General features: G+C 42.2%; 100 protein-coding genes, 1 other RNA gene and 2 pseudogenes (2 of these 103 cut by a window edge). 52 read left to right on the top strand and 51 right to left on the bottom strand.

The annotated features are described in order from the left end of the window. The 3 genes from trxA to rbp all read right to left on the bottom strand — a co-directional run. Positions 1–134: the 5' portion of a thioredoxin gene (gene trxA / locus AC5JL8_RS08560; protein ID WP_495879348.1), read on the bottom strand. 199 nt of this gene lie to the left of the window's left edge; only the first 134 of its 333 coding nucleotides appear in the window; it begins with the start codon at positions 132–134; its stop codon lies off the left edge, out of view. 104 nt (positions 135–238) lie between these two features. Continuing rightward, positions 239–544, bottom strand: a complete 306-nt coding sequence (locus tag AC5JL8_RS08555; RefSeq protein WP_495879347.1) for a P-II family nitrogen regulator — start codon at positions 542–544, stop codon at positions 239–241. A 157-nt stretch (positions 545–701) separates the two neighbouring features. Next, the gene (rbp, locus tag AC5JL8_RS08550; RefSeq protein WP_495879346.1) at positions 702–1001 is read right to left on the bottom strand and encodes an RNA-binding regulator; all 300 of its coding nucleotides are present in this window, start codon (positions 999–1001) and stop codon (positions 702–704) included. Between the two features lie 496 nt (positions 1002–1497). On the opposite strand from rbp, the gene infC reads away from it, so the two are divergent. The 5 genes from infC to AC5JL8_RS08525 all read left to right on the top strand — a co-directional run bounded on the left by infC (position 1498) and on the right by AC5JL8_RS08525 (position 6338). Beyond that, a complete protein-coding gene (infC, locus tag AC5JL8_RS08545) occupies positions 1498–1992 on the top strand; it encodes a translation initiation factor IF-3 (RefSeq protein ID WP_495879564.1) in 495 nt (164 codons plus the stop codon). Positions 1993–2120: 128 nt separating this feature from the next. Further along, positions 2121–2294 (top strand): hypothetical protein, encoded by a 174-nt coding sequence (locus tag AC5JL8_RS08540; protein WP_495879345.1) that lies wholly within the window; start codon positions 2121–2123, stop codon positions 2292–2294. Positions 2295–2433: 139 nt separating this feature from the next. Further along, a complete protein-coding gene (gene gap, locus AC5JL8_RS08535) occupies positions 2434–3477 on the top strand; it encodes a type I glyceraldehyde-3-phosphate dehydrogenase (protein WP_495879344.1) in 1044 nt (347 codons plus the stop codon). A 271-nt stretch (positions 3478–3748) separates the two neighbouring features. Next, positions 3749–5179 (top strand): pyruvate kinase, encoded by a 1431-nt coding sequence (pyk, locus tag AC5JL8_RS08530; protein WP_495879343.1) that lies wholly within the window; start codon positions 3749–3751, stop codon positions 5177–5179. Between the two features lie 151 nt (positions 5180–5330). Further along, a complete protein-coding gene (locus AC5JL8_RS08525; RefSeq protein WP_495879342.1) occupies positions 5331–6338 on the top strand; it encodes a transaldolase in 1008 nt (335 codons plus the stop codon). A 128-nt stretch (positions 6339–6466) separates the two neighbouring features. Here the strand turns inward: AC5JL8_RS08525 and AC5JL8_RS08520 are convergent, their stop codons facing one another. After that, on the bottom strand, positions 6467–8131 hold the full coding sequence (locus tag AC5JL8_RS08520; protein WP_495879341.1) for an FAD-dependent oxidoreductase: 1665 nt from the start codon (positions 8129–8131) through the stop codon (positions 6467–6469). A gap of 151 nt (positions 8132–8282) precedes the next feature. Here AC5JL8_RS08520 and AC5JL8_RS08515 point away from each other — a divergent pair, with 151 nt between their 5' ends. From AC5JL8_RS08515 to AC5JL8_RS08505, 3 genes are all read left to right on the top strand, one after another. Then, a complete protein-coding gene (locus AC5JL8_RS08515) occupies positions 8283–9686 on the top strand; it encodes an ATP-binding protein (RefSeq protein WP_495879340.1) in 1404 nt (467 codons plus the stop codon). Between the two features lie 312 nt (positions 9687–9998). Then, positions 9999–10274 (top strand): UBP-type zinc finger domain-containing protein, encoded by a 276-nt coding sequence (locus tag AC5JL8_RS08510; protein WP_495879339.1) that lies wholly within the window; start codon positions 9999–10001, stop codon positions 10272–10274. Between the two features lie 274 nt (positions 10275–10548). Further along, positions 10549–11268 (top strand): class I SAM-dependent methyltransferase, encoded by a 720-nt coding sequence (locus tag AC5JL8_RS08505; protein WP_495879338.1) that lies wholly within the window; start codon positions 10549–10551, stop codon positions 11266–11268. A gap of 363 nt (positions 11269–11631) precedes the next feature. On the opposite strand, the gene AC5JL8_RS08500 is transcribed toward AC5JL8_RS08505, so the two are convergent. The 5 genes from AC5JL8_RS08500 to AC5JL8_RS08480 form a co-directional block, all read right to left on the bottom strand. Then, positions 11632–13560 (bottom strand): PAS domain-containing sensor histidine kinase, encoded by a 1929-nt coding sequence (locus AC5JL8_RS08500; protein ID WP_495879337.1) that lies wholly within the window; start codon positions 13558–13560, stop codon positions 11632–11634. Between the two features lie 51 nt (positions 13561–13611). Next, the gene (locus AC5JL8_RS08495; protein ID WP_495879336.1) at positions 13612–13779 is read right to left on the bottom strand and encodes a hypothetical protein; all 168 of its coding nucleotides are present in this window, start codon (positions 13777–13779) and stop codon (positions 13612–13614) included. A 250-nt stretch (positions 13780–14029) separates the two neighbouring features. Further along, positions 14030–14641, bottom strand: coding sequence for a LysE family translocator (locus tag AC5JL8_RS08490; protein ID WP_495879335.1), 612 nt, complete (start codon positions 14639–14641; stop codon positions 14030–14032). Positions 14642–14808: 167 nt separating this feature from the next. After that, positions 14809–15585, bottom strand: coding sequence for a superoxide dismutase (locus tag AC5JL8_RS08485; RefSeq protein ID WP_495879334.1), 777 nt, complete (start codon positions 15583–15585; stop codon positions 14809–14811). Between the two features lie 222 nt (positions 15586–15807). Next, positions 15808–17229 (bottom strand): NADP-dependent isocitrate dehydrogenase, encoded by a 1422-nt coding sequence (locus AC5JL8_RS08480; RefSeq protein WP_495879333.1) that lies wholly within the window; start codon positions 17227–17229, stop codon positions 15808–15810. A gap of 737 nt (positions 17230–17966) precedes the next feature. On the opposite strand from AC5JL8_RS08480, the gene AC5JL8_RS08475 reads away from it, so the two are divergent. From AC5JL8_RS08475 to AC5JL8_RS08465, 3 genes are read left to right on the top strand one after another with little or no spacing between them, the layout of a single operon-like run. After that, positions 17967–18695 carry a GUN4 N-terminal ARM-like repeat domain-containing protein gene (locus AC5JL8_RS08475; RefSeq protein WP_495879332.1) on the top strand — a complete coding sequence of 243 codons (729 nt, stop codon included), beginning with the start codon at positions 17967–17969 and terminating at the stop codon, positions 18693–18695. Between the two features lie 5 nt (positions 18696–18700). Further along, on the top strand, positions 18701–18919 hold the full coding sequence (locus AC5JL8_RS08470) for a type II toxin-antitoxin system HicB family antitoxin (protein ID WP_495879331.1): 219 nt from the start codon (positions 18701–18703) through the stop codon (positions 18917–18919). 50 nt (positions 18920–18969) lie between these two features. Next, on the top strand, positions 18970–20076 hold the full coding sequence (locus tag AC5JL8_RS08465) for an ABC transporter ATP-binding protein (protein WP_495879330.1): 1107 nt from the start codon (positions 18970–18972) through the stop codon (positions 20074–20076). A gap of 124 nt (positions 20077–20200) precedes the next feature. Here the strand turns inward: AC5JL8_RS08465 and AC5JL8_RS08460 are convergent, their stop codons facing one another. Together AC5JL8_RS08460 and mtnA are read right to left on the bottom strand one after the other, a co-directional pair. Beyond that, positions 20201–20668 carry a hypothetical protein gene (locus AC5JL8_RS08460; protein ID WP_495879329.1) on the bottom strand — a complete coding sequence of 156 codons (468 nt, stop codon included), beginning with the start codon at positions 20666–20668 and terminating at the stop codon, positions 20201–20203. Between the two features lie 102 nt (positions 20669–20770). Beyond that, positions 20771–21832: an S-methyl-5-thioribose-1-phosphate isomerase gene (mtnA, locus tag AC5JL8_RS08455; RefSeq protein WP_495879328.1), complete on the bottom strand. Its 1062-nt coding sequence runs from the start codon at positions 21830–21832 to the stop codon at positions 20771–20773. Between the two features lie 534 nt (positions 21833–22366). Between mtnA and AC5JL8_RS08450 the strand changes: the two genes are divergently transcribed. Both AC5JL8_RS08450 and AC5JL8_RS08445 read left to right on the top strand, forming a co-directional pair. Then, entirely contained in the window at positions 22367–23056 is a 690-nt protein-coding gene (locus AC5JL8_RS08450; RefSeq protein ID WP_495879327.1) for a hypothetical protein, read from the top strand. A 756-nt stretch (positions 23057–23812) separates the two neighbouring features. Then, positions 23813–25375: a hypothetical protein gene (locus AC5JL8_RS08445; RefSeq protein WP_495879326.1), complete on the top strand. Its 1563-nt coding sequence runs from the start codon at positions 23813–23815 to the stop codon at positions 25373–25375. An 18-nt stretch (positions 25376–25393) separates the two neighbouring features. On the opposite strand, the gene AC5JL8_RS08440 is transcribed toward AC5JL8_RS08445, so the two are convergent. The 4 genes from AC5JL8_RS08440 to AC5JL8_RS08425 form a co-directional block, all read right to left on the bottom strand. After that, positions 25394–27403 (bottom strand): cation:proton antiporter domain-containing protein, encoded by a 2010-nt coding sequence (locus AC5JL8_RS08440; RefSeq protein ID WP_495879563.1) that lies wholly within the window; start codon positions 27401–27403, stop codon positions 25394–25396. Positions 27404–27843: 440 nt separating this feature from the next. Beyond that, positions 27844–29133, bottom strand: a complete 1290-nt coding sequence (locus tag AC5JL8_RS08435; RefSeq protein WP_495879325.1) for a homoserine dehydrogenase — start codon at positions 29131–29133, stop codon at positions 27844–27846. 251 nt (positions 29134–29384) lie between these two features. Beyond that, on the bottom strand, positions 29385–30734 hold the full coding sequence (gene cpcD/petH, locus AC5JL8_RS08430) for a bifunctional rod-capping linker CpcD/ferredoxin--NADP reductase PetH (RefSeq protein WP_495879562.1): 1350 nt from the start codon (positions 30732–30734) through the stop codon (positions 29385–29387). Positions 30735–31024: 290 nt separating this feature from the next. Continuing rightward, complete coding sequence (locus tag AC5JL8_RS08425; protein ID WP_495879324.1) at positions 31025–31333, bottom strand: hypothetical protein; 309 nt, start codon at positions 31331–31333, stop codon at positions 31025–31027. 644 nt (positions 31334–31977) lie between these two features. Between AC5JL8_RS08425 and AC5JL8_RS08420 the strand changes: the two genes are divergently transcribed. From AC5JL8_RS08420 to pcrA, 5 genes and pseudogenes are all read left to right on the top strand, one after another. Continuing rightward, positions 31978–32982 carry a phosphoribulokinase gene (locus tag AC5JL8_RS08420; protein ID WP_495879323.1) on the top strand — a complete coding sequence of 335 codons (1005 nt, stop codon included), beginning with the start codon at positions 31978–31980 and terminating at the stop codon, positions 32980–32982. 305 nt (positions 32983–33287) lie between these two features. Continuing rightward, the gene (metK, locus tag AC5JL8_RS08415) at positions 33288–34577 is read left to right on the top strand and encodes a methionine adenosyltransferase (RefSeq protein WP_495879561.1); all 1290 of its coding nucleotides are present in this window, start codon (positions 33288–33290) and stop codon (positions 34575–34577) included. A 755-nt stretch (positions 34578–35332) separates the two neighbouring features. Next, complete coding sequence (locus AC5JL8_RS08410) at positions 35333–37057, top strand: sensor histidine kinase (protein ID WP_495879322.1); 1725 nt, start codon at positions 35333–35335, stop codon at positions 37055–37057. A gap of 14 nt (positions 37058–37071) precedes the next feature. Continuing rightward, positions 37072–37188, top strand: a pseudogene (locus tag AC5JL8_RS08405) (Uma2 family endonuclease); the annotation flags it as partial. A gap of 156 nt (positions 37189–37344) precedes the next feature. After that, positions 37345–39657: a DNA helicase PcrA gene (gene pcrA, locus AC5JL8_RS08400; RefSeq protein WP_495879321.1), complete on the top strand. Its 2313-nt coding sequence runs from the start codon at positions 37345–37347 to the stop codon at positions 39655–39657. Positions 39658–39686: 29 nt separating this feature from the next. Here pcrA and AC5JL8_RS08395 read toward each other — a convergent pair whose 3' ends face one another. The 3 genes from AC5JL8_RS08395 to AC5JL8_RS08385 form a co-directional block, all read right to left on the bottom strand. Beyond that, the gene (locus AC5JL8_RS08395; RefSeq protein WP_495879320.1) at positions 39687–39980 is read right to left on the bottom strand and encodes an antibiotic biosynthesis monooxygenase family protein; all 294 of its coding nucleotides are present in this window, start codon (positions 39978–39980) and stop codon (positions 39687–39689) included. A 33-nt stretch (positions 39981–40013) separates the two neighbouring features. Beyond that, positions 40014–40172 (bottom strand): AAA family ATPase, encoded by a 159-nt coding sequence (locus AC5JL8_RS08390; protein ID WP_495879319.1) that lies wholly within the window; start codon positions 40170–40172, stop codon positions 40014–40016. Positions 40173–40264: 92 nt separating this feature from the next. Then, on the bottom strand, positions 40265–41179 hold the full coding sequence (locus AC5JL8_RS08385; RefSeq protein WP_495879318.1) for a metallophosphoesterase family protein: 915 nt from the start codon (positions 41177–41179) through the stop codon (positions 40265–40267). 139 nt (positions 41180–41318) lie between these two features. Here AC5JL8_RS08385 and AC5JL8_RS08380 point away from each other — a divergent pair, with 139 nt between their 5' ends. Both AC5JL8_RS08380 and AC5JL8_RS08375 read left to right on the top strand, forming a co-directional pair. Beyond that, positions 41319–42185 carry a hypothetical protein gene (locus AC5JL8_RS08380; protein ID WP_495879317.1) on the top strand — a complete coding sequence of 289 codons (867 nt, stop codon included), beginning with the start codon at positions 41319–41321 and terminating at the stop codon, positions 42183–42185. Between the two features lie 7 nt (positions 42186–42192). Then, a pseudogene (locus AC5JL8_RS08375) lies at positions 42193–42276 on the top strand (hypothetical protein); the annotation flags it as partial. A 9-nt stretch (positions 42277–42285) separates the two neighbouring features. Here AC5JL8_RS08375 and AC5JL8_RS08370 read toward each other — a convergent pair. From AC5JL8_RS08370 to AC5JL8_RS08315, 12 genes are all read right to left on the bottom strand, one after another. Further along, entirely contained in the window at positions 42286–42456 is a 171-nt protein-coding gene (locus tag AC5JL8_RS08370) for a hypothetical protein (RefSeq protein WP_495879316.1), read from the bottom strand. 557 nt (positions 42457–43013) lie between these two features. After that, positions 43014–46022, bottom strand: a complete 3009-nt coding sequence (locus AC5JL8_RS08365; RefSeq protein WP_495879315.1) for a HEAT repeat domain-containing protein — start codon at positions 46020–46022, stop codon at positions 43014–43016. Positions 46023–46303: 281 nt separating this feature from the next. Next, positions 46304–46692: a transfer-messenger RNA gene (ssrA, locus tag AC5JL8_RS08360) on the bottom strand. A gap of 139 nt (positions 46693–46831) precedes the next feature. Further along, on the bottom strand, positions 46832–47779 hold the full coding sequence (locus AC5JL8_RS08355; RefSeq protein ID WP_495879314.1) for a F0F1 ATP synthase subunit gamma: 948 nt from the start codon (positions 47777–47779) through the stop codon (positions 46832–46834). 152 nt (positions 47780–47931) lie between these two features. Further along, positions 47932–49452, bottom strand: coding sequence for a F0F1 ATP synthase subunit alpha (gene atpA, locus AC5JL8_RS08350; protein ID WP_495879313.1), 1521 nt, complete (start codon positions 49450–49452; stop codon positions 47932–47934). A gap of 157 nt (positions 49453–49609) precedes the next feature. After that, a complete protein-coding gene (atpH, locus tag AC5JL8_RS08345) occupies positions 49610–50164 on the bottom strand; it encodes an ATP synthase F1 subunit delta (protein WP_495879312.1) in 555 nt (184 codons plus the stop codon). Further along, positions 50161–50724, bottom strand: a complete 564-nt coding sequence (locus tag AC5JL8_RS08340) for a F0F1 ATP synthase subunit B (protein WP_495879311.1) — start codon at positions 50722–50724, stop codon at positions 50161–50163. The genes atpH and AC5JL8_RS08340 overlap by 4 nt, the downstream gene beginning before the upstream one ends. Positions 50725–50840: 116 nt before the next feature. Further along, positions 50841–51332: a F0F1 ATP synthase subunit B' gene (locus AC5JL8_RS08335; protein WP_495879310.1), complete on the bottom strand. Its 492-nt coding sequence runs from the start codon at positions 51330–51332 to the stop codon at positions 50841–50843. A 132-nt stretch (positions 51333–51464) separates the two neighbouring features. Then, complete coding sequence (gene atpE / locus AC5JL8_RS08330; protein WP_006278178.1) at positions 51465–51710, bottom strand: ATP synthase F0 subunit C; 246 nt, start codon at positions 51708–51710, stop codon at positions 51465–51467. Positions 51711–51855: 145 nt separating this feature from the next. After that, entirely contained in the window at positions 51856–52611 is a 756-nt protein-coding gene (gene atpB / locus AC5JL8_RS08325) for a F0F1 ATP synthase subunit A (protein ID WP_495879309.1), read from the bottom strand. Between the two features lie 52 nt (positions 52612–52663). Next, positions 52664–53125 (bottom strand): ATP synthase subunit I, encoded by a 462-nt coding sequence (locus AC5JL8_RS08320; protein WP_495879308.1) that lies wholly within the window; start codon positions 53123–53125, stop codon positions 52664–52666. Between the two features lie 499 nt (positions 53126–53624). Further along, positions 53625–54806, bottom strand: coding sequence for a class I SAM-dependent methyltransferase (locus AC5JL8_RS08315; RefSeq protein WP_495879307.1), 1182 nt, complete (start codon positions 54804–54806; stop codon positions 53625–53627). Between the two features lie 278 nt (positions 54807–55084). Between AC5JL8_RS08315 and AC5JL8_RS08310 the strand changes: the two genes are divergently transcribed. Beyond that, positions 55085–55810: a 2-phosphosulfolactate phosphatase gene (locus tag AC5JL8_RS08310; RefSeq protein WP_495879306.1), complete on the top strand. Its 726-nt coding sequence runs from the start codon at positions 55085–55087 to the stop codon at positions 55808–55810. Positions 55811–55821: 11 nt separating this feature from the next. On the opposite strand, the gene AC5JL8_RS08305 is transcribed toward AC5JL8_RS08310, so the two are convergent. Beyond that, a complete protein-coding gene (locus AC5JL8_RS08305) occupies positions 55822–56352 on the bottom strand; it encodes a hypothetical protein (protein WP_495879305.1) in 531 nt (176 codons plus the stop codon). Positions 56353–57085: 733 nt separating this feature from the next. Between AC5JL8_RS08305 and AC5JL8_RS08300 the strand changes: the two genes are divergently transcribed. The 4 genes from AC5JL8_RS08300 to AC5JL8_RS08285 all read left to right on the top strand — a co-directional run bounded on the left by AC5JL8_RS08300 (position 57086) and on the right by AC5JL8_RS08285 (position 62345). Further along, a complete protein-coding gene (locus tag AC5JL8_RS08300; protein ID WP_495879304.1) occupies positions 57086–60481 on the top strand; it encodes a phycobilisome rod-core linker polypeptide in 3396 nt (1131 codons plus the stop codon). 395 nt (positions 60482–60876) lie between these two features. Next, positions 60877–61362, top strand: a complete 486-nt coding sequence (apcA, locus tag AC5JL8_RS08295; RefSeq protein WP_495879303.1) for an allophycocyanin subunit alpha — start codon at positions 60877–60879, stop codon at positions 61360–61362. Positions 61363–61427: 65 nt separating this feature from the next. Beyond that, complete coding sequence (gene apcB, locus AC5JL8_RS08290; protein ID WP_495879302.1) at positions 61428–61913, top strand: allophycocyanin subunit beta; 486 nt, start codon at positions 61428–61430, stop codon at positions 61911–61913. A 225-nt stretch (positions 61914–62138) separates the two neighbouring features. After that, positions 62139–62345, top strand: a complete 207-nt coding sequence (locus AC5JL8_RS08285) for a rod-capping linker protein CpcD domain-containing protein (RefSeq protein WP_495879301.1) — start codon at positions 62139–62141, stop codon at positions 62343–62345. 66 nt (positions 62346–62411) lie between these two features. On the opposite strand, the gene AC5JL8_RS08280 is transcribed toward AC5JL8_RS08285, so the two are convergent. Beyond that, positions 62412–62561: a hypothetical protein gene (locus AC5JL8_RS08280; protein WP_495879300.1), complete on the bottom strand. Its 150-nt coding sequence runs from the start codon at positions 62559–62561 to the stop codon at positions 62412–62414. Beyond that, positions 62562–62804 (bottom strand): hypothetical protein, encoded by a 243-nt coding sequence (locus AC5JL8_RS08275; RefSeq protein WP_495879299.1) that lies wholly within the window; start codon positions 62802–62804, stop codon positions 62562–62564. A 192-nt stretch (positions 62805–62996) separates the two neighbouring features. On the opposite strand from AC5JL8_RS08275, the gene AC5JL8_RS08270 reads away from it, so the two are divergent. From AC5JL8_RS08270 to AC5JL8_RS08260, 3 genes are all read left to right on the top strand, one after another. Beyond that, the gene (locus AC5JL8_RS08270; RefSeq protein WP_495879298.1) at positions 62997–63548 is read left to right on the top strand and encodes a heme NO-binding domain-containing protein; all 552 of its coding nucleotides are present in this window, start codon (positions 62997–62999) and stop codon (positions 63546–63548) included. Between the two features lie 7 nt (positions 63549–63555). After that, positions 63556–65007: a sensor histidine kinase gene (locus AC5JL8_RS08265; RefSeq protein ID WP_495879297.1), complete on the top strand. Its 1452-nt coding sequence runs from the start codon at positions 63556–63558 to the stop codon at positions 65005–65007. A 277-nt stretch (positions 65008–65284) separates the two neighbouring features. Then, a complete protein-coding gene (locus AC5JL8_RS08260; protein ID WP_495879296.1) occupies positions 65285–66475 on the top strand; it encodes a glycosyltransferase in 1191 nt (396 codons plus the stop codon). Here the strand turns inward: AC5JL8_RS08260 and AC5JL8_RS08255 are convergent. Next, positions 66436–67668 carry a glycosyltransferase family 4 protein gene (locus AC5JL8_RS08255; protein WP_495879295.1) on the bottom strand — a complete coding sequence of 411 codons (1233 nt, stop codon included), beginning with the start codon at positions 67666–67668 and terminating at the stop codon, positions 66436–66438. The genes AC5JL8_RS08260 and AC5JL8_RS08255 overlap by 40 nt on opposite strands. A gap of 196 nt (positions 67669–67864) precedes the next feature. Between AC5JL8_RS08255 and AC5JL8_RS08250 the strand changes: the two genes are divergently transcribed. The 6 genes from AC5JL8_RS08250 (at position 67865) to AC5JL8_RS08225 (ending at position 74866) form a co-directional block, all read left to right on the top strand. Continuing rightward, a complete protein-coding gene (locus AC5JL8_RS08250; protein WP_495879294.1) occupies positions 67865–68767 on the top strand; it encodes a hypothetical protein in 903 nt (300 codons plus the stop codon). Positions 68768–68775: 8 nt separating this feature from the next. Next, positions 68776–69447, top strand: a complete 672-nt coding sequence (locus AC5JL8_RS08245; RefSeq protein WP_495879293.1) for a hypothetical protein — start codon at positions 68776–68778, stop codon at positions 69445–69447. Between the two features lie 2 nt (positions 69448–69449). Then, a complete protein-coding gene (locus tag AC5JL8_RS08240; protein ID WP_495879292.1) occupies positions 69450–70064 on the top strand; it encodes an FHA domain-containing protein in 615 nt (204 codons plus the stop codon). A 63-nt stretch (positions 70065–70127) separates the two neighbouring features. Next, positions 70128–71147, top strand: a complete 1020-nt coding sequence (locus AC5JL8_RS08235; protein ID WP_495879291.1) for a glycosyltransferase — start codon at positions 70128–70130, stop codon at positions 71145–71147. A gap of 206 nt (positions 71148–71353) precedes the next feature. Further along, positions 71354–72556: an FtsW/RodA/SpoVE family cell cycle protein gene (locus AC5JL8_RS08230; RefSeq protein ID WP_495879290.1), complete on the top strand. Its 1203-nt coding sequence runs from the start codon at positions 71354–71356 to the stop codon at positions 72554–72556. Between the two features lie 102 nt (positions 72557–72658). Next, the gene (locus tag AC5JL8_RS08225) at positions 72659–74866 is read left to right on the top strand and encodes a GUN4 domain-containing protein (protein WP_495879289.1); all 2208 of its coding nucleotides are present in this window, start codon (positions 72659–72661) and stop codon (positions 74864–74866) included. An 18-nt stretch (positions 74867–74884) separates the two neighbouring features. Here AC5JL8_RS08225 and AC5JL8_RS08220 read toward each other — a convergent pair whose 3' ends face one another. From AC5JL8_RS08220 to AC5JL8_RS08200, 5 genes are all read right to left on the bottom strand, one after another. After that, positions 74885–75403, bottom strand: a complete 519-nt coding sequence (locus AC5JL8_RS08220; protein WP_495879288.1) for a molybdenum cofactor biosynthesis protein MoaE — start codon at positions 75401–75403, stop codon at positions 74885–74887. Positions 75404–75789: 386 nt separating this feature from the next. Continuing rightward, positions 75790–75939, bottom strand: coding sequence for a hypothetical protein (locus tag AC5JL8_RS08215; protein ID WP_495879287.1), 150 nt, complete (start codon positions 75937–75939; stop codon positions 75790–75792). A 40-nt stretch (positions 75940–75979) separates the two neighbouring features. Beyond that, on the bottom strand, positions 75980–76822 hold the full coding sequence (locus AC5JL8_RS08210) for a fasciclin domain-containing protein (RefSeq protein ID WP_495879286.1): 843 nt from the start codon (positions 76820–76822) through the stop codon (positions 75980–75982). 632 nt (positions 76823–77454) lie between these two features. Continuing rightward, complete coding sequence (locus tag AC5JL8_RS08205) at positions 77455–78447, bottom strand: sugar-binding transcriptional regulator (protein WP_495879285.1); 993 nt, start codon at positions 78445–78447, stop codon at positions 77455–77457. A 97-nt stretch (positions 78448–78544) separates the two neighbouring features. Then, positions 78545–79348 (bottom strand): SDR family NAD(P)-dependent oxidoreductase, encoded by an 804-nt coding sequence (locus AC5JL8_RS08200; RefSeq protein ID WP_495879284.1) that lies wholly within the window; start codon positions 79346–79348, stop codon positions 78545–78547. Between the two features lie 147 nt (positions 79349–79495). Here AC5JL8_RS08200 and AC5JL8_RS08195 point away from each other — a divergent pair, with 147 nt between their 5' ends. The 5 genes from AC5JL8_RS08195 (at position 79496) to AC5JL8_RS08175 (ending at position 85542) form a co-directional block, all read left to right on the top strand. Next, on the top strand, positions 79496–80842 hold the full coding sequence (locus tag AC5JL8_RS08195; protein ID WP_495879283.1) for an ABC transporter substrate-binding protein: 1347 nt from the start codon (positions 79496–79498) through the stop codon (positions 80840–80842). 174 nt (positions 80843–81016) lie between these two features. Then, positions 81017–81940, top strand: coding sequence for a carbohydrate ABC transporter permease (locus tag AC5JL8_RS08190; protein ID WP_495879282.1), 924 nt, complete (start codon positions 81017–81019; stop codon positions 81938–81940). Between the two features lie 59 nt (positions 81941–81999). Next, positions 82000–82821: a carbohydrate ABC transporter permease gene (locus AC5JL8_RS08185; protein WP_495879281.1), complete on the top strand. Its 822-nt coding sequence runs from the start codon at positions 82000–82002 to the stop codon at positions 82819–82821. 107 nt (positions 82822–82928) lie between these two features. Next, positions 82929–84086, top strand: a complete 1158-nt coding sequence (locus AC5JL8_RS08180) for an ABC transporter ATP-binding protein (RefSeq protein WP_495879280.1) — start codon at positions 82929–82931, stop codon at positions 84084–84086. Beyond that, positions 84043–85542 carry a mannitol dehydrogenase family protein gene (locus tag AC5JL8_RS08175; RefSeq protein WP_495879279.1) on the top strand — a complete coding sequence of 500 codons (1500 nt, stop codon included), beginning with the start codon at positions 84043–84045 and terminating at the stop codon, positions 85540–85542. Before AC5JL8_RS08180 ends, AC5JL8_RS08175 begins: the two co-directional genes overlap by 44 nt. 61 nt (positions 85543–85603) lie before the next feature. On the opposite strand, the gene AC5JL8_RS08170 is transcribed toward AC5JL8_RS08175, so the two are convergent. Beyond that, positions 85604–85768, bottom strand: coding sequence for a hypothetical protein (locus AC5JL8_RS08170; protein WP_495879278.1), 165 nt, complete (start codon positions 85766–85768; stop codon positions 85604–85606). Positions 85769–85916: 148 nt separating this feature from the next. Here AC5JL8_RS08170 and AC5JL8_RS08165 point away from each other — a divergent pair, with 148 nt between their 5' ends. Further along, positions 85917–86390 (top strand): hypothetical protein, encoded by a 474-nt coding sequence (locus AC5JL8_RS08165; RefSeq protein WP_495879277.1) that lies wholly within the window; start codon positions 85917–85919, stop codon positions 86388–86390. 218 nt (positions 86391–86608) lie between these two features. Here the strand turns inward: AC5JL8_RS08165 and AC5JL8_RS08160 are convergent, their stop codons facing one another. Continuing rightward, on the bottom strand, positions 86609–89905 hold the full coding sequence (locus tag AC5JL8_RS08160) for a CHAT domain-containing tetratricopeptide repeat protein (protein ID WP_495879276.1): 3297 nt from the start codon (positions 89903–89905) through the stop codon (positions 86609–86611). 282 nt (positions 89906–90187) lie between these two features. Here AC5JL8_RS08160 and AC5JL8_RS08155 point away from each other — a divergent pair, with 282 nt between their 5' ends. Next, a complete protein-coding gene (locus tag AC5JL8_RS08155) occupies positions 90188–90838 on the top strand; it encodes a Uma2 family endonuclease (protein ID WP_495879275.1) in 651 nt (216 codons plus the stop codon). Between the two features lie 14 nt (positions 90839–90852). Here AC5JL8_RS08155 and AC5JL8_RS08150 read toward each other — a convergent pair whose 3' ends face one another. The 5 genes from AC5JL8_RS08150 to AC5JL8_RS08130 form a co-directional block, all read right to left on the bottom strand. Beyond that, entirely contained in the window at positions 90853–92994 is a 2142-nt protein-coding gene (locus tag AC5JL8_RS08150; RefSeq protein WP_495879274.1) for a CHAT domain-containing protein, read from the bottom strand. Further along, on the bottom strand, positions 92991–93200 hold the full coding sequence (locus AC5JL8_RS08145) for a hypothetical protein (RefSeq protein ID WP_495879273.1): 210 nt from the start codon (positions 93198–93200) through the stop codon (positions 92991–92993). Before AC5JL8_RS08145 ends, AC5JL8_RS08150 begins: the two co-directional genes overlap by 4 nt. A 733-nt stretch (positions 93201–93933) precedes the next feature. After that, on the bottom strand, positions 93934–94827 hold the full coding sequence (gene nifH, locus AC5JL8_RS08140) for a nitrogenase iron protein (protein WP_495879272.1): 894 nt from the start codon (positions 94825–94827) through the stop codon (positions 93934–93936). Between the two features lie 1489 nt (positions 94828–96316). Continuing rightward, the gene (locus tag AC5JL8_RS08135) at positions 96317–97210 is read right to left on the bottom strand and encodes an NmrA family NAD(P)-binding protein (RefSeq protein ID WP_495879271.1); all 894 of its coding nucleotides are present in this window, start codon (positions 97208–97210) and stop codon (positions 96317–96319) included. A 48-nt stretch (positions 97211–97258) separates the two neighbouring features. Then, a complete protein-coding gene (locus AC5JL8_RS08130) occupies positions 97259–98452 on the bottom strand; it encodes an FAD-dependent monooxygenase (RefSeq protein ID WP_495879270.1) in 1194 nt (397 codons plus the stop codon). Positions 98453–98697: 245 nt separating this feature from the next. Between AC5JL8_RS08130 and AC5JL8_RS08125 the strand changes: the two genes are divergently transcribed. The 6 genes from AC5JL8_RS08125 to AC5JL8_RS08100 all read left to right on the top strand — a co-directional run bounded on the left by AC5JL8_RS08125 (position 98698) and on the right by AC5JL8_RS08100 (position 105087). Beyond that, positions 98698–99738: a nitrilase-related carbon-nitrogen hydrolase gene (locus AC5JL8_RS08125; RefSeq protein WP_495879269.1), complete on the top strand. Its 1041-nt coding sequence runs from the start codon at positions 98698–98700 to the stop codon at positions 99736–99738. Positions 99739–99891: 153 nt separating this feature from the next. Next, on the top strand, positions 99892–101310 hold the full coding sequence (locus tag AC5JL8_RS08120) for an aldehyde dehydrogenase family protein (RefSeq protein ID WP_495879268.1): 1419 nt from the start codon (positions 99892–99894) through the stop codon (positions 101308–101310). 40 nt (positions 101311–101350) lie between these two features. Then, entirely contained in the window at positions 101351–101797 is a 447-nt protein-coding gene (locus AC5JL8_RS08115) for a DUF3598 family protein (RefSeq protein ID WP_495879267.1), read from the top strand. A gap of 332 nt (positions 101798–102129) precedes the next feature. Beyond that, entirely contained in the window at positions 102130–103518 is a 1389-nt protein-coding gene (hisS, locus tag AC5JL8_RS08110; RefSeq protein WP_495879266.1) for a histidine--tRNA ligase, read from the top strand. A gap of 285 nt (positions 103519–103803) precedes the next feature. After that, complete coding sequence (locus tag AC5JL8_RS08105; RefSeq protein WP_495879265.1) at positions 103804–104598, top strand: HpcH/HpaI aldolase family protein; 795 nt, start codon at positions 103804–103806, stop codon at positions 104596–104598. 33 nt (positions 104599–104631) lie between these two features. Continuing rightward, a complete protein-coding gene (locus tag AC5JL8_RS08100) occupies positions 104632–105087 on the top strand; it encodes a RidA family protein (protein WP_495879264.1) in 456 nt (151 codons plus the stop codon). 8 nt (positions 105088–105095) lie between these two features. Here the strand turns inward: AC5JL8_RS08100 and AC5JL8_RS08095 are convergent, their stop codons facing one another. Beyond that, complete coding sequence (locus AC5JL8_RS08095) at positions 105096–105917, bottom strand: alpha/beta fold hydrolase (protein ID WP_495879263.1); 822 nt, start codon at positions 105915–105917, stop codon at positions 105096–105098. A 108-nt stretch (positions 105918–106025) separates the two neighbouring features. Next, complete coding sequence (locus AC5JL8_RS08090) at positions 106026–106949, bottom strand: beta-keto acid cleavage family enzyme (RefSeq protein WP_495879262.1); 924 nt, start codon at positions 106947–106949, stop codon at positions 106026–106028. Between the two features lie 557 nt (positions 106950–107506). Here AC5JL8_RS08090 and AC5JL8_RS08085 point away from each other — a divergent pair. After that, positions 107507–107968 (top strand): antibiotic biosynthesis monooxygenase family protein, encoded by a 462-nt coding sequence (locus AC5JL8_RS08085; RefSeq protein WP_495879261.1) that lies wholly within the window; start codon positions 107507–107509, stop codon positions 107966–107968. Positions 107969–108369: 401 nt separating this feature from the next. Here the strand turns inward: AC5JL8_RS08085 and AC5JL8_RS08080 are convergent, their stop codons facing one another. Then, the gene (locus AC5JL8_RS08080; RefSeq protein ID WP_495879260.1) at positions 108370–109848 is read right to left on the bottom strand and encodes an amidohydrolase family protein; all 1479 of its coding nucleotides are present in this window, start codon (positions 109846–109848) and stop codon (positions 108370–108372) included. Positions 109849–109985: 137 nt separating this feature from the next. Between AC5JL8_RS08080 and AC5JL8_RS08075 the strand changes: the two genes are divergently transcribed. The 3 genes from AC5JL8_RS08075 to AC5JL8_RS08065 all read left to right on the top strand — a co-directional run bounded on the left by AC5JL8_RS08075 (position 109986) and on the right by AC5JL8_RS08065 (position 112634). Then, positions 109986–110786, top strand: coding sequence for an aspartyl/asparaginyl beta-hydroxylase domain-containing protein (locus AC5JL8_RS08075; RefSeq protein WP_495879259.1), 801 nt, complete (start codon positions 109986–109988; stop codon positions 110784–110786). Between the two features lie 429 nt (positions 110787–111215). After that, positions 111216–112223, top strand: a complete 1008-nt coding sequence (locus tag AC5JL8_RS08070; RefSeq protein ID WP_495879258.1) for a zinc-binding dehydrogenase — start codon at positions 111216–111218, stop codon at positions 112221–112223. 12 nt (positions 112224–112235) lie between these two features. After that, entirely contained in the window at positions 112236–112634 is a 399-nt protein-coding gene (locus tag AC5JL8_RS08065; RefSeq protein WP_495879257.1) for a nuclear transport factor 2 family protein, read from the top strand. 30 nt (positions 112635–112664) lie between these two features. Here AC5JL8_RS08065 and AC5JL8_RS08060 read toward each other — a convergent pair whose 3' ends face one another. Further along, positions 112665–113129 carry a hypothetical protein gene (locus AC5JL8_RS08060; RefSeq protein WP_495879256.1) on the bottom strand — a complete coding sequence of 155 codons (465 nt, stop codon included), beginning with the start codon at positions 113127–113129 and terminating at the stop codon, positions 112665–112667. Positions 113130–113586: 457 nt separating this feature from the next. On the opposite strand from AC5JL8_RS08060, the gene AC5JL8_RS08055 reads away from it, so the two are divergent. Next, complete coding sequence (locus AC5JL8_RS08055) at positions 113587–114669, top strand: class I fructose-bisphosphate aldolase (protein WP_495879255.1); 1083 nt, start codon at positions 113587–113589, stop codon at positions 114667–114669. 417 nt (positions 114670–115086) lie between these two features. Here the strand turns inward: AC5JL8_RS08055 and AC5JL8_RS08050 are convergent, their stop codons facing one another. After that, positions 115087–115343, bottom strand: the final stretch of a protein-coding gene (locus AC5JL8_RS08050; RefSeq protein ID WP_495879254.1) for a hypothetical protein. 745 nt of this gene lie beyond the right edge of the window; 257 of the gene's 1002 nt are visible here — the last part of the coding sequence; the start codon falls outside the window, past its right edge — the gene reads right to left on this strand; it ends in the stop codon at positions 115087–115089.

Raw genomic sequence — 115343 nt, 5'->3', positions numbered from 1 at the left:
ATTAGCGGACTGACCAAGCGACAAGGGCCGCACCACGTAGCAGTAAAGTCAACAACAACAACTTTTTCTTCACTTAAAATAGTGTCAAATTCGCTTTCTTCAACATAAGCAACTAAGCCAGTGTTAGTAGACATTTTTATTTCCTGATGATTAAACTAAAACTACAATAGAACGAATTTTGGACAATATAACCAACCAAAATTCAGAATTTCGTTTTAAACTGATGAAAAAGGCTTAATTAATAAAAGGCTTCTACATTGTGTCGAAAGGCGATTAAAGCGTGCTTGCCCTGCTCCTCTTTCAGTGCCCAAAAGATAGAATCAGATACTTCTAGTGAAACAAGAGTCTTAATTTCAATGTTAGTGTTGTAGCCTGCTAAGTCTGACAAGCGTCTTCCATGTCCACCCTCACCTTGTACTTGACTAATGGTGTAACCGCTGACATCGTGGCTTTTTAGTAGCTTAACTATACGGTCTTTGAGTACTGTCTCACCAATGATAGTAATCAGAACGGCAGGTTGGGTAGGAAAAGCTAAGTTCGTCATAAAGAATTCCAGAGAATGGTTTTTGGTTTTGAAAGCTGAAGTTTTTATCCACAGCCCAAATGTTGTATCAAAAAGGCTCAAGCATTCTTGCCTGAGCCACTGCTAAATAAAATTAATTTGCTAGATTAATGGATTAAAAGAGCTAAATTTACCAAGCTTAATAGCGGTTGTTGAAGTTGTTATTTCCTCGATTACCACCAAAGGAACTTCTTTCTTCCCTGGGTTTAGCTTTATTCACTTTCAGGCCACGCCCCATCCACTCAGCACCATCAAGAGCTTCAATGGCTGCTGTTTCTTCAGCATCTGTACCCATTTCTACAAAACCAAAGCCGCGTACACGACCTGTTTCACGGTCAGTAGGTAGCTGAACCCGCTTGACAGAACCATATTCTGCAAACACAGCATTCAAGCTATCTTCTGTAACTTCGTAAGAAAGATTACCTACATAAACTGACATAGATTGTCTCCGAAATTGTAAATGTGCAGAGTTTTAGATTTCGGAGAAAACTTTGTAGATACCAAAAACAAAAAGTCTGTCAATACTAAAAACAAAACGTTGTTAACCGAATTTACTCTTACTTCTTATCGTAACATAGCAAACAACTTTTAGGGAAGAAATTAGAAAAGCGTTATATAAAGTCATGTAAGCAATTGATAGCTAAGCATGATAATGGCATAACTAGAGATGTACATACTAGACTAAACGAGCGTGCCATTTCATTTGAAAGGTTAGTGCTTAAAATTGTGAAAATCGCTATAACGCTTTGAGTTATTTAATTACTCTGTATCAAGGAATAGTTTTATATTAGCTGAAGAAAACTCTACACAATGATATAGAAGTTTACCTGCCTAACCAAGTATAAGAGTATTTTTTAGCACATCATAATTAATAATTGGTGTTGTGTTACATTAAAATTACTTGTACTTGCGAAGTATTGAACAATTGAGAGGAAATCATTATCGTAATCCAAAAGCAACAACTTAACTCACAAATCAAAGCACCTCAAGTCTTCTTGATTGACCATGAGAACAATAATCGTGGTCTGATAGACACACATGAGGCTCTACAGTTAGCACAGAGCGTAGAGCTTGACCTAGTTGTAGTCTCTGAAGGCAAAGATGCTCCAGTAGCCAAGATTGTCAACTATGGCAAGCTTCAGTATCAAAAGAAAAAGCGTCAGGGGCATAGCGCTAAACCTACGGTAAAGGAAGTTCGGCTGCGTCCGAACGTAGGTGTGGCTGATTACAACTTACGCATCGAGCAAGCTGTTGGGTGGTTAAGTAAAGGCGATTCAGTAAAGTTTGTTATTCGTTTACGAGGTCGAGAAAATCAATATCGAGAACAGGCTGGAGAACTGTTAGAGCGTATTGTAACTGCTCTAGGCGAAGTAGGTAAAGTCCAATCGCTGGATAAACGCTCACTAGTTGCTCAAGTTATTCCTGCCTAAATTAATTTTTTAAGAATATTTTAGTGAACTCAAGTAGCTAGAGGAACTGCCTGCATGATCTGGCTACTGCAATGCTACCGTGTGCGTGGGAGAAGCCATATCACACGGTTTTTTTATGCAGATAAGGGATGGGTTGTAGATACTTTGCGATGCGATCGCCCAAGGGACACTGGCAAAGCCAATCGCACAGCAGCTTGCAAGACATGGTTTTGCGTTTGTCGCACACTTGGATAACTTTGATGAGTTCACCTCAAATCGTCCGCCAATCCCTAATCACCTATCCCCTAGAACCAAAACCTTAAAAGATGCCAAGTAAATAGGCTTGAGGTGTCTGTTGACTGTCACGATCAGCTAAGTCAGACCAAAAATATCCTAGCTGAATGCAGCGTTGAAGTTAGGGTAATACCCCTGAGTTCAGGTCTAATAACAGGAGGTTTAATTTTGACGAAGTTGAAAGTTGGCATTAATGGATTTGGTCGTATTGGGCGGCTTGTGCTTCGCGCTGGCATTAATAACCCAAATGTCGAATTTGTGGGAATTAACGATTTAGTGCCACCAGATAACCTTGCGTATCTGTTTAAATACGACTCAACCCACGGTAAATTTAAAGGCAAGGTTGAAGCTAGGGAAGATGGCATTGTCATTGATGGGCATTTTATTCCTTGCGTATCAATTCGTAACCCAGCGGAGTTACCTTGGGGTAAATTAGGCGTAGATTATGTAGTGGAATCTACAGGACTATTCACTGGGCATGAAGGATCGACAAACCACCTCAAGGCAGGTGCAAAGCGAGTAGTAATTTCCGCTCCTACCAAAGATCCAGACTCGGTTCCTACCTTGCTCATGGGTGTCAATCATCACTTATTTGACCCCAGCAAGCACACTATTGTTTCTAATGCTAGCTGTACTACTAACTGTTTGGCTCCCATAGCAAAGGTGATCAACGATAATTTCGGCTTGACCGAAGGGTTGATGACCACAGTTCACGCCATGACTGCTACCCAACCAACAGTAGATGGCCCTAGCAAGAAAGACTGGCGAGGTGGTCGAGGTGCAGCCCAGAATATCATTCCTTCTTCCACTGGCGCAGCTAAAGCCGTAGCCTTGGTTTTACCAGAGTTAAAGGGCAAATTAACTGGCATGGCATTGAGAGTTCCGACTCCTGATGTTTCAGTGGTAGACTTAACCTTCAAGACAGCCAAAGCTACTAGTTACAAGGAAATCTGCGCTGCAATGAAGGCAGCGGCTGAAGGTGAATTAAAAGGTATATTAGGCTACTGTGACGAAGAAGTCGTTTCTACTGATTTTCAGGGTGATACACACTCCAGTATCTTCGACGCAGGTGCTGGTATCGAACTAAACTCTAACTTTTTTAAGGTGATTGCCTGGTACGACAACGAGTGGGGCTACTCGAATCGTGTAGTTGACCTGATGTTGTCAATGGCGCAGAAAGAACAACTCGCCCCGGCAGTTGCTTTTGCTTGATTAGAAATTGGGCATGGGGCATGGGGCATGGGGCATTGGGCATTGGGGATTAAGTAAATTGTCCAATCCCTAGTCCCCAGCCCCCAGTCCCCAGCCCCCAATCCCCAATCCTCAGCCGAACGGTGCATTCTCTGACAAAAAAACTAAATAATAAGTGGTTTCCTTGAGAAATGTGAATGATATGAAGCACTTGTGAGCTTGGGCGCGTTAGCTGTCCATGTCGCAGGTTATGGAGAAAACACCCCAAGCTATTCTTAAACCCTTAATCCCTATGCGTCGAACCAAAATTATTTGTACTGTTGGCCCTGCTACTTCTGCACCTGAGCGGCTACAAGAGTTGGTAGAAGCTGGGATGAATGTGGCAAGGCTAAACTTTTCTCATGGAGCCTATGAGTTCCACGCTCAAACAGCGCAGCATCTTAGGCAGATTAGCTCTAAACAACAAAAACCGATCGCTATTATGCAAGATCTGTGTGGCCCAAAGATTCGCTTGGGAACTTTACCACCAGAAGGGCTAATGGTTGAAGCTGGTAGCGAAGTCACTTTTGTTTTGCAAGATAAAGGTGAGAGTGTTGACGAACTACCTTTGCCTTTGCCGACTTTGTTTGCAATGGTGCGACCGGGTGAACCGATTTCAATTAATGATGGTCGTGTAAAGTTAGTTGTTACCAGCCGTGATGCCGATCGCATTCGGGCTTTAGTTAAAATTGGCGGGTTAATTTCCACCCACAAGGGAGTTAACCTGCCAGAAACTCGTTTACCTGTTAGTTCGATCACTGAAAAAGATTTGCTAGATTTGCGGTTTGGCATTCAGTTGGGTGTCGATTGGGTGGCAGTTTCCTTTGTGCAATCACCCCAAGACCTAGAACCCGCTCAACGGATGATTGAAGCTGCGGGTGCCAAAATTCGGGTAATCGCCAAAATCGAACGACCGGAGGCAATCAAGCAATTTGATAGCATCCTTGAGGCTGCCGATGCAATTATGATTGCCCGTGGCGATTTAGGGGTAGAAATGCCAATTCACGAAGTCCCTCTAATTCAAAAAGATATTATTCGCCGTTGCAATCGGGCAGGCAAACCGGTGATTACTGCCACTCAAATGCTTGAGTCAATGATTAGCGCCCCCGATCCCACCCGCGCCGAAGCAACAGATGTTGCTAACTCCATCTGGGATGGTACGGATGCTGTCATGCTTTCTGGAGAAACTGCTGTGGGACAATATCCCATTGCTGCCGTCCAGATCATGCACAACATCGCTGTGCGAACAGAACAGTCCTTGCAAGAAGGTAGCAGCCATTCTTGGTGTCATGAGGCTGGTAGTGTGAGTGTCACCGAATCTGTAGCTGAAGCAGTGTGTCGGATTGCCTATGAAACAGGCGCACGGGCAATTTTGTGTAATACTTCCTCTGGAAGTACGGCGCAACTAGTGTCTAAATACCGCCCATCGACACCGATTATTGCCCTGACTCCTGATGAAACCGCTTATCGCCAGCTAGCACTTTCTTGGGGTGTAGAACCTTTGCTCATTCCACCAGTACACAATGCAGAAGAGATGTTTGTGAATGTGGTGAACACAGTTGTAGACATGGGCCTAGTGAATAATGGCGATAAGGTGGTGATTACCTCTGGCGTTCCAATTGGTAAATCGGGAACAACTAGTTTAATTAAAGTGCATTCTATTGGACAGCCGATTTTGGCATAACCCCCCTAGAATAGGGCTGAGGCTCAAGACGGTAAGCATACCTTAGGCAAGAATTAAGAAAAGTTGCCAAAATCAGGATTGAAGGAGCAGGAGAGAGTGTATACAACAGGGGAATAAGTAAATCCTAAAAAAACAACCATTACGGAGTTTTATGCCTAAAAATTTACTAGAACAATTGAGAACAATGACGGTTGTGGTCGCGGATACTGGGGATATCCAAGCGATTGAAAAGTTCAAACCCCAAGACGCTACAACTAACCCCTCGTTGATTACTGCGGCAGCGCAGATGCCTGAATATCAGGAAATTGTTGATCAAACTTTACTCCAAGCTAAGAAAGATGCAGGAGCAGGCGCAAGCCAAGCACAGGTAGTTTCTCTTGCCTTTGACCGTCTGGCGGTAGCTTTTGGCTTGAAGATTTTACAAATCATCCCTGGTCGCGTGTCTACAGAAGTAGATGCACGTTTGTCCTACGATACCGATGCTACTGTTACTAAGGCTAGAGAATTAATTGCTCAATACAAAGCCGCTGGAATTTCCCGCGATCGCGTGCTAATTAAAATTGCCTCCACCTGGGAAGGTATTCGTGCTGCGGAAATTCTTGAGAAAGAAGGTATTCATTGCAACCTGACATTGTTATTTGGACTCCACCAAGCGATCGCTTGTGCAGAAGCTGGCATTACCCTAATTTCTCCCTTCGTCGGTCGAATTCTCGACTGGTACAAAAAAGAAACTGGACGCGATAGCTACCCGGCTGCGGAAGATCCAGGTGTAGTTTCTGTTACCACAATTTACAACTACTACAAAAAATTCGGCTACAAAACCGAAGTTATGGGAGCTAGCTTCCGAAACCTTGGCGAAATTACTGAATTGGCAGGTAGTGACTTGCTAACCATTTCTCCGTCGCTGCTGGCTGAATTGCAAGCAACTGTTGGCGAACTACCACGCAAACTCGACCCTTCTAAGGCAGCAAGCATGGAAATTGAAAAAATATCCATCGACAAAGCTACCTTTGACAAAATGCACACTGCTGATCGCATGGCATCTGACAAACTAGCAGAAGGTATTAAAGGTTTCACCAAAGCGTTGGAAGACCTAGAAAAACTGCTAGCAAACAGACTGGCTACCCTAGAAAGTAAAGCTGCAACTCCCGTAGCCTAGAGCTTTTCTCCATGTAGTTAGCACTTCAGTTTCAACATATTGTACTCAAAAACCCGATTTTTAAATAATCGGGTTTTTTATATCTTTTTTTAACGTGAGTCTCCAAGGAAGGCGCACCTGCGGGAAAGTCATACCTTACTCAGGTAGCGGTGTATAAACTGCACGCACACGCTGCCTTCTCCGACACCAGAAGCCACCCGCTTGACTGATGCATAGCGCACATCACCGGCTACAAAAATACCAGGTACGCTGGTTTCTAGTAGATGGGGGTCTCGCTCCAAAGTCCACCCTTTCGGACGGCGTTTGTCTAGCATTAAATCAGCACCCGCCAAAATAAAGCCGTTCTCATCGCGTTCGACAATTCCATCGAGCCAGTCAGTTTGGGGACGAGCACCAATGAAAATAAACAGTGACTTTGCAGGTACAGTTTCAATCGCCCCTGTCCGGTCATCCTTCAGTACGATCGCCTCTAAATTTTGCTCCCCCTTTACTTCCACAACTTTGGTTTGAGTGCGGACAGTAATGTTCTGTGTAGCTTCGATTTGGCCAATCAGGTATTGCGACATGCTCTTGGCAAGCGAATCAGCGCGTACTAGCATTGTCACCGAGCGGGCATACTTAGAAAAATGCATCGCAGCCTGTCCAGCAGAGTTCGCGCCGCCAATGACAAATACTTCTTCACCTTGACAGGCGATCGCTTCAGTCATTGCCGCACCGTAATACACACCCGCGCCACACAGCCGCTCCTCACCTGGAATATCGAGCTTGCGGTATGATACTCCCGTTGCAATCAACAGCGCGTGACAACTGATCTCGCTGCCATCTGCCAATGAAATCACCCGATAGGGGTCTTGAATCCGAACTCCTGTTACCGTTTGCGGCGTCAAAATCTCGACACCAAACCGTTTTGCCTGCGTCACTGCCCGACGCGCCAAATCTGCGCCACTTAACCCCACCGGAAAGCCCAAATAGTTTTCAATGCGAGAACTTGACCCTGCCTGTCCACCCGGTGCTTCTCGCTCAATCATCACGGTGCTGAGTCCTTCGGATGCCCCATAAACAGCAGCAGCCAGCCCAGCCGGGCCACCTCCTACAATCGCCAAATCATAAAATGGACGTTCTGCCTGAGTTCGCAATCCAATCTGTTCAGCAATTTGCAGATTCGTCGGTTGCACGAGCCGGGAACCGTCTGGGAACAGCACCAGGGGTAAGCGTTGCGCTCCATCGGGTTCGCTATAAGTCAGCAGTTGAGTTGCTTCTTTTTCTAATTCCACATCCATCCATTGATAGGGAATTTGATTGCGTGCCAGAAAATCTTTTACTTGGTGCGACTGCGGCGACCAGCGGTTTCCCACCACCCGAATGCCTTCAAACGGTGGACGATAATCTGCTAGCCAATCATCTATCAAATCATCCAGCACCGGATACAACCGTTCCTCTGGCGGGTCCCAGGGTTTTAGCAGGTAATAGTCGAGTTTAGCGTTATTAATGGCACGAATAGCAGCATCAGTATCTGCGTAAGCTGTGAGCAACACCCGTTTAGCGTCGGGAAACAGCGCGATCGCCTGCTCCAAAAATTCCACTCCGCTCATCTGCGGCATCCGTTGATCGACGAGAAATGTGGCAACGGTTTCATTGCGAATCTTCAGTTGGTTTAAAGCACCTAATGCAGTTGCTCCAGAGTCTGCCCGCATAATCCGAAAGCGATCGCCATATTCTTTTCGCAGGTCTCGCGCTACCGCTTGCAGCACATCGGGATCATCATCAACAGTGAGAATGACTGGTTTTGCCACGCGCCTGCTCTCCAATTTTACCAAGCTCCGCTCTCAGGCTAGAGCTAGATGGCAAAAAAGCGATTCTACCTAAAGAGTGAGTTTCAGATGTGAAGTAGTCGGCTTTGATAAGGAAAAGGGTTACTATGCTGTCTGAGCAGATGAGGAAATTATGCTTTGTCTTGAAGAACTGCTGACTTTGGAATTATTTCAAGCCTTGCCACGAAACCGCCTCGACTGGATCTGCGATCGCGCCCAAACGATTGACCTGAAAACTGATGAAGTACTGATACACGAGGGCGATCCGCCACGTGGCTTTTTCATTCTGTTGTGTGGTCGTATGGGATTAACCCGGCGCAGTGATGGACTGGAAATGCCGATTGGACAGCATGAAGCTCCTAGCTTTTTTGGTGAAATCCCAGTCTTGACTGGTGAAGCTGCCCCTGTGACTGCGCGGGCGATTACAGACTGTCATTTTTATGAGCTATCAAGTGAGGATTTCCTGACATTGCTGCATGAGTGCCGCACTTTTGAGCAGATGATTTTTCAAATTGTGGCAAAGCGATCGCGCGGGTTAGAGTCCTTTATCCGCAACCGGGAGAAAATGGCAGCCTTGGGCACCTTAGCAGCAGGATTGGCGCACGAATTAAATAATCCCGCAGCCGCTTTAGTTCGTGCCTTACGAGATGTCACCCCAGCATTACTGGAACTACAACGCATGAATTTGGTTGCTGGACGACACCAAATTGATGAAGTACACACCCAAGAATGGCTTAAAGCACGTGATGAGGGCTATGAAGCAATTCTCCACAAGCGAGTTGATCCGATGAGTTTGAGCGATCGCGAAGAGCAAATGCTCGATTGGTTGGAAGATTACGGCGTGGAGGATGCCTGGAAACTGGCTGAACCTTTAGCTGAAGGCGGCATCAAAATTGCAACCCTTGAAGAATTGACAACGCAATGGCGGGATGACTCAACAGAAATGCGCGACATGGGGCTACGTTGGTTGGCACTCTCGTTTGAAGTGATGTCGATGATTACCAGTGGCTTGCGCGGTGCAGAACGTATTGCTGAACTGGTGCAGTCGATGAAGTCTTATTCCCATTTAGATCAGGGTGCGCGACAAGTAGTTGATGTGCATGAAGGGCTGGAAGATACCCTGCGATTATTCTCATACAAACTGAAGCATGGCGTGGAAATTCGCAGATCATACGATCCAGCAATTCCCAAACTATGGGCGTATGGAAGTGAATTGAATCAAGTATGGACAAATTTGATTGATAACGCTATTGATGCAATGGAAGATAAAGGCGTGCTTGAAATTCTTACCATCTACCGTAGCGATCGCATTGAAGTGCAAATCATAGATTCGGGATCAGGTATTCCACCAGAAATCCAATCACGAATTTTTGAACCATTTTTTACAACAAAGCCCGTTGGCAAAGGGTCAGGCTTGGGCTTAGAAGTGGTGCGACGAATTGTCGAAATTCGCCATCAAGGAACGATAACGCTTGCATCCAAACCAGGAAAAACTCAGTTTACTGTTTGTTTACCGATCATTCAGCATGGGCTTTAGTCTACTACGAGCCTGCATTACTTTACATATTAAACTCAACAATGAAGTAAGAACAGATTGGGCGTAATTTGGGAAGTTGTCCAAATGTACGGAAACCAAATTTTTCGAGTTAAACCTCGTCCATGTTGAAACCTGGAGTTTTGAATTATTATGTTGTGTCATTGCGACGAAGGAAGCAATCGCAAAACTTTGGTAAAAAACTACAGTTCTCAAGTTAGACGAGGTTTAGACAACGGATGCGCTCAATCAATTACCCTAGAAATGGAAGTATTCAAGAAGCTCTTCTAACTTATCTACTCACAGCAAAATTCTATGCCGTGTCAACATCTCAATCAGCTGACTCTGGAAAACATGATTGCGAAAGCAAACTATCCCGTGTTTCGTTGTCAGGAGTGTATTCGGATTAATGAACGCTGGGTGCATCTGCGTATTTGCCAGACCTGCGGTCAGATGCTGTGCTGCGACTCTTCCAAAAATCAACATGCACGCCGTCATTATGAAGAGACTGGACATCCCGTAATTAGTTCAGCAGAATTAGGAGAAGAATGGCTGTGGTGTTTTGTGGATGAGCAACAGAAGAATTATTGATAAATGAATACCTTGAAAACATACAGCCAGTTGCTACCCTTGTCCTATGGGAGACGCTACGCGAACGGGAAGCCCTTTGGGTGACGCTCCTTCGTCGCTAACGCTGACGCTAACACCAACGCACTGGCTGTGAAATATCCATCGCAAAGTGGGGCGGTATGTCCGTTTGCCTAGTTGATGGCACTCAGTTACAAGAACGCTACATTGACTCCAGTTTCTGACATTTTGTCTACACTATAACTTGACTGAATTAATCAAGAGCAGTATAGACCTAATGTCTAAAAAGCCGTCCGAAACCCCTTATACAAGCCGTAACCATTACTCAGACAAATGGCAGGAGAGGGTAGCGCAAGTAGCATATCGGTTTAACCGAGAGTATCAAAATCAACCCTTTGATCTGCCAACAGAAGTGCAGGAAATGCCAATATTCCGGGAATGGATTACTGGCACATTGTCAGGGAGAATTGCTTCTCATTTCTGGGAAATTGCTCAACCGCAAAAGAATCAGCACTGTTTGGATATTGGCTGCGGTGTCAGCTTTTTGATTTATCCCTGGCGAGATTGGCAAGCATTTTTTTATGGACAAGAAGTCAGTAACATAGCACGTGATACTCTTAATGCCCGTGGTTCGCAGTTGAACTCAAAGCTGTTTAAAGGTGTAGAGTTGGGGCCGGCTGATCATTTAAATTATTCATCAGATCAGTTCGACTTGGCGATCGCTACAGGATTTAGCTACTATTTTCCGCTTGAATATTGGAATGCTGTGTTGCTAGAAGTGAAACGGGTGTTGAAACCAAGCGGACAGTTTGTATTTGATATCCTCAATCCTGAACAACCTTTAGCAGAAGATTGGGCAGTTCTAGAAACTTATTTGGGTGCTGAGGTGTTTTTAGAACCTGTGGCTGAGTGGGAAAAAATGCTCAAAGCTGCTGGTGCTAAAGTCGTTACACGCAAATCAGGAGAATTATTCGAGTTGTACAAAGTGCGATTTTGATATTGTGTCCACTTGAATACTTGTACTTAGAACTGACACGGCAAGACAACGCTGATTTACTCAGCACTCACCACTAATATCATGTCCGTTTAAATAACCGTCATTGTGACCGAAGGCAAGCAATCCCAAAAACTTTGCGATTGCGTCGTTTCACTTCGTTCCACTCGCAATGACATATTCAGGGTGATTTGCCGGACATCATATAAAAACTCGACGTTGCACAAACAAGCGATAAAATTAAGTATTGAGATTTAAAACTCCTCATACTCTCTGCGTCTTTGCGGCTCTGCGTGAGAAAAATCATCCCGCTTTCTCTGCAAAGCCAAAACTTAGCACTCACTACTCACATATTTGGTGCTTGGCTCAATTCCATGTAAAGCTAAAAATTGATCCAGCACCAACTTTGGACTCCAGTTTTACCACTCCACCGCGAGTTTCGACAATTTTTTTGACGACTGATAGCCCGATTCCCGTTCCCTCGATTTGATCTCTGGCCTCTAATCGCTGAAAGATACCCCAGATTTTGTGATGAAATTCAGGCGCAATCCCAGGGCCATTATCTGCAACGGAAAATTCAAAATATTTCCCGACTTGTTTTACTCCAACCACAACACGAACATCAGGTCTGAGTGCATATTTCAAGGCATTATGGATCAAATTCATAAAAACTTGCTGAAGTGGTACTCGCTCAGTTAACAATTTAGGCATCCCTGGCTCAATCATAATCACCGTTTCAGCAGGCGGTGCTATAAGTTCAATCACTTCAGCGAGTAAAGCAGCAACATCTACCATCTCAGATGTCTGCATTCGACCTGCGCGTGAGTACTGTAAAATCCCGTCTATCAAGTTTTCCATCCGTTGTATCCGCTTGTGTAACAGGTTCAGATGCTCGCGGGATTCTTCAGTCAATGTGTCTGCTAGGTCTTCTTCAAGCCAGCCTGATATGCTCGAAATGCCGCGCAGAGGTGCTTTTAAATCGTGGGAAGCAACGTAAGCAAACTGTTCGAGATCCTTGTTACTCCGCTCTAATGCTAAAGTTAGTTGAGACAGTTCTTCAGCCTTTTTCTCAATTTCTTTACGGGAAAGCACTTGCTCTGTCACTTCCACTGCATGGGTCATGATGCCATAAACCTGAGCGTTCGCATCGAGTAATGGTTGGTAAACAAAATTCCAAAAACTTTCTTCTAATATGCCATCGCCGTTTCGGTCAAATAATGCCCGCATTTCTTTACCGACAAAGGGTTGTCCAGTGGCATACACCTGATCGAGTAACTCAAAAAATCCTTGTCCTGCCAAATCTGGGAATGCTTCCCTAGCAGTCTTGCCAATCACCTCGCGGTTGCCAACAATCTGAAGATATATTGGATTCGCTACCTCGGTAATGTGGGTAGGGCCGCGGGAGATATGAATTGCGGCGGGTGCTTGCATAAATACGCGATGTAACTCAGCACGTGCTACCTGTGCTTCTGCTAAAGCGCGATCGCGTGCCTCTTTAGTTCGCTTACCATCAGTAATATCACGAGAGACACCGACAATTTGTACAACATTCCCCTCTGTATCAAAAATTGGCGATTTAATCGTGTGGAAGAACCGAATTTCGCCATCCGCTCTTCGATTAGGCTCCTCTAATACCTCTACTACCTCACCCGTAGCGAAAACTTTGAGGTCATCTTGTATGTATTGCTGGGTATAATCAATTTCGTTAAATGGAACGTCAGTGATACCGTGCAGTTCTTCAAGGGTCATGCCGTAGTAGCTACAAGCAGCTTTATTTGCATAGACAACCACTGAACCAGGAGCTTTACAAAAAATCATGTCTTGAACCGAATCGAGGATTTGGGTGTAGCGGTGTTCGGTTTCTTTAAGGGCTTCTTCGGCACGCTTCTTGTCGGTAATGTCGGTGTGAACGCCAATCCACTCACGAATGCTGCCATCAGGCTCAGACACTGGCACAGCTCGTACACTCATGTAGCGATACTCACCATCATAACGGTGCAAGCGATGCTCCACTTCGTACATGGTGCGGCTAGCAACAGCAGCAGACCACGCAGCGGCCGTGTGTGCTTGGTCATCAGGGTGAACAGCATTGAGCCATCCCCATCCTTTCAATTCGGCGGAACTTTGTCCAGTGAAGATACTCCAGTTAAGCTGTTCATCGGCAAATTCACCAAGAGCATTAGTATTCCAAACAATTTGAGAAGTCGCTTCCACGAGTGAGCGATAGCGTTCCTCACTTTTACGTAAAGCTTCCTGAACCATCTCGATATCTACTGATGCCCTTTCCTCAGACATTTACCCTATTTACTGCTCAATGTTGTTCAATTATTAGAGCATTTCTGTGTGTTATTTTAAACTTTGTTGCTTAATATCGTCGGTCAGCGGATCGAGTTGGGCGAGACAATCGCGACGCGATTGAGAGTTAAACCATCTTTCTAGCGATTCTTGATCGGCAAACCGAAACACATCGCGTCTGTTACCCAGATTATCAGGTTCAACCCTTGGTTGTTCCAAGATAGCCTCTAAAGGTTGCCGATCGCAGAATCAGTTCAGAAATACGCTGCTCTTTCTTGAGCTTCTTTCCTCGGTTTGGGGGGAGCGAGTATGAATGTAAGTTGCCGGGATAGACCGCGATTCTCGTGCCGAGAGGCTGCGCCAACGCTGAACCATAACGTTGAAGCCCTCTAAGATTACTGAGGCCCAAACAAATCGTTATTATGGTGCAGCGATTTGTTAGGTATGCTCAACGCGCAACATATAATAATTAAGTTTTTGTTACTAAAAATATTCCAACAGCAATCATTACACAGCCAGCAGCAATGTTTATTCCTTTTCTTGTTTTAGAACTAATAAGCAATCTAGCTCTGTACGCCATGAATGCATAACCAAGTTTTACACCGCCTACGGCCACAATAGTAATCGCTATAATTATGCTGGTGTCAAAATAAGATATTTTAGAAAGATCAAGAAAAGCTGGGAAAAAACCAAGATAAAATAAGGTTGCTTTTTGATCGCCCAATGTAATAAATAGTCCAGTCAGAAAACTAGACAGCAAAGAAGTTTCTATAATCTCTCCTGTCTCCATGTCCTGTGATTTTGACCTGCATAACCCTATCCCTAAAAAAACCAGATAAGCACCCCCAAGGTATTTTATTAGGACAAATAGGCTCCCCATCGTTTCAGCAAGAAGCGATAAACCCCAAATGGCTATTATTATGAAAATGATGTCACCAACCACTATCCCTATAGTTGTGAAAAGACCATGAATAAATCCAGATGTAGCTGATCTTGTGGAGACAGCTAATACACTAACGCTGGGAATAGAAGCCAGAACAACCATCGCACCGAATAATGCAACAATGGTGCTAAATGTCATACTGCTTTGCATAAGCATAACAATTAACAGAAATTTATAGAAACTTTAATATTTTCGGTAATAGTAATTGGAGATGGAGAAAAATCCAATAGTTGAAAGCTGACTATCAAGATTTTTGAGTAGGCGGGGAGAGATTCAGTAATTTTTTTCTCCCCCATTGCTTCTATCTAGGCAAATTTTCTTGCGTCTGCAAACCGCTTATTAATCGCATCCCAGTTAACCACATTCCACCAAGCTTCTAAATAATCAGCGCGGCGGTTTTGGTAGTTAAGATAATATGCGTGTTCCCATACATCATTGCCCAGGATGGGATATTTACCTTGACTTAGGGGATTATCTTGGTTGGCTGTAGTTGTTACTTCCAGCTTGCCACCTTTATTACGGACAAGCCAAACCCAACCACTACCAAATCGAGCAGCACCAGCTTCGTTAAACTGTTTTTTAAAGGCTGCAAAACTACCAAAATTTTGATTAATTGCTGATGCGATCGCTCCTGTTGGTTCTCCACCACCTTGGGGCTTCATAATATTCCAAAACATCGCGTGGTTTACATGACCACCGCCATTATTACGCACTGTTCTGCGAATATCTTCAGGTACTGTGTCAAGCCTACGTAACAGTTCTTCAACAGTTTTACTTTTGAGTGCTGGATGTTTCTCTAACGCTGCATTTAAGTTCTTCACATAAGTTGCATGATGCTTATCGTGATGAAACTGCATAGTTTTGGCATCGATGTGCGGTTCTAGCGCTTCATAAGCGTAGGGTAAAGGTGGTAATTGAATAGCCCCTTTGGTGGTATCTGGTGTTGTGCTTGTAGTTGTGCCTGTACTGGAATTTGTTTGGTTGTTGCTAGAAGATTTCTCTCCCACAGCGCAAGCATCTAATGCAACACCCCCCGTAGCTGCTGCGAGTAAAAACAAGAAATTGCGTCGATTAATATTCATAAAAGGGCAGCCAATCAATATGAATGTCTTGATAGCTTTTATTTTCTTAGATTTAGGCTGCAAAAAGTTGGGGATTGGATGAAGAGGATAAGGAGCATGGGGGATGGGGGGACAAGGAGCAAGAGTTAATCATGGTTCTTTCCCCTTGTCCCCGTGTCCCTTAGTCCCCGTGTCCCCTTGTCCCTTTGTCTCCCCTGCTTTTTCCTAGTCCCCAGTCCCTAATTAACCAAAATGTTGAACGATCGCCTCGGCAAATTCAGAACATTTTAAGGGTTCTACTGGTGGTTCTAGCAATCGTGCCAAGTCGTAGGTAACTTGACTATTGGCGATCGCATCCCCTAAGCCTTTCTTAACCAAGTCTGCGGCTTCTTGCCAGCCGAGATACTCTAGCATCATCACACCAGACAAAATCACCGAACCAGGATTAATCCGATCTAAGCCGGCGTGTTTAGGTGCAGTGCCGTGGGTAGCTTCAAATATGGCACAGGCATCGCCAATATTGGCCCCTGGCCCCATTCCCAATCCTCCGACAATGGCAGCAGCAGCATCAGACAAGTAATCACCATTCAAGTTCATCGTCGCCAGAATCGAATACTCATCGGGTCTGGTTTGGATTTGTTGAAAAATGCTATCAGCAATCCGGTCATTGACCATTACTTTATCTTTCCACTTGCCGTTACCGTGGGTATCCCAAATTGAGTTAAGAACGGTTTCGACTTCCTTGACAATTTGCGCTTTTTTCTCTGGAGTCAAAGCATCAAATCCAGGGTCAACCTGACGGGCGTTTTCTTCCAAGGAGATATCAGGATTTTTTTCCTTGTTACTCAAAATCCAAGATTCCCGTTCGGTGACTGTTTCTTGGCGAAATTCGCTAGTTGCTAGTTCGTAACCCCAATCGCGGAAAGCGCCTTCGGTGTACTTCATGATGTTGCCCTTATGCACCAAAGTCACTTGTTGCTTGTGTTTGGGCAATAACAGGGCGTGTTTGATAGCACGTCTTACTAAGCGCTGAGAACCATTTTTGCTGATGGGTTTGATGCCAATGCCAGAATCAAGAGGAATTTGCTTTTTACCATGTTCTGGAGTGGCGGGAATCAGTTCCTCGTTGAGGATTTTAATGAGGCGATCGCCAATTTCGCTTCCTTGCCGCCACTCAATACCCAAATAAATATCTTCCGTGTTTTCCCGATAGACAATTACATCTAACTTTTCAGGATTTTTGTGTGGTGAAGGTGTACCTGCATAGTATCGACAAGGACGCACGCAGGCATAAAGGTCAAAAATTTGTCGTAACGCCACATTCAAGGAACGAATACCGCCACCTACTGGGGTAGTTAATGGCCCTTTTATTGCCACACCATATTCTTGAATAGCCGTTAGCGTATCCTGGGGTAAATATTGGTATGTACCGTATAAATCACACGCTTCATCCCCAGCATAAACTTTAAACCAACTGATTTGGCGTTTACCGTTATATGCCTTTGCTACCGCAGCATCAAGTACTTTTTGAGCAGCAGGCCAAATATCTATACCTGTGCCGTCGCCCCGAATAAAAGGAATAATTGGATTGTCAGGCACAATCGGTTCACCATTTTTGAAAGTGATTTTTGCACCTGTTGTGGGGGGGGTAATCTTTTCATACATAAATCACACATTCCTGATCAATTGACCATTGACATTAGAAATTGGGCATTAGGGATTGAGCATTGGGTGAAGAGGACAAGGAGTATGGGGGATGGGGGGATTAGCAGAAGAGGCAAAGTTGGAAGGGGACACTTTAAGCTTAGATACTCGTTCTTCAAACTCAGAACACGACAATCCGAGGTTTTTACTCGACACTCTCTGTTCAGAAAACGACAATCCGGGCTTTTGACTCGACACTTCGAGTTCAGAACACGACAATCCGAGGTTTTTACTCGACACTTCGAGTTCAGAACACGACAATCCGAGATTTTTACTCGACACTTCGAGTTCAGAACACGACAATCCGAGATTTTTACTCGACACTTCGAGTTCAGAACACGACAATCCGAGGTTTTGACTCGACACTTCGAGTTCAGAACACGACAATTCGAGCTTTGAACCTTAAACTCTCCACTCCCCCCTCCCCGTGTCCCCGTGTCCCCTTGTCTTCCCCTCTCATTTTCCCCAGTTCCTTGTCCCCTTGTCCTTGTTGTCTTTTTCCCTTCCAGCCCTTTGAGGCGCAGATTTTCCCCTTATTCCCCTTGTATAGTATTTGGGGTTAAGGTAAGGGATTGAGCGAAATCACCGCTAATTTGTACGATCAAAAATAGTAAACTACTTTTCGCTATTAGTGTTTCACTTTGATAACACCCGATAGCTGATCGCTTTTTCACGCTCCCGTTAAAACGAGTAATGGCATGACAGACCCAATGATTGTATCAGGCCCTGCTAGTGACATCGACTCCCTCCGCCTCCAGTTAATCGCTGGGTCTCTTCAAGTCCAACAACAAATAATCTCACAGTTAGCTGACTTGGGTGATCCGGGATTGGATGTATTGATGGAATTTTTACTGAAACGTTGTGACACCCCAGTGACTTGGATTGATGGCAAAGCCTACCAAGTAATCTACAATTCTGATGCACCTAAAGCCAAAGAATTTCTGCAAACTAATTTTCCTGAAGGAATTGTACCTCTAAAATCAGAGTGCGAGATTAATTACAATCCTTTGCAACAGCTTCTTGCTGCCCAAGATTTTCAAGCAGCCGATCGCCTAACTATACAAAAAATGTGTGAAATAGCAGGGCCAACGGCAGTACAAAGAAAATGGTTGTATTTCACTGAAGTAGACAATTTCCCTGTTATTGACTTGCAAACCATTAATACTCTGTGGTTAGTACATTCTGAGGGTAAATTTGGCTTTTCGGTACAGCGAGAAATCTGGTTGGGTTTGGGAAAAAACTGGGATAATTTTTGGTCAAAAATTGGCTGGAAAAGTGGTAATAACTGGACGCGATATCCCCATGAGTTTATCTGGAATCTAAGCGCCCCTAGAGGTCATTTACCCCTTTCTAATCAACTGCGCGGAGTGCGAGTTATTGCTTCTTTATTTGCTCATCCTGCTTGGTTAACAAATTCAGAGCAATAAAAATTATGATGAATGCTTCTAAACGAGAATTCTACGTCATCATTGAACGGGATGAAGATGGCTACTATGTCGGAGAAGTTCCTCAATTAACAGCTTGTTACAGTCAGGGAGAAACAATAGATGAATTGATGACGAATATTAAAGAAGTCATTGAACTTTGTTTAGAAGCAGAAAGTGATGAACCAATACCAGAATTTGTTGGTATCCAAAAGGTAGTAATTTAAGGTTAAAACTACCAAGCTCAAATCTCAAATCTCATATCTCAACTCGGATAATGGCAAATGTTCGGCTAGAAGACATTAAGCGTAGATTCAACAACGTCACCGCTATTGAGGATATTTCTTTTGAAATTCCTGATGGTGAGTTTTGGGTTTTGGTAGGGCCGTCTGGTTGCGGTAAGTCTACGATTTTACGAACGATCGCCGGTTTAGAGACAGCCACTTCAGGTAAACTCTTTATTGGCGAGCGCTTGGTAAACAACATCCCAGCCAGACAACGGGATGTGGCGATGGTGTTCCAGAACTACGCACTGTATCCACACATGACAGTGGCGCAGAACATCGCTTTTGGGTTACAGATGCGAAAAGTTGACTCAAAAATTGTTCAAGAACGGGTGGTGAATGTAGCGCGATCGCTATCCTTGGATCATCTGCTGGATCGCAAACCCAAACAACTTTCTGGGGGACAGCAACAACGGGTAGCATTAGGAAGAGCGATCGCCCGTGAACCACAAGTTTTTTTACTTGACGAACCTTTATCTAATTTAGATGCTCAATTACGAGATGATACTAGGGCAGAGTTGAAACAGCTACATCAAAGTCTGGGGATTACAACTATTTACGTTACCCATGATCAAGTTGAAGCAATGACTTTGGCTGATAAAATTGTGGTGCTAAATCACGGACGAATTCAACAAATTGGCGATCCCCAAACTATTTATGCCTGTCCTGCTAACCAAATGGTAGCGACTTTTTTAGGCAGTCCTCCTATGAATATTCTGTCTGCCATTTATAAAAATAATGCTTTTGATGTTAGTGGGCAGTTATTAGAAATTCCTAGCAATCTCAGCGAGAGTTTACACTTGCATCAAGGACAAAATGTTGATTTAGGGATTCGTCCAGAGCATATACAAATAGATACTAACTCAGAACTTAGAACTCATAATACAGCACTATTATCAGTTGAAGTGAAAGTGCTAGAACCTTTAGGACGAGAAACTTTAATTCGTGCTAGTTTACTCGGTTCTAGTGGAGTTTTGAATATTCAGGTAGCTGGAAATGTGCGCCTACATCCAGGCGATCGCCTTTCTTTACAACTAGATTTGAGTCAGTTATTTTTGTTTGATCCTAATACTGGTGACAGAATCTGGCCTGAAAAGTGACGACCAGTTTCCTTCAATTCAAAAAAATTATTTATGCTAATTCACTAAGCGATCGCTATTTACGAAGGTCTAACAGACTTTTTTATCAACTTAAGTAAAATCTAAGAAATGCCAATGTTTGATATTAAAGTTTCATTTTTGTGATTAGAGATTCTTTTTTACTTTTACCGCAAGGTTCGGCACTTTCACAATCACTAACTGACATGATTTCATAAACTAAATTCACTTTTTTATTTAGGAAAGTTTTAGGGCTTTCGCAAATCTCAAAAGTTGCACCCAAATTATGTTTAGTTCCATTTTCATCAATTAGTGTTACATAGCACTTGAGGTCGCCGTTGACCATTTCTTTAACTGTGCCTCTTTGTGGATACTTAATAGAATTTTTCTTTGCTTCGTCAGTTTTAGCTTGTGTATTTATAGGAGTTTTTTGTGGAGATTCCACCTTCGTTGACGTTTTCTGTGTAGCCTTTATCTTAGCTTGTTCAACTGTATTTGCTTGAGTATCCTTTACAATATCAGTTTGTGAGCTACTACAACTCGTAATCCAAATAGAGCAAATAATTAATGCAATTTTTGGAACTAAATTTTTCATTATTATATTTATGAAATTCATAAGTGCCGCTAAATTTCACTTTTTTAGCAGCACTTTTGCACTAAGGCAGCTGTAGTACACAACATTTAATAAATCTGTAGTTTAAACTACTTGCTGTACTTGGGATTTTGCTAACTCACCAGGAGCAAATGCACCATTTTCGGTAATTATGGCTGTAATCAAATCTGCTGGCGTGACATCAAAAGCTGGATTGTAAAAATCTATGCCAGATGGGGTGAGAATAGTATCACCGACTTCGTATATTTCTGCGGGATTCCGTTCCTCAATGGGAATTTTACTACCATCAGATAATTCAAAATCAACTGTAGAAAGGGGAGCAGCAACGAAGAAAGGAATATTATGTGCTTTAGCTGCGATCGCTACACTATAAGTACCAATTTTGTTAGCGGTATCACCGTTAGCAGCGATTCTATCAGCACCGACAACAACAGCATTAATTAAACCTTGCTGCATACAGTGGGCTGCCATGTTATCAGTAATTACCGTAACTGGAATTTTTTCTTGGGCACATTCCCAAGCGGTAAGTTTTGCACCTTGCAAGCGAGGACGGGTTTCATCGGCAAACACACGCACTAATCGGCCTTCTCTCCAAGCGGAACGCACCACACCCAAGGCTGTACCATAACCAGCTGTTGCCAATGCGCCAGCGTTGCAGTGAGTGAGAATTGTTAGCTTTTCTGGGTTTTTGGGTAATACTACCAAGCCATGATCGCCGATCGCCTGACAAGTCTGCAAATCTTCAGCATTAATATTTTGGGCAGTTTGGAAGAGAGTTTGTTTGAGTTCTTCTACTGTTCCTAAAGTTTCGTAGGCAGTTTTCATCATGCGGCCAATTGCCCAAAATAAATTCACCGCCGTCGGACGAGTGGAACGCAGTAACTGAGCAACTTTTTCCAAGCGTTCTAAAAATTCGTGGCGATCGCTTGTCTCAATTTCCCTCGCTCCCAGATACATTCCATATGCCGCAGCTACACCAATTGCTGGCGCACCTCGCACAATCATGGTTTTAATTGCCCGTGCCATATCTTCACTGCGGTGAATTTCTACAAATGCGTACTCGTTAGGCAAACGGGTTTGATCAATGAGCGACACTGAATTGTTGTGCCAGATAACTGGATAAACCTGGTTTGTAGAAGGTGTCATAGAAAGAGGCAGTTAGTATATGAATATTAATTACATAATTGCTGCTTACTAGCAATTTTTTGTTTCTCTTTTGTTACGCAAGCAATGTCCTTGTCATTAAATCGAGATAATAGTTTGTCATTATGTACTTCTTTAGATATATGCTTATCATAATCAACCTTTCTAACACTAATTTTCGAGTTGAGATTTTGTAACCACTGTTTTGGTCTTCTATAGTTGTAGCGATTGACGTAAATTTACATTAAAAGTCATTACTAAAAGGCTATTTAAACAGCCAAAAATTATATCACTTATTTTCAGCCTTGTTTAATATTCTAGTATCATTTATTGAAGAAAATTCTTTGTGTTGATTAACGGAAAATATTTTTCTGTAAAATCACAAGAAATGTAGATTGATCAAAAATGAGAACAATGAACAGTAAAATTATGAAGCACAGGATAGTAATAATGTCATTACTGTCTATAACTACTTTGTTGACAACTAGAGTAGTGTATGCAGTACAGCCTTCCTCTGGGAATTATATGTATACCCAGATGAATCAGCTACCCATTGGTTGGGAACTTGGAAAAATCCTGCTTATAATTTTTATAGCAGGTGCTTTAGGTGGCTTTATTTCTTTCTTAATGAACTTCAAGGTAACAGAAGAAGAGATATCTAGACCTATTGAACAGAAATTAGTTCGACTTGAACAGCAACTAGCAAAACAGAACAAAAACTTAGATAAAGAGTATAGAGCAAGGTTAGATAAGCAAAAGCGGGCTGCTATTATTAGAACTTGCATATCACAGTCTCTAATTGGTGGAGCAGTATCACCACCTGTATTAATACTTCTCAAACCTGACAATGCTTTTACTCTAATTACAATGTCATTAGTTGTAGGCTATGCTGGCTCTGCCTTTTTTCGCGCTTTACAAGAGCGAATGTTCGAGTATGTCAGAAGAGAAGAGAGGCTTAAAGAGCAAGTGCAAATTCAACTTAAACAACAGTCAGATAAGATAGGACAGTTGATAGAAGCTCTATCAAAAGAGGATTTAAAAAAAGCAAAATCCCTCGCAGATGAACTTAACGGATTGTGTGCAGCAGGTTCAGCTGCATTTGGTAAACATTTTGATAGTACTTTTGTAAACTCAGAATTTTATGACAAAGTTAAATACAGAAATAATGGTTATGAAGTGCCTGAGGATAATGCCAATAAACATCCACTAGAGCCAGCCAAAAGATAAGCTCACCTTGTGCATGATGATTGTTGGCAAAGCTTGCTAATATTCTAATGAAAGTAATTCTCATTTCAGAGTGAATTTTCATCAGAATATTTTTTTATTTAAATTAATATTAAAAATTGTAGCTAACTAAATAATTACTAATTTGTAATTCTTGAGGCTGTCCGGTGAGTCCGAGCAAAAAGCCATAATTTATCCATATTTAAATAGTTAAATTTAGGTTATCCAGATTAAACCGAATTCGTTATAGCCAGGGATATGAAGAGTGTAGGTAATGGCAGCGATCGCTAACAAAATAGAGAGTAAACTCAGACAACTCTTAATCTGGAGTACAAAGAGTAATAAATAACATTACATAAGATTACAAATAACTAACTCATAGGATTCTGAGCAGTAATAAATAAAAATACTGAATATGATGATATATACTATAAACCTGTCATAGGCAATCTTTCAGTATTTATACTCCATAGCGTCAGTTATTTTCGTTTGGTGTAAGCTAATCGTCATTTAAATTGCACCATTTTCATGGTAATAAAAGCTGCAAACCCTCTCCCCTGCTCCCTGCCCCCTGCTCCCCTGCGGTCTCAATGTGCAAATTAAATGCTTAACAGCTTACCCACCAAACACAATTGATGCGCCCATCTGAATTAATAATAGTCGTACTATCTTATGCGTTTATTTAAAATATCCTGGAAACGAATCAGTAAGAGATATTATTACCCTTTGCTATCCCTTGGTCTAGCGTGCATTTTACTGTTGACTTCAGTAGGATTGGGTGAAGCACAGCAAAATAGTAGCACTATAGCGCCAACTAATACCAACTCTAATCAGACAGGCACTACAACTTCTATTCAGCAGACTAGTAATGAAACGCTGACTATACCTCGTGTTACTTCGATAAGGAGCATTAGTCCTAAGGAATTTTATATCAGTATTCCTCAGTCACTTCCATTTGTACAACAAGATATCAGACGCTACAAACAGGAAAAACTCAATTTAGTGGTGACAGGAGATAACTTTCCCAAGCCAGACAATTTACTTAGAAATAAAATTGAGGTAAAAATTGGCAATCCCCCAGATATTGCTACTACTACTAATGTCAAAGTCACAGAAGACAGAAGGGCGATTTTTGCCACCTTTAGTAGCGAGCAGCTAAAGAAATTAAGCCGGGGAACACACCCTGTAAGTGTGGAGGTGGGAGGAAATGCAACTAACATTGATCCCCAACTACCTGATGATCGACTTCAGGTAATGGTAATGCGTCCTGTAAGTGGGTTAACTACTTTTCTTATGTTTGCGATCGCAGCATTTATAACGCTCATACTTGTGGTGATCATCTATGCGCTGGCTACACAGTCAAAACAAGCACACTTGCCAAGCCTGCTCAAAGAAAGCAAGAGAAAAAACCTCAATTCATTAGAGTGGCTACTCCTAGATCGACAGACTAACACTTTTAGTCTGGCTCGTGCCCAATTTATATGGTGGCTCACTATCATAGTTTTTGGCTATTTATTTCTTTTCATCGGACGCGGATCAATCCAAGGCGTGTGGGAGTTCATACCGCTATCAGGATTCGGCTATACCTTTTTGATTAGTCTGGTAACACTGGTGACGGCCCAGGCAACCTCCACAATTCGAGGCAGTAAAGGATCTGGAGAAGTTAATCCTGCCTGGTCGGATCTGGTAGTGCATGGTGGCGTAGTAGCCTTAGAACGCGTACAGCAGGTAGTTTGGAACTTAATTATTGGCATTGCTTTTATCGTTATTCTTTTAGTCACCTATACAACTGCGTCTTCTTTACCAACCATCCCCTCGGAAATTTTGGTGCTGATGGGAATCAGTGCTGGTGGCTATATCGGTGGTAAAGCTGTCCGCAAACCAGGGCCAAACATTAGTCAAGTAGTATTGTGGGATAACCCTGAAGACTTAATTACAAATCCTGACCTGACTCCTCACCTTACCCTCGCTGGAGAGCATTTTTCCCAAGCAGGGGGCGTAATAGTTCAAATGGTGTACTTAGACGAATACAAGAATGAAAAACAGGAGACGCGCATAGAAATCAAACAAGACAACATCTGTACACTAGAGCCTGATCCTGAGCATCCTGGAGAGTTTTGCAGAAAACTACAAATTAATTTTAGTGGGCTTAACGCACTTCCAGAAGATGACTGGTTAGAATGGCTACAAGTTTTTTCCGAGAATTTCACAGCACAAAGGGTAAAAATCACTCTAATTAATGCTGATGGTCAACGGGCTGTTTGGGATGGTTCTAATCCCGTACCTGAAAGAAGAAAGGCTCCGTCACTACAGTCAACATAACAAGTAAAAGTTCTCCTTTTAGTGAGGAAAGTAGGCAACAATCATCGCCAATTTAGGGTGATTACGGGCGATCGCTTCTGGTACTTGCCCTAGCAGAGAAAATAGTTGGTGTTTATGCTCAACAGATCCATTCAAAAGTAATAAATCATCGGTTTTAAGTAACCGAGAAACTTGCCGCACAAAATTGCCCCGCACTCGTTGAATAGGTGTATCTTCTGGTAATCCAGTGTGAATCAACTCAATAGTTGCATCCCGTACCGATGTGACTTGTAACAGTTGTAGGGATGCTTTAAGTTCTGTTGCCAGACTTTTTGCTAATTCAATACTTTGCCCAAAAGAATCAGCATAAGCTTGTTGAGCGGTAAAAGCGAGAAAAACTCGTTTCGTATGTTCAATAGGTAAAGGAAATCGAGTTACCAATACAGGTACTGAAGTACGATGGACAATTTTGTCAATTACGCCGCCAAATAAATTTTCCTGATAACTGGAGTAACCTTTCCAACCACAGATAATCACACTGGCCTGTTTTTCTTCTGCAACTCGCGCGATACCCTTATCAATTGATTCGTCAATCCGCCCAATTGGAGTAACGTTAGCAACGGCAGCATGGGCAATCATTTCTGCGGTTGAGAGTAATTGACTTTGCCTAGCTTTAGCCTCTGGGGAAACAGGGGCACTCTGTTCTAATAAAATGTGTAGCGGTAACAGAGTTCCAGAAGCTGATTTTGCCAAAATGATTGCCATTTGCAACAGATTATCTTCAGTGCTGGGGTTGGCAATTGGTACTAAAACGCGATCGCCCAAGTTTACTGTCTGGCTACTTTGTGTACTGGTTTCTTCTGGTTTGAGATTTCGTCCCCATTTAGCCGTTACCCAAGGAGAAGCAATACAGGTAACTAAGATCATGGCGATCGTGCCATTTACGGTTAATTGATCGACTAACTCAATTTGGTAGGCAACAGTAATTGCCGCCAAAGTAGAGGCAGCTTGAGCCACCGATAGCCCAAACAAGACCATGATATTGTTCAAGTCAAATCCGAATATTTTGCCCACACCCCATGCAGGCAGGAACTTGGCAACAATAGCCACAACTACCATCACACCGGAGACTACTAGCGCTCGCGGTTCTTGAAATAAAATCCGGGCATTGACTAACATACCCACAGAAATCAGAAAAAATGGCACAAATAGTGTATTTCCAATGAATTGAATCCGATTCATTAGGGGACTATATTGTGGGATTAGCTGAGTAATGGCAACTCCAGCTAAAAAAGCACCAATAATCGGCTCAATACTGACTAATTCTGCTCCGTAAGAAACCACAAACAGGGTAGCCAGCACAAATGTAAACTCTGCGCCTTCGTCGTGTCCAAACCGCCGAAAAAACCAGCGGCCGATCCGAGGAACGCCCCAGAGTGTAAGAAAAGTATAGATAATGAGTGCTGGAATCAGAAATAGCCAAAAGCTGAGGGTTAAACTGCCTTGATGCGCTCTCACCACTACAGCTAACACTAACAGTGCCAAAATATTGGTAATTAGCGTACCGCCAAGAGTTGTAGTCAAAACCTGAGAACGCATGATTCCCAATTTGCTGGCTACAGGTAATGCTAATAAGGTATGGGAGGCGAAACAGGAAGCAACTAAAATGGCTGGTAAAAGACCGTAACCGATCGCCATCATCGCTCCAACACCCAATACCATTGGTACAGCAAAGGTAGCTAGCCCAAAAATCACCGCTTTATCTGCGTTATATTTCATGTCATCCAGGCTAGTTTCCAGTCCTGCCATAAACATGAGAAACAGCAAGCCAACTGTGCCCAAAAGTACAATTGTGCTATCTCTTGCCAGTAGTCCTAATCCATAGGGGCCTACTATAACTCCCGCCAAAATTAGCCCCACGATTCCAGGTAAACGGATTCTCTCAAATAATAGGGGTGCAATTAGCATAATCCCTAAAATCATCAAAAAAACCGGCACTGGCTCTTTTATAGGCGTAAATAAGACGGAAGAAATAAAAAACTCATTCATCCTCTGCGATAGAGTTGCGAGAATATCTAGTTTCATAGGTATTTGTGGCGAGCTATAGTTGCACTGGCACAAATCAAATATTATTACTTTCTCAAAATTTAAGTCGAATTTAGGGGCAGATTTTTTATATCTATTTCTTTAGATATATGCTTATTTAAAAAACCACATATCCTACTCTAAAACAATTTATCAGAAGCATGAAAAAATTAAATGACAGGTAAGATTCCTGTCATTTATCAGGAGGATAGATGTCTGCCCTCAATTGTGATTATTATCTAGAAAATAGAGTGAAAGCAGAAGGACAAGGGTTGAAGAGTTAGTTTTTTCTCTTCTGGGAATTTCCCACCAGTTTTGAGTTAAATTTCTGAAAACACAAGATGTGATTTATTGAGTAATTCTAACCAGATTGAACACTATTCGATAGCGGAATTTATTGCTTCTCATAGTACGCGCAATAAGCTAGGAATGCTGTCTATTGCCTCTAGGGTTTGAATTTCTGCTAAAGCTTGTCGAAAGTCGCCTTCCCTAACGTCGTGGGTGACAACAACAATCTCTGCTAGTTCTCCCTGAAAGCCAGTTTGGACAACTGACTCTAAGCTAACGTCGTAATTGCCAAAGCAAGTACCTAACTTGCCGATCACTCCGGGTTGGTCTCTAGTCAGGAAGCGCGTGTAAAATCGAGTTACAACTTCTGCTATGGGCGCTATTTGACAGTAATCTTGATGACTACAAGCTAATAGAGGATTTAGGTTAGCTGTACTCGTTTTCAGCGTCGCAACTAGATTTAAAATATCTGATGAGACAGCACTAGCAGTTGCACCTGCACCTGCACCAGGGCCAAAAAACATCACTTGCCCAATCGGTTCTCCTTCCACAAGAATGGCGTTATACACCCCGTTAATACTAGCTAGCGGGTGTGCTTTGGGCACTAAGGTGGGGTGAACTCTTACAGATAGCTTTGAGGTATCGCTGCTATGAAGTTTAGCGATCGCCAGCAATTTAATCACAAATCCTAATTTTTCAGCATAGGCAATATCTGTCTTGCTGACTTGGCGAATTCCTTCACAGTAAACATCTTGCAGATGAATACGTCCGCCAAAGGCTAATGATGCCAGAATGGAAATTTTATCTGCTGCGTCTAAGCCATCCACATCAGCAGTAGGATCGGCCTCAGCATAGCCCAATCGTTGGGCATCCACTAACACATCGTTAAAGTTGCTACCTTCTGTTTGCATCCGTGTAAGGATGTAGTTGGTAGTACCGTTAACAATACCCGTAACAGCGTGAATGCGGTTAACACTTAAAGACTGCTTTAGCGGTTGTATCACAGGGATACCACCGCCAACTGCTGCTTCTAGCAAGACATATACCCCAGCTTGATTGGCTGTTGTAAAAATTTCATCACCAAAGCGGGCGATCGCAGCTTTATTAGCAGTGACAACGTGTTTACCATTGCGTAGAGCTTTAAGAATCAGCGATCGCGCTGGTTCTAATCCACCCATCACTTCAACTACTATATCTACCGTCGGATCGTTGACAATCGCTTCTAAATCTGTAGTGATTACGTCCTTTGGCAATTCTACCGCACGGGATTTATCAAGCGATCGCACTCCCACTCGGTATATTTCTACTTCCTGCAATAACGGGTTACGCCCAGTCTGCTCTTGTAACAACTGTACAGTACCCGTCCCTACAGTTCCTAATCCCAGTATTCCTAGCTTCACTCCCACAAGCTTTGCACCAAATTAGTTCTGAGTTCTGAGTCATGAAGTACTGAGTAGTGATAGATACTTGTTTCTTTATCTACCAGAACCCTTTGCTTAACTATTCATCCAAAACAATTGTAAGATGGGCAGCGCCTACTCTACTAAATTCCTAACTAAAAACTCAGCACTTAACAAGTTTCTACTAATACAAAAAAATTGTAGGCTGGGCATTGCCCACCCTACACACTCAGAATTCAAAATTTATAACTTAGCACTTAGTAGGTTTCTACGTGCCAGCGACCAGCTTTCTTGATTTCCTTCTGATAATCACTCCAGGTTACTCCTTCCTTAGCAGCCGCAGCTGTTAGAGCAGCATCAATACCATCTTCCATACCGCGCAAACCGCAGATGTAGGTGTGGGTTTTTTCCTCTTTAATTAACTTCCACAGTTCATCTGCGTGTTCTGCAACACGGTCTTGGATGTACATTCTGCCACCTTGGGGATTCTTCTGCTCACGGCTGATGGCGTAGGTGAGGCGGAAGTTATCAGGATACTTCTGTTGCATTTCCTCCAGTTCTTCCTTATATAGGATGTTTGGAGTTGTTGGTACACCAAAGATTAACCAAGCAAAACCATTGAACTGGTAATCTGGGTTAGCTGCTCTTTCTGCATCCTTAAACATCCGCCACAAGTAAGCCCGCATTGGAGCAATACCTGTTCCGGTTGCCATCATGATCACTTTGGCATCGGGGTCGCTGGGTAATAACATTTCTTTACCCACAGGGCCAGTAATTTTTACTTCTGCCCCTGGTTCCAGGAAACATAAGTGAGTTGAGCAAACACCATAGACTGTTTCACCGGTTTCTGGGTGCTTATACTCCAACTGACGGACGCACAGTGATACTGTCTTGTCATCTACATCGTCGCCATGACGAGTTGAGGCGATCGAATACAGTCTGAGTTTTTCCGGCTTACCGTTCTTGTCTACTCCTGGTGGAATAATACCAATACTTTGACCTTCTATATATTTCAAATCCCCACCAGAAAGGTCAAACTTGATGTGTTGAACAATCCCAATACCGCCTTCTTTGACTAACGGTTCATTAGATATGCACTTACCAATAAATGGAGCGTTGGGACGGTATATGTTAACAGGAACATCAGCGTGGGCGTCTTTTTTGGCTTTCGCTTGAGTCATGGTGTTGCCTTTCTTATCCTTCTTCTTGAGCTGTTCTTCAGCTGATGATTTAGCGAAGCCTTTAACTTCACTTTTAGCGTTCACAGGTGTGGCTTGACCATTCCCCTCACTGTTAGCAGTCTCCCCAGATGTAGCTAACTCGTTTACATCACTATTAGCAATCCCAAATGCGGCTTTACCATTGACTTGTGCTAAAGCACTTATGGGTTGAATACTAACAATTTTGCCGCCTAGGCGAGTGATACGTCGCATTTCTTGGTTCATGCGGTTGTAAGGCACTCTGATGAATACACTGCCACTTTTACGAATTGGGTAGTTGGTTTGATCAGTTTCTTCGTTCTGACGCAGACCCACCACTTCGTAAACGAAGACGCGGCTACCTGATTCTGTGTTGGCAGCACCCTCAACAGCACCTTGATTGTACATTCGTTCTACCACTCCGATGTTTACTTAACCGTTTTTCAAAAAAAAACTCTTCCTATCACAAGCCAGCTTTAGTTTACCGGATTTTCGTTTCACAAAACTGGCGCTTTAGGAAAGCAGCATCATAAGCTAATGCTTTGCTAAGTACACTCACCAAAGACATGCAGGCAGCGCAAAAACACACCTGTTCACCTTCTAAGGTAGAGGATAAGTCTTTTGGAGAATGTTAATAATGAGTCAATTTAATCTTTTTTTCGTGAACTACCGCCGCCATTGGTGGAGATAGCAGGCAACTACCCAAGGGGCGCGTCGTCATGGCAGATTCGGTTATAAGGTAAAGACAGTTTTGATTGGTATAAGCTACCACCCATTTTGCCGCCAAAACCTGCCGCTACGCGTGCTTTCTTTGGGCGTATATATTTGATTTGGGGAATGCCAATCACGGAAAGTTTTCTTCCGATTGGTTTTATTTCCCTAACTGCACCCTTTCCTCCCATTCGACAGAAAACTTTTCTGCGATTTGCATCAAGAATGTTTCTAGTTGCATTTATCACATCGTGATGACTAATTCCACGACTAGGATAGGACAATCTATAAAACATAATGATACAGAGAGACATGATATAAGCAACTATAATAAGTTTTACTTGATGTGAAACATCTGTCAACCTCTAAAAGTAGACTTCTGGATACACTCAGTTGTATTTAAGCGAGTCTAAAAAAGTATGACCAATATTTTTTTGCCTATTAGTTGCTTACTCATTCATTAGATAGATATTGGCTATGAATGTTTGAAGTATTGCTATAAAACCAACTAAAATTCAAGAATGGCAAAAAATTTGCTGCTGAAGAAAATTATACTTTATACACGTGATTGAGAGAGCCATAAATAGCTAACAGTGTTTGCCAGACTGCTTTTGGGTGATCAGGAGATGTTTTTTAAAATCACTCACAAAATCATCAACATGATTGATGAACCACTAGATTCTTCCTGACAGCAAACCTTGTATAGAATAACCCCTTCTGTTAAAATCAAATATACCACTAGGATTAAATACTTACCAGCAACGAATTCAGGCTAGACAGACGGGTAACAACTATTACTTTGTTGTATGCGCGTCTGACTTCTTATGGCGCTGTGGGTAGCAAGAACGCCGGATAAAACCAATGGGGTAAACTCCTGGCTTCAGAATCTGCTGTGTGAAAAATTATTGATTGACACATCTTTAGTATTTAGAGGAGATTTATGACAATTAAGCCGGAACGCGTGGTACTAATTGGAGTAGCCGGAGACTCCGGGTGCGGTAAATCTACGTTTTTGCGTCGTTTAATAGATTTGTTTGGTGAAGATTTAATGACAGTTATCTGTTTGGATGACTATCATTCCCTAGATCGCAAACAGCGCAAAGAAACTGGGATAACGGCTCTTGACCCCAGGGCGAACAATTTTGACCTCATGTATGAGCAAATTAAAGCTCTCAAGAATGGTCAAGCGATTGATAAGCCGATTTACAACCACGAAACCGGCATGATCGACCCACCAGAGCGGATAGAGCCGAATCATATCATAGTGATTGAAGGGCTACATCCTTTATATGATGAGCGAGTGCGATCGCTGATTGACTTTAGTGTTTATTTTGACATCAGCGATGAAGTAAAAATTGCCTGGAAAATTCAGCGAGACATGGCTGAAAGAGGTCATCGCTACGAAGATGTTTTAGCTCAAATCAATTCTCGTAAACCTGATTTTGATAAGTTTATCGAGCCACAAAGAGAATTTGCTGATGTAGTTCTGCAAGTATTACCCACCAACTTAATTAAAAACGATACAGAGCGCAAAGTCCTGCGAGTACGGATGCTGCAACGAGAAGGTAAAGAAGGCTTTGAGCCAACCTACCTCTTCGATGAAGGTTCAACAATTAACTGGACTCCTTGCGGACGTAAACTAACCTGTTCATACCCTGGTATGCAAGTATACTACGGTTCAGATGTATACTATGGTCGCTATGTTTCAGTGTTAGAAGTTGATGGTCAATTTGACAACCTAGAAGAAGTAATTTACATCGAAACCCATCTCAGTAACACATCCACTAAATACCAAGGCGAGTTGACTCACTTGTTACTCCAGCATCGTGAGTACCCAGGTTCTAACAATGGAACTGGTTTGTTCCAAGTGCTGACAGGGCTGAAAATGCGTGACGCTTACGAGCGGTTAACAGCAAAGGAAGCCAAGTTAGCAGTTCAAGTTTAAAACAGCAGAGTTTGTGTCAAAGCTTTGGGGGATGCTGGCGGGTATCCCCCTTTTTTTTACAAAAAATTTTTAGCCAAAAGCAATTCTATTCTTTCTCTTATACCAATCCTCCCCTGTTCCTTATGTGTAAGCATATTAAAGGGAACAGTATTTAGAAATTTTCGATCCAAGTAGTAATTTTTTAGAAGATTAAGAAGACACTAACTACTCAATGTGTCAATATTGTTATGATTTCAGAAATTAGAGTAACTGTACTAAATAATCACATTTAGCCAGTGAAAACTCTCTTACAAGGAGGAATACCTTTGTCTCGTCGATATCTATTTACCTCCGAGTCAGTTACCGAAGGACATCCAGATAAAATTTGCGATCAGATTTCTGATACTATTCTTGATGCCTTACTGACCCAAGACCCCACTAGTCGTGTTGCGGCTGAAGTAGTGGTTAATACTGGCTTAGTGCTAATCACAGGTGAAATCACCACTAAAGCCAATGTCAATTATGTTAATCTTGCCCGCAAAAAAATTGCCGAAATTGGTTATACCAATGCTGATAACGGCTTTTCAGCAAATAGTACTAGTGTAATAGTAGCATTAGACGAACAGTCGCCTGATATTGCCCAAGGCGTTAACACCGCCCAAGAAACCCGTGAGCAAGATAGCGACGAACTGTTCGATACTATAGGCGCGGGTGACCAAGGGATAATGTTCGGTTTTGCTAGCAACGAAACCCCTGAACTTATACCTTTACCGATTTGTCTTGCCCACCGTATTGCCCGCCGACTAGCAGCAGTTCGCAAAACAGGCGATTTACCATACTTACGTCCAGATGGTAAAACTCAAGTCACTGTAGCCTACGAAGATGGATGTCCCGTAGGCATTGATACAATTTTGATTTCCACTCAACATACAGCTAGTATTGGGGAAATCACAGATGAAGCAGCAGTACAAGCCAAGATTAAGGAAGACCTCTGGACAGCAGTAGTTCAACCTGTTTTTGGAGACATTGACATTAAACCAGACGAGCAGACACGTTTTTTAGTCAACCCCACCGGGAAATTTGTTATTGGTGGCCCTCAGGGAGATTCTGGTCTAACAGGACGGAAAATCATTGTTGATACTTACGGTGGTTATTCACGACATGGCGGCGGTGCTTTTTCGGGCAAAGACCCCACTAAGGTAGACCGTTCTGCTGCTTATGCAGCTCGCTATGTGGCTAAAAATATTGTCGCCGCAGGGTTAGCAGAAAAATGTGAAGTCCAGTTAAGTTATGCCATTGGTGTCGCACGACCAGTGAGCATTTTTCTCGATACCTTTGGCACTGGCAAAGTCGATGATGACATTTTGTTGGAATTAGTCAAAAAGCACTTTGAACTAAGACCTGCGGGGATTATCCACACTTTCAATTTACGTAACTTGCCAAGTGGACGAGGCGGACGTTTTTATCAGGACGTCGCGGCTTACGGTCACTTTGGTCGGGCTGATTTAGATTTGCCTTGGGAGAATACCGATAAAGCCGACTTGTTGAAGCAAGCAGTAAACGAGTCTCTTCCGGCTGCGATCGCCCTTGGTGCTGCGCGGAGCGCAATCGCGTAGCGCGCCCAAGCATTGAAGTAAACTAGTGTCAACGTTCCAGAGCTTTACTAGATATGAAGGTATAAGTAACTATTGTGTAGTTAGCAATACCACATATTAAGTAATTTGAAAATGTCGAAAACCTAATTAGAAAACTCCTCTGCCTTCATGGTGGCAAAACTGCTACAAGACAGAGGATTTTTATTAGCTTATTTAAATGCAATGATTAGCACTTAAACTAGCCAATTTTCAAAAATTTAGTTTTGTCAACTACATTAATGTAGAAAAATATAATTATTGGAGAATCAAAGGAATTAGTGATAAAATCAGAAAACAATGAGCCTGTCTATAAAGAGCAGTAGTTTTAACACCCTTTGTCGTTAAAAACAGGTGTATACTGCTTTGTAAAACTTGAGAGTGGCTTTTAGAAGGCTAAAGTTCAAGTAAATTAGTAGTTTAACCAAAAGTTAGAATATTGCCACAATCAGTAGCAGATCGAAGAACGTGGTAAAAAAGATAACTTTATAGGAGTGCATTTGCTTGAAGGAGCCGCTTTTTACTGAAAAAAGCGATTTTTATTTACTGCTACTAAATTTTGATATTAATATTCATCTTAAAAAGACTCAAATATAATAAAAGTCATGCCGATTTTCTAGTGAGTACTAATTTGCTCTTGTTATAAAAGAAGATAATGCAGCTGTTAATCACTAACTGAAGTGATTGCAAAAGCAAGGCTGATATAGTGAATTTTACGGGAGGGTAAGGAGATTTGAGGGATGCAAACTCAAAAGCCAACCCCTGTTGAAAGCAGTTCAGAAAGCAAAACAGTGCCAGCAGAAGAGCCATCGACAGACGAACTCCCGACTATAGAATTTCCCTCACGAGGGAAACTCAAAGCAAGTTCCTGGCGCATACATCAAAAAATTGGCTACGGTTATTTTGTAGCAATTGGGATTGGCTTTTTTGGTTCACTCACTGGTTTAGTAATCGCAAACTACTATCGGGGGAGAGAAATCAGACAACTTAACCAAGCTTATGAGCAAAGACAATTACTAAATAATTATAAAGATGCAGTAGTAGGAGCGCAATTATACAGCGCCAATTTAGTTGCAGTATTGGAAGATTCACAAAAGTTGCAAACTAAAAATGCTGAATTTATCAGAAGTGTTGACAAAGCTAAAAGATTAGAGCAAGAAATTACTAATTTTATCAATAAAAAACCAAAAAGATTAGCAGCTACAAGTGCTACCTTAGATGCTTTATTGCAAGATTATGCGATTAATTTAAAATCTTATGTTGACCAAGTAGAGTTTGTATTACAAAAAATTAGCGCCCAGCAAGTGCAGGCGCAGGAAATTGCGTTAGTACGAGAGCAGTTGCTAAAAATTATGCGTGGTGAAACAGCCATGCGACTAGAGCAGCTGTCGCAAACCTTGTCTAACATCTTACAATATGCTGAATTTCAAGAGCAGGAGAGAACACGCTCTGTAGAGCAGGCAAAAGGTGTTGAGAGATTAATTGTGATTATGAGTATGCTGGTATCAGTGGCGATCGCAGCCATTGTAGCTTGGCGTACAAGTCGGGCGATCGCAGAGCCAGTAATTACTGTTACCCAAGTAGCTGAACAAGTAGCAAGAAAATCTAATTTCGATTTGCGAGCTCCTATCACGACAGAAGATGAAATAGGGTTATTAGCCAAATCTCTTAATCGTCTAATTGAGCGGGTATCTGAGCGTACTAAAGAATTACAACAAGCTAAAGAATTAGCTGAAGCTGCTAGCAAAGCAAAAAGCATATTTCTGGCAAATGTCAGCCACGAGTTACGCACTCCGTTAAATGCCGTAATTGGGTTGAGCCAACTTCTAGAAGATGATGCTACTGATTTAGGTTTATCGGAAGACTTTATTACTGATTTAGAAACCATCAACTCTGCGGGAAGACATTTACTGGAACTGATTAATGACATCCTCGACTTGTCAAAAATTGAAGCGGGGAAAATGAATCTTTACCCAGAAACATTTGAGATTGCAACGTTGATTAATAATATTGTTCTTACAGTTAAGCCAGCGATAGAAAAAAACGGCAATATCTTTGTAGTGGTCTTTGATGAACAACTGGGTACGATGTATGCCGATCAAACCAGAATGCGCCAGGTGTTATTAAACCTGCTGAGTAATGCTGCAAAATTTACTACAAATGGTAAGGTAACGTTAACAGTTAAAAGCGAAAAAGAAGACTTATTAGCAGAAGCTCCTTTTGGCATGATTACTTTAACTGTTAGCGACACAGGCATTGGTATGTCTCAGAATCAACAACAACAGTTATTTCAACCCTTTATGCAAGGGGATACATCAACTACGAAAAAATATGGTGGTACTGGATTAGGTTTAGCAATTAGTCGCCATTTTTGCCAAATGATGGGTGGTGAAATTATTGTCAAAAGCCAGCTTGGGGTTGGTTCTACTTTTACCGTTCGCTTGCCCTTGACTGTGCAAGAATAATTTCTTTGAAGATGCGATCGCCTAATGCTGCTTGGGTAAAGTTAGAGCGATTGAATGCACTGACTCCAGAGGAAAAAGCAGGCTTTGCTCCTATCTATCCAGATTTTGTCGTAGAGTTGCGTTATATGAGTTAGTCTCACCCAGAGGCGCACAGGCGCGGAGAGTTTGAGTTTTATACAGAAATTCGGCAAGGTCGAATTGAGATATTTTAATTAGCCTAGAATAATATGCGTTGATTGCGATACTCTCATAAGAAACGGTTCTTTGCCCAGTCGCCTTGGCTATCCATGACTACAACTATTGACTTTCTCAGCCATCTTAATCCCAGCCAACGTCAAGCCGTAGAACACTACTGCGGCCCACTGCTAGTTGTGGCTGGCGCAGGTTCCGGTAAAACACGAGCGCTGACTTATCGGATTGCTAACCTGATTCTTAAACACCGTGTACATCCCGAAAATATTTTGGCGGTGACTTTTACTAATAAAGCCGCACGGGAGATGAAAGAGCGGATTCAAAAGCTATTTGCCGAACAGTTGGCTATGAAAGAACATGGTCAGCGTTTTGATTTGTTGCCAGAATACGAACAAGTTAAACTGCGATCGCAAGTTTACCGCACTACCATTAAAGATTTATGGTGTGGTACTTTTCATAGTCTTTTTTCTCGCATCTTGCGCTTTGATATTGAGAAATACCAAGATGAAAAAGGCCGCCGTTGGAGTAAAAATTTCTCTATCTTTGACGAATCTGATGCTCAAAGCTTAGTTAAAGATATCGTTACCAAACAGCTAAATTTAGACGATAAGAAATTTGACCATCGTTCTGTGCGCTATGCAATCAGTAATGCTAAAAACCAAGGTTTCTCACCACAAGAATTTGAGCGTGAACAACCTAATTATCGCGGACGGGTAATTGCTCAAGTTTATAGCAGCTATCAAGATAGACTTGCAGAAAATAACGCGCTCGATTTTGATGATTTAATTCTCATTCCTACTAAACTATTTCAACAAAATGAACAAGTCTTAGGTTATTGGCATCGCAAATTCTGCCATATTCTTGTTGATGAATATCAGGATACTAACCGCACTCAGTACGACCTAATTCGCTTGTTGGTAACAAATGGCGAAGATAGAAAGAGTGAATGGGATTGGCAAAATCGCTCAGTGTTTGTTGTGGGTGATGCAGACCAATCAATTTATTCATTTAGAATGGCTGATTTTACCATCTTGCTAGAGTTTCAGAATGATTTTGGCGATGGTTTGCCGGATGAAGATACCCGAACAATGGTGAAGCTAGAAGAAAACTATCGCTCTTGTGAAAATATTTTGCAAGCAGCTAATGAACTGATTGAAAATAATACTCAACGAATTGATAAAATCCTCAAGCCAACGCGGGGAGCAGGTGAACAAATTTATTGCCACAAGGCAGATAATGAACTAGACGAAGCCGAGTTTATAATTCGCCAAATTCGCACTTTAGAACACCAAAATCCAGAGTTGAATTGGGGTAGCTTTGCCATACTTTATCGTACTAACGCTCAATCTCGTCCTTTTGAAGAATTGTTAGTAAAATATCAAATTCCTTACACAGTTGTAGGAGGAATGAGGTTTTACGATCGCAAAGAAATTAAAGATGTTATAGCTTATTTAAGAGCGATCGCTAACCCAGCAGATACTGTAAGTTTGTTACGAGTTATCAATACTCCCCGGCGTGGTATTGGCAAAACAACCATTGATGCTTTAGTTAACGCCTCCCAACAATTAGGGACAACTCTTTGGGAAATATTGTCAGACGAGACATCAGTTAATACCTTAGCTGGACGTGGCGCTAAATCGGTGAAAAGCTTTGCGGAAATGATTAGTCGTTGGCAAGCAGAAATCGGCACGCTTCCCGCTGCGGAAATTGTCCAAGGTATACTAGAAGACTCTGGTTATGTTCAAGACTTGCTAAATCAGGGTACGGATGAATCGCAAGACAGAATTCAAAACGTCCAAGAACTTTATAACGCTGTACTGCAATTCCAAGAAGAGAACGAAGATGCTACCTTGCAAGGGTTCTTACAAAGTACCGCCCTCAGTTCTGATTTAGATAATTTGAAAGAAGGACAAACAGCAGTTTCGCTGATGACTTTGCACGCTTCCAAAGGATTAGAATTTCCCGTAGTCTTTTTAGTGGGGTTAGAACAGGGACTGTTTCCTGGCTACCGTTCGCTGAGTGATCCTGCATCTTTAGAGGAAGAACGCCGCCTGTGTTATGTGGGAATTACTCGTGCCCAAGAACGGTTGTATTTATCACACGCCCGTGAACGCCGCCTTTATGGTTCTCGTGAACCCGCCATGCGATCGCAATTTCTGGATGAAGTACCAGAAGAATTATTAACTACTAGAAGTCAGATTCGCCAAACCTATACTAAAACTGCCGCCTCTAGCAATGGTAAGCAAAATTGGAAAGTAGGCGATCGCGTTTTACACAAAACTTTTGGTATTGGTGAAATCACTCATGTTTTTGGGGAAGGGAATAAGCTTTCTGTAGCAATTAAATTTGCCAATTTGGGACAAAAAATTATCGACCCCAGAGTAGCGCAATTACAAAAGGTAGATTAAAAATTCGTAATTCGTAATTTATATAAAAGCTAGATTTCAATCTCTTCAAAATGTTCAACAGTGGGAAAAGGCTCATAAAAATGATGTAGCAATTTTTTCCACTCTTGATACTCAGCAGAACCTCTAAATCCAACAGTATGTGATTCTAAAGTTTCCCATCTGACAAGTAATAGATATTTACCCTTGGCTTCTATGCAGCGATGGAGTTCATGGGATAAATATTCATTCATCGACGAAATAATCTTGGAAGCTTTTTTGAAAGAAGATTCAAAATCAGATTCCATCCCAGGTTTGACATGAAGCATAACTGCCTCAAGAATCATAAAATATTTCCTGAATACTGAATATGATGCCGTTTAGTATAGTGCGATCGCAGACGCCATAACAAATGTTCTTGTTAAAGCTGGAATAATTTCTCGTTGCAATTTTGGGTGTAGGTGCAGTTCAATTTCATCAATTAGAACAACACCGCTACCTTGAAGCGGTTCTGATAAACCTGGGTTAGATATTGCCACATTTTTAGACGCTTAACTTTCATAGTTTTAATAACGCTGAAGGTAATTTATTTGGTGGGCACTGCCCACCCTACATATAATTAGGCAGGTAATTAAGCTGATTTTAATTGAATAATACCCTGATCAAAGACACGGTTATTAATACCAATACCGCTCAATTCTATTCTATCTGCATACACTTCATAGGCAGCAAAACTTAAATTACTAGTAGAGTATTCTGTCCACTCATTTTTACCAACAGGACGATTACCAGCACCTGCTCCACAAGTTAAGTAAGTTGTACCGTTGATAGAACGGGTACGTTCATAATGGTGTTCATGTCCGTTAATATAAACTTGCACGCCGTATTTTTGAAATAAAGGAGTAAAAGTTTTAATAAACTCTAAATTACTACCATAAGCACCAGATGAATAAATCGGATGATGTCCAAATACTACTTTCCAAGGGGATTTGCTCAGGCTTAATTCTTTTTCTAACCACACTAATTGGTTTTTCCAATCGGCATTAGCGTTAGTATCTAAAGCGAAAAATTGCACATTTCCACGGCTAAATGTATAGTAGCGTCCCTTCATATTAAAGCCGGGATATTGAACTTGTGGTTCGCCGTTAGCAGTGCGAATATCGTGATTGCCTAAACAAGCTTGAAATTTCACACCTCGCTTGAGCAATAATCCATAAGGACGCTCAAAAACTTGAGCGATTTTTTCAATTTCACCGTTATTGTAAATGTTATCTCCTGCTAAAACCACTAGATTATAGGGATTTTGCTTGTGATAAAGATTCATCGCTCCAGCTACGGCATACTGTCCTTTAGCACCAGTGCCTGTATCTGCAACAGATACAAAACGTAGTAGCATTCCCTTTTTCGGTGGGTTGGCGGCGATCGCTGTGTCTGATTCAGCAAAATCAGCGCTTTGAATATTTTGCCGAGTTAACATCCAGCCTAATCCTGTGCTGATAGCACTAACGCTACTTAAAAATAAAAATTGGCGGCGTTTTAGATTCATAAATCATTAAATTCAACAATTAGTCAGTTTAGCCTAAGCAATGGGCAATGAAGTGATACATTAAGGCAAAAGAGGCTGCAACAGTAAGAATGTATCCAATTTGATTTATCTTTGATTCGTTGCTCTTGGTGAAAGTTCCATGTCGCAAGACAATCAGAATCCCCAACCTCCCCAAAAACCCTATCAGAGAAACCAGCCAATTTGGAAGTCTACTATTATCCAATTTCTAAGAGGGACAATTAGGGTTTTAGAGACAGCAGTGGTGAAACTGGAAACAGCACCTCCACCAGGAACTGAAGAAACTCCTGGTTTTTGGGGTGGGTTATTAGCTAAAATCCGCGCTTTGTTACCAGCCAATTTGTCAGCCAAGTTGTCAGATACAGCTTTGACTGGAATTATTGCTAGCATTGCCGTGATTGTAGTTTGGACAAGTACGAGCGTTTTCACGAATAAACCTGTTGAGGTAGCAACGGCTCCCCCGGTTGAGGAAGTTCCTGCGCCAACACCAACGCCAACAATAACTACTCCACCAGAGTCAGCAACGCCAGAACCTCAAACACCAGAAGAAATTACGCCATCGCCAGAAGCAGAAGTTCCGCCAGTGGAACCAGAAACGGAACCCGAACCACCACCAACGCCAGAACCGGAACCAGAACCAACGCCAACACCAACACCAACACCAACGCCAACCTTGCAATTGACACCAGAACAAATTTTGATTGCAGGAATCGAAAATCAAGTAGCGGAAATTAGCGATCGCTTTGCCTCTGGACTTATAAAATCGATTCAAGCTAACTTCCGTACTAGTAACTTGAGTGTCAAAATTAGTGACGAATGGTATTCTCTCCCAGAATCACAACAAAATAAACTTGCAGCCGATATCTTACAACGCTCTCAAGAACTGGATTTTAGTCATCTAGAAGTTGTTGATTCTCAAGATAGGCTGGTAGCGCGAAATCCGGTTGTTGGGACTGAAATGATTATTTTTCAAAGGCGGGTTAGTTAGAGAATGTCTGAAAACCCTGCAAGAACACACTGATGTTATCTGGAGTGTAACATTTAGTATAGATGGGAAAACACTAGTTAGCGGTAGTACTGACGGTGATCTATACCGTCAGCACTGCCAGAACCCGCGCCGACAGTTCGGTCGTGTCTGGCACTCTGTAGGGAATACCCGCATCACGGATCTTGCGCTTGGCACGCACAAGCCGTTGCGCCATTGTCGCCGTGGGCACAAGAAACGCCTGTGCGATCTCATCCGTCTCAAGTCCGCCCATAACACCGATTCATTAATAAAACACAGGACTGATAAACCCAAAACTTACGCACTCAGATCCCCCAACCCCCTTAAAAAGGGGCAGCCCTGCGCCCTTGCGGGTTCCCCGACTCCCTCAGTGGCGTGGCTTTAGACGTTCCCCCTTTTTTAAGGGGGGTTAGGGGGGATCAGGGTTTCAGACTTCAGTGCGTAAGTCCTAAAACCCTTTTTTAAGGTCTTTAACAACCAAACATTCCTTGTTGCAACGCAACAAAACCTGGTTTTTTCGTCATGATTCCGATTACTGATACCAAGTTGTTATCAAAGGTAGTATCTGTCATTGCGACCGGAACGCAGTGAAGGGAAGCAATCTCATGAATCCCAAGGTACTACAACAGACCGCAATTTAGTATGAATCGGTGTTCTAGAAGCCTGGGGCTATAAAAACAAAGTACACCTTCGTGGGCTTTATTCCTGTGGGCGCACCCCGTCAGGTGTCGGCGATAAAAGTGGGATGCTTCTGAAACTAAGTTTGTAGCGATCGCTTTCTCTAGCCCGTTTTTAATTACGAATTACGAACTACGAATTATGACGGTGCCAAACTTGATAAAACTTTAGATATTCTGTATTTTCCGCACAGTGCCAGATAATTTTATAACAATCGCGGCATCTTTCCCATTCATGTCCGCGGACTCCATCAGCACAGCAATTTTTTAACGATGCAATCACTTCTGGTAACTGTTGATTCAAGAGGATTTCTTTTAAGTTATCTGCCACACGTTTGCGTAGCGTTTCACTTTCAGTTGACTTCATCAGTTGTAATAAGGTGGTGAATGCCACTGTATTTCCTGGATCAAGCTGTGCCAATTTATAAGCCCTACGTCTTTGGGTGTCCTCATCATCTGATGAAGCAATACCTTGCAGTAATGCTGTAATTTTTGTAGTGTTGGAATAATGGGTTGATGAAGTGGGTTTTTTCCTACTATGGCTTTGCTCATTTGTTGGCAGTTCCGATGTCTGCGGTAACTTCTTTGGTGAAGACTCATCGCCTTGCAGCGTTTCTAGATTTTCTAATGCTTGTCGCCTTTGAGATACATCGGTTGCGAATTCGGCAATTTCCTTGAGTGCAAAGATGGCAATCACATTTCCCGAATCAATTTTTCCTAAACTATAAGCGGCTTTACGACGAGTTGATTCATTCTTGCTAGACTCGATAATTTCAACTAAAGCCTTAATTGCAATTTCGTTACCCCCATCAACTCTTCCTAGACTATATGCAGCCTGCCACCGAATTGATTCATAACGGACTGTTTTAACGAGTTGTGTTAATGCAGCGATCGCAATTTTGTTACCCGGATCAAAAACTTTTCCCAAGCTATAAGCCGCATTCCAAGTGTCAAATTCGTTCTGGCTGGAGGAGATAAACTGCTCTAAAGCAGCGATCGCTTTTGGGCGATCGGTCTTCAATAACGCCACCCGCGCACCCTCAACAATTGGCGGCGGATATCTCCACGACTTTTGATTTGGAAATTGGCAATCACCAAAACGCCACTCTACCAATTGCCGGACAATCTCATCAGCTTTTTGGCAATCTCCAAACTCAGCAATTCCTTGTGCGGCTACAAAATAAGCTTGATAGCCATAGTATCCGCCGCATCCATCAGTAAACTCGATTAATGCTTGGATAAATTCTTCCTTATGAATTTGCGGTATGTCATCTCTACCTAGCCAGAGCAAAATTACTTCTCGCCACTGTGGTTCAAATATGCGGTAACTGTGATTCTGTTCGCTACTTTCTAAATGTAATGTGTGATTTAAGAAAAAATGCCAATCGCTAACAGCTTGTGCCGCAAAGTATTCTTGAAACGTCGGATGGTAAAAAGCGTAAACCTTTTCTCCCTGAGTTTCCGAGATACCTACCTGATTGAGCCAACCTAACTGTAGTGCTAATTGAAACAAGCCATCATCAGGAGGGCCTAACACTTGACAGACAAAGCGGTGTCTTAGCCGGAACTTGGTTTTTTCTTGGGCTATAGCTAATAGTGCCAATTCTCCCAGCGCCCGATTTAACTGCTGTCGTTGGGCTGAAGTCGTAGGAAAGCGATCTTGTTTCCACTCGTAAATTGCCTCAACAAACTGCTCATACAGCATTGCTTTGGTAGTTGGTAATCTTCCCTGTGCCAATCCCCAGGTACGGCACAATAACGCCAACCTTAAGGGATTTTTCACCACATCTTTAAGCCGCCGCCGTTCCGGTTGATCTAACTCTGCCTGTAAACTCTCTCCACAAGCGGGATTATCCTGAAACCACCGTCGAATAAACTGCCCTACTTGGTTATACGAAGCTTTAGAACTAAAAGCAAATTTTTCACCATAGCTAAAATTCAAGTTGCGATAGGTGTTAAAAGATTGCAGCGCATTCTTGCCTCCATCCCAAACATTGAGCCGACAAGTTAGGACTACCCTCGCATCTGCCACCCAGCCTGTAAGGAAACTGGCTATTTTTGCTAAGGCGTTAGTCGATTCAATAGCCATTTCATCCACCGCATCTAAAAGCAACCAAACCCGCCCTTGGTTAAACTCTTCGCAGAAGGCTTCCTCGATTTCTTCAGGGACGCGTAACTTACGAATAGCTGAAGGTAGCCAATCTTGAATCAAGTATTGTTCTAACGTTTTGCCTTGTAAATCTGCTAAAGAAATCCAGATAGGCAAATCTTCCGTGTTATCCAAAACCCATGCAGCAATCTTTTGCAGCAAAGTAGTTTTTCCGGCTCCCGGTTCTCCCAAAATCGCAATCCGCTGGCTTTGCTTTTGCGCCAACAGTTGTTGAAGAAATTCCTCATGCTCAAAAGTTTGAATAATTTCCGCTTCTTCTGGTTCATATAACCGAGAACCTTCTTGAGGAGTCACATCACCACGGTAACGCAGACGTTGTTTGCGTTCCACCAACCCCAAAGGCACATAAACTTGATCCAATTCAAAGCTGACGCCATCAACACTGGTAAGGGGATTGGTAGTGAGTCGTCGGTGATTTTGTGTTTCTAAAGCAGTACGGCAAAGCTGCTGCCAGTCGGGGAGAGGGGCAGAGGAGCAGAGGGGCAGGGGGCAGGGTGCAGGGGAGAGTATTACTGAAAATTTCCCCGCGTCGTCCTTTCCCGCCACCTGTCTCGACTTTTCAGGACGACGATTTTCCCATTCAGCATCGAATTTTTGTAAATTGGCTTCTATGTCCTGGCGTTTATGCCATAGCTTGAGGGTAAAGTGCCAAGTTTCTGAACCGCCGCGAGATGGGCGATTATCTTCGAGAATTTCTAAGAAATCTGCAAACCGCTTGAATGCTTCTTTGATTTGCTCGGTGTTTAATTGACTTTCACCCGCTGCCAAACTGATCAATGCTTGCAAAAATCTTACTTTTGTCCTGACAACCAGCCGATTTTCCGACAGCCAGCGAGTTTGAATTTGGGGACGCAGGGCATCTAAAGCCGCTTCATCCTCACAGTCGATTGTGTCATTAGCATAAGCTAACAATACCGTTAACAAAAGCCGCGATCGCTTTTTCGTTTCTGGGCCATAACTCGGTCTTGCCATCGCTGTATTTCTAGGACTGGACAAAGTTTGGGGAATTATCCAAGTTTAGCAACTTCCCCTAGCTATCTCAGCGGAATGGGTGAAAAACCGGCTGAAGCACTCCCACCTTCAATCCAGCCCGTCGAACTCACGTTATATTATCAATTGAAGCTATCTATCATCTTTTCGTGCCCCTTTGCTTTGCTATTACCTATATGTAGCAACATTAAATTTATGACTCGCTCATACAAAACAAAATCCACCTAAACATCAAACTGCTAGGTGGACTTGTTAACTATTTTTAATGGATCCGAGCAGAGTCGAACTGCTGTCCAAATTGGGTATTGACCCCCCGCTCATTCACAGGTTTAGCCTTTCTGACCCTCAAGGCGGGAATCGTTCATTATCCCGAACGTAGGATGCTCTGATTTAATCTTAGCTAGCAAGCCAATCAGAGAACGCTTACTAGAGCATCCGTTGGGGTTTGTCCCTAGCCCTTAACGGAGTCGGACTAAAGACGCTCGAACCTATAAGAGGCGTTTAGGCAGCTACTAGAGCTTCCCGACGAGCAAATTTAACGATGTTATTCGCATTTACTTTTGTTTTGAGCCTTGGATTTCCGAGAGGAGACTCACTCTCGACCTGAATCACAGAGCAGCGTTCGCCAACCTGTCGAAACCGTGACGGACCCATGCGCTTCATATATATATTATAGTGTGCCGTGTTTGAAATGTGTTGTCAGACAAAGAGTAAATACTAAAAATAGCTAATTGCCAAGCTGAAAACTACTAGCAACTAGCTATTTATCAAAACTAACAATTAATAATTCCCTAAGTTAATGCTTCAGCACCACCAACAACCTCAAGGAGTTCTTGAGTAATTGCGGCTTGTCGGGCTTTGTTATAAGACAATGATAGGGTTTTAATCAATTCACCTGCGTTATCGCTGGCGTTGTTCATAGCTGTCATCCGTGCTGCTAGTTCACTAGCTGCTGATTCTTGCAGTGCCCGTAATAGCTGGTTACTCAGATACAAAGGCAGTAGAGAATCAAGAATCTGCACAGGATCTTGCTCAAAAATCATGTCGCGGGGCAAAGGACGGACTTGGCTAGTCAGTTTTTGCCGTTCAACTTCAAATTGACCACCACGGGTTGTGAGGCGGAAGATTTCGTCATCTGATGCCTCTAGTCCTTGAGGATCGAGGGGTAAGAGAGTTTGTACTACAGGGCGAGAACTAACCAAGGAAACGAATCTTGTGTAGATTAACTCAATGCGGTCTACACTTTCCGATAAGAACAAGGAAAGCAGTTCATCGGCAATTTGAGTAGCTTCTGCTGCTGTAGGAATTTGCTCTAAACCACTGTAAGTACCTTCAATAGGTTGATTGCGGCGTTGAAAATACTGAATGGCTTTGCGTCCCACCAGCACGAATTTATAATCTACACCTTCTGCTTGGAGTTCTTTGGCGCGATTTTCGGCACGACGGATAACGTTTGTGTTGTAGCCGCCACACAAACCGCGATCGCCTGTAATTACCAATAGCCCTACTGATCTAACTTCCCGTTTCTTCAGTAGTGGCAGATCTACATCTTCAAACCGCAGACGAGTTTGTAAGCCATACAGCACTTGTGCCAAGCGATCGGCAAAGGGACGAGTAGCAATAACTTGTTCTTGGGCACGACGTACCCTAGCCGCAGCCACCAGACGCATTGCTTCTGTAATTTTTTTGGTGTTTTTGACCGACTGAATGCGATCGCGTATTGCTTTGAGATTGGGCATATTCTTAAGTTCCGAGTCCTGAGTTCTGAGTCTTGAGTGTCAGCAAGTGCTGAATGCCAAGCTTTACAGGAATTAAAATTTGAGAATTCGCACGCAAGCATTGTGCTCATCTCTGTTCACTTTTAACTCAGCACTCAGCACTCAGCACTTGATTACACTGTTGCTTTGAAGTCCTTTTTGTATTCGCTCAATGCTTCCTTCAAAGCGGCTTCTTCTGCATCACCCAGTGCTTTTGAGGATTGAACTGCTTGAGCGTACTGAGTGTTACCGGTCTTTAAGAACTCCCGCAGACCTTTGGTAAAGGTGGTTACTTTCTCTACAGGAACATCATCTAGGTAACCATTAATACCAGCGTACAGAATGGCTACTTGCTCGTATACCGACAGTGGAGCATTTTGTGGCTGTTTGAGTAGTTCCCGTAACCGTTGACCTCGTGCCAACTGATCTTGAGTGGCTTTATCTAAGTCGGAAGCAAACTGCGCGAAAGCTTGCAGGTCGTCAAATTGTGCTAGTTCCAATTTAATCTTACCAGCAACTTTTTTCATTGCCTTGGTTTGAGCCGCAGAACCTACACGAGATACGGAAATACCAGGGTTCACAGCGGGACGAATACCAGCGTTAAATAAGTCAGAAGAGAGGAAGATCTGACCATCGGTAATCGAAATCACGTTGGTGGGAATGTATGCAGAAACGTCACCTGCTTGAGTTTCGATGATTGGTAGGGCAGTCATACTACCTTTACCCAATTCGTCACTTAGTTTAGCTGCCCGTTCCAACAAGCGAGAGTGAATGTAGAACACATCTCCAGGGTAAGCTTCCCGTCCGGGTGGGCGACGTAGCAACAGGGACATTTGGCGATAAGCTTGGGCTTGCTTGGAAAGGTCATCGTAAATTACCAAGGTAGCTTTGCCCTTGTACATGAAGTACTCAGCCATTGTTGCTCCGGTATAGGGAGCCAAGAATTGTAGCGTTGCTGGGTCACTGGCGTTAGCAGCTACAACGATGGTATAATCCATCGCACCTTTTTCCTGTAATGTCTGCACTACGTTAGCAACGGTAGAAGCTTTTTGACCGATAGCGACGTAGACACAGATTACATCTTCTTCTTTTTGGTTGATGATTGTGTCAATTGCGATCGCAGTTTTTCCAGTTTGACGGTCACCAATAATCAACTCCCGCTGACCACGACCGATAGGAATCATTGAGTCAATAGCAGTGATACCAGTTTGCATTGGTTCATGCACAGACCGACGAGCAATGATACCTGGTGCTGGAGACTCAATCAAACGGCTTTCTGTAGTCTTGATATCGCCTTTACCATCGATGGGACGACCCAAAGCATCCACAACTCTTCCGATTAAGGCTTCTCCTACACCTACCTGGGCAATCCTGCCAGTCGCAGTTACAGAGCTACCTTCTTGAATTTCCAAGCCTAGACCCATGAGTACTGCGCCCACGTTGTCTTCTTCCAAGTTCTGGGCGATGCCAATTGTGCCATCTTCAAATTCTAATAGCTCACCAGCCATCGCCTTTTCCAGACCATAGATCCGGGCAATACCGTCACCGACTTGCAGGACAGTACCGACGTTAGCTACTTTGACATCTTGGTCGTATTGCTCGATTTGTTGTTGGATAATGCTGCTGATTTCGTCAGGTCTAATTGAAATGCTCATTTGTGTATCTTATTTTGCTTGCGAGTTGTAAGAAGTTACATAATCAGGAGTTAAGTGTGAAGAGTTAAGAGATATGAGTTAAAAATACTAAAGTTAAAAGCTACAACAAATTACTTTTTACTTTTTACTTAACTCCTAACTCCTAACTCCTCACTTGCTAGCCACTAGTTAAGCGCAAGGATAAGCGACGCAGTTGACCTCGCAAACTGGCGTCAATTACCTGCGAGCCGACTTTAATTATCACACCACCAATTAATTCGCGGTCTACTTTGGTTTCCAATTCTACTTGGCGAGCTTTGGAGATGGCGAGTACCTTTTCTGTGACTAACTGCTGTTGAGCTTCTGTCAGGGGAACTGCTGAAGTGACTTCCGCTAATACGGTTTGATTCAACTGCCGCAACAGCGCCAAGTACTGCTGTAAAATCGATTCCAAGAATATAATGCGCCGTTTGTCTACTACCAGTAACAAAAAGTTGCGTAAGTAGGGACTAGCGCTTTCACCAAGTATTTGCCTGATGATAGACTTTTTGTCCTCAGACTGAATAAAAGGATTGGCGATAAAGTTCTGTAGCTGCTTGTTTTCTGAGAGCAAATTCAGCAAAGTACGCGCATCTTCGCCGAATTCTTCTGCCAGATTTTTCGATTGCGCGATCGACAACAATGCCTGTGCATAAGGCTGGGCTACTTCGGCTGTTGCTACCTTACTTGTCATACCTCGCCTCCCAGTTGTGCGATGCTGCGGTCAATGAAAATTTGTTGAGCATCATCGGCAATCCCACCTCTGAGTTCTGACTCGACTTTTTGCAATGCTTGAGCAACTACTCGTTGCCGCAGTTGGGCGATCGCTTTATCTAGGTCTGCACTCAAGTCGGCTGCCCCTGCTTCCTGCAAGCGTTCAATGTCTACAGCAGCTTGTGCCAGGATTGCTTCTCTTGCTGCTTGGGCGTTTTCTTCGGCCGACTTTTTAATTCTTTCGGCTTCTGCTTGAGCTTGTTCCAGCTTTTGCTGCGCCTCTTTCAGTTGCTTTTCAGCTTCCGAGGCTCGTTGCTCTGCATTCTTTATTGCTGTTTCAATATTTTCTCGGCGAGTTTTGAGCGTATTACCCAGAACTTTCCGCCCAAAGACAAACAGCACAGTAATAATAATGGCCAGGTTAATCAGGTTGGTCTCTAAGAGATTGGTATTTAAACCAAAACCACCATGTCCCGCGCCTTCTGCCAATTCACCTCCAACGGCGCTGGCTTCCGCCACCAACAGTAAAATAGTCCCCATGATTTTTCATCCACAACTGCGCTGCCAAAGCTTCACATTTTCGACGCTGCCAACTAATATATAGCGGAGGCGTCTTTAAAATGTCCCTTAACGATTTCGACCTAGATTTTTGTTAGTTAGCGCCGACTTACTAAATCTGCTCCTAAAAGCTTTTCTAGTATTTGGCGACTGAGGGCATCCACTTGTTGCTCTAAGGAGGCAAAAGCCTGTTGTTTTTGCTGCTCAATTTCACTAGCCGCTTGTTCTCTTTGAGCCTGGGCTTCTTGTTGCGCTGCTGCTATTTTTTGAGCAGCGATTTTTTGAGCTTCGGCTTGAGCTACAGCAATAATATTTTGTGCTTGCCGTCTAGCTCCTGCTAGATCTTGCTCGTATTGCTGCGCCAATTTTTCTGCTTTGCTCAAGCGTTCCTGGGCTTGTAATTGTTTGTTGCGGATTTCTTCATTCCGCCCATCAATGGCGTTACCCAGTGGTTTGTAAAGAGTCGCATTCAACACCAAGGCTAATACTAGAAACTGGATTGCCATTAAAGGCAGGGTAGCATCTAGATCAAATAGCCCCCCTTCTTTAGCAACCTCTTCTACAGCTAATAAAGTGATCCAATGTGTCATGGTTGCTTATTCCTATCTACTATATTAGTCCTGAGTCCTGAGTTATGAGTTATGAGTTATGAGCTAAACTCTTAACTCCTAACTCTTAACTTTGTTTTCACTCAGCACTCAGCACTCAGCACTCTGTACTGTTTATGCGAAGGGGTTAGCAAACAATAGCACTAGGGCAACTACTAGACCATAGATGGTTAGCGCTTCCATGAATGCCAAGCTTAACAGCAATGTACCGCGAATTTTGCCTTCTGCTTCTGGCTGACGTGCAATACCTTCTACAGCTTGTCCTGCTGCGTTTCCTTGACCAATGCCAGGGCCAATAGCAGCCAAACCCACAGCTAGAGCAGCAGCTAAAACGGAAGCAGCAGAAATCAATGGATCCATGATATTCTTTCCTTACTTTACTGAATCGAATGGGTCTTGAAGTTGTTGTCTGTCACTGGTTATTTGTCATTTGACTTTTGTCATTGTTTAGAAACTAATGACTAATGACTAATGACTCATGACTAATGACTATCATCTGAGGGTATTAATGTCCCTCATGCTCCTCGCCACCATGATGCTCTTCCATCGCTTCGCCGATGTAAGCAGCTGCTAAAGTGGCAAAAATTAGTGCCTGAATGGCGCTGGTAAATAGTCCCAGAGCCATTACCGGTAATGGTACAAACAAGGGCACCAAAAGTACCAGAACTCCCACGACTAGTTCATCAGCTAAAATGTTACCGAATAAACGGAAGCTCAAGGAAAGGGGTTTGGTGAAGTCTTCAATAATTTTGAAAGGCAACATGAACGACACTGGTTGGACGTAGTTGCCAAAATACCCTAAACCTTTTTTGCTGAACCCAGCGTAAAAATACGCTAATGATGTCAACAAAGCTAAAGCAACAGTTGTATTGATATCGCTTGTGGGAGCTGCTAGTTCGCCTTCTGGCAGATGAATCAGCTTGAAAGGAACAAGTGCCCCTGACCAATTTGACACAAAAATGAACAAAAACAAAGTGCCAACAAAAGGCACCCAAGGGCGATATTCTTTTTCGCCAATCTGGTTTTTAGCCAAATCCCGAATGAATTCCAAGGCGTACTCCAAAAGGTTCTGTAGCCCACTAGGAATTCGTTTAATGTTACTGCTTGCTGCCACGGAAGTCAGCACTAGCACACCAATAACAAACCATGAGGTGAGAAACACCTGGCCATGCAGCTTCAAGTTGCCTATTTGCCAGTACAGATGTTTTCCCACTTCCAATTCGGCAAGTGGAACAGAGAACAAGTTCAGAAAATTCAGCATTTTCTTTCCATATCAATCATTTCTCCAATATTAACTGGAGAAGAGGAGCCTTTTAAGGTTGCCGGAGCTTTGACGAGTCAGAGATAAACGCCACCCTAACTACGTAGATTATGAGCGTGGCTTTATAAGTGAGGAATCCCAAAAATATGGGCAGTATTTGCAGCTGATTCCACCGCGATGCTAGCAAAATCAAAATTATTAATAAAGCTAACCGAGTTTTACTCAGCTGTTGTTTTCCTCTACCTAAACGCTCAACATCTTTCGCCAACATCCTCAAGTAAAGCACACCTGTACACGCCCCTAATAGATAATTCAGAGCAATGTTTAAGGAATAAAAAATCCACACAGAGACAAAAATAATCCCTGTTAAGACAAGTGTGATTACTAACAACTCCTGGTAGAGTTGATAGAACTCCTGCATCGAAGAGTCTACTGGTTCTGTGTCCTCAAAACCAGATTGAGCATCTTGTCGTGTTGTTGGCGTGGGGTCGATCGGTTCTTCTGACAAGCTCACGGGACTTGAAACCAGTACAGCTAACTATGATGACTGCACATTCAGTCAGCTGAATCATATCACGATCCGGTAACAATACTTTAGAAAAAAACAATTAACTTCTTGTCGTTTAACAGCGACAAGCCTATAAGGAGCTATCAAGAGATAGATGGAGCTAGGAGGAGCAATAGCGAGTTGGAGAGATTCCCAAACAAATCTAGAATTACCCTCTATCTTGTTGTTATTTGCACCTTGTCAGTTTTGTTAAATTATGTCAAGCAAATAAGCTGCTGTATGTAAAATAATTGGTCTAGCAAGGAATCTAGCGATCGCAGCCTTGGCAAATTCCCAAAAATCCCTAATTTTTGGCTTTGTAGTGTCCAAATGTTACATTAGTTTGTTTGTGTTTACTTTAACTTAGATTTACTACAAAACGTTATGAGCGATCGCCCAGCACTACAAATAATTAGCGCTGAGTGGATAGAGTTATAAATCTTGCTGTTACCTCGCTTACTTGCTTCTAAGCAGGTGTTAACAGAATTAATTGTTGGTTGAGAAGATTTCTGACATTATCTACATTTAATTGCACATTTGTTAGAATTTCAGCCACTGTTGATTGACCATTACACTTTTGCAAAAAATCAAACTCTGGTAATGATAAATTCACCAGTTGATAATCGTAATTAAATACACATTGACTGGGAAATCCGTCAATACAAGGATTAAGTTCGGGAATAGCTGTTAATAAAATCTGATCATTTGACCAGTCAGCTTTGGCAAGAGGAGGACGACCGAGGAAAAACTCGTAATGGGTAACTTCTGGATCTAGTAATTCTATTAAACGGTAACGCTGGCGCTCGCTCAATCCATTTGCCCGTTCTATCAAATCTGGGGCTTTACCCAATAGTCTTTCTAACTGCCAAAAACTAGGATTTGAAAAGCCAATAAACTCCAAGCCAGAAGCATCAATTAATTCAAACAGAGTTTCAACGTTATAGTCAATTTCCTGGGGATGAACGTACATATCGGCAAAACATTCATCTTTCTGATTTTCCAATGACCAACGTTCTTTTTCCCGCTTGGCAAGACGATTATTTTCTGGCAAAGATGCGAATATCTGCCGCCCGACTTGGACACCATCACGGTAGTCGCCGCGTTTGTCACCTTGGAGGAGGGCGATCGCTTTTTGCATGAGTTGAATTTCCCAACGTCCCAACTCTCCATACACAAAAATGTGCATCAAGCCGCCTGGAGCTAACTTTTTCGCCAAAGCTTGAATACCCCGAATTGGGTCAGGAGTATGGTGCAAAACTCCCACACAGTTAATTAAATCAAACTCACCCGGTAACTGTTCGACATCGTACAAACTGAGGTGATGAAACTCAACACGGTTTGCCCCAGAACGTTTGCAGCGTTCCTTAGCAACTTCCAGAGTACCTGCACTCAAGTCAATTCCGACTACCTGCGCTTGTGGGTTGAGATGTACCAAATATTCAGTACCTACCCCAGAGCCACATCCTGCATCTAAAATCCGAATATTCTGCTTTTGTGGTTTCTGTCCGGTGCAAAAATTGTAAGCTGCTAGCCAATTCCAACGCCAATTGTATCCAGGCGGTGGTTCATCCAGCATAGGTTCTGGGGGAAATGGATAAGTATCGTAGAGTTTGGCAACAGCAGTGCTAACGGTTTGAGGATCTGACATTTCTGAAGCTACATTGCAGCAATTCTGAGTTTAGCGAATGCTGGGTACTTAAGGTAGACAGATAATTATGATCGGTATCAGCTCTATCTGAAAATGCGGCGTTGGATTATTGCGATTGAGGTGGGCGTGGGTAGCCTTTCAGTAAAAACGCTACTGTTTTATTTTTTTATATTTAGTATTGATAATTATAACTTTACATCAGAATGATTTCTAAATGCTGACCTACTTACTATCTAACCTTTCATATTTTTATAATATTATCTTTGGCGATCGCTCTCATGATTTACGACCAGTTAGAGTTTGACTTACGCTGTGAGTGGGGCGCACAAGGAGTTGCTCAACTTGCGCCTATTAGCGATGTCATTGTAATAGTTGATATTCTGTCTTTTTCAACTTGTGTAGAAATTGCCACAAACAATGGCGCAATAATTTTTCCCTACGCCAAAAGAGATGAATCAGTCATAAATTATGCCAAATCAGCGCAGGCAGAATTGGCAAGTCATAGACAAAGTTCTACAACAGAATATTCTCTTTCTCCAAAATCGCTTACTAAGATTCCTGCTGGAACTAAGCTAGTTTTACCCTCACCTAATGGTTCCTTCCTAACCTTACAGACTGGAACTACACCAACCTTGGCTGGCTGCTTGCGAAATTGTGAAGCTGTGGCAGGGTTTGCTCAAAAGTATGGCAATAAAATTGCAGTGATTCCGGCTGGGGAAAGGTGGAAAAACGATGGTGGCCTAAGACCTGCATTTGAAGACTTAGTTGGTGCTGGGGCAATTATTAGTTACTTGCATGGTAATCTATCACCAGAAGCAGCAATGGCTGTGGAAGCATTTCAGGCTTTCCGGCAGGATTTATTATCCTACTTGAAAAAGTGTAGTTCGGGCAAAGAGTTGGTTGCAGGTGGGTTTGAGCCAGATGTTGAACTCGCCGCCGCCTACAACATTAGTAATTGCGTACCTTTGTTCACTAATAATGCTTACGTTAAACAATCATCTTAGATTGATAACCTTCAAAGGTCGCATTGATTGGTTTGACAATATCTGGCATTATCTATTTCTCCTTGTAAACTACTTAAATTAATTATCTGAAATGCTGAACCACCTTGCACCTCAGCAGCGATATAGGCAAACTTATTACCTGCATAAAACTGATCTCGACCAACTTTTGTAATAGAGCGAGACTTGCTAAAGTCATTAGCAACGTTGGAATTATAAATATCTTGAATTAATTGCACTGTCCTGGCATTTTTCTTAGTAAATTTGACATTGGAATCACCACTAATAGTTATCCCTTCTTTAGTTACTGTCCCATTCTGAGAAGTTACATTAACATAAAAATATAATTTTCCTTTCCTGCCGTCATAACCATGCGCTTCGCTGTTATATTTCAAGGTTGGTAATTGGGCTTTGGCCTTTGTCCAATTTACGACGGTATTAATGTGTTGTCCTGGTAAGGCATTAGCTGGAGCTACTGTTAATACCAGAGCTAGACCAGACAAAGCAGCAGAAATTATAGAATAAAACCTGTGAATTTTGCTCATACTATTTCTTGGCTAGGTGAATGCTGACAGCCACAGCTTAACTCACCTTTATTTCTAAGTCACGTGAAGAAAGTTATACAGTAGAAGGGAGATGGCAGAGGGCAGAAGGCATAAATAAAATAGGCTTTATATCTGGCTTTGATATCTATATTTTGTACTTTGATGAGTTACAAACTGCTGTATTATTTAGGGATTTACTGAAGTGAGCGATAATAAGAAATAAAAGAAAAAAGCTACTATGGCTCACAACGGCTTGATTCAGTTTGAAAAAGTTCAATAAAATAATTATAAATAAATCTAAGTATATAATATTAGTCATAATCAAAAAATAGCTATAAATTTGTAACATCATCTCTTTTATAAATTCTCAATTTCTTAAAAAATTTTTTATCAATAGATTGTTGATTTGTCAAAAAAATCTGTATTGAATTTCAAACCAAATATAACCGTATGGGGTTTTGTAACTATACGATACAAAACTTAGTTGTCATCTCAGCTTCTTTGAGATATCGACTCTTTCAAACTGACGCACTAGGGCAACAGGATCTACATACTTCTTAATAAATCAACAGGGAAGCCGCAAAACGTTCTAATCTAAAAGCTGACTGGGTTAATTTACTGGCAGTTTTGAAGGCGGTACTCTTAAGGCATGACTACAACGACCGATGTGTCAAGCCTCAAAGCGACCCAGACTTAACACATAAATAATTATGATGGGAGTTTTACAAATCCGATGAGTGTTAAGGCAAGTGGTGGAAGCTCAGTTGCGCGTCCGCAACTATATCAAACCCTAGCAGTGGCGACAATTTCCCAAGCGGAGCAGCAAGACCGTTTCTTGGGAAGTGGTGAACTGAATGAACTGGCAAGCTATTTTGCATCTGGTGCAAAGCGTCTAGAAATTGCCCAGATGCTCACGGAAAATTCCGAGATTATTGTATCTCGGGCTGCCAACCGGATTTTTGTCGGCGGTTCGCCAATGGCTTTTTTAGAAAAGCCCAGAGAACCAGAATTGGCAATGGCCAGTGCTGGTGGAGATGTTAGAGAAGCGATGAAGCTGGGAACTGTAACCTACGTTGAAAGTCGAGGTGGGTTCTTAGAAAATTTGCGCTCAATCTTTAACAGCTCACCCAGTGGCCCGACTCCTCCAGGCTTTAGACCAATCAATATTGCCCGTTATGGTCCTAGCAATATGGCTAAGAGCTTGCGGGACTTATCTTGGTTTTTACGCTATGCGACTTATGCGATCGTCGCTGGTGACCCCAATATCATCGCTGTGAATACACGTGGTTTGCGGGAAATTATTGAAAATGCCTGCTCTGGTGAAGCTACGCTTGTAGCTTTACAGGAAATCAAAGCAGCGTCACTTTCTTATTTTCGCCAGGATACTGAGGCTACAGATATTGTGTCTCAGTATATGGATGTGTTGTTGACAGAATTCCAAGCACCAACACCTTCAAGCAAACTACGCCAACGTCCTTCTGGTGACCAGCAAGGGTTGCAACTGCCCCAAATTTACTTTGTTTCGGCAGAACGGCGTCCCAAGTATGTGATGAAGCCTGGATTATCATCCAGTGAAAAAAATGAAGTAATTAAAGCCGCATATCGGCAAATCTTTGAGCGCGACATTACCCGTGCTTACAGCTTGTCGATATCTGACCTCGAATCCAAGGTGAAAAACGGCGACATCTCAGTTAAAGAGTTTGTTCGTCGTCTAGCCAAATCTCCCCTATACCAAAAACAGTTTTACCAGCCTTTTATTAACAGCCGAGTGATTGAACTGGCTTTCCGTCACATTTTGGGACGGGGGCCAAGTAGCCGCGAAGAAGTACAAAAGTACTTTGCAATTGTTTCTAATGGTGGTCTGCCAGCTTTAGTTGATGCCTTAGTAGATTCTGAAGAATACAGTGACTACTTTGGTGAAGAAACAGTACCCTACCTTCGGGGGCTGGGTCAAGAAGCACAAGAATGCCGTAACTGGGGGCCACAACAAGACCTACTGAATTACAGTGCGCCTTTCCGCAAAGTACCTCAGTTTATTACCACATTCGCTGCTTATGATCGCCCACTACCAGATCAGCATCCCTACGGTTCTGGTAACGATCCGTTGGAAATTCAATTTGGGGCGATTTTCCCGAAAGAAACCCGCAACCCCAGCAGCAGTCCGGCTCCTTTTGGTAAAGATACTAAGCGCATCCTGATTCACCAAGGGCCTGGTATTAATAACCAAAATAGCAATCCCCAAGCAAGGGGCGAGTTTCCTGGTAGCCTTGGGCCCAAGGTGTTCCGGTTGGATCAACTTCCCGGCACTATTGGCAAAAAAGCTGCCAAAGGTGCAAGCGTGAAGTTCTCTGAAAGCTCCACACAAGCAGTAATTAAAGCTACTTACCTGCAAGTTTTCGGTCGTGATGTCTACGAAGGCCAGCGCCTGAAAGTGCAAGAAATTAAGCTGGAAAACGGCGAAATTTCTGTACGGGAGTTTGTCCGTGCTTTGGCTAAGTCGGATTTATTCCGTAAGCTGTACTGGACATCGCTGTATGTTTGTAAAGCGATCGAATATATCCACCGTCGCTTGTTAGGTCGTCCAACTTACGGTCGTCAAGAAAATAATAAATATTTTGACATTGCCTCCAAAAAAGGCTTTTATGCCGTAGTTGACGCGATTATTGACAGTCCAGAATACAGTGAAGCATTTGGTGAAGATACAGTTCCTTACGAACGGTATCTGACTCCTAGTGGTGTGGCGTTGCGACAACTGCGGGTTGGCAGTATTCGTGAAGATGTCAGCGCGAAAGTCCAGAAGCAAGAGACACCGCGCTTTGTGGAACTGGGTACAGTTAAAGAAAGCCGGACGGAACCAGATATTCAGTTCCGTATCAACCAAGGTGTTACCAAGCAACGCGAACAAACAAAAATCTTCAAGCAGGTAGCAGCTATCAATGATAAAGTTGCTGTGCAAACTTTGATCAGCGCTGCCTATCGCCAGATTTTTGAGCGCGATATTGCACCCTACATTGCTCAAAACGAATTTACAGCGTTAGAAAGCAAATTGGGGAATGGTGAAATCACTGTTAAAGAATTTATTGAAAGTTTGGGTTACTCGAACCTCTACCTCAAAGAGTTCTACACACCTTATCCCAACACCAAGGTCATTGAACTAGGAACGAAACACTTCCTGGGACGCGCACCCATAGATCAGGCAGAAATCCGCAAGTACAACCAGATTCTAGCTACTCAAGGTATTCGTGCCTTTATTGGGACTTTGGTAAATAGTGCGGAATACGGCCAAGTGTTTGGTGAAGATACAGTACCTTACCGTCGCTTCCCGACCCTACCTGCAGCGAATTTCCCGAATACGCAAAAGCTGTATAACCAGCTGACTAAGCAAAATGATGATGTGGTTATACCTAGCTTTAAGCCAGTACAATCCCGCATGGAGTCTAGTAAGACACCAATTTTAGCGAAGGCGATCGCAGACTTGGCAGCACAAGCCAAGCAAATCGACAAGACCAAGCCCTTGTTCATTGAACTGGGTCGTTCCTTCAACGACGGTCGCGGACAGTCGGTGGAAGTAGGTGTAGGTACAAGCCGCCGCAAGCCAGCCCGGATTTACCGCTTGACTGATGGTACAAACCAACCAGAAAGGCAACTGGTAATCAATGCTATCTACGCTCAGGTTTTAGACATATTTAGTGGTCAAATCCCTGATTACTTCCGTCGTACTGAACTAGATAGCAAACTACGGAACGGGGAAATTTCCGTCCGCGAGTTTGTCCGTGAGCTAGCCAGTTCGGAAATCTATCGCAAACGCTTCTATACGCCTTATCCCAACACCAAGGTGATTGAATTCCTATTCCGCCACCTGTTGGGGCGTGCACCGGCAACTCAAGGCGAAATTCGCGCCTACAACAAGTTGCTGGCTGATGGTGGTTTAAGAGCCGCTGTAGAGGCAATTGTAGATAGCCCAGAGTATGCCCGTTACTTTGGTGAAGATGTAGTGCCTTACCAGCGCTTCCCATCCCTGCCAGCAGGCAACTACCTCGGCAGTGTACAAGCAGCCGCTGACTTGGTGAAACAATCATGGTCTAGTCTGTCTCCCTCTGTACTAACAGGACGGTCTAGCGATCGCTAAGGTGCTACGCATAAGAGATAGGGATTAGGGCTAAGGATTAGGGATTAGGGAAGAGTCTTCCTAGTCCCCAATACCCAGCCCTAATAACCTTTTTTACCTTTCGTAACACAGTTTTCAGATTGCAGAAATAACGTAAATCTGAAAAGGAATATTACAAACTGTTAAGAGCAGTCATAAATGCTCAACATAATGCCGGAAAATATTCTCCTGAAGGTAGCTGAGTTTTAAAAGCTTTTGTACTAGAGATAGACTCAAGCATTTCGTAATTCATTAACTATGACAATTTGTCAAGTGTTGTTTGATGAAAAACGAAAAAACCAAGTTACTCTCAAACCAATTAAAGTCGCACCAGTTTAATTAAATTCTGGTTTCATTAGTACTGGAGGAATCCATTAATGAGTATCGTCACGAAGTCCATCGTGAATGCTGATGCAGAAGCCCGCTACCTTAGCCCTGGTGAGCTGGATCGGATCAAGAGCTTTGTTAGCAGTGGTGAGCGCCGCCTGCGGATTGCTCAAGTTTTAACAGACAACCGCGAGCGTCTTGTTAAGCAAGCTGGTGAGCAACTGTTCCAAAAGCGTCCTGATGTTGTTTCTCCTGGTGGCAATGCTTACGGTCAAGAATTGACCGCTACTTGCCTGCGCGACTTGGATTACTATCTACGTCTGGTTACCTACGGAATCGTTGCAGGTGACGTTACCCCCATCGAAGAAATTGGTGTTGTGGGTGTTCGCGAAATGTACAAGTCCTTGGGTACACCTATCGAAGGTGTTGCTGAAGGTGTACGTGGACTGAAGAATGTTGCTGCTTCTTTGCTATCTTCTGAAGACGCTGCTGAAGCTAGCTCTTACTTCGACTACGTTGTCGGTGCCCTATCGTAGGGTGAAACTGTTTCTCTACTGAAACAGAAGTATTGCAATACGGTTGGAAATAAGGAATTAACAACATGCAAGACGCAATTACCGCTGTCATTAACTCTTCGGACGTTCAAGGTAAATACCTTGATACTGCTGCTCTAGAAAAGCTAAAAGGCTATTTTTCAACTGGTGACCTGCGGGTACGTGCTGCTAGCACCATCAGTGCCAACGCTGCTGCGATCGTTAAAGAAGCTGTAGCAAAAGCTCTATTGTACTCTGACATCACCCGTCCCGGCGGCAACATGTACACCACTCGCCGCTATGCTGCTTGCATCCGCGATTTGGACTACTACCTCCGCTATGCTACCTATGCTATGTTAGCTGGCGATCCTTCCATCCTGGATGAGCGCGTACTGAATGGCTTGAAGGAAACCTACAACTCCTTGGGCGTTCCCGTAGGTGCTACCGTGCAAGCTATCCAAGCAATCAAGGAAGTAACCGCCAGCTTGGTAGGTTCTGATGCCGGTAAAGAAATGGGCGTTTACTTAGACTATATCTCCTCTGGCTTGAGCTAAAAGCTAGTTTGCACTTAATAATTTAGGTGCAGCTTTATTAAGGTCTGGAAATCAATCGTGAGTGCTAGAACGTTTATTGCTTATGCTGTTGAAGAGAATAGTGATGAGTGATATTGGTCTAGTATTGATGCTTGATTTCCAGCCTTGGATTGAATAATTTAAAGATTTGCACTCAAGATTTTGAGATAAAAAAGTTTTCATCATCACTACAGGAGATTACAAAGCATGGCCCGGTTATTTAAAGTTACTGCTTGTGTTCCCAGCCAAACCAGAATTCGTACCCAACGCGAACTACAAAATACTTATTTCACAAAATTAGTTCCCTATGAAAACTGGTTCCGGGAACAACAACGCATTATGAAAATGGGCGGAAAAATCGTTAAGGTTGAACTGGCAACTGGTAAGCAAGGTACTAATACTGGGTTGCTGTAATTGCTATAAACAGAAGATTATTATAGGGAGTTGTAAAGAGGTCGAAGAAGACCTCTTTTTTGTTGCTTATAGAGTTTGACTTGCTGATGTCACCCTACAAGGTACGCCTAAACAAACTAAGCCTGCGATCGCAGGCTTATCTGAAGCGTATTGGCTTATCAATTCTAGTATGGGTAGGTTAACACTAACAGCCAATAAATATCGTCTTGCTGACATCTAGATTCCATCAAACATCTTTACAAGGCAACAGCGCTTAGTATAAAGCGCAACATAATTACTAGTATTCTGTATAGGACTAGCCTGCTCAACAGTTTTATCAAAAACGATTAGCGTCTCCTTACCAACCTTTAGCCAGTCTTCATAGGGCACGCTCATATCGCCTTCAACACCGCCAATATACTTCCTTGCCAGATCATAAACATAGCAAACTTGAAATCGTAAAAATGCGGTTGCAATCATGCTAGTTTGCAGTATTACAATAGCAGCAGTCCTGTCCTGGTTTTCCCTGAACTCACCTTGTATACCAGAAGACAGGATTTAAGGTTTGACTCAAGCAAAGTTTTACATTTAAATAACCACTGTTCGGCATGAGTTTGTCAAGCTTTGATTAAATTTATTCAGTAAACCTTGGCGTATCAAGAGGAAACTTTTATGTATGGATTAGTAAACAAAGCGATTCAAGATATGGTTTGCACTCGCTTTGGTAAGGATACTTGGCAAGAAATTAAGCTTAAAGCTGAAATAGAAGTAGATGTTTTCATCAGCATGGAAGGCTATCCTGACGATATGACTCACAGGTTAGTGAAAGCTGCTAGTGTTGTTCTCGGTTTATCTCCTTCAGAAATCATGCAAGCCTTTGGAGAATTTTGGGTTCAGTATACATCTGAAGAAGGCTATGGCGAAATGATGGATATGAGTGGGGATACACTACCTGAATTTTTAGAAAATCTTGACAATCTTCATGCTCGTGTAGGAATTAGCTTTCCTAAGCTGAGTCCGCCATCATTTGAGTGTACTGAAATGGAAGAGAATTCTCTGAGCTTACACTATCGTTCCACCAGAGATGGGCTTGGTTCAATGGTTATTGGTCTAGTTAAAGGATTAGGAAAAAGGTTTGATACAGAAGTTGATATTCTACAAACTCAGAATCGGGATGAGGGTGCTGAACATGATGAATTTTTAGTTAAATATAAGCCTAATTGAATGCAGTATGCTTCCTCCTTACCTGAGCCTTTCACCAGAATTGTTTGCAAAAGCTTTCCCATTTCACTTTGTATTTAATAAAAATTGCGAAATTTTACAAGTCGGTAGCGTACTAGAGCGTATTAGCCCTAAGCAGCTAGTTGGTAGCCAAATTGAACAACATTTTCATATTAATCGTCCCAAAATTCAAGCTGATTTTGATGCTATTAATAAGAATTCCCGCTCTTTTTTCATATTAGAGTTTCTGCACAATAAAATGCAGATGAAGGGTCAAATGATGTATCAACAAGAGCAGGAAATCATGTTTTTCTTGGGTTCTCCCTGGATTACTGACACGGCTAACCTTGCTCCTTTTGGAATAAAACTAAAAGACTTTGCTATTCACGATCCAATTGTTGATTTTCTTTTTCTACTAGAAGCTCAGAATGCTGCTTTGGCTGATACTCAAAAGTTAACGGTAGAACTGACTCAGCAGAAGGCACAACTACAAATTGCTGTTCAAATCAAAGAGAATTTAGCTGACATTGCTGAGGCGCAGGCGAAAAAATTAGAAAATTCTTTAAGAGAACTACAGCAAACCCAATCCCAATTAGTTCAGGCTGAGAAGATGTCAAGTTTAGGACTGTTGGTTGCCGGAGTAGCTCATGAGATTAATAATCCAATCAACTTTATCTATGGTAATTTAAATTATGCTCAAGAATACACTGAATATTTAATAAAGCTTTTACAGCTTTATAAACAAATTTATGTCGAACCTGCACCAGCAATTAAAGATTATCTTGAAGAACTTGATTTCAATTATTTAGTTGAGGATTTACCTAAAATATTAAAGTCAATGAAGGTAGGTGCAGAGCGGATCACTGAAATTGTACTTTCTTTACGAAACTTCTCTCGACTTGATGAAGCTGGGCTGAAAAAGGTTAATATTCACGAAGGGCTTGATAGTACTCTGTTAATTTTACAAAATCGCTTAAAAGAAACTCTTAATAGACCCAAGATTGAAGTTATTAAAAACTATGGTAACTTACCTTTGATAAATTGCTATGCTGGGCAGCTAAATCAAGTATTTATGAATATTATCAGTAATGCGATTGATGTGTTCGATATTTACGATAGTAAAAGTGCTAGATCAGAAATTAAAGCTAAACCTTGTCAAATTACAATTACTACAGAATGTATAAAGACAAATTATATTACTATAAGAATTGCTGACAATGGCCCAGGAATGGCGGAATCAGTTAAGAAAAAGCTGTTTGATCCATTTTTCACAACTAAGCCTGTAGGAAAAGGTACGGGTTTGGGATTATCAATCAGCTATCAGATTGTGGTTGAAAAACACAGGGGAAAACTTAGCTGTATCTCGGAACCCGATAAAGGATCTGAATTCTGGATTGAAATTCCTTTATCAATAAACAGTCAGCTAGTAGATGATGCGGGCTTAGTAAGCCGTATTAAATGAATAATTTAATCAATAAAACTTTATTAAAAATATTTAAACTATTTATTAATTTTTGTAGTTGCTTAGTAACATCTGCAATTTTAAATTACGAATTTAATTAAAGTGGAATAGTTGTATACAGCAATAACCAAGTTTTTTACAATTTTTTTACTTAGCTGTTCATAACTACCATTTAAAAATATACGGTTAAATTTTTTGTTTACCAAAAAAAGCTGCAATAGTCTAAATTTTATATTTCATTCTCAGGCTGCTGTCTAGAAAGCAGCTTTACCATTTTATGAAACGTCTTCTTTTCATTACAGAACGATTTGCACCAGATTTAGGGGGCTTGGCTAGTAGTGCAACACGTCTGGTGACAACACTCTCTCAATTAGGTATAGCAATTGATGTTGTCACCTGGAGTCGTTATTTACAACCAGGTGAAGTATTGCCACCAGAAACTTTAGAACAAAATGTTTGCATCTATCGTATAGGGTTATATCGTCATTGGGATATGACGATGCCTCATACCCTAAATGTTCTCGACTGGTTACACCCGTCTCATGCTTATGATGCTGTGTGGGGCCATTACTTGTTTCCAAGTGGTTTTTTGGCTACTTGGTTTGCTGGACTTAAGGGATTAGCCAGCACAGTTAGTGCCCGTGGTAATGATATTGATCGCGAAATGTTTCCGCCAGGAGATTTTGCCCGCCTGCAATGGACACTGCAACATACCAAGGTAGTCACTGCTGTAAGTGCTGATATGTCTCGCAAAATTCAACTACTTAGTGGACGGAATGATGTATTGGTACTGAAAAATGCGGTTGATACAGAAATATTTTCTCTTTCTCTACAGGCTACAAGCTTGGGTTTAGACAAGCAAAACCCACCTGCAACTAGAGAGGCTTTAGGAATTGCGCCTGATGAAGTAGTACTAGGATTTTGTGGAGAATTAAGAGAAAAGAAAGGGCAAAAGTTTCTGCTAAATGCTTTGACAACAGTTCGTCAAGTGCGTCCTGCTTGTCTGTTGATTATTGGTGAGGTAAGGACTTCCCAGGAATCTATATTACATTTGTATAAAACTCACGAACCAGAAAATGCCCAGCGAATTGTAATTACTGGACATTTACCTAATCCTAAAATGGTTGCTGAATATCTGCGACTGTGCGATGTTTACCTTCAGCCTTCACTATGGGAAGGAATGCCAAATGCACTATTAGAGGCTATGGCTTGTGGCTGTTGCTGTATCGCCAGTGATGCGGGGGGTATTGCTGAGGTGATTGTACATGGCCAAAATGGCTTTTTGCTACCTCGTTCGCATCTGCACAAGCTGGGTGAGGCGGTGCTGGAATGTTTGGCAATACCCCTAGAGGAGAAACATCAAATTACGCAAGCTGCACGCGATCGCATTTTAACTGAATATTCCATAGCTCAGGAAAAACTACAACTTCAAACTTTAATCGACCGCTTAATTCCCAATTCTGCATAAGCAGCAATTAAAGCTTCGCCAGCACGTTGCCAAGTGTAACACTCCTCAATCCGTTGGCGAGCATTTACCGCTATTTGGGTTGCTAATTCTGGATTGTTTTGCAACTGTAACACAGCATCTCTGATTGCCTTTGCTGAACCTGATTTGACTAATAAAAAATGTCTTCCATCTTCTCCTAATTCTCTTACCACGGGCAAATCGCTAGCAATCACAGGTTTTCCCGTTGCCATTCCTTCTAAAATCTTTAGAGGACAGCAACCTTGAATTAAGTTGCGATCGTTAGGCGTTAGCGGGGCCAAAATTATATCTGAAGCATGGATATGTTCAACCAATTGTGTTTGCGACATTGGTTCTAAAATAGTTAACTCATCTGTTACTCCCAACTTTAATGCCAGTTGGTTGAGTTTTTTAACCTGGTAGTCTCTAGCTTGCCCTATCACTGTTAAACAAGCAGGTAAATCTCGGCTTACTAAGGCCAAGGCCTCAATTGCGAGATTTACACCTTGCCAAGATGAAAGTGTACCAAAATATAATATTCTTAGCTTCCTTTTAGGGCTGGGAAAGTTGCCATCCCTCCATGAAGAATGGTGGAAATTTGCAGAATTTAAATTATAGGTAAATACATTTAAATCTACACCATTGGGAATTACACGAATTTTTGTTGCAGGTATACCTCTAGCTTGCAAATATTCGTTAGTAACATTACTGGGCGTGATAATTAAATCGGCTGCTTCTAAACAAATTTGTTCTTGGGATTGCAATTTATGTAGCAGTTCTTGATCATCGGCAACATCAGGATAGCGATATTTTAATTCTATTGAAGGTAGACCGTTTACTTCAAAGATTAAGCGATCGCAGTATTGCTGTTTATTGAGTGCGATCGCAAAGCCTTCGTAAATCGAACGAATATGGATTACCTCAAATCTCTGCCGTTGCAACCATGATTTTAAAACCCGACGAAAATATAAAATTCTTTGAATCAAGTTATCACCGATAGCTGGCAAAGCTGTTTGCATAACTTGCGGATAAATCTCATAATAATCTATACTTGCCGCTGTTGGAGAAACTGTTACTAACTGGACATCACCAAAAGCTGCCCCTAAAGCAACAGAAAAAGCCGCAATATGAATTGCTGCGCCCTTCGGTGCGGGAACCGTATCAAAGGCGATGTAAGCTATTTTTGATTTATTCATCAATGTCTATAAATTCCGTTGACACTTAATTTTGTGTTTGATATACTGGCGGCAAATTTATATATGTTTTAGCTAATATATTTTTTTTATAGCTTAATTCTCAAATAACTTAAATAAAGTTAATAAAATTGCATATAGTGGGAAACTCTAACCAAATAAATATCTGGTTAAATTGCAATTATGAGGTTTTGATAAAATGCCTATTGAATTAAAACAATTTCGAGAAAATTTAATTTATGCAACGAAAGCAAAAACTGCCATTGTAATGGCTGATTTGCAAGAATTAGCAGCACTGGATAATTTTGCAGAACTACAACAAAACAAATTTAACAAATTAGCGCTTTATTATTTTTTGGCAGTAGTTGCTGTAATTATACTATTTGTGATTGTATCTACCTTCCAAGTTGATGCTGGAGGATTAGCCTTAGTAAAAATTGTGCTATTTTTGACTGGTAATGGTTTGGCGATCGCTTGTATTTATAACTTAGTAAAAAGCTCAAAATTCAGCAATCTGAATATTAGTAATTATCGCTATGAGCTAACAAATAGAGTTTTGCAGATGTTATCGAGAGATATGGAGGAAGATAAAGAAATTGAACTAAAACTATCTTTTAAACCTATTGTTATCCCAGAAAATAAAATAGAAACTATAGCTCATCCATATAAAGAAAACTGGAAGATAGATAAACATCAGCATGAATGGTTGCAACTTAAAGGACAGTTTTTAGATAAAACTCGCTTTGCCTTAAGTGCTACTGAACTATCTAAAACCCAATACGGTTGGAAACGTAGCAGAAGTGGCAAGAGTAAGTATAAATCAAAAACAAATTCTGTAGGATTAGATGTAGTTTTAACATTAAACTATCCCCAGCGCCGTTATGGAGCAGTTAAAGTTTTACAAAATGAAGTTACTGATGCAGTCAAACTTCCTAAATTATCTTATATGAAAGGGTTGAAAGTGACAGAAAAGGCAATACATATGGCTGTCAGAATTGCTCCACAAGTGGCAACTAATCAAGAAGAGATATATCAAACAATTACTATGATGTTTTTGAGCCTGTATCAAGTGTTAAATCTAGCAAAAATATTGGCTAAGTAATTAGTAAGATGAAAATAATTTTCCAAACTTTACTGTCATTTGTTTTAACTGCTTTGATTTCTAGCTGTGTTAGTGGTAATAAACCTGTAAACGATGCATCTACTCAAAGCATTCCACAAACAGCACCGATTACCACTAATGTTGCAGCGACTTCTGCTAAAATTCAGTTTAAAACTGAGGGAGGTTCTGAATTATTTGCCCTTAAACAAGAAGCAGATGGAGCTAAATTAGTAGATGGCAATAACCAAGAACTAGCAAGAATCAAAGCAGATAAATCAGGAAAAATTAAAATTAAAAATGCCTCAGAAAAAGTTTTGGGTTATGTAGTAAATCAACAAGGTCATTGGAAGCTGAAGAACCCAGAGCAAACTCAAGATTTATATATTCTCAGACGACAGAATGATAGCGATTATAAGTTAGAAGATGCGTCTAAAAAAGAAATTTATCGAATTAAAGTGGGCAAAAATGGTGTTGACATTATAACTCCAGATAATAGCTTAGTTTATCAAGTAAAAGTTAAGAATGGTAAAACATCTTTAAGAAAAGCTTCAGATAAAACAATTTTTTATACTAAATCTGGTTTGTCAAATATTGCATTTGCTTGCTTTGGATTTGATGTTCTTACCCGCGAACAACAAGCGGCTCTAGCTTATGCTGTAAATTTAACAGAAGGAAAATAACTTTGCAGATTCAGCTAACTTGGATAGACCCCAATACAGAAGAACGTCGAGAACCGTTACTAGAAACTCCCGTAGCAATTGGACGGCAATTTCAAATAATGCCACAACAATATAATGAGCAAAGAGTTTCTAGATTAGTCATTGAAGATGACTTGGTTGCAGATTACCATGTTTTGATTGACTGGCAAAATCAAGAATTAATTATTACCGACCAAGATACTAATAGTGGCATTAAGATTAATGACGTACAGGTGAAGACTGGTAGCCTCAGAGATGGCGATCGCATCACAATTGGTGCTTGTGAAATTGTAGTAAACTTTGCGGCACAAACGACATGGGAGTGCGATCGCCAAGTGGGTTTTCTTTTCAAACGGCGTTGTGGACGTACTGATAGGACAGGCTGTCCTCACTGCAATGATTCATACGAAAATGACTATGCCTATTACTCTGAATATGGTTATTATCGGTCTGGAGCTTGGGGTAGCGATTATTATGATAACCGTGATGCGTACTCCTATGACCCCCAAACTGGCAACGTAGAATTTACAGAAGCCGATTCTGTGAGTTTAGAAAATGAGAGATATGATGATTTTGAAAGTAATATGGGTGCAAGTTAAATAATTCAAAATTCAAATAACAATATAATTTCTTAATTTTAATTGGAGAGAAGCAACCGAATCTTGAGTAAGACTTGGTTAATTTACGCCTTGGGTGGCGGTTGGGGACATCTGAATCGTGCTTTATCCTTGGGGAGAATTGCTGCGACTCAAAGAAAAGTAAAGATTATTACCAATAGCCCTTATGCACAACATATAGATGATGAGGGTTGCTTAGTGCAGCGCATTCCTCATAATGCAGGTTTTTCGGAAGCTTGTTTGCGAGTACGAGAACTTTTATCCTGTACTTGTTACGATCGCTTAATTATCGATACTTTCCCCAGAGGCTTAGGGGGTGAGTTAGCAGATGTCTTACCCAATTTGCATCACATCCCGCGGATTTTAATTCATCGGGATATTAACCCACGCTATGTTGCAGCCAAGAAATTAGAGTCTTTTGTCATAGAAAACTTTGATAAGGTAATTGTACCTGGAGAGGGGAAAGATTTACCTTTTTGTGCATTACCTAACGTGCAGCATACAGCACCTTGGTTGATTCGCAACTCTTGGGAGTTACCAGATAGAATCACTACGCGATCGCATATCCTAAAAGTTGACAAATCTATAAAAACTATCCTTGTTTGTGCATCTGGGCAAACATCAGAGTTAGCTTTATTTGGGCAATTAGCGCTGCAACTACATCAAAATTTTCCTGAATGTGCAGTCAGAATTTTAGCTGCAACTTGCCCAACAGAATGCCCAGAGGGTTTATGCGTGTCTCATCATCCAGGTATTGAATGTGTAGCAGCAGCTGATGTCGTCATTGGCGGAGCAGGTTACAACACAGTTTACGAATGTGCCGCTGTCGGTGTACCCTTAGTAGCATTAGCTTTGGAGCGACTATACGATCGCCAAAAAAAAAGAGCTTGCAAGGTTGAATGGGTAGGTGATATCGAAGATGCAATATCTGACAACCAACTGCTACGCATCTACACAACCGTTAAGACACTCTTAGAACAAGTAGAACCAGAAACAAAGCTGTCTGTGCCATCTTATATTAACGGTGCTATAGAAGCAGTGCATCAGATTGAGCAAACTCGATAGCTAAAAAGTCTTCGAGATTGGTAATCATAACTATAGGACTCCTATTCAATTTTTGAAAAAAATTTCGTACACTCCTCTGTTCCTTATTCCCTGCCTACGCAGATAAATTCAAGAAACAAAGCGGACTTGTATATTACATAAACTTATAACTGAACTATTTTCCATTCCCGAATCTAAAATCTTAAAATATCATACCTGTACTCATCGTGAATCTACGCCGTCTGATTCCAATTTTTGATAGTTCTGTCTCCAGCTGGGCTTTAGAGGCGCGGCTGTTGCGTTGGTTGACATTTACTTGGCTATTTGTCGGTTTGATTATCCTGTTTTCAGCATCTTATGTTGTTGCTGATGCTCGTCATGATGATGGGCTGTATTACTTTAAGCGTCAAGTCCTTTGGGTAATAGCTTCCTTAATTGGATTCAACTTTATCGTCAATACGCCCTTAAAGAAAATTTTGGGGGTATCTCACTGGTTTTTCTTTGTATTTTTAACTCTAATTTTCGTCACCCTAGTTCCAGGATTGGGAAAGAAAGCTTTTGACGCAGCACGCTGGATAGCTATCGGGCCAGTCCCAATTCAACCCTCAGAATTAATTAAACCCTTTTTAGTACTACAAAGTGCGCGACTATTTGGGCAATGGGATAAACTAAGTTGGCGGGTTCGCTTCACTTGGCTAGGAATTTTCTGTCTTGTACTGCTAGGAATTATTGCCCAGCCTAACTTGAGTACAACAGCATTGTGCGGTACAACTATTTGGCTGATAGCTCTAGCAGCTGGGTTACCTTACAAGTACTTAGGAGGAACGGCAATTGGTGGAGTAATGTTAGCCCTACTCAGTATTAGCATCAAAGAGTATCAGCGCAAGCGGGTGATGTCCTTCCTCAACCCTTGGGCTGATGCTACAGGAGATGGGTATCAGTTAGTGCAGAGTTTGCTAGCAGTCGGTTCTGGGGGAATTTGGGGTTCTGGGTATGGACTTTCCCAACAAAAATTATTTTATCTACCAATTCAGGACACCGATTTTATTTTTGCAGTGTTCGCCGAAGAATTTGGCTTTGTTGGCAGTATAGTGCTGTTGGTATTATTAGCGTTATTCGCCACTCTCGGATTAATCGTAGCACTCAAGGCTAAAAGTCCAGTGTATCGACTCGTAGCGATTGGTGTAACCATAGTGATGGTAGGGCAATCATTACTTCATATTGCTGTGGCTACAGGTGCTATGCCAACTACTGGCTTACCTTTACCTATGTTTAGTTATGGTGGGAATTCGATGATTTCAAGTTTAGTAGCAGCTGGGTTGCTGATTAGGGTAGCACGGGAGAGTAGCGAAGCAGAAATAGTACCGTTGCGATCGCCTGAACCTCAAAATCAACGTCAGCGCCGGACTTTCCATAGAACCAAAGTTTAATTTTGACTGGAACCAACACTACTGCTACCACGTCGGTTCAATCAACACTATTAGCATGGCTGCCAATACTGGGTTTTTTACTTTGGATATTGAATTGCTTAGATGTGTCCAATCGGTGTTCGTACTAGTCACTCAACTCATGCCTTAGAAACCGGTTTAGCAAAACTTTGGCTGCTGCTGGTGGGAGTGAACCAATACGAAGATGAGCAAATACCTTGTTTGCGTTACTCAGCATTAGATTGTCAGGGATTAGGAGAAGCATTAAACGCAGCAACGCAAGGATTTCCCCAGAAAGAGGTGATAATTCACCACGATTTTTCTCACCAGCAGCCGCAGTTAGAAAATGTACGTGCCAGTCTTAGACATATAGCAGCCGCCACTAAACCCATTGATACTGTTGTATTTTATTTTTCAGGACATGGGATGCTAGACTCCTTGAGTCAGCAAGTGGTGTTGTGTCTTCAAGATACTCAAAAAGAAAACCTAATAGACACTGGTTTAAAATTACAAGAACTGTTGCAACTGTTGGAGAATTGTTCTGCCCAGCAGCAATTACTGTTACTCGATGCTTGTCATAGCGGTAGTATGACACTGTTGGGTGCTAAAGGAGAAGACCCCCAACGCAACCCTACACAAGAGTTAGTAGAAGTTCTGCGACAACGAGCCGCCCAAAGAAAAGGATTTTACGCCCTCTTATCTTGCGATCGCGAACAGCAATCTTGGGAATTTCCCCAATTAGGACACGGAGTATTTACTTATTACTTAATTCGAGGATTAAGAGGAGAGGCTGCGGACTCCCAAGGAGTAATTGAGGTCGATGGACTTTACCGATATGTTTATCATCAAACACTGGCATACATAGATAAAGCAAATCAGCAGTTACGAGTGATTAATCAGCTCAAAAAAGGACGAGGCGACACTTCCATTCATTCCGAATATCCAGCACAAACGCCTAAGCGAATTGTAGAAGGGGTAGGAGAAGTTATTTTAGGACTCAAACCTGAAAAAACAGTTGCTTCACAGCATCCACGACAGGCATTAATTGTAGAAGGACTCCCCAAAAGTCATTCCTCGGCTTTGAGTAAAATACTCAGCACTGCTGGTGATTTTGAAACAGATTATTGGACTGTAAAAGACAAAAACCCCCAGTCAGATGTACGCAAAGCGATCCAAAAGTGTTTGTTATCTCAATCTTTTGCCGAATCAACCACTACCTCTACTACCTCAGAAGAAGCCGCAACGGTCTTTTTATATCTGCGAGGGCAAATTCAAGAGATAGAACAAGGAGAAGCGGTATTACTATTATCTGACGATGTTGTACTTTATCGCTCATGGTTGAGAAAACAGCTACGTAGATGCCGATCGCAACAAATCATCATTTTAGATTGTCCCTTACAAGAAGGGATAGTTTCTGTACGCGATTGGCTGGAAGAACTGCAACTGAGCTTAGATGAAGGACAATGCTTAATTGTTGCTGCTGCACCACCTCACGAGAATGAACGATTTGCTTGTTGTTTATTAGAAACCCTGAATCAAGCAAATCAGTTATCTGGACTAACCGCAGCAGGTTTGATTACACAATTGCAAATCGAATTAGCCAAAACCGACATTCAATTATATTTTTGGCTATCTGGTTCTCAAGGAATTATTGAAGTATTACCAGGAAAAACCCTATTTTCAGGTGAAAGTATAGAGCAAAAGGCTGAAGATATTGGCAGTCTTCCTGATGATTTGAGTTCTGCCGTAGGGATAGATTACACTCATCTGCGGGATTTACTCCAAGCTAAGAGATGGTTGGAAGCGGATCGAGAAACTACAACTCTCATGCTGAAGGTAGCCGGACACAATGAACAGCAATACCTTGATGCTCAAAGCTTAGAAAGCTTTCCCTGTAAAGACCTTAATACTATCAACAAACTTTGGATAAATTATAGTCATGGGCGCTTTGGTTTTAGCATCCAGCACCGTATCTGGCAAAGTATTAAAAATAATTCTGCCACAGACCCCGTGCTGTCCTTGATGATTGGTAGCGCTAAAGTCGCCGCCTCAGAAAGCTGCATTGATTTTGCCAATCGCGTTGGTTGGCGTCTGAAAGACTCTTGGGTTAATTATGACGCTCTCATCTGGCAAGGAGAAGCCCCCATCGGACATCTACCTTATGTTGGTTTTTTTGAACAAGTTTGGCGTGTCAAACTATTAGGTATTTGGGAATGGCATAGTGCGATCGCAACAGCTGCTTGGTGGGAATTGTGCGTTACTCTGTTCTCGCGTATTGAAACTTGTAAAGATGAATTCATTGAGTGTTTATAAACAATAGCTGTGAGAAATTTAACAATTTTCTCCTGACTGTTCACAAGCACCAATGCTTACCCAACTGCTAGATTGTTTACCATCTAGCTCGCTAAACCATTCTTTTTTCCAAATCGGTGCATTGTGTTTAAGGGTATCAATAGCATAGCGACAAGCTTCAAAAGCCTCACCACGATGGGGACAACCCACGGCGACTAAAACACTAATTTCTCCAACTTGTAAACGCCCAATACGATGATGAATCACTACCCGATTCACATTAGCCCACAAAGAGCGAATATCATCTGCTATTTGTAAAAATACCCGCATTGCCATTGGTTCGTAAGCTTGATACTCCAAACAAACCACAGGCTTACCTTCAGTTTGATTGCGAACCATTCCACTCATCACAACCACCGCGCCATTAGCTGGATCATCAGCTTTAGCGTAGATTTCCTCAACAGACAATGGCGCAAAGGAAATAGCAAAGCTATCTTCAGCTCTTGGTTTAATAGAATTCACTGTATTTGTCACGACAGTTTCCAGATTATTTAGCATTAGTATTTATAACAAATAGATGATTTTCCTTGAATACAAGGACTAATACAATTGGCATATAACTGTTACAAAGGAGGCTATAACACTGTCGATTGTGAGTAAATATATTTATAACAATTCGTAATTTTATACGACAACTTTTTCGCTAAATAAAGCAGAAAAAGAAATCCATAATTTACGGGCTGATGGCTATACTGAATTAATTGATGAACATCAATCCTTCCTTGTCGCCATTGGCCATGAAATTAATATATAGCAGTCTTAAATGATTCGTGCAATCTTCTCTTCTCATCCTTGATTTTCTACCCTGTGCTAAACCACTAGCCTGTGGCTTCTAACAAGGTACGCGTCAACGTTAAAAAAGTTATTTTTATAACGGAAACTGATTATGATAAGTGGGCTAGTTGCTCCAAGAATCCCACGGCTATGAAAATATTGCGATCGCTCGTTTTCATAGCCGTGATAGCGTCATAAATGCAATAGCTTAGAGATTTCTCTAAATATACAGCACTTGCTACAAGTCGGTAAACCTGCATAATGCAGTGCCTTGAAACAAATCTGACCTCTGCTCAATTCCTACAAGTCAGGTGGCAAAATTACTTGATCAATAGCATGGATGACACCATTGCTGCCTGTAATATCTGGCTGAGTGACATTCGCTTCATTTACCTTCACTCCTGTAGTAGGGTCAACTTTGATGTTGATTGCACCACCCTCAATACTCTTGACTTCGCCAGATTTCAAATCGCTCGCTAATACCCTACCAGGTACTACATGGTAAGTTAATATTTTTACTAATACTTCTTTATTCTCAGGCTTCAACAAATCTTGTACTGCATCTTGTGGCAATTTAGAAAATGCAGCATCAGTAGGCGCAAAGATGGTGAAATTATTGTTTCCTTGCAACGCTTCTGCCAATCCAGCTGCTTTCAAAGCTTTAGTGAGTGTTGTAAAAGAACCGTTGGATTCTGCCAGCACTACCAAGTTCTTGCCTTGAGTGTTGGTCGTTCTTCCTGGGGTTTGAGTAGGTATAGTAGTTGAAGGTGTTTGTCTTGGTTGCGTGGTAGGTGTAGTTGCAGGGCTACTACTTGGGGAGGGTGCAGCACTATCACCACGGTTATAGGGAGGCTCATTGAAAATACTTGGTCTGGGATTGAGCGTCCTTTTCTTGGGTTTTTGAGCTACCAAATTTCTGTTAGAAGTTCTTTCTTTTGCTGTTTCTGATACAGACTCAGCCGATGTATATTCAGCGTTTACCTCAATGCGTTGACTCCGGTTATAGGGGGCCTCGTTAAAAATGCTGGGGTTGGGATTGACTGCTTCTTTTGCTCCAGATGGTAAAGTAACCAAGAAGCTAAAGCCGGTGGCTCCCACTATACCTGCCAAACTGAGCAGAAATTGGTTGTAATTTATTTTCATAAATTTGTTTTGTTTGTTTTATGCTAAATAGGTTACATAAAGATTTATATCATTTTGTTATCCATAAAATCTAACCTTAGAAGTAAGAATTGTTCGTACAAATAATATAATGCTCATAAATTTAAATTAACTGAAAATAACGATAATAAAAATTACTAAGTATTTTCGATTCAAGGTAATTGGAATTGAGTTTACCTTACCGATTATTGTTCTATGATGGCGTTCAGTGGGGCTTAAGTAATATTTTACCCAATGCCAACGTCAACAAAGTATTAGTTATTAGTTATACAGCTTTTACTACTAAAAATATATTCAGTAAATAATTTTATGGGAAAATTATACATATATAACAAGAATTTAATAATGGGATTTCAAGGCAGATTTAATACGTTCTGTACTGTAACTTCCTCTTTCTGCGCTAGCTTGAACAGCATCAATTACGGCATAAGCAAGTTATAAGCCGCCATCAAACATTTTTCACTTTAGCTAGTTCATCTTTTTTGAGCTGTTGCCATTCCAATTTAATTGGAATTGTCGGGACTCAATTTTATTTGGCGTAGATGCGAAGTGCGCGAAGAGAATCAGTTTTTTTACTAGCCGCCATGAAAAAATATCCTGCAAATATGCAACGCTTAAATTTTAGCAAGAATCGCTTGAGCAGCCGCTTCATCGGTAATCAGTCCGGTAATTAACTTGCCATGCAGAGCAGCCAGAATTGCTTCTGCCTTTTTCACTCCACCTGCCACACCAATGATCAGCCGACGAGCTGGTTGTTCAAGAGGTACGCTGGCAACTCGGCTGTTGGTTCCCTGTTGCAGTAACACTCCCTGATGATCATAAGCCCAACCCGCAATTTCTCCTACTGCGCTTAGTTCAATTAATTCAGCCACCTCATCGTCATTGATGAAGCCGTCTTGATGTAATGGGGCATTCCAAGCAATGTGACTGATGCCGACAAACGTTACCTTGGCTTGCTCTGCAAGAGTTTTGACGGCGATAAACGATCGCTGTGTCTGCAAAAGTTCCCGTTCTTCAATGCTAGTCGCCACAACCGGAGTCGGCACTGGGTAGGCTTGAGAACCGACGCGATCGGATAAATGCATGACCACTTCGTGGCGACCTGCACGCCCAAAGTGAGACATATTCCCAATAATTGAAACAATTTTATGCTGGGGTTGGTTCATTGAGGGGATTTGCTCCACCATTGCTCGCAATGTGCGACCTGAAGACAACGCCAGTATAGTCGGGGTTTTCGCCATCAGGTAACCCTCTAGATGGGTGGCAGCACACATGCCAAGCCCGTATAATGTATCACCGCTGCCTGCGTCAGTTGGTACGACTTCACAAAGCGACAGACCAAACTTATCACGTAACGACTCAGCCAGAGCAATGCATTCACTCAGAGGATGATCGAGGCGAAATTTGATCAATTTTTCACTGACTGCCAGTGCCACCAAGCGTTGTGCAGCTTGCCGGGATACATTAAGTTTTGCTGCAATCTCCTCTTGTGTATTGCCAGCAATGTAATACAGCCAAGCAGCATGAGCAGCTAGATCGAGCTTGCGCGCCCTAGGGGGCAAGCCAGCCTTGCTGGCATCGCGCCGATCTAAGAAAGGTTCTCCCATATCCCACCTTTAAAAACTATGTCCCTATCAAAGGAATGATTGCATTATTTTGAGTATATGCCCAAGGAAATAAATTTTGCTCAATATCTGGAAATTTCTATTCACCACCAGTAACCTCCAAGTTAAACCCAGTAATGTAGCTTGCCTCATCACTCATGAGAAATGCTACCCCATTCGCCACCTCTGCCAAACTCCCCAAACGCCTCATCGGTACTGAATTAATCATCTGTTGCTCAACCACCTTGGGGTCGGTATCAAAGTACTGGGAACCAACTGCGGCTTGCAATTCTGTTTGCCGCGTCCACATAAAACCGGGGCCGATGAGCGCAGGCGAAAGCGCATTTACCCGGATGCCGTAAGGAGCCAAGTCTTTCGCTGCTGTTTGAGTCATTCCAATCACCGCAAATTTTGAAGCACCATAAGCTAACATATTTGGCGGCCCAACTACACCTGCATAGCTCGCCATGTTCACGATCGCACCTCCACCGCCAGAACGCAAATACTGTGCAGCTGTCTTGAGAACGTGGAAAACGCCGACAACGTTAATATTAATCACCTTTTCAAAATCATCTTCAGGATATTCTTCTGTTTTGGCAAATGCTCCTTGATAACCAGCGTTATTAAATATATAGTCAATCCGCCCAAGCTGTTTCACTGCGTCAGTAAAAGCTTTGGCAACATCATCAGCAGATGTAACATCACAGCGAAACGAACCGACGGGAACGTTGTAACTTTTTAATTCCTCAGCCACATCTGCCATTTTCGGTTCATTCAAATCTAGTAAGGCTACACCTGCGCCATTAGCAGCAAAACGTTGTGCAGTTGCCTTACCAATATCGCCTGCACCGCCTGTAATTAGGATGGTTTTACCTGCAAACTCATAGGTTGCTTTCGCTGCCATAGTTTCAACCTCTTATTGAAGAATTGTTGCAAATGCCCGTCATTGAAGTGGGGTTGGTATGATTCTATTATTGAGCTTTTACTCAAATTTAGAGCATAAAATCAAAAATTTTCTCCGTTCGATATTTTACATCAAAGGAGTAATGCGATGCGTATCCCCCGCTTCGCTAAAGTACTGGTGGCATTTCTCGCAGGAGTGATGCTGGCGCAATTGCTACACGCTTGTGCACCGCGATCTCAAGCCGCAGGGAAAACTACACTGACGATCGCTACAGTCAACAACGGCGACATGGTAGTTATGCAGGGGCTTTCCCGGAAGTTCGAGGAAGCTAACCGTGATATTCAACTGCGGTGGGTGGTGCTAGAAGAAAATGTCTTGCGCCAACGCACAACCACAGATGTTGCTAGCCAAGGCGGTCAATTTGATGTGCTAACAATCGGTTCTTATGAAACGCCAATCTGGGCTAGGCGGGATTGGTTGAGACCCTTGGATCTAGGCGCAAACTACGACGTAGATGATTTGCTCAACCCCATCCGCGAAGGACTTTCCCACAACGGCAAACTTTATGCCGTGCCATTCTATGGGGAAAGTTCCATGCTGTACTACCGAAAAGACTTGTTTGATAAAGCCGGGATTACGGTTCCCGAACAGCCAACGTATCCTCAGATGAGAGAATGGGCAAGCAAAATCCATAATCCAGCCAATGGAGTTTACGGAGTTTGCTTGCGGGGAAAACCCGGTTGGGGTGAAAACATGGCATTTGTTTCCACATTAGTCAACACCTATGGCGGACGCTGGTTTGACATGAAGTGGCAACCAACGATTAATACTCCAGCTTGGAAAGATGCGATCGCCTTTTATGTTGATTTGCTCCAAAAGTATGGGCCGCCGGGAGCAAGTTCCAATGGTTTCAATGAGAATCTAGCGTTATTCTCAACTGGCAAATGCGGGATGTGGGTAGATGCAACCGTTGCAGCAGGATTATTATCCAATCCCAAAGAATCCCAAGTACATGATCAAGTTGGCTTTGCCCGTGCGCCAATTGAACAATATCCTAACGGCTCAAACTGGCTTTGGGCTTGGGCGTTAGCAGTTCCAAAAACATCAAAATCACCGGAAGCTGCACAAAGGTTTGTTGCTTGGGCAACATCAAAAGAATATATCCAACTAGTTGCTAAGGAAAATAGCTGGGTTGCTGTACCACCAGGAACTCGGACTTCCACATATCAAAATCCCAACTATCGCAAAGCTGCACCCTTTGCGGAAATCGTGCTGAGAGCAATTCAATCTGCCGATGTTACCCGCCCATCTGCAGAACCAACTCCGTATAAGGGAGTTCAATATGTGGATATTCCCGAATTTCAGGCGATCGGGTCTTCGGTTGGGCAAACTTTAGCAGCGGCATTAACTAATCGTACTTCGGTAGACCAAGCGTTGCAGCAATCGCAGAGATCTACTGAACGCTTCATGAAACATACAGGTTACATCGAGTAAAATTTTGACTTTTCTGTCTATGTCTCTGTGGTGAAAAAGCATAGTAGGGTGGGCATTGCCCACCTTTAGGAAGAAACGAACCACGAAGGGCACAAAGGGCACGAAGGTAAGAGAGTTTTAGAGAGATTTTGCGTAAGTGCTGTCATTTTGAATTTTGAATTTTGAATTGATATTATGTCTTCTTCATTAGCGGTAAAACCTCAACAGGAAACGCCACCACCCGCGAGGCAAAGAACTAAGCGGCAAGCTTCAACCTTGCCTTTGGTTGCGCCTTCGGTCGTTGTCCTGCTGCTGTGGATGATTGTGCCTCTGGTGATGACTCTATGGTTTTCCTTTCAGCGGTATAACCTGCTGAATCCAGATGCACGCAAATTTATCGGGATTGAAAATTTCACCTTCATCCTGACTGACTCAGCTTTATGGACATCGATCACCATCACAATTATTCTGGTTGTCTCGGTTCTGGTAATCACAATCGGTCTGGGCACACTCTTAGCAGTGCTATTTGACCAGGACTTTTATGGTCGCGGGGTGGCACGGGTGCTGGCAATCTCGCCGTTTTTCGTGATGCCCACGGTTAGCGCCCTGATCTGGAAAAATATGCTGATGCATCCAGTAAATGGGCTGTTCGCGCAAATTACCAGGGGTCTGGGTTTGGGGGCAATTGATTGGTTTGCCAGCGTTCCTCTGCTGGCGATCATTATCATTGTTTCTTGGGAATGGTTGCCCTTTGCTTTGCTGATTTTGCTAACTGCAATTCAATCACTCGATCGCGATCAGTTAGAAGCAGCGCGAATGGATGGTGCAAATGCGATCGCTCTATTTCGTTTCGTCATGCTACCGCATCTGAGCCGCGCCATTTCTGTGGTCGCCATGATCGAGACAATTTTCTTCCTCACCATCTTTGCCGAAATCTTTGTTACCACAGGCGGCGGGCCGGGACTTGCAACCACCAACCTAGCTTATTACATCTTCCTCAAAGCCTTGCTGGAATTCGATGTCGGTGGTGCATCAGCCGGTGGATTAATTGCCGTCATCCTTGCCAATATTGTGGCAATCTTCTTGATGCGTAGTGTTGCTCGTAATTTGGATACCTAACACCAAGCTTCCAAATCAAGCTACCAACGCAACCTAATTACGAATTATGAATTAGCATTATGGCACGTAAAACCTCAAAGCGCTGGCTATGGACATTACTGGGTTGGCTTGCTGCTGTCCTCTTATTTTTCCCCATCTTCTGGATGTTTCTCACCAGTTTTAAAACCGAAGTCGCGGCAGTTTCCACTCCCCCGCAGTTATTTTTCCGCCCAACATTAGAAAATTATGTTGCCATCCAAGACCGGGCAAATTATTTCAATTATGCATTTAACAGCGTAGCAGTTTCCCTCGGCTCAACTATACTTGCACTACTGCTTGCCGTACCTGCCGCTTATGCGATGGCGTTCTTCCCCACGAAACGCACTAAGGGAACTCTGCTGTGGATGCTATCTACGAAAATGCTGCCCCCTGTTGGCGTACTAGTCCCCATCTACATTTTGTGTCGCAACTTTGGATTACTAGATACCCGCATCGGTTTAATCATCATTTATACCTTAATTAATTTGCCGATTGTCGTCTGGATGATTTACAGCTTCTTCAAAGAAGTTCCTAAAGATATTCTCGAAGCCGATCGCATGGATGGAGCAACCACACAGCAAGAACTCCTGCACGTCTTGCTACCACTAGCACTGCCTGGAATTGCCTCCACTGCCTTACTCTCAATTATCTTGTCCTGGAACGAAGCATTTTGGAGCCTGAACTTAACAACAGCAGACGCCGCCCCACTTACAGCATTTATTGCTTCATTCTCCAGCCCCCAAGGATTATTTTGGGCAAAACTTTCAGCAGCATCAACACTAGCGATCGCACCCATCCTCATCTTCGGTTGGCTAAGTCAAAGACAACTAGTCCGAGGCCTTACCTTCGGTGCAGTGAAGTAGAAGGCAGATGGCAGAAGGTATTAGAAAAAACTCTTGCACTCTTGTTTGCGCCTTTGCGCCTTTGCGTGAGAATTTCTTTTCTTCAACCCCCTTAATAGAAAAATTTTATGTCAACAGTTGCTTTAAGACATATCCATAAAACCTACGCCGACACAGAAATCATCAAAGGCATAGACCTCGACATAAACGATCGCGAGTTTGTTGTCTTCGTCGGCCCATCCGGCTGCGGAAAATCTACTTTACTCCGCATGATTGCTGGACTTGAGGAAATTTCCTCCGGCGATTTGTTCATTGATGGACAGAAAGTTAATGATATACCCCCCGATAAACGCGGTTTGGCAATGGTGTTTCAAACCTATGCCTTATATCCCCACATGACTGTGGCGGAGAATATGGCCTTTAGTCTCCGGCTTGCAGGTATGCCGAAAGCCCAACGCTTTGAAAGGGCGCGTGAAGTCGCCCGCATTCTGCAACTAGAACCACTCTTGAACCGCAAGCCCAAAGAACTATCGGGAGGACAACGCCAACGGGTGGCGATTGGTCGTGCTTTGGTGCGGAATCCCAAAGTATTTTTGTTTGATGAGCCACTATCTAACCTGGATGCTTCTTTGCGGGTGCAGATGCGGATTGAACTTGCCAGCTTACACGACAGCCTGCAAGCCACGATGATTTACGTCACCCACGACCAGGTTGAAGCAATGACCCTTGCCGACAAGATTGTGGTATTGCAAGGCGGCATCATCGAACAAATGGGTTCGCCCCTAGAACTGTACCACCATCCCCGCAATTTATTCGTTGCTGGATTTATTGGTTCACCGAAAATGAACTTTATCCCGGTCACGGTATCAACGGTTACTGATTCTGGGACAACAGTTAGACTTCCTGGTGACGCAACTGTAATGATTCCGGTGAAGCCCAAGACCCTCTCGGCTGGCGATCGCGCAACATTAGGAATTCGTCCCGAACATCTGCGGCTCGATCGCAATAACCCCAGCATCAATGGTGAAGTACTAGTTGTAGAAAGACTGGGCGGGGAAACCTATCTCTACATCAAAATTGCGGGTGGTGACACCATAGTCGTGCAAACAGATGGAGATGATCCCGTTCAATTGCACGATTTCGTTCCTATCTACATTAACGGCGAGCTTTGCCATTTGTTCGATCAAAGCGGTGAAGCTATTCCCAAAGCTCATCGTCATCACCTAACCATGAATCAATCCCATGAACAGCAATATCAGCACAGGTTCAGCAATCAAGCTGAATGAAGCATCTTTGTCTCGTTTAGGAAATAACGTCCGCATACCTCAGTACGATCGCCACCAAATTACTAACGGCATTGTCCATATCGGTGTGGGCGGGTTTCATCGGGCACACCAGGCATTATATCTCGATAACTACCTTCATCATCATCCCGGCAGTGATTGGGGAATCTGCGGGGTGGGGCTACTAGAATTCGACAAACGGATGCGGGATGCGCTGAAATCTCAAGATTGTTTATATACCTTAGTTGAAAGGTCACCAGAAAGTGAGAACGCCCGTGTGATTGGTGCTATTACAAAATATCTCTTTGCCCCAGATAACCGCCAAGCAGTAATTGACACCTTAGCAGATCCCCAATGCCGCATCGTCACCCTCACCATTACCGAAGGCGGCTACTACTATATTGAAGGTAGCGGTGAATTTGATGGCAATCATACAACAATTCAGTACGATTTACAGAATCCCGACCAGCCAATTGGAGTATATGGCTTTTTGACAGCAGCCCTCGATCGCCGCCGTCAACAGGGAATAGCACCGTTTACTGTGTTGTCTTGCGACAACCTGCAAGGTAACGGCAACATTGCCCGCAAAATGTTGACTGCATTTGCCCAAATGCAGAACCCGGAATTAGGACGTTGGATTGCTGAACAGGTAGCCTTCCCCAACTGTATGGTCGATCGCATTACTCCCGCCACAACTCCAGCAGATATCAAAATGGTGGCGGAACAATTTAACATCAATGATGCTTTTCCTGTTGTTGCCGAACCGTTTCTTCAGTGGGTAGTCGAAGACAATTTCTGTGCAGGTAGACCAGATTGGGAAGACGTGGGCGTGCAGATGACCAGCGATGTTCATCCCTACGAGATGATGAAAATTCGGTTACTCAACGCCAGTCATCTGTTAATTGGCTATCTCGGCACTTTAGCAGGCTACACCTACGTCCATGAAGTCATGGCTGACCCCTTAATTAGGCAAGCCGTTGAGCAATTAATGGCAGAAGTTACGCCCACACTCCAACCTGTACCGGGGATTAATTTAGATAATTACAAAAAAACCTTAATAGAACGCTTTGCCAATCCCAAGATACGCGATCAACTGCCGCGTCTTTGCCTCAATAGCTCCGCCAAAATGCCAAAATTTGTTTTAGGCTCAGTCCGTGACGCACTGCGGCAAAAAGGAGCAATTGAATACATGAGCTTAACAGTAGCAGCTTGGTTCCGTTACCTCAACGCCAACGATGACCAAGGTAACGCCATTCCCATTGATGATCCAATAGCAGGAACTCTCACGCAACTTGCTCGTACCAGTGGTTCCGATGCCAAACCAATGCTCAACCTCACGGAGATTTTTGGCGATTTATCCCAGTCACCGCCTTTTATTGATGCAGTTACCAACCATTTACGCCGATTGTATGAGTTTGGCGCGAAAGAAACACTAGCCCGATTCTCACTAGTACATTGAAACAATACCTTTTTATTCTTCCCTTCGTGTCCTTCGTGTCCTTTGCGGTTCGTTAAAAAATTTATTTATTCTGGCGATCACGTAGCGCGCCCTGTTGCCCAACCGCACAGAGTGCGGTTGCCTCAAAGCTCCGCTTTGAGGGAGCCTGTTCTTCTAGAACAGGCTTGGCAATATACGGGCGATCGCACAAAACTAACCTAATCAGACAATCGTAGGGGCACAACAATGTTGTGCCCTCATAACAATTGATTCTTCAAAGCGTGTATTCCATTCAAATCAAACCGTAATTCTCTACATTAGGGAATACAACACTAATATTTATGTTGTATATCTGGGCACTCTAAATTAGACAAACATACTTGAGAGTAATTTCCATGTCCAGAAGCCCCATTAGTGCAACCTTGGCCCAAAAAGAGAGAGAAGCCGTGTTGCAAGCGATTACCACCATTAAACAAAAGCTACCATTTTTAGTTGATTTGAGTGCAGATGAGCGTAAAGCTTTACCCAAGATGGGAGATAAAAGCCGCGCCTTTGTTAGCAAAGCATTAGAGGTAGCCACACAGAACCCAGAGTTTTTACCGCGATCGTTTGACCTGGATGAGATGCGGAAGGACGTAGAATTATTTGAAGCGTTGTATCCTTTGTTATTGTCGCTGACGCAATTGCAAGAATTGGTAGATGATACATCTCTGGCAGTTGGTAGTGAAGCATTTGCCTCTGCCTTACAAGTGTATAACTACGCCAAAGCCAGTGGACAGGGGGCAGGATTAGATGCAGTAGTCGAGGCAATGGGACAACGTTTCGTCCGTAAGTCTAAAAAAGTGAAGTCTAAAGAAGCAGCGTTGTAGAAAATAGCTCGGTGATTGCACCTTTGAAGTGCATCTTTGAGGCTCAGAACTCGAACATTTAAGTAAAAAGGTCAACGTTCCGAGTTCTGAAGTCAAACGTTCAAGCAAAAAGGCCGAAATTTCGAGTTCTGAAGTCAAACATCCGAGTAAAAAGGTCGAAACTCCGAGCTTTGAGGTCGAATGTCCGAGCAAAAAGGTTGAAACTCCAAGTTCTGAGATTACTTGCTGCTTAAAGGTGTCCAATTACCAGAGGGAACAAAGGCAGCCCAGTACATGGGATGCTGATAATTGGAGCTATTGAGCAATTCTAGCTGTGCAGAACGTAAAGCTTCATGTCTGCCTTGACCAGCCTTCAAGTTCTGATAATACTTCACCATCAAATCTTTAGTTGCTGCATCATCCACTTGCCACAAACTTAAAATCTGAGTTTGAGAACCGGCAATTACCAAAGCACGGCGCAAACCATAAACACCATCGCCAACTTTGACATCACCACTGCCAGTATCACAAGCAGACAGCACCACTAATTCAGTGGAACGCAAATCTAAACCAGCGACTTCCAGCGCTGTCAACACACCATCATCACTACCTGCTGGTACTTTTTTACGTTGATTAAACCCAGCCAAGGCTAAACCAGAGCGCAACAGAGGGTTTTCTATTTGTACAATGTTTTGTGGGGGCGGTGTTAGTTGTATTTCCCGTGAAGCATTTAGATTTTGTTCGATATCAGTAATAAAAAAACCGTGGGTAGCCAGATGTAAAATACTGGGATTTTGAAGTTGTTTGACAGCGGTTTCTGAGGCATCTTGACCTAAGAGAACCTTGGCATTAGGTAAGACTTTTTTTATTGCCGCGGCTTCATCTTTAGTCGCGTTTAAAGGGTCAAATGCCAACTGAGCCAAGTCACCAGAGCGTAAATTTTGCTCCCCTCGCACACCAGTTGTTTTCGCTACTGCAACAGCCTGCACTTGGTTGTCATAGTCAATATCTGCCAGCACTACAGGCGCAGAAGCTTTGTTAACACCAGACTGAAAACGCAACAAATCCCGCCCACTGGTGAGATAAGAAAAAGCATAATTCTGAATCAGGAATTGATTTTTTTCATCTCTTAGGGCTTCAAAAGGAATAACTGTTAATTGTCCATCTGGAGAAATTAAAATATGACGCGCATTTCCCAATAAAGGACGAATTTGCTCCATTACTTGTTGGTATAATTTGCGAGCATTTTCTTTAAATGGTCTTTTTGTTGCTAACTCAGCGCGAAAATTCACAGCTAATTGATCAATTACTGCGGCTTCTCCCAATTCAACCCACTTTGGTTCACCTTGTGAGCGCAATACCGCCGCTACATAACGCGCTTTACCCCACTTTTGGGCATATGTCTTAGCTTTGGCATTGTATGGTTTATACTGGACAATTTCTATCAAAGCAGCATCTTTGGGTATTTTGGCTTGAATCGCTGCTAATTCGACTGGTTGGGTTTGTGTACGGAATTCAGCACTTTTAGTACTAATCGCTGCTTCTAATTGTGCTTTTTTTGCTTCTAGTTGTTCTAACTGAGTTTTAGAGTTAGCAGTTTGTTTTTCTGATTCAGAAAATACTAGTGATGAGAGTTGCTGTTGAACTTGCAACCACTGAGCAAATAATTTTTTTGTTTCTGGGTTACTTTCAAGTTGGCTGCGTAGTATTTGAATGCTATCAGCTACCGCATCCAACACCAGCCCTTTGCGACGTAGCACGGTAGTTAGCGCTAAAGATGCGGCTGTTGGATTTTTGCCAGCTTTTTGCAGGGAAAGGGAAACAGAAATATCAGTTGTCCCTGAAAACGTTTTTACGTACCTTTGTTTTCTTTGTTCTGAGCCTACAGCAAAAATCAGATTCAGATTACGTTGTTCAACTTCTAGCCCACGGCGTAAAAAATCAGTAGCACGATTGCTATCATCCTGTGCTAGGTAAAATGTAGCTAGATTATTTAAACTGAGGGCAATATCTGGATGTTCTTTACTGAGTAACTTTTCATAAATAGCCAAAGAGCGTTGATACAGAGGTTCTGCTTGTTGAAATTTCCCCTGATCTTGATACAATCCGGCTAAATTATTTAAGCTACTGGCAACTAATGGATGTTCCTTGCCCAGTAACTTTTCTAAGATAACTAGAGCGCGCTGAAACAGAGGTTCTGCCTGTTGATATTTGCCCTCATCCCTGTATAGTAGTGCTAAATTATTTAAGCCAGTGGCGACAGATGGATGTTCATTGCCTAGTACTTTCTCTCTAATAGCCAAAGAGCGTTGGAACAGAGGTTCTGCCTGTTGATATTTCTCTTGGTCTTGATACAATCCAGCTAAATTATTCAGGCTTTGGGCGACAGATAGATGTTCATTGCCTAATACTTTTTCTCTAATAGCCAAAGAGCGTTGAAACAGCGGTTCTGCCTGTTGATAGTTTCCTTGTAATCGATATAGCGCGGCTAAATTATTTAAGCTAGTGGCGACAGATGGATGTTCCTTATCCAGTACTTTCTCTCTGAGAGCTAAAGCACGTTGAAACAGAGGTTCTGCCTGTTGATATTTTCCTTGTTCTTGATACAGTCCAGCTAAATTATTCAGGCTAGTGGAAACATCAGGATGTTCTTTGCCCAGTACCTTTTCTCTAATAGCTATGGAGCGCTTAAATAGAGGTTCAGCTTGTTGATACTTCCCCTGTGCTTGATATAATGCAGCTAAATTACTCAGGCTGAGGGCGATATCTGGATGTTCTTTACCCAGCGCTTTCTCATAGATAGATAATGCCCTTTGATATAGAGGTTCTGCCTGTTGATACTTTCCCTGTGCTTGGTAAAGTGCAGCCAAATTATTCAAGCTATTGGCCACAGATGGATGTTGCCTGCCTAGTAGTTTCTCATAAATAGCTAAAGAACGTAGATACAAAGGTTCAGCTTGTGGATATTTCCCCTGTGCATCGTACATTAGTGCCAAGCTATTGAGAATATTGGCAACATCTCTATGTTCGTTGCCCAGTACTTTCTCTAAAATAGCTAAAGAGCGTTGCAACAGGGGTTCAACCTGTGAATACTTTCCCTGTGCTCGGTAAAGCGTAGCCAAATTATTCAGGCTCGTAGCGATATTTCTATGTTCTTTACCCAGTATTTTCTCTAAGATAGCCAGAGAGCGTTGATAAAGCTGTTCAGCCTGTTGATAGTTTCCTTGTGCATCGTACAGTAGTGCCAAATTATTCAGACTTGTGGCGACATCTGGATGTAACTTACCTAATATTTTCTCTCTGAGAGCTAATGCGCGTTCTGCTAGGGGTATGGCAGTAGTATATTTGCCTTCTTGGTATAACTTTAACACCTGTTCATTGAGCTGATCAGCTTCTTTTAAAACTGCATGCTGCTCTGCTGAGTATGTAGTAGGTTGCTGTTGGGCTATACCTTTAACTGGAGTACTTAACAGTAGCCCTGTTGTCATTGCCACAACTATTGGCAAAGGTGCGAACAAGATACTTACTGCATTCATAGCACTGAGTAATTTTTTCACTGTCAACTTACAGATTTACGGGTTTGGCTATTGATTAAATCATGCCGTTATCGGTCTTTTTTGCAAAGATTTTGTGATAATAAGTAGAAAACTAGGTGTCTCCATTACCATCATTCAGCCTTTGAACTGAAAATTTCGAGTTCAAAATCTGAAACTTATCTTGTAAAACTTAAATCTTTGAGTACAAATATCAAATAAGCAAGCAAATAACTGAGAACTTGAGTTACAAGATATATAGCTTACTGGCATAAGGGTTAGGTAATGAGTGAAACTCAAACCCAGTTACCAACGGATACATGGATTTACGCTTCATGGGATGAGTATGAGCAAGCGATCGCCAACTTGCTCAACGAGAAGGGAAAAAGCTACTACTACAAAGGACACATGAGGCTGGAGATGCCACCAGTTAGTTTTGATCATGGTCAAAACCATGTTGTAATTATCTTTGCGGTGACTCTATTTGCAACACTCCAAGGAATTCCAGCTACAGGTTTAGACACAACTACCTTTCGTAAAACTGGAATTCAGGACTGTCAGCCTGATGTAGCTTATTACCTCAGAGAACGTGCCCAATCTATCCCTACTGGTACAGGAATTGTCAACTGCGATCGCTATCCTGCACCAGATTTAGTGATTGAGATTGCGAAAACTTCTTTACTTGATGACTTGGGTACAAAGCGAAGTCTCTACGAAGAGTTAGACGTTGCTGAATATTGGGTAGTAGATGTGCAAAATGCCCAAATCATTGCATATACTATTGCAGACCAGGGTAGTAAACGTATTCAAGTATCGCAGGTTTTGCCAGGATTGGCGATCGCCTTATTAGAAGAAGCTTTACGCCGTAGTCGAGAAATGAATCAATCTCAAGTTGGAGCTTGGTTACTGAGTCAGTTTCAGCAACAGGAGGATTGAGCATCGTCTCAAAACTATTTGCTGCTTAAAGGTGTCCAATTACCAGAGGGAACAAAGGCAGCCCAGTACATGGGATGCTGATAATTGGAGCTATTGAGCAATTCTAGCTGTGCAGAACGTAAAGCTTCATGTCTGCCTTGACCAGCCTTCAAGTTCTGATAATACTTCACCATCAAATCTTTAGTTGCTGCATCATCCACTTGCCACAAACTTAAAATCTGAGTTTGAGAACCGGCAATTACCAAAGCACGGCGCAAACCATAAACACCATCGCCAACTTTGACATCACCACTGCCAGTATCACAAGCAGAAAGCACCGCTAATTGATTACCACGCAAATCTAAACCAGCTACTTCTAGCGCCGTCAGCACACCATCATCGCTACCTGCTGGTGCTTCTTTACGTTGGTTAAACCCAGCCAAGGCTAAACCAGAACGTAACAGAGGGTTTTCAATTTGTAAAATATTGGTTGGGCGTGGTGTTAATTCCAATTCTCGTGAAGCATTCAGATTTTGTTCAATATCAGTAATAAAAAAACCGTGGGTAGCCAGATGTAAAATACTGGGACTTTGAAGTTCTTTGATAGCGGTTTCTGTGGCATCTTGACCTAAGAGAACCTTGGCATCAGGCAAGACTTTTTTGATGGCTGCGGCTTCATCTTTAGTCGCGCTTAAAGGGTCAAATACCAGGTTTGCTAAGTCAGTTGAGCGTAAATTCTGCTCACCTCGCACAGCAGTTGCTTTCGCTGCGGCTACAGTTTGTACTTGGTTGTCATAGTCAATATCTGCTAGCACCACGGGAGCAGAAGTTTTGTTTATATTTGGCTGAAACCGTAACAAATCCCGCCCACTGGTGAGATAAGAAAAAGTGTAACGCTGAATCAAAAATTTATCTTGCTCATCCTTTAATGCTTCAAAAGGAATGACTGTTAATTGCCCATCTGGAGAAATTAAAATATGACGCGCATTACCCAACAAAGGACGAATTGGTTCCATTATCTGTTGGTCAAAAGTGCGGGCAAGTTTTTTAAATGGTCTTCCTGTTGCTAACTCTGCTCGTAAATTCACAGCCAATTGATCAATTGCTGCGGCTTCTCCTAAATCAAGCCACTTTGGTTCACCTTCTGAATGTAATACCGCCGCTGCATAACGCGGTTTACCCCACTTTTGGGCATCTGTTTTGGCTTTAGCATTAAATGGTTGATACTGGACAATTTCTACTAAAGCTGCATCTTGAGGTATTTTGGCTTGAATTGTCGTTAATTCTAGTGGTTGAGTTTGTGTGCGAAATTCAGCACTTTTAAGACTAATCGCTGCTTCCAATTCTGTTTTTTTTGTTTCGAGTTGTTCTAACTGAGTTTTAGAGTTAGCAGTTTGTTTTTCTGGTTGAGAGAATACTAATGCTGATAGTTGCTGTTGTACTTGCAACCATTGAGCAAATAACTTTTGAGTTTCGGGGTTTTTATCAACTTGAGTGCGTAGTATTTGGATACTGTCAGCCATCGCATCTAACACCAGTCCTTTACGACGAAGGACAGTAGTTAATGCTAAGGAAGCTGCTGCTTTTTGATTGCGAGCTTCTTGCAGGGATAGGGAAATAGCTGAATCAGTTCTCCCTGTAAAAGTTCTCACGTAGCTTTGTTTTCTTTGTTCTGAACCGACAGCAAAAATCAGATTCAGATTGCGTTCTTCAACTTCTAGCCCACGATGTGAAAATTCAATCGCACGAGTAATATCACCCTGAGCCTGGTACAGTAGCGCCAAATTACTTAGATTCATGGCGACATTGGGATGTTCCTTACCCAATAATTTCTCAAAGATATTTAGTGCGCGTAGATACAGAGGTTCAGCTTGTTGATATTTTCCCTGTAACTGGTACAGGTATGCTAAATTATTCAGGTTAATGGCGACGTTAGGATGTTCCTTACCGACTAATTTCTCAAAGATATTTAGTGCGCGTAGATATAGAGGTTCAGCCTGTTGATATTTTCCCTGTGCCTGGTACAGTAGCGCCAAATTATTCAGGCTACGGGCAACATCAGGATGTTCGTTACCCAGTGCCTTCTCATAGATAACCAAAGAGCGTTGCAACAGAGGTTCAGCCTGTTGATATTTTCCCTGTACCTGGTACAGGTGTGCCAAATTATTCAGGCTCATGCATGGTCTAAATTTTTTATCTGTTGATTAAGTTGTTCAGCTTCCTTTAGTCCTGCTTGTTGCTCACCTGAAGAAGGATTGGTTTGTTGTTGCGCTATACTTGCAGTTGGAATACTAAGTAGTATCCCTGTTGTCATTGCAACCACTATTGACCAAGGTGCAAAGAAGATACCCGCTTTGTAAATAGCACTGGATACTGTTTTCACTGTAGATTTACAGGTTTGTGGGTTGGGCTAATGAATAAATCATGCCGTTATCGGTCTTTTTCGCAAAAAAATTGTGATAAAAAGTAGAAAACTAGGTGTTCGCATCACCATCATTCAGCCTTTGAACTCGAAAGTTGCACGTCAGAACACGAAGTATCGTCCTCAAAACACCAATATTCAAGTAAAAAACAGGAAAATTCCTGTTCTGAACACGAAGTTTCACCTTCAGAACACCAACATCCGAGCAAAAAGCTCGAAACTTCTCCTTCTGAACTCGAAGTTTCACCTTCAGAACACCAACGTTGCACCTGTGAACTCAAAAGTTCGACTTCAAAACCTCAAACTTCCCCTTCAGAACTCGAATATCGAACTTCGGATGTCAAAGTGCCGAGCAAAAAGCTGAAAATTTGGGTTACAAGAGATATAACTTACTGGCAAAAGGGTTAAACAATTAGTGAAACTCAAACCCAGCTACCAACAGATACGAAATGAATCAATCTGAAGTTGGCGCTTGGTTACTGAACTAGTTTCAGCAAAGGCAGATTTCAGTATTGTTAAATCTTGCCTGCTTAATTAATTATGGGTGCGCTACGCGCTACGCGATCGCCTGCTGAAAAATAACGGATAATTTTAACAAAAACAACCCCCCTTAATCAGGAGGGTTGAGTAAATATTTGTGGGAGCAACTAGCTAACCAAAGTAAATATATTGGTTCGCAACCCTATAAAATTTCTTACTTAGCAGTACTTTCAGCAGGCGCGCCAATCAACTTGGCAGCATTTTCTTCACTTTCGAGAATACCGAATTCAATCAGCAACTCTTCTAATTCTTCCATCTCAATAGGTGTAGGAATTGTGAGATTTTTGTTGTTGACGATCTTATTAGCCAATGTGCGGTACTCGTTACCTTGATCGCTATCAGGTGCGTACTCGTTCACTGTCATCCGGCGCAACTCAGCGTGTTGAACTATGTTGTCACGGGGTACATAGTGAATCATGTGGGTGTTCAAGCGTTTTGCCAGAGTTTCGATTAATTCGATTTCTCTGTCAACGTTCCGGCTGTTACAAATCAAACCAGCCAAGCGCACGCCACCAGTGTGAGCATACTTAAGAATACCGCGAGCGATGTTGTTTGCAGCGTACATCGCCATCATTTCACCAGAGGTAACGATGTAGATTTCTTGCGCTTTGTTTTCACGAATAGGCATAGCAAACCCACCGCACACAACGTCACCTAGTACGTCGTAAGATACAAAGTCAACATCTTGGTAAGCACCGTTTTCTTCCAAGAAGTTAATGGCGGTGATAATACCACGACCAGCGCAACCTACACCTGGTTCTGGGCCACCAGATTCCACGCAACGCACACCCCGGAAACCGGTCAGCATCACTTCGTGGAGTTCTAAATCTTCTACAGCACCGCGTTCAGCAGCTAAATGCAGAACGGTTGTTTGAGCTTTACTGTGCAGCATCAAACGGGTGGAGTCTGCTTTGGGGTCGCAACCTACAATCAAAATCCGTTGACCCATTTCTGCCATAGCAGCTAGGGTGTTTTGAGAAGTAGTAGATTTACCAATACCGCCTTTACCGTAGAAAGCTATCTGTCTGATTTTTTGGTCAATAGCCATGATTTGTGTTTTCCTGCAATTAGTTGGTTGATGGGTCTGAAGGTTTACCTGAGGCGTTCAAGCTTGGTCGTTGTTAGCATTAACATTTGCCGACGAACACACCAGGGCCAAAACATTTAAACTCCAGAAAATATTCAAGTGTTGCTAAGTTTGCGTTGATCATTTAGTCATTAGTCCTGTATTTGAAGAATGGCTAATGACTATTAACCAATGACCAAATTACCTTGAATATAAGGTTCTAGAGTAAACAGCGATAAGAATTTGCGTAGATGCAAAGCACCTTGTTGTCAGACATCGCACAAGGAATATGATTGGAAGTGCTACCAGACGCAAAGCCAGATAATTTTTCTACTTATGGGTGCTAGTTTTTCATCTAGGAAAAATTGATATTTCCTGATGATGAAGCTTTAAAAACCTTGACTAAAGCATTGCAAGTTTGTTGCAGCAAGATTCCATGCGGCTGCTCAGACCTTAAGAGTGGTTACAGCGGCAATTCAAATTTATACAGGGATTTCCCCTGAACCCAACCAACCAGAATTGCAATCCACTCTCCATGGTCGCTACAACTTACTCGATGTTGCTTGTGTTATAGCTACTAAAGACTTCTAATTGTAATTAAACCAGCTAATATCCCAAATTACTATGCGATCGCTATGCTGGTGCTTCCAAATATTCCTCAAAAATCACTAATTCGGAGCGTAGTTAATGCACACGAATAAGTTTGCAATATTCTGATTTCTAAATATTTACCAGGCTCTACTAAGAGTCTTTCTTCCCAGGCTCCTAGATTAATTGTATCTGCCAGGTAATACTAGCTAGGTTAGCCAAGTTTTACTGTCTCTAACCTTGACAATTGATGATTTACTTCAAGTTTTGACTAAGGTTACTATCCTGCTTGTTTAGCTCTGTCTTTCCGCTACAAAAAATTGTAACGATATTGAAGTGGACTTACCAGAGCAAAAGGACTTTGTTGAGTTTACCTCAATCTTACCTTGAAGTCTTTTGCATTTCTACGTTTTTGATTCCTATAAAAACAATAACACATATCTGACTCCTTTATTTATCAAATTCCAAATTATTTTTTTTTGAATCACATCTTTTCTTAACTTTTTTGAATAGTTATAAATGCTGTACTGATAATTAGCAATTTCTTTAACTATTGATTATATAGCAATCCGATTTGATTTCTGAATCACTCGTAGAGGTAAGAAACTGGGGATTGGGGACTGGGGACTGGGAAGAAGGAATAAAGGTGTACTGAATTTTGTTCAAAAATCAAATATGAGTCCTATAATCTAATATTTAAATGTTCAATGGCTCTTATATTACTATCATCCAACTTACAAGCCACAAGTTTCCCCATCAGAAATCGCAATTAAATCTCCCAGGCTGAAAATCTAACTTTAAATATGTAATATTTGAGCAGAAAGTAAAAAAATAACTCCAAATTTTTGTGCTAACAATAATTATGCGATCGCCAGCGACAAGATCACAAACTTTCATAAGTTAATTCTGGGTTTGCCCAATGAGTTTCTTCCAGAAATTCCTTAAATGTAGTCAAAAGTCCCGGAAATTCTGCTCGCAAACGCTCAACATCAGCTTGATAACCTTTGTTGCGATACCACTGAATCAAAGTAAACAGTTCTTTTTGCCAAAGCAGTAAGAAAATCCAAGCGGGTGTTTCTTTGTGGACAACTTTCATTCCCTGCGCCTCGGAAAAGACCTCTGCCATTTGTTTGGGAGTCAGTACATCCCCAGCTAACTCAATTTCTTTACCGATGTACTGGGAAGGATGTTTAATCACATAAGCTGCCACACGTCCCATGTCTTTGGTTGCAATCAAATGTAGAGGTCTATCAGGCTGAATGGAAAAGGGAAAACTACCTTTGAGGATAGACGGTCGCGTGTACTTTTTCCAAAACTCCTCCATAAACAAGCAAGCCCGTAACATAGTTGTTGGTAAGCCTGCTGCTTTCAGAATTTGCTCGACTTTGTACTTTTGCTCAATGTGAGAAATGCCAGAATTTCTATCCGCGCCGCCTGCGGAATTGTAGACAAAGTGAGTAATTTGGGCTTGCTTTGCAGCTTGTGCAACTTGCTTGGCTCTTTCCACCTCTAGGGGATCGGGCTTACTAGAATCGGCGGAAGTAGCATGGCAGTAAACAGCCGAAACTCCTGTAAAAGCTGCTGTGAGGGAGTTTACATCATCAAGATTGGCTTCAACCAGCTCGACTCCAGCATCATTTAACTTTGACAGGGAAGGACGATTCAGGTCAATCTTCCTTGTAATGGCACGCAGGTTGGTGACTCCCTGTTCGAGAAATCCTTTGACGGCATTTCCACCAGTACCGCCAGTAACGCCAATCAGCAGAACTTTGTTCATTTTTTACCTTCCACTGGAGCCAAGAGTATTAAAATTAACAATAAATTATTAAAGCTTTGTTCCCTTATAGCTATAAAGCCAATCTTCAAACTCTGACTGACTCATCTGTGCTTGTTCTGCAACACCGCGCAGAAATGTATCGCTGTCAGCGTCATAAGAACGAGCGCCCTGGAATGCACTGCGAGCTTGAATGACTTGGGTGCGGTGTATGCGACTATTTTCATAGCTAGCAAGGGCTGTTTCAATACTGGGTGCATAACAAAGGCACTCTTGCAAATCTGATGCATCTTCAAAAGCCATATTTGCTCCCTGTCCTAACACTGGCACTACTGGATGTGCTGCATCACCCAAAAGCGTTACCCTACCTTGGCTCCAACTCTGCAATGGCGGTCTGTCGTATATTGGTCTTTCCACAATGTCCTTGGCATTTGTTGCTTCTACGAGCGCCTGTACGGGTTCTGCCCATTCAGCAAATACCTCTAAAACGCGAGATTTTACTTCTGCGGCATTTTGGAGGCAATTATCATCCGCCCATAATGCTCCAGCAACCCAATATATGTATCCACTACCCACATCAATCAGGTTGAAGTTTTTGCCATCAGTTCCAAGCGTAAAAGTTGATTCATCAGAATGTAGAAGTTCGTGGCGATATTGAACTACACCACGCCAAGACAAGCGCCCAGAATAGTGAGGAGAACCGTCTCCAATAAGTGTCTGCCTGACTGCGGAGTTTATCCCATCAGCTCCTATCAGTAAGTCTGCCTGAACTTTTTTGCCATCTTCAAAGTAAACCTCTACAGCTTGGTCATTTTGTTGAAAGCCTATGCACCGAGAATTGAGGTGGATGGCATCCGTTGGCAGTGCAGCAGCGAGTATTTCCTGCAAGCGCGACCACCGAATGTTTAGCATCGGTTGCCCGTATTTCTCCATCAGAAGAATTGGGCTTTGTGTTATTACTTCTCCGGTGCTTTTCTTCAAGTTCAACATGCGGGTTTGGCTGCCTGCGCGTTTCAGCGACTCGACTATACCTGCATCAATGGCATGGAGACTATTCAAGCCGTTGGGAAAAAGGGTAAGACCAGCACCCACTGGTCGCAATTCCCGTGCTTTTTCATAGATTTGCGCGTCAATGCCTTGTTTTCGTAGCGCTAACGCAGCTGTCAAACCTCCAAGACCAGCACCAATGATGGCAACTTTCCACGGCGATGCTACTGGAAATTCGCTTGGGTTATTTTCCGACATGGATAAGACTCAAGAGTAATATTTTCGTCGTGTTTGGGAGCTATAAAAAAAATTTCAAGAGAATTTTGATTTCTTCAACAAGCCTACAACTTCATTTTAATGTTAGCGAGCTGTGTCAACTTCACTTTAATTTTTTTAATAGCCATCATAGTTGTAGGTAACTATCAACAATATGCTATGCGATCGCCACCCCACAGCGATCGTATCCTTAAAAGTGGCAGTTAAAATTTCCACAAAGTAAATACATGGCAGTCTACCCCGATAATATCGAGTCATTCCGAGCTTTGGCGCTGCAAGTTACGTGTCATGCAGTCAATCAGGCAGGCGATCGCCAAGAGGCTCGTTCTCTGATGCACAATAGTATCAATCGCTTGGCACAACAAATTGCTGCCAGTATCGCTTTTATTGGTTTGGACTGCCGTTTAATTGTGCTGCCAGAATATTTCCTTACAGGTTTCCCTCGCGGAGAATCGCTGGCGATGTGGGCAGAAAAAGCTTGTCTGGAAATAGATGGGGCTGAGTATGAAGCTTTAGGTAATATTGCCCAAAAACATCGGATTTTTTTAGCTGGCAATGCTTACGAACTCGATCCTAATTTTCCGGGTTTGTACTTTCAAACCTGCTTTGTCATCGATCCATCGGGAGAAGTTGTCTTGCGGTATCGACGGTTAAATTCAATGTTTGCTCCGACACCGCACGATGTTTGGGATAAGTACCTTGACTGCTACGGATTGGATGGAGTTTTTCCGGTTGCGAAAACTGCGATCGGTAATTTGGCAGCATTGGCATCCGAAGAAATCTTATATCCTGAAGTGGCAAGGTGTTTGGCAATGCGCGGAGCAGAAATTTTTCTGCACTCGACATCAGAAATTTATGGCAATTTCACACCCAAAGACGCAGCCAAAATCTCTCGTGCCGTGGAAAATACAGCATATGTAGTTTCCGCTAATACAGCAGGCATCGCTAATATCCCTATTCCTGAAGCTTCGGCTGATGGCGGTTCTAAAATCATTGACTATCGCGGAATAGTATTAGCACAGACAGCTACAGGCGAAAGTATGTCAGCTTTTGCAGAGATTGACTTAGCTGCCTTACGCCGTGATCGCCGCAGACCAGGGTTAAATAATTTACTTTCACGCCAGCGATTTGAGCTATATGCAGACAGTTATCGTCAGTCGCATTTTTACCCAGCAAATACTATGCTGGAAACAGAAGTAGATCGCAAACACTTTATCCAAACCCAGCAAGCGACCATTGAACGCCTAGCCAAGCTGGGAGTAATTTGACAGACAGATTTTTTAATTGGGGAATGGGGATTAAAAAATTCAGAATTTAAAATCAAAAACCTCGCTTCGGCAAGTATCCTAACTACTGACTGAATAAAAATTAAAGTTGCAATCTGCTGTAACTAATAACTAACGACTAATGACAAATAAATAATGAGTAAATCTATAGAAGTCCGCAATCCCCGGACTGGAAAATTTGATTATGTGATTATACCGCCGCCTCCGAAACTGCTGGCGCAGCTATGTAATCGTCTGCGGAGGGCGCAAGTTCGTTGGCAAGAGTTGGGTGTAGAAGGAAGAATTGAAGCATTACAGGAATGGAAGGAAGCTTTATTGTCCAGGCGCGATCGGTTGACTGAGGCTTTGGTCAACGATACAGGTAGATTGTCAATCTCAATCATGGAAATTGACTCCTTCCTCGCTAGCATAGATCGCTGGTGTCGGTTAGGGCCAGAATTACTGCAAGAAACCGCAAAAAACACAGCCATCCCGTTTATCGCCTTGCAGCAAACATCTGTGCCTTACCCGTTAGTCGGGGTAATTAGCCCGTGGAATTTTCCACTTTTACTGTCTACAATTGATGCAATTCCGGCATTGATAGCAGGTTGCGCTGTTGTTGTCAAACCCAGTGAAATTGCTCCTCGATTTGTAGCACCACTCATAACAGCACTGAATGCCGTTCCCAAGTTGCGCGACGTATTCACTTTTATTGAAGGCGCAGGTGAAACAGGAGCCGCTTTAATTGAAAATGTAGATTTAGTCTGTTTTACAGGCAGTGTAGCAACAGGGCGAAAAGTTGCTGAGGTCGCAGCGAAAAGATTTATTCCAGCTTTTTTAGAATTAGGAGGTAAAGACCCGGCGATCGTCTTAGAATCAGCTGATTTAAACTTAGCCACCTCAGCAATTTTGTGGGGTTCAGTTGTTAACACTGGGCAATCATGCCTCTCAATTGAGCGAATTTACGTTGCAGAATCGATATTTGATAAATTTGTTACACAACTGACAGCCAAAGCCCAACAACTAAAATTAGCTCACCCTACAGTTGAAGATGGCGGAATTGGCCCGATCATTGCCCAAAGACAGGCAGCAATTATTAGCGATCATCTCTTAGATGCAGTCCAAAAAAAAGCAGTAGTTCACTGCGGCGGTCAAGTTGAAGAATTAGGCGGGGGTTGGTGGTGTCGTCCCACCGTTCTCACCCAGGTTGACCATTCAATGAAAGTGATGACTGAAGAGACTTTTGGCCCAATTATGCCAGTAATGCCATTTTCTCAAGTTGAAGAAGCGATTCACTTAGCCAATGACACTATTTATGGACTGAGTGCGGCTGTGTTTGCAGGTTCAGAACAATTAGCCTTAGAAGTTGCCCAGCAAATCGATGCAGGTGGCATTAGTATCAATGATGCTGCGCTCACTGCTATCATGCACGAAGGCGAAAAAAACGCCTTCAAGTTCTCCGGCTTGGGCGGTTCGCGCATGGGGCCAGCAGCTATCAAACGGTTCACGCGCAAAAAAGCTTTCTTAATTAAAACCAACTCTGCAAGCGACCCTTGGTGGTTTGATAATGGGTAATAGTTTATTAGCCAGTTATCAGATTAAAAGGAGTTTTGTTATGCCTAATATTAGAGAAGGAATGCCCGTGCTAGCCCGTCATGAAGGAGACTGGGTAGGTACGTATACACTTGTCGATACAACTGGAAAAATTCTTGATAGGCATGAATCTCATTTAACCTGCCAATTTCCAGAAAATAGCCCCTATGCCTACTATCAAATTAATCGTTACAAATGGTCTGATGAGAAACAAGAGGAGCATAGATTTCCTGGAACCTATCAAGATAAAACTCTTTTATTTGACACCGATCGCATTCAAGGAAAAGCTTGGGAAGTTGACGATTCCACAGTAATTTTGTGGTTTTCTTATAAGACAGTACCAGAAATGTACTTATATGAAATGATCCAAATTAGTCCTGACAACAACTATCGCGCTCGTACATGGCACTGGTTTAAAAATCATCAAATTTACCAACGTACCTTAATCCAAGAAGAACGAGTACGATAGCAATTTAAAACTTTCAAGATGATTTAGTTAATAAATTATTAATTTGTAGGGTGCGTTAACGAAGTATAACGCACCCTTATTTGAGCAAATAGACTCAAGTTTTATATCAAGGAGCTCATTATAATTTAAAATTTAAAATCTAAGAGGATGTTTTAAAAGTCTTTTTGTCGGTAGCAAAACGTTCTAGATCCCCCTAAATCCCCCTTAAAAAGGAGGACTTTGATTCTTCCCCCCTTTTTAAGGGGGGCTAGGGGGGATCAATAAGTGCCTAAAATCACAGCCAACCACTTTTCAAACAACCTCTATTTTCTAAAATAGCTAAAGGACAAAACATGACAAAAGGTGACAAAATAAACTTTTCCACACCCAGTGGCTTTCCTGAATTTCTTCCTAGTGAAAAACGTTTAGAATTATACTTGCTAGATACCATTCGGAGAGTTTTTGAAAGTTACGGATTTACACCGATTGAAACTCCCGCAGTTGAGCGTTTAGAAGTATTACAGGCAAAGGGAAATCAGGGTGACAATATTATTTATGGTATCGACCCCATCTTACCACCCAATCGGCAAGCAGAAAAAGATAAAGCAGGTGAAACAGGTTCAGAAGCTAGAGCTTTAAAATTTGACCAAACAGTTCCTTTAGCGGCGTATATAGCTCGTCACCTCAATGAATTAACCTTTCCTTTTGCTCGTTACCAGATGGATGCTGTTTTTCGTGGTGAAAGAGCAAAAGATGGAAGATTCCGCCAATTTCGTCAGTGCGATATTGACGTAGTAGCTCGTCGAGAATTGAGTTTACTTTATGATGCTCAAATGCCTGCAATTATTACTGAAATATTTGAAGCAGTTAATATCGGTGATTTTGTAATTCGCATCAATAATCGCAAAATTCTTACAGGTTTTTTTCAATCATTAGGAATTGTCGAAAATCAAATTAAGTCGTGTATTGGCATCATTGACAACCTAGAGAAAATTGGTGAATCAAAAGCCAAACAAGAATTAGAAAAAGAAGGTATAAATTTAGAGCAAACACAGAAAATTATTGATTTTATTAAGATTGATGGTACAGTTGATGAGGTATTAGATAAACTTAATCATCTATCACAAAATCTTCCAGAATCCGAGCAATTTGGCTTGGGAGTTTCCGAATTATCAACAGTGATTGCAGGTGTCCGCAATCTCGGAGTTGCCGAAAATCGTTACTGTATAGATTTATCTATTGCGCGTGGTTTGAATTACTATACTGGCACAGTTTACGAAACAACGCTAATAGGACATGAAGCTTTAGGTAGTATCTGTTCTGGCGGTAGATATGAAGAATTAGTAGGGATGTTCTTAGGCGAAAAAATGCCCGGAGTAGGAATTTCTATCGGCTTAACTCGCTTAATTAGTCGCTTATTAAAAGCTGGTATTCTCAATACCTTAGCTGCCACACCTGCACAGGTGATGGTTGTGAATATGCAAGAAGATTTAATGCCCACTTATTTAAAAGTGTCACAAAATCTGCGTAAGTCGGGCATTAATGTTATAACTAACTTTGATAAGCGTCCTTTAGGTAAACAATTCCAGTTAGCTGATAAACAAGGAATTCAATTCTGTGTAATTATTGGTGCAGATGAAGCAGCAGCACAAAAGTCATCGCTTAAAGATTTGAAAACAGGCGAACAAGTAGAAGTAGGATTGGCTAATTTGGCTGAAGAAGTGAAACGGAGGCTTCAGTAATTCAGTTGATTTGGAAAATAAGGGGATAGAGCGTCTTTTCCCCAAAAACCAACACTCAGGTTAATAAGTTTTTTGAAAATATGTTTATCTTTTAACTTTAGCGATCGCCTAATGTTTGACGCTAAACTATAAAATTTTAACTTTGGTTGCATGAAAATAAAAGAAAAGCGATCGCATCCTCGGATTGTTACTCGCTAATGCGAATATCTACATATTGTCTAATTTTTAGCAAGCGTCGATTTATTGACCAGTAAGTAGGTTGGCGTAACGAGAGTACAAAGAATTATGTTCAGACCTAATAGACTGAAGAAAATGCTCCAAACCAGTTCCCAACCAATCGGTTGCTGGATTTTTTTCTCAGATGGTGACTCAATCGAACTTCTTTCTATGTGTGGGTTCGATGCCTTTATCATCGACCACGAACATGGCGCGATGGAAATGGGCGTTTTAGTAGAGCAACTCCGCGCCGCCCAAGCAACAGATGTTACCTGTATTTTACGCGTGCCTTCAAACGATCCAGTTTATATCAAGCGAGCCTTAGACATGGGCGTGGAAGGTATAGTCGTTCCGACCGTAGAATCAGCAGATGAAGCGCGAGCCATTGTCGCCGCAACCCGCTATCGACCTCATGGCGGACACCGAGGTGTCGGTTATCCGGAAAGCCGAGCAGCCAACTGGGGTTTAGCAGAGCTAGAGTATCCTGCCAATTATCGGGAGAACCTACTTCTAGCCGTTATCGTCGAAACCCGTCAGGGTTTCGAGAATGTTAAGGAAATTGCCGCAGTTGACGGTATCGATATGGTAGTTTTAGGAGCAGGCGATCTGATGGCAGACATCGTGGACGATTTTGCTGCGCTGACTAAATTAGGAACTTACAATAATTCAGAACTTGAACGATTGATGGCGGAAGCTGAAGCCATAGTTCGCTCCACCCCTGATTGTTGGCTTGGGGGTGTCAGTCGCAATGCCGTCGGAGGTCGCGCACTGTTCGCTAAGGGCTATGATTTCGTGCTACCTGCTGCTGATGGCTGGTTGTTGTCCGATGCGGCGCGTTCAGTTGTCAGTGCTATGAGAGGTTAAAATTTTCAGTTGATAAAGTGTGGAGCTACTTAGATGGCGAAGACTCGTGAAGTCATTATTCCCAAAGGAATGGAAATTTTATACGAAAAGTATCACTATTGCCCTGGGATTAAGGTAGGCAATACATTATATATCTCAGGACAGGTGGGACGTGATGAAAATTTACATGTAGTGGAGGGAATAGAAGCCCAATTTGTCCAGACTTTCGAGAATGTCAAAAAGGTACTTTCAACAGCAGGAGCCACTTTTGACAATGTGGTAGAGATGATTACTTACCATGTGACAGGGGTAAATCTCGGTAATTTGCAAGTGCTGCCTGCTAATGCTTCAGAACAGCAGTTTACCATTCCACACCTGCCACTATTTATGCAAGTAAAAGATCGCTATTTCACTAATAACTTCCCTACTTGGACAGGCGTTGGTATAACTGCTTTGTCTACACCAGGACTAATTGTAGAGATTAAGTGTACAGCAGTCCTAGAAAATTAGAAGCTGAACTATTCTGAATCTTTTAGAAATTCGATTACTGCCTGCGCTACTTCTTCAGGTATCTGATTCATCATGCAAATTGTTCCTTGGTCAAATTCAACGACTTTGCCATGAGGAATTGCTTGAGAAAGAAAATAGCGATCGCCTGCTTTTGCTAAACTCAGTCTTTCAAATTCTTTGACATCATCCATTCCCCAGATAATCAGAGTTGGACACTTGATAGAACGAAATCTTTCTGGTGCATCTAGACAGTAGTTGCCGACAGCCCAAACTGCGTACAAAGGATGACCAAAACATTTTAAATCGTCTAAAACCCAACGGTGATTTAATTCGGCAGAACCTACGTATCGAGAACGGGCTAACCATCTTTCCATGAGATGAGAGCCATCTTCTTTGATGTTAAAACCTTCCTCAAATCTTCTGAATAGCTCTGCTTGTCCTCCTTCACCGAAACCAGCTACATTACCTAAGATCAGTTTTTCAATGCGATCGCCATAAGTTGCTGCTATTTCTCCGGACACAAAAGCACCTGTATGGTTTCCCATAACGCTAGTTTTTTCTATACCTAATTCATCTAAAAGTGCGATCGCTGTTTTCGCATAGTCGGCGACTGTATACATTCTTGGTGGTTTATCCGAATCACCAAACCCCATCAAATCCATTGCTATGACTCGTCTGTGTTCAGCAAGGATAGGCATAAGTTCTCGGTATTCATCACTACTGCGGGGGTTCATGTGCAGCAAAAGTATGGGTTCACCCTCGCCACCGATGCGATACAGAATCTGTCCATCTTCTGTGTCTAAAAAAGCTCGTTTAATCTTTTGTTTCATTTCCTTAGAGCGATCGCAGTTAGATTTCCCTGTAGGTGGGCATTGCCCACCCTACATTTTAGATCCCAACTCATTACCAAAATTTGCTGATATACTTATGCCACCTACTTAGTTGGCAGTTGCTTGTAGTTCTTTGCTTCGGGAAGCTCGCGGCGACATCTTCAGAATCTCGCGGGTTTGCGCTGGCGTTGCAACTTCCCGACCGAGCGTATGCGCCATCTTTGCAACCTTGTCTACTAACTCGCCGTTGTGTGGCTTGCCAAAGCGAGTGTAAGCATAATCTCCCAGCCCAATTGCGACGTGTCCGCCAAGGGTGATTGCCCAGGCTGCTACCTTCATCACGTCTCCATTCCAGCAAAGCGCCAGCCACTGGTTCCCCATAGGAACCTCAGCTATAAACGCCTGCAAACCCGATATAGTCGCCGCAGCTCCAGCCGGCATTACTTCCCCGGTAAAGACAAACTCCCAAAACGTGTCCCGTGGCAGAAGTCCCATTTCCTGGAAGCAACGCGCTGTTCGCATTTGCCCTACGTCCCAACAGACTGAACTGACGTAGATATTGTGTTCCTTGAATACTTCCAGTACTGCCCTGAGGTTAGCGCGGGTATTAACATACACTTGATCGTAGGTCGTGAACTGTTTCGCCTGGGGATTCCAGAAGTCCACGTTGAGCGACCCAAAATCCACTGGAGCCATGTCCACCCGCAGCACTGGATCGTCATTCACTGCCAAGATGTGCCGGACGCGATCCTCTACCTGATTCTGTGTAATGTAGCCAAGCGTCGGATGGATTAGGAGATCCGTCTGTTCACGAATTCCCTGTATCACTTCGAGATAGAGTTCAACTTCGTTGCGCGGTTTCCCACTATCTGGGTCTCGCCCGTGCCAATGGAAAATCGAAGCCCCTGCTTCCCAGGCACGAACTGCTTCGCGGATGATCTCTTTTGGAGAGTAGGGTAAAGCAGGATTGTCCTGGCGATAGGCTATTTCGTTACAACGACACTCGATAATCAGTGGTAATTCGTTGTTCATTGTCTTCCTCCTAAATAGGTAGGTAAATTTAATTTATTTGTATATTTACTAAGCAGTTATATTTTTTCTTTCCTGCTCTCCCTCTATAGAAAAATACCTAATTAATTTTGTACAAGTACTTATTACTTTTCCAAAAAATCAACTACTACTTTTAATACTTCTTCTAGTATTTGATTTATCATCCAAACAGTTCCACCTTCGAGTTCAACCCTTTGGCTATCAAAAATTATTTCCCAGAGCTAACAATCCTTCTAACCCCTTTTCCCGGACAAAATTATAGTAGGGCACTTAATCAAAAATACAACGGTGAGGCAAGAAGTAGCTTAGGAAATATAGTAACAGAGAGATTAATAATAAATATCAAATGATACAATCTTACAATGAAGAGTGATATTACTTAACTATTACCGCATTGTCAAAGACCATTATTAGTATGACCCCACGTTTAGCACCCTTCCAAGACAGATAAAAGATGATGGCGGCTTGTTTTTTATCAGAGTTGATAGAGATTTATCACAAGTAAGTATAGTATTATTCTATGCACCTGGAGATGCCTAATGATTAGACCAAATAATTTTTCGGGTATTCTTTGTGGATTGGCAGTTTCAGTTTTGATTTTGCCACTGGCTTCATTTGCACAGGTTGAAACTCTTACAGTTTCAGCACAACCTCTACCAAATAATACTGCTACCACCGAATCAAAGAAAGTAGTCGCACGTATTTGGCATGGTACAACGCTAACATCAAAAGCCGATGAATACTATGCTTATTTGGTAGAAGCTGGAATTAACAAAATTAAGTCAATTCCTGGTAATTTGGGAGCGCAAGTACTTCGCCGCACTAATGGAAATAACACAGAATTTACTGTGATCTCTTACTGGGAATCACGAGATGCAATTCGCAACTTTGCTGGTAATGATATTGAAAAAGTCAGATTTCTTCCTAGAGATAAGGAATATCTGATAAAACCAGAAACTACAGTTAAACACTTTGATGTCATGCTAGACGATCGCAAATAATTTTAGATCAAAATGTAGCGACTGTCTGGGCGTAACACGGAAACGTGAAGACGGAAGTTGCTACAGACTGCGCGTAACACGGAAACGTGAAGGCGGAAGTTGCTACAGACTGCGCGTAACACGGAAACGTGAAGGCGGAAGCTGCTACAGGGAAGGCAGAAGTTGCTACAGACTGCGCGTAACACGGAAATGTGAAGACGGAAGCTCTTACAGTGAAGACGGAAGTTGCTACAGACTGCGCGTAACAGGGAAATGTGAAGGCGGAAGCTGCTACAGGGAAGACGGAAGTTGCTACAGGGTAGACAGAAACAGTATTTCCCTAGTAGCAACTGTGTTAAAAGTTAAGCGATCATAAAAAACCGGAGTCTTCTACAGTATTTTTCACGTCAATTATTGTGTCCTTACGAATAGTGGGAGCGTTTTAAATAACGTCCAGTAGGTGAACCTAGAACTTGTCCTTTGTTATAAATCAGATTTCCCCGCAAAAAGGTACTCTTCACCCGTCCGGTTAACTCGACTCCTTCAAAGGGTGTATAACCTTGTTGCGATTCCGACTCAGCAGCACGTACCACAAAGCTTTCATTGGGGTCTACCAGCACTAAATCAGCATCATAGCCAATGGCAATATCACCTTTTTCTAATAAACCAAAACGCTGCGATGGGTTCCAAGATAGCAACTTAGCGATATGGTTGTAAGACATTCCCCGCTTACTACCTTCACTTAATACACCAGAAAGTAAATATTCTGTACCACCAAAACCAGACTTTGCTAACCAAATATTATTCGGGTCTTTAGTACTTCTTTTTTGTTCAGCAGAACAGCAAGCATGGTCACTAACTATCCAATCTACTTGATTGTTGAGTACTGCTTGCCATAAGTATTCCACATCAGCACGGGGACGGATAGGGGGGTTGACTTTTGCCCAAGTACCATTAGGAGTATCAACATCTAATAGCAAATGTCCAACAGTAACTTCACGCCGAAAATTGATATGGGGAAAAGCAGTTTGCATAGTCAAAGCTGCTTCCATTGCTTTACGCGAACTTAGGTGCAACAAATTAATATTTGCACAGTTAGTCTCATGTGCCAAATAGGAAGCAATACAAATTGCTAAACCTTCGGAATGAGGAGGACGCGCTGCACTGTAAGCGTGCAGTCCGCTAAGGCTAGAATCGTTTTCAACTATTTTGGTATAGGCGTTAAGAATTTCCGCAACTTCACAGTGCAAACTCAAGCTAATAGTATCTCGTGCTTCTGGATGCGCTTCTATTAAGCGAGTTAGACCGCGCATAATAAATTCAAAATGAGCGAAGTCGTAGCGTTCCTCTTTATTAATCATCAAAAACAGGTTTTGCTGATCTGACAAACCATGCAACCCATAACCGCCATAAAACATGAAGATTTTAAACGAAGATACACCATGTTCCTCAAACAGCAGAGGTATTTCGTCAATATGCTGGCTAGCTATGGGTGCGACATGATAGCTATAATCTACAAAAAAATTACCTGCGGATAAGGTCAATACCTCTGGAAAAAAATCGCGGTAGGAACCGCCTTTGTTGAGATAATACTGTCCTGTACGAATGTAGTTCAGGCTGGTAGTCACGCCTCCCATCGCCGCAGCTTTGCTTTCTGTCACAGCATCTTTATCTAGGGGTTGATAAATACCGATGTGCATGTGAGCATCCACGACCCCAGGAAAGCCTAGCAAATTTTTGCCATCGAATACTTCTATAGCTTGGTTTGCACTAATATTAGGGGCAATTTTAGCAAATTTCCCATCCTTAATTCCTAAATCAACTAGTTCGACAGCATCATCATGGGGACGAACTACGCGCACATTTTTGATAATTTTATCTAATACAGGAGGTTCAGACACAGTAGACCTCACACTAAAATGAGTAAAGAAGCTTCAGTTCTGGTTTAATCAGGAATTTCAACATAGTACCGGAATGCAAGCTAAAACCCATTATTATGTAACAGTTTTTTATTCAATCATTTTCAGGATAAAAGCCAATGGAAAATTTTAATGAGTATCATCTAAATCCAAAAGAATTTCCTTTTCTCAAAAGTCTTCAAGATAACTGGCGAGTGATTAGAGATGAGTTTACACACTTTCTTAATCAGGCATCTAATGAGGAGTTAAAATTTACTTACGATGTTTTAGGGCCTAAAAGTAAAACGATTAAAACCAAGGGAAATTCAAAATATAGTGCTTTTGGTATTTTATTTCAAGGTTTATTTATTGAAGAATATATTAAAGTACATCAAATACAGTACCCAGATTATGGGATAGATGAGGCATCAGAAAAAGCGCTTGCCTTAAGAGAAAAGTATTTTTCCAATTTGGCTAATGTAATCGAAAAAGTAAACTTTAGCGACGATAGTATTATCAGAAATGCCTATTTTGGGACATTCCATCCAGGTTTAGATATTAAACTTCATGTCAACTACAACCCACACATGAATCGTGGCTATCTAGGATTAATTGTGCCAGAGGGGGATGTAGCTATGAAGATATGCCATGAACAGCTTTATTGGCATGAAGGAGAATTCATGGTTTTAGATCATAGCTATCCACATTGCCCGCATAATTACACTAATTATGACAGAACAGTTTTGGTTGTAGACTTTTTTAAACCGGATAAGCCTAGAGAGGAAGTAATTCAATTTGAAAAAGAGCAAGTTGCAGAACGTATGCAAGATAATCCTTACAGCTTAGGTGTATTTGGGAAGAGTGATAAAGCTAAAGAAGAAGATTTTATCAAGTATGGTTTAGCTCATCAGTTAGAGTGGGATAAAGCTTTAGGAGCTTAATATTATCTCCCCACTATTTGGGAAAAATATTTGGATGGAAACTTCCCAGCTTCTCTTAAAAGTATTCTTCTTGGAGATGAGCGGTGCGTTGCCCTTTTTTATAACAACGCACCCCTACAAAGTTAAAATTTACTAACGTAGACGCGTAGCGGCTTGCCGCAGGCTACCGCCGAGACGCAGAGAACGCAGAGAGAATTAGTAGATATTTTTAGAAATATTTTATAATTGATAAATTATAACAATTTGAAAAAAGAATGCAACAAATGGGTAGGGGAGCCACTCCGTTGGGCGGCTTTGCCGACTTGAAGGAAGTGGCGTCGCACGGCATTGCCGTGCCCCTACGAAGAATTTATGTGTCGCAAACATTATTTGAATTGGTATTATTTTGAATTGAATAATTTAATTTTTAGATAAATATAAGATTTAAAAATGAACGCAAAAACATATAAAAAATTAATAGCAAAACAACTGAATCAAGATTTTAAATTTGCTGTGGAAATTGTCGAATTTCCTATTCCTAAACCTGCTGCTAGTGAAGTTTTAATTAAAAATAAATTTGCTGGCGTTAATGGTGGCTTTGACACATTACTTTGTCGTGGTGATGTTCCTTATGTTAATTTAACTCCTCCCTTTGATTTGGGTGTGGAGGTGGTGGGAGAAGTTGTAGCAGTCGGAGAAAATGTTCAAGATTTCCAAGTGAGTGATGCTGTAGTCACTACTAATCGTGGTGGCGGTTATCGTGAATATCAGGTTGTAAATGCAAACTTAGCATTTAAGGTGCGTGAAGTTACGCCAGAAGTGTTAACTCTAATGCCTACAGGTGTATCAGCTTTGGTCGCCTTGGAACAAGTGGGGGAGATGAAAAGTAATGAAGTGGTTTTAGTAACAGCAGCAGCAGGGGGAACCGGTCATATTGCGGTGCAATTGGCGAAGTTAGCAGGTAATCATGTCATTGGTACTTGTAGTTCTGAGGCGAAGGCAAACTTACTTAAAGAATTCGGGTGCGATCGCATTATCAACTATCGCACCGAAAATCTCAACCAAATCCTTAAGCAAGAATACCCCAACGGCATTAATTTGATTTTTGATTGTGTGGGAAAACAGGTTTTTGATACTTGCGTGGAAAACTTAGCAGTACGAGGACGGTTAGTAGTAGTTGGGTTCATCTCAGAATATGCAAAGGATGTAGAACAAATTACCCAACCCCGCATTTACCACCAGTTATTTTGGAAAGCTGCTTCTGTTCGCGGCTTTCTCATGCCTCATTATAAAGAATATATGCCAGAGGCACGCGATCGCCTGTTAAATCTTTTCTACACAGGCAAACTCAAAGTTGCCGTAGACCCAAATCATTTTCAAGGCATAGAATCTATTCCTGCGGCTGTTGAATATCTGCTTAGTGGTCAAAATTGTGGCAAAGTAGTTGTCAGATTGTAGCTATCGACAACCATGACACAAGAGTTAGAAAATACTTTAAAAGTTGCCCAGCAGGGATTTGAGCATTTTACGCATGGTTTGGCAACAGGAGAGTGGCAAGCCTTTTTAGATATGCTCACGGAAGATTTTACTTTTTGGTTTCCTATGGGGAAATTCCACGGTTTGAATGAAGGAAAAGAACGAGCTAGAGAGTTTTTTGAATACGTTACTGAATGTTTCAATCCGGGAATTAAGCTGGCTTCCCTAGACCGTGTTACTAGCAATGAAACGACGGTTGTTTTTGAATTTCGGGATGAAGGACTCTTATTAGGACAGCCTTACAAAAATCGGGTAGCAGTTTCCTTTGATGTGCGGGGAGACAAAATTTGCAGTTATCGGGAATACTTTGGCAGCGATGGGAAATCTTATTAATTGAGGCGATGGGGTAGAAGAAGTATCTACTTAGTTATTCTCAAGCTTTGGTTGATTGATTTCTTGGGATTTAGCTACTGCGGCTTGATATGCGTCCAAGTAATCCTGACCGCCTAACATCACATCACCATAATATGCATAAGGTGCATCACCGTAGATGGGTAGGGGGTCATCTTCAGGATAATCTTCTTGCGATTCTTCGATGATTGCTTTTAGCTGCTTAACAGTTAGGCTTTGTGCGGCAAAGTAGTAAAGCTGCTGGGGATTTTTTTGCAGATGCGGTAGGTTGGGATCGACAATAGATTCGCCTAACTCAATCCAACCGTGTTCAATGGGTTGGTATGGCTTGCCAGGAAAAACTAAAAATCCCTGGACATACTTTGCTTTGTCAGTTGCCAGTGCTGCTTTATAAGCATTATCAAACGGCTTCTTTGCCTTGCTTTTGATGCGTTGAGCAATCTCAACTGAAAGTGCTTCATCCAATGGTTTATTCATCGATGGGAAGGAGTCAAGCAGCTACTTCAACATACTACCACTCGTGGGGCTGTAATGAGGACTTCAGCCCTGATTTTGATGAATAAAGTCCTAACTACGCAAGTTTGTTAACTTAATTGGGAAATATTAAACATAGCCCCAGTTAGATAAATTTCTTTGCAATAAGCGCTGAAGTGCTTACTACAATAATAATTTGCGATCGCCTCTAGCTTTTTTATTTAATCCGAGCTTTTAATTAAAATATTTACACTTAATTATTTAGTCTGTGAAAATCCAAATTTATACCTATAGATATATTGTTTAAATTTACTTAGCTATTAATAAATTAAATGCCTTTTTGCTTGAAAAAAATTATTAACGAAAATGTAGTTTATGACTGCAAGTTGAACTGCGTTATAAATAGTAGAAGTGTTATCTTAAAAGCAAGGTAATTTACTCAATTTTTGAGGAAAATACTATGACTGCAACGCTCTTAGCAGGTGATTCTATCGAGTCTTTATTAGGTAAAGAGGCAGAAGACCTGCTTACATATAAAGCAAAAGTTGCTCAAGATTTACTACACTTGCCGGGGCCGGACTTTATAGATCGAGTTTGGATAAATAGCGATCGCAATCCTCAAGTCTTACGTAATCTCCAGCAAATTTATTCTACTGGTCGTCTTGCACATACGGGTTATCTCTCCATTCTACCGGTAGACCAAGGTATTGAACACTCAGCAGCGGCTTCTTTTGCACCCAACCCGATTTACTTTGATCCAGAAAATATTGTTAGATTGGCAATAGCAGGAGGCTGCAACGCTGTTGCTTCGACTTTAGGAGTATTGGGCAATGTTTCGCGTAAATATGCCCATAAAATCCCCTTTATAGTCAAAATTAATCATAACGAACTGCTGACTTTTCCCAATCAATATGACCAAATATTGTTTGCCGATGTCGAACAAGCTTGGAATTTGGGTGCAGCAGCGGTAGGTGCGACAATTTACTTTGGTTCAGAGCATTCTACTAGGCAAATTCAGGAAATCAGCCAAGCTTTTAAATATGCTCATGAGCTGGGATTAGTAACAATTCTCTGGTGCTATCTGCGTAACAACGCTTTTAAACAAGATAAAGACTATCACGTTGCCGCTGACCTCACTGCCCAGGCGAATCATTTGGGTGTAACGATTGAAGCCGACATCATTAAACAGAAGTTACCAGAAAATAATAATGGTTACGGAGCCGTAGCCAAGGCATCTGGTAAGAGTTATGGTAAAACCGATGAGCGGGTTTACACAGAGTTGACAACCGACCACCCAATTGACTTGACTCGTTACCAAGTGCTGAATTGCTACTGTGGACGCGCAGGATTGATTAATTCTGGTGGGGCTTCTGGTAAAAATGATTATTTAGAAGCAGTTCGCACAGCTGTGATTAATAAACGCGCCGGTGGTACAGGATTAATTTCTGGGCGAAAGGCTTTCCAGCGTCCGTTTGAGGAAGGGGTAAAACTGTTTCACGCTATTCAGGATGTTTACCTTTCACCAGATGTGACTATAGCTTAATGCTGGAATTGGGGACTCCTCGCCACAACTTTTTAAAAATAGAAAAAACAGATAATCAGGTGGGCTATTTGTCCACCTTTATTTTTTAATAATTATGTAGGCTTGGCATTGCCCACTAAAACAAAAATATGTGGGCAATGCCAAGCCTACTAAGTAATTTTATTAAGTAATTTTCAAAAGGAAGCCAAGTTCTTAATTTTGGATAAAGTCGAGCTTAGAGGATGACTGAAAAGTTTTTGGTGTTGTATTCAATAGTAGATCCCCGAAATCCCCATTAAAAAGGGAGATTTTTAAAAGTTTTCTCTCCTTTTTAAGGAGGGCTATAGGGGATCAGACAAAATATTTAATACTTTTGAGACATCCTCTTACAAAAAGACTTTTAACAAGAGGCTTAGTACAAGAGCGTACTGATGATTGTTATTCATTAACAATCGTAAAACCTTCATAATCGGTAGCTCCAGTTGAAGCATTTGGCAAATTGACTTGACCAATTAATCTAGCGGTTGCAAAGCCTGCACCATTACTACCTGTGGCACTACCTAAACTTAAACCTGTTGCGTTGAGTTCGTCTTGGAAGCCTGTAATCTCGTAGATAGCGCCAGTCTCCAAAAAAGCCAACAGTCTTTGAGTAGATCCGCTAAGGTTAGTAAATGCCAACCCAGAATCTGCATTGA

It is taken from the genome of Mojavia sp. (genome assembly GCF_059505145.1).
The sequence above is the reverse complement of the archived record's forward strand: the minus strand, read 5'-3'. Positions and strand labels throughout refer to the sequence as shown.

Bases quoted from the DNA above. Each gene is read 5' to 3' on its own strand.
- AC5JL8_RS08420 (WP_495879323.1), top strand. From the start codon at position 31,978: ATGACAATTAAGCCGGAACGCGTGGTACTAATTGGAGTAGCCGGAGAC.
- AC5JL8_RS08265 (WP_495879297.1), top strand. From the start codon at position 63,556: ATGCTTCCTCCTTACCTGAGCCTTTCACCAGAATTGTTTGCAAAAGCT.
- AC5JL8_RS08245 (WP_495879293.1), top strand. From the start codon at position 68,776: ATGAAAATAATTTTCCAAACTTTACTGTCATTTGTTTTAACTGCTTTG.
- AC5JL8_RS08215 (WP_495879287.1), bottom strand. From the start codon at position 75,939: ATGCAGGTTTACCGACTTGTAGCAAGTGCTGTATATTTAGAGAAATCT.
- AC5JL8_RS08130 (WP_495879270.1), bottom strand. From the start codon at position 98,452: ATGTCGGAAAATAACCCAAGCGAATTTCCAGTAGCATCGCCGTGGAAA.
- AC5JL8_RS08310 (WP_495879306.1), top strand. From the start codon at position 55,085: ATGATTTACGACCAGTTAGAGTTTGACTTACGCTGTGAGTGGGGCGCA.
- AC5JL8_RS08425 (WP_495879324.1), bottom strand. From the start codon at position 31,333: ATGTTTTATAGATTGTCCTATCCTAGTCGTGGAATTAGTCATCACGAT.
- AC5JL8_RS08380 (WP_495879317.1), top strand. From the start codon at position 41,319: ATGTCGCAAGACAATCAGAATCCCCAACCTCCCCAAAAACCCTATCAG.
- AC5JL8_RS08125 (WP_495879269.1), top strand. From the start codon at position 98,698: ATGGCAGTCTACCCCGATAATATCGAGTCATTCCGAGCTTTGGCGCTG.
- AC5JL8_RS08460 (WP_495879329.1), bottom strand. From the start codon at position 20,668: ATGAAAAATTTAGTTCCAAAAATTGCATTAATTATTTGCTCTATTTGG.
- AC5JL8_RS08275 (WP_495879299.1), bottom strand. From the start codon at position 62,804: ATGATTGCAACCGCATTTTTACGATTTCAAGTTTGCTATGTTTATGAT.
- AC5JL8_RS08505 (WP_495879338.1), top strand. From the start codon at position 10,549: ATGTCTAAAAAGCCGTCCGAAACCCCTTATACAAGCCGTAACCATTAC.
- AC5JL8_RS08255 (WP_495879295.1), bottom strand. From the start codon at position 67,668: ATGAATAAATCAAAAATAGCTTACATCGCCTTTGATACGGTTCCCGCA.
- AC5JL8_RS08155 (WP_495879275.1), top strand. From the start codon at position 90,188: ATGAGTGAAACTCAAACCCAGTTACCAACGGATACATGGATTTACGCT.
- AC5JL8_RS08200 (WP_495879284.1), bottom strand. From the start codon at position 79,348: ATGGCAGCGAAAGCAACCTATGAGTTTGCAGGTAAAACCATCCTAATT.
- apcB (WP_495879302.1), top strand. From the start codon at position 61,428: ATGCAAGACGCAATTACCGCTGTCATTAACTCTTCGGACGTTCAAGGT.
- AC5JL8_RS08090 (WP_495879262.1), bottom strand. From the start codon at position 106,949: ATGAACAACGAATTACCACTGATTATCGAGTGTCGTTGTAACGAAATA.
- AC5JL8_RS08385 (WP_495879318.1), bottom strand. From the start codon at position 41,179: ATGAATCTAAAACGCCGCCAATTTTTATTTTTAAGTAGCGTTAGTGCT.
- cpcD/petH (WP_495879562.1), bottom strand. From the start codon at position 30,734: ATGTACAATCAAGGTGCTGTTGAGGGTGCTGCCAACACAGAATCAGGT.
- AC5JL8_RS08300 (WP_495879304.1), top strand. From the start codon at position 57,086: ATGAGTGTTAAGGCAAGTGGTGGAAGCTCAGTTGCGCGTCCGCAACTA.
- AC5JL8_RS08465 (WP_495879330.1), top strand. From the start codon at position 18,970: ATGGCAAATGTTCGGCTAGAAGACATTAAGCGTAGATTCAACAACGTC.
- atpE (WP_006278178.1), bottom strand. From the start codon at position 51,710: ATGGATCCATTGATTTCTGCTGCTTCCGTTTTAGCTGCTGCTCTAGCT.
- AC5JL8_RS08315 (WP_495879307.1), bottom strand. From the start codon at position 54,806: ATGTCAGATCCTCAAACCGTTAGCACTGCTGTTGCCAAACTCTACGAT.
- AC5JL8_RS08365 (WP_495879315.1), bottom strand. From the start codon at position 46,022: ATGGCAAGACCGAGTTATGGCCCAGAAACGAAAAAGCGATCGCGGCTT.
- AC5JL8_RS08070 (WP_495879258.1), top strand. From the start codon at position 111,216: ATGAACGCAAAAACATATAAAAAATTAATAGCAAAACAACTGAATCAA.
- AC5JL8_RS08335 (WP_495879310.1), bottom strand. From the start codon at position 51,332: ATGACACATTGGATCACTTTATTAGCTGTAGAAGAGGTTGCTAAAGAA.
- atpH (WP_495879312.1), bottom strand. From the start codon at position 50,164: ATGACAAGTAAGGTAGCAACAGCCGAAGTAGCCCAGCCTTATGCACAG.
- AC5JL8_RS08525 (WP_495879342.1), top strand. From the start codon at position 5,331: ATGCCTAAAAATTTACTAGAACAATTGAGAACAATGACGGTTGTGGTC.
- AC5JL8_RS08055 (WP_495879255.1), top strand. From the start codon at position 113,587: ATGACTGCAACGCTCTTAGCAGGTGATTCTATCGAGTCTTTATTAGGT.
- AC5JL8_RS08450 (WP_495879327.1), top strand. From the start codon at position 22,367: ATGAATCAGCTACCCATTGGTTGGGAACTTGGAAAAATCCTGCTTATA.
- AC5JL8_RS08220 (WP_495879288.1), bottom strand. From the start codon at position 75,403: ATGCTAAATAATCTGGAAACTGTCGTGACAAATACAGTGAATTCTATT.
- AC5JL8_RS08120 (WP_495879268.1), top strand. From the start codon at position 99,892: ATGAGTAAATCTATAGAAGTCCGCAATCCCCGGACTGGAAAATTTGAT.
- AC5JL8_RS08510 (WP_495879339.1), top strand. From the start codon at position 9,999: ATGCCGTGTCAACATCTCAATCAGCTGACTCTGGAAAACATGATTGCG.
- AC5JL8_RS08475 (WP_495879332.1), top strand. From the start codon at position 17,967: ATGACAGACCCAATGATTGTATCAGGCCCTGCTAGTGACATCGACTCC.
- AC5JL8_RS08555 (WP_495879347.1), bottom strand. From the start codon at position 544: ATGACGAACTTAGCTTTTCCTACCCAACCTGCCGTTCTGATTACTATC.
- AC5JL8_RS08280 (WP_495879300.1), bottom strand. From the start codon at position 62,561: ATGTCAGCAAGACGATATTTATTGGCTGTTAGTGTTAACCTACCCATA.
- AC5JL8_RS08060 (WP_495879256.1), bottom strand. From the start codon at position 113,129: ATGAATAAACCATTGGATGAAGCACTTTCAGTTGAGATTGCTCAACGC.
- AC5JL8_RS08485 (WP_495879334.1), bottom strand. From the start codon at position 15,585: ATGAATATTAATCGACGCAATTTCTTGTTTTTACTCGCAGCAGCTACG.
- AC5JL8_RS08395 (WP_495879320.1), bottom strand. From the start codon at position 39,980: ATGATTCTTGAGGCAGTTATGCTTCATGTCAAACCTGGGATGGAATCT.
- nifH (WP_495879272.1), bottom strand. From the start codon at position 94,827: ATGGCTATTGACCAAAAAATCAGACAGATAGCTTTCTACGGTAAAGGC.
- AC5JL8_RS08370 (WP_495879316.1), bottom strand. From the start codon at position 42,456: ATGGGCGGACTTGAGACGGATGAGATCGCACAGGCGTTTCTTGTGCCC.
- hisS (WP_495879266.1), top strand. From the start codon at position 102,130: ATGACAAAAGGTGACAAAATAAACTTTTCCACACCCAGTGGCTTTCCT.
- AC5JL8_RS08470 (WP_495879331.1), top strand. From the start codon at position 18,701: ATGATGAATGCTTCTAAACGAGAATTCTACGTCATCATTGAACGGGAT.
- AC5JL8_RS08190 (WP_495879282.1), top strand. From the start codon at position 81,017: ATGTCTTCTTCATTAGCGGTAAAACCTCAACAGGAAACGCCACCACCC.
- AC5JL8_RS08355 (WP_495879314.1), bottom strand. From the start codon at position 47,779: ATGCCCAATCTCAAAGCAATACGCGATCGCATTCAGTCGGTCAAAAAC.
- AC5JL8_RS08150 (WP_495879274.1), bottom strand. From the start codon at position 92,994: ATGAGCCTGAATAATTTGGCACACCTGTACCAGGTACAGGGAAAATAT.
- AC5JL8_RS08065 (WP_495879257.1), top strand. From the start codon at position 112,236: ATGACACAAGAGTTAGAAAATACTTTAAAAGTTGCCCAGCAGGGATTT.
- AC5JL8_RS08270 (WP_495879298.1), top strand. From the start codon at position 62,997: ATGTATGGATTAGTAAACAAAGCGATTCAAGATATGGTTTGCACTCGC.
- AC5JL8_RS08305 (WP_495879305.1), bottom strand. From the start codon at position 56,352: ATGAGCAAAATTCACAGGTTTTATTCTATAATTTCTGCTGCTTTGTCT.
- rbp (WP_495879346.1), bottom strand. From the start codon at position 1,001: ATGTCAGTTTATGTAGGTAATCTTTCTTACGAAGTTACAGAAGATAGC.
- AC5JL8_RS08075 (WP_495879259.1), top strand. From the start codon at position 109,986: ATGGAAAATTTTAATGAGTATCATCTAAATCCAAAAGAATTTCCTTTT.
- AC5JL8_RS08260 (WP_495879296.1), top strand. From the start codon at position 65,285: ATGAAACGTCTTCTTTTCATTACAGAACGATTTGCACCAGATTTAGGG.
- pcrA (WP_495879321.1), top strand. From the start codon at position 37,345: ATGACTACAACTATTGACTTTCTCAGCCATCTTAATCCCAGCCAACGT.
- AC5JL8_RS08085 (WP_495879261.1), top strand. From the start codon at position 107,507: ATGATTAGACCAAATAATTTTTCGGGTATTCTTTGTGGATTGGCAGTT.
- mtnA (WP_495879328.1), bottom strand. From the start codon at position 21,832: ATGACACCTTCTACAAACCAGGTTTATCCAGTTATCTGGCACAACAAT.
- AC5JL8_RS08540 (WP_495879345.1), top strand. From the start codon at position 2,121: ATGGGTTGTAGATACTTTGCGATGCGATCGCCCAAGGGACACTGGCAA.
- AC5JL8_RS08165 (WP_495879277.1), top strand. From the start codon at position 85,917: ATGTCCAGAAGCCCCATTAGTGCAACCTTGGCCCAAAAAGAGAGAGAA.
- AC5JL8_RS08195 (WP_495879283.1), top strand. From the start codon at position 79,496: ATGCGTATCCCCCGCTTCGCTAAAGTACTGGTGGCATTTCTCGCAGGA.
- AC5JL8_RS08410 (WP_495879322.1), top strand. From the start codon at position 35,333: ATGCAAACTCAAAAGCCAACCCCTGTTGAAAGCAGTTCAGAAAGCAAA.
- AC5JL8_RS08160 (WP_495879276.1), bottom strand. From the start codon at position 89,905: ATGAATGCAGTAAGTATCTTGTTCGCACCTTTGCCAATAGTTGTGGCA.
- AC5JL8_RS08250 (WP_495879294.1), top strand. From the start codon at position 67,865: ATGCCTATTGAATTAAAACAATTTCGAGAAAATTTAATTTATGCAACG.
- AC5JL8_RS08440 (WP_495879563.1), bottom strand. From the start codon at position 27,403: ATGAATGAGTTTTTTATTTCTTCCGTCTTATTTACGCCTATAAAAGAG.
- apcA (WP_495879303.1), top strand. From the start codon at position 60,877: ATGAGTATCGTCACGAAGTCCATCGTGAATGCTGATGCAGAAGCCCGC.
- AC5JL8_RS08115 (WP_495879267.1), top strand. From the start codon at position 101,351: ATGCCTAATATTAGAGAAGGAATGCCCGTGCTAGCCCGTCATGAAGGA.
- atpA (WP_495879313.1), bottom strand. From the start codon at position 49,452: ATGAGCATTTCAATTAGACCTGACGAAATCAGCAGCATTATCCAACAA.
- AC5JL8_RS08095 (WP_495879263.1), bottom strand. From the start codon at position 105,917: ATGAAACAAAAGATTAAACGAGCTTTTTTAGACACAGAAGATGGACAG.
- AC5JL8_RS08185 (WP_495879281.1), top strand. From the start codon at position 82,000: ATGGCACGTAAAACCTCAAAGCGCTGGCTATGGACATTACTGGGTTGG.
- AC5JL8_RS08180 (WP_495879280.1), top strand. From the start codon at position 82,929: ATGTCAACAGTTGCTTTAAGACATATCCATAAAACCTACGCCGACACA.
- AC5JL8_RS08480 (WP_495879333.1), bottom strand. From the start codon at position 17,229: ATGTATGAAAAGATTACCCCCCCCACAACAGGTGCAAAAATCACTTTC.
- AC5JL8_RS08100 (WP_495879264.1), top strand. From the start codon at position 104,632: ATGGCGAAGACTCGTGAAGTCATTATTCCCAAAGGAATGGAAATTTTA.
- AC5JL8_RS08135 (WP_495879271.1), bottom strand. From the start codon at position 97,210: ATGAACAAAGTTCTGCTGATTGGCGTTACTGGCGGTACTGGTGGAAAT.
- AC5JL8_RS08205 (WP_495879285.1), bottom strand. From the start codon at position 78,447: ATGGGAGAACCTTTCTTAGATCGGCGCGATGCCAGCAAGGCTGGCTTG.
- atpB (WP_495879309.1), bottom strand. From the start codon at position 52,611: ATGCTGAATTTTCTGAACTTGTTCTCTGTTCCACTTGCCGAATTGGAA.
- AC5JL8_RS08490 (WP_495879335.1), bottom strand. From the start codon at position 14,641: ATGACATTTAGCACCATTGTTGCATTATTCGGTGCGATGGTTGTTCTG.
- AC5JL8_RS08340 (WP_495879311.1), bottom strand. From the start codon at position 50,724: ATGGGGACTATTTTACTGTTGGTGGCGGAAGCCAGCGCCGTTGGAGGT.
- AC5JL8_RS08225 (WP_495879289.1), top strand. From the start codon at position 72,659: ATGTGTCCAATCGGTGTTCGTACTAGTCACTCAACTCATGCCTTAGAA.
- AC5JL8_RS08175 (WP_495879279.1), top strand. From the start codon at position 84,043: ATGAACAGCAATATCAGCACAGGTTCAGCAATCAAGCTGAATGAAGCA.
- AC5JL8_RS08105 (WP_495879265.1), top strand. From the start codon at position 103,804: ATGTTCAGACCTAATAGACTGAAGAAAATGCTCCAAACCAGTTCCCAA.
- AC5JL8_RS08210 (WP_495879286.1), bottom strand. From the start codon at position 76,822: ATGAAAATAAATTACAACCAATTTCTGCTCAGTTTGGCAGGTATAGTG.
- AC5JL8_RS08285 (WP_495879301.1), top strand. From the start codon at position 62,139: ATGGCCCGGTTATTTAAAGTTACTGCTTGTGTTCCCAGCCAAACCAGA.
- AC5JL8_RS08500 (WP_495879337.1), bottom strand. From the start codon at position 13,560: ATGTCTGAGGAAAGGGCATCAGTAGATATCGAGATGGTTCAGGAAGCT.
- pyk (WP_495879343.1), top strand. From the start codon at position 3,749: ATGCGTCGAACCAAAATTATTTGTACTGTTGGCCCTGCTACTTCTGCA.
- AC5JL8_RS08515 (WP_495879340.1), top strand. From the start codon at position 8,283: ATGCTTTGTCTTGAAGAACTGCTGACTTTGGAATTATTTCAAGCCTTG.